Raw genomic sequence first — 113101 nt, 5'->3', positions numbered from 1 at the left:
AATGTCATCACTGGTTTGTTCCGCGCAGAGCAAAAGCAATGAAACATGGGCCAGCGCATCCTGTGCGCTGATACCGGCACGCAAGGTGAACATGGGTTGCAAGGTCGAGTCGACCGGGCCGAAGGCACGCTCGGTGGTCGCGGGAAGGGTTGAAACAATCGCGGGGGCAGGGGCTTTAAATGCTTTGAGTACGCGGGTTTGGGTAGTTTTAAGGGTTTGAAGTGTCGGCAAGTTGGGGATTTTTTTTTCAAGAGGTGAAAGCTCCGTTGGTTAATTACCGTGTGCTTGATTAGCTTCGGACTTCCACTTCCGTCCGCTGAGAGGTCAGCGAAGAGCGCACACTAAACCTCCGTTTTTCCAAGGTGCAAGCTGATCTGGACCGGGGACAAACTTCCAGGATCTAGCCTTCACCGGAAAGAGGAAATCTCTGACGGAATTCGTCAATAAGCTATTACCCCTGATCATCTGTGAGCGAGATCGTTCGAGATTGGATCGGTGCGGTTTATCTGCACTTTCCTGCCCAGAACCCCGCCAGGCGGGCTGCTGATACGCTCTGTTTACGGTATACTCCCCGGCTTTGTAAAAATCGCCTACGAGTGCCGCCAGCCATGGAAATCAACCCGATCCTTAACAGCATCAAGGACCTGTCAGAGCGCTCCGAAACCATTCGGGGGTATCTTTGACTACGATCAAAAGCATGAGCGTCTGACTGAAGTCAATCGCGAGCTTGAAGATCCGAGTGTCTGGAACAACCCTTCGTACGCCCAGGAACTGGGGCGCGAGCGCTCCCTGCTGGCGCAGATCGTTGAAACCCTCGATGAGATGCACACGGGTCTGGCCGACGCCAAAGACCTGCTGCTGATGTCTGCCGAGGAAGAAGATCAGGCCGCTGTAGATGACGTTGCCGCTGAAGTGGAACGTCTGCGCGAAGCCCTTGAAAAACTCGAATTCCGCCGCATGTTCAGCGGTGAGATGGATGCCAACAACGCTTACCTGGACATCCAGGCCGGCTCCGGTGGCACCGAAGCGCAAGACTGGGCCAATATCCTGTTGCGGATGTATTTGCGTTGGGCCGACAAGCGCGGCTTCGATGCCACCATCATGGAATTGTCTGCCGGTGAAGTGGCCGGGATCAAAGGCGCAACCGTACACATCAAAGGCGAATACGCGTTTGGTTGGTTGCGTACCGAGATTGGCGTCCATCGTCTGGTTCGCAAAAGCCCGTACGACTCGGGCAACCGTCGTCACACCTCGTTCTCGGCTGTATTCGTTTCGCCGGAAATCGACGACAACATCGAAATCGACATCAACCCCTCCGACCTGCGGATCGACACCTATCGTTCCTCCGGTGCGGGTGGTCAGCACGTAAACACCACCGACTCGGCCGTACGTATCACTCACGTACCGACCAACACCGTGGTGAGCTGCCAGAACGAACGTTCGCAGCATGCGAACAAAGACACCGCGATGAAAATGCTGCGGGCGCGTCTTTACGAGCAGGAAATCCAGAAGCGCAATGCCGCTTCCCAGGCCCTGGAAGACACCAAGTCGGACATCGGCTGGGGTCATCAGATCCGCTCGTACGTACTCGACGCCTCGCGTATCAAGGATTTGCGTACCAACATCGAACGCAGCGATTGCGACAAGGTGCTCGACGGCGATATCGACGAATACCTGGTAGCCAGCCTGAAACAAGGGCTGTAAGTCGCGCAACAAAACGTGTGCGAAGCCAGTGCGATGCCCACAAGGCGCGCTAAAGCCCGCTTCCCCCTGCCGCCAGGCGGGGGCAACGAACCTGTGATGGAATTTTTAAAGACATGAGCGACCAACAACTCGACCCGCAAGACCTGCAACAGGAAGAAAACGCCCTGATCGCCCTGCGCAAGGAAAAACTTGCAGCCGAGCGCACCAAGGGCAATGCCTTCCCAAATGACTTCCGCCGTGACAACTACTGCGCCGACCTGCAGAAGAAGTACGCCGAAGCCACCAAGGAAGAGCTGGCTGAAGCCGCCATCCCGGTCAAGGTTGCTGGTCGCATCATGCTTAACCGTGGCTCGTTCATGGTGATCCAGGACATGACCGGTCGCATCCAGGTCTACGTCAACCGCAAGACCCTGCCGGAAGAAACCCTGGCCGAAGTGAAAACCTGGGACCTGGGCGACATCATCGCCGCCGAAGGCACCCTGGCCCGCTCCGGCAAAGGCGATCTGTACGTTGAAATGACCAACGTGCGCCTGCTGACCAAATCCCTGCGCCCGCTGCCGGACAAGCACCACGGCCTGACCGACACCGAGCAGCGCTATCGCCAGCGTTACGTTGACCTGATCGTCAACGAAGACGTGCGCCACACGTTCCGTGTGCGTTCGCAAGTGATCGCCCACATCCGCAGCTTCCTGATGGCGCGTGATTTCCTTGAAGTGGAAACGCCGATGCTGCAAACCATCCCGGGCGGCGCGGCAGCCAAGCCGTTCGAAACTCACCACAACGCTCTGGACATGGACATGTACCTGCGCATCGCGCCGGAACTGTTCCTCAAGCGTCTGGTAGTGGGTGGTTTTGAGAAAGTGTTCGAGATCAACCGCAACTTCCGTAACGAAGGTGTTTCGACTCGTCACAACCCTGAATTTACCATGTTGGAGTTCTACCAGGCTTACGCCGACTACGAAGACAACATGGACCTGACCGAAGAGCTGTTCCGTGAGCTGGCTCAGCTGGTTCTGGGCACGACCGACGTGCCGTACGGCGACAAGGTATTCCACTTTGGCGAACCGTTTGTGCGTCTGTCGGTATTCGACTCGATCCTCAAGTACAACCCTGAGCTGACCGCTGACGACCTGAACGACATCGACAAGGCTCGTGCCATTGCCAAGAAAGCCGGCGCCAAGGTGCTGGGCTTCGAAGGCCTGGGCAAGCTGCAAGTGATGATTTTCGAAGAGCTGGTCGAGCACAAGCTGGAGCAGCCGCACTTCATCACCCAGTACCCGTTCGAAGTGTCGCCGCTGGCCCGACGCAATGACGAGAACCCGAACGTCACTGACCGCTTCGAGCTGTTTATCGGTGGCCGTGAAATCGCCAACGCCTACTCCGAGCTCAACGACGCCGAAGATCAGGCCGAGCGCTTCATGGCGCAGGTTGCTGACAAGGATGCAGGCGACGACGAAGCCATGCACTACGACGCAGACTTCGTACGTGCCCTGGAATACGGCATGCCACCGACTGCCGGTGAAGGTATCGGTATCGACCGTCTGGTGATGTTGTTGACCAACTCGCCGTCGATTCGTGACGTGATCCTGTTCCCGCATATGCGCCCACAAGCGTAACGATGCAGAATAAAAAGCCGCCGTCAAAGGCGGCTTTTTATTGTCTGGCGTTTCCTGTAGTCGCTGCCGCAGGCTGCGAAGGGTTGCGTAGCAAACCGTTTTCTCGAAAACACTACGGTCCCCTCGCAGCCTTCGGCAGCGACTACAAGGTTCCCATCAGCATTAAAAGGATTTTCCCGTGAATCTCGTCAAGTCATCTCAAGGCGCAGCAAATGTCGCGGTGGCGCTCGCGCACAGTGTTGAGTATCAGGGCCGCAAGGCCAGCCGCCATGGCAGCGAACAGCGTCGCCAATTGATCCTCGATGCCGCCATGCGCATTGTCGTGCGCGACGGCGTACGTGGTGTACGCCATCGGGCCGTGGCGGCTGAAGCCGGGGTGCCTCTGTCGGCAACCACTTACTACTTCAAGGACATTGACGATTTGCTCAATGACACCTTCGCCCAGTATGTGGAACGCAGCGCGGCCTATATGGCCAAGCTATGGCAAAGTACTGAAGGCAAGCTGCGTGAACTGGTGGCCAAGGGCGATGGCAGCCAGCAGTCGCGCGCCATGCTGGCCGACGAGATCGCACAGATGACCGCGCATTACCTTCATCACCAGATGCTGACCCGTCGCGACCAGTTGATGGCCGAGCAGGCCTTTCACCAGGCGGCGTTGATCAACCCCCGGCTGGCGGTGCTGGTACGTGCCCATCAGCAGATTTTCCTGCAGGGCGCCTGCCAGATCTTCGAGGTGCTAGGCTCCAGGCAACCTCGCCAGGATGCCAAAGTCTTGACGGCGATTATCGGTCGGATGGAATATCAGGCCCTACTTGATGGCGCGCAGCCAGAGGCGGATGACGACCGGCTGGCTATTCTTGCGCGTTATATGCACTTGGTGCTGGCCGCTCTATAGAAGGATGCAGGCATGAAAGCTTGGCGCGTGATGCTCATGGCATTGTCGTTTTTTATGTTGAACGGATGCCTGGTAACTTTTAGTCAGGCGCCGCTTGTGGCACAGCCGGCACCCAAACAGCTGCTGGGTAAATGGGTCAGCAAGGACGCCTGGGGGCAAGCCCGCAATCTCGAAATCAGTGCCGTCGACAAAACGCGTTACCAGGCGGTGGTCTATCCCAAAGGTGAGCCCAAGGCCCGTGAGCGTTATGTGTTCATTGTTGCCCGCCACGGCAGTCGCTGGTATGCCTCGGCTGCGATACCGGCCAAACTGGGGGGCAATCACACGCTGAGCGGTTTCGAGTTGACCGATAACGGCGAACTGGTGATCTACGATCTGGACCTGGAGCAAGTCAAGCAGGCCATCGGCCAGTCCGTATTGAACGGCGACCCGGTTGAAACCGCCGAAGGCCCTGGCACCTTGATCAAAAGCCCGTCGGCTGAAGTCTTTGCCTACCTGGACGACCCGGCCAATTCCGACGTATTTGTCGAAGCGGCCCGCTATAAACGTGTGGCCAAGTAACGCTCTTAATTAAAGGAAGCTTCCGGTGGACGACTACCAGCGCACGATACGCACGTTGTCTGACCGCATCGTGCTGGCACAAACACCGATCCGCGTGCTGGATGCGGTGAAGTGGGACGACAGCATCCGCCAAGGCTTTTTAAAGGCCAAGGGCAAGGAAATGCCCGCGGTCAATCGCGACTATTACCTCGGCCGGCCGCTGTCCTTTGATTCGGCGGCGGTGAAGTCCGAGTTTCAGAACATCGAGCGTGATATCACTCGCCAGCTGGGGCAGTTCAACCCGGTCGGGCAGATCATGCGCCGTATGTGCAAAGAGTACCGGATGGTGGTGCGCATGCTTGAAGCGCGCGGCACTGAAGATTTCGGTCTGATCTCCCAGGAACTGTATGGCGCGGCCTCCGACGCGTTCCATGCCGGCGACCCGACCCTGGCCGACCTGGGCCTGATGATGTCCGACTACCTGGACAACATCGACGGGCGTGGCGCGCTCAAGGACGAAGCCAAGACCCTGACGGCCAAGGATGCCGTGAACCTGCTGCAAAGCCGTCTGAACAAGGTGTTTGGCGAGGCCGAAGAGACCATCCGCGTGTTCGAGTCCGACGGCATTGTCGCGGATGCGGCGGCGGGGGCCGATTACATCAAGATCCGCACGGATGCGATGTTCAACGAACGCGACGTGCGAGCGCTGGAAGTTCACGAAGGGCTGGTGCATGTGGGCACCACGCTCAATGGTCTGAACCAGCCGATCTGCACCTTCCTGTCCAAGGGGCCGCCGTCGTCCACCGTGACCCAGGAGGGGCTGGCGATTCTGATGGAGATCATCACCTTTGCCTCCTACCCCAGCCGCCTGCGCAAACTGACCAACCGCACCCGTGCCATTCATATGGTGGAGGAGGGCGCGGACTTTATGCAGGTGTACGAGTTCTTCCGTGAGCAAGGCTTTGAGATGCCAGAAAGCTATGGCAATGCGAGTCGGGTTTTCCGTGGGTCGGTGCCAAACGGCCTGCCATTCACCAAAGACTTGTCCTACCTCAAGGGCTTCATCATGGTTTACAACTACATTCAGCTGGCCGTGCGTAAAGGCAAGCTGGAACAAGTGCCGCTGTTGTTCTGTGGCAAAACCACGCTGGAAGACATGCGCACCTTGCGCCAGTTGGTGGATGAAGGATTGGTGGTAGCACCCAAGTACTTGCCGGATCAGTTCAGGGACATGAACGCGCTCTCGGCCTGGATGTGTTTCTCCAACTTCCTCAACCATTTGAGCCTTGATCGTATCGAAGCGGATTACTCCAACATTTTGTAAGCAACACAAAACCTGTAGTCGCTGCCGAAGGCTGCGAAGGGTTGCGCAGCAAGCCGTTTTTATTGAAGGCCCCACAAACCCCATCGCAGCCTTCGGCAGCGACTACATAGGGTAGCTAGTAAGATGAAAACCCTGGCTGCACTCTGCCTGCTGTTGAGCCTCAGCGGATGCAGTTCATTGCTGTTCTATCCCGAGCCCGGTCTGCCGATCACCCCGACGGCGGCAGGCCTTGAATATCGTGACGTGACCTTGACGGCCGCCGATGGCACGCGCCTGAGTGGCTGGTGGTTGCCGGCCAAAAAAGGTGTACCCCTCAAGGGTACCGTGCTGCATCTGCACGGCAATGGCGGCAACCTGGCCTATCACCTTGGCGCTACTGCGTGGCTGCCAGCCCAGGGCTATCAGGTGCTGATGCTTGATTATCGCGGCTACGGCCTGTCCCAGGGCTCGCCGGGCTTGCCAGGGGTGTATCAGGACATCGACGCGGCGTTCGAGTGGTTGCAGCACCAGCCGCACACCCAGGGCTTGCCGCTGATTGTGCTGGGGCAAAGCCTGGGCGGCGCGATGGGGATTCACTACCTGAGCGAGCACCCGCAGCAGCGGGCGCGAATCACGGCCATGGTGCTCGATGGCGTTCCGGCCAGTTACCGCGAAGTGGGGCAGTTTGCCTTGAGTACGTCCTGGCTGACCTGGCCGTTGCAAGTGCCGTTATCGTGGCTGGTGCCCGATGCCGACAGTGCCATCTATGCCATGCCGCACATGGGCGGCGTGCCGATGCTGATCTTCCACAGCCTGGATGATCCGGTCGTGCCGCTTTCCAATGGCCTGCGCCTGTATCAAGCTGCGCCCCTGCCCAAGGTGCTGCAACTGACCCGTGGTGGTCACGTACAGACATTTGCCGACCCGACCTGGCGTCAGGTGATGCTGCGTTACCTGGATGACCCCCAACATTTCAATGGCGTGCGGCGACTGGGCGAAATCGCCAATTACCCCGCCTCACCGAACACCGAACGTGAACCCGAGAGCCAACAATGAGTGAAGAACGCAACGCCATCCCCCTGATCATTACCGGTATCTGCAGCATCATCGGCACAGTGGGGGCCCTGTGGTACTACGGCTACCTGCACTTCGCCAAGCCTGAAGACGCCTTGCTGCTCAGTGACTACACCATGCTCAAGACCATCCCGGGCGAAGACTATAAAGTCTCCCTCACCCCGGCCAATCAGGTGGCGAAGTGCATTGACGGCATCATCGTGTTGTTCGATACCGAACAAAAAGGCCTGACCGGGGTACTGGTCAACAACAAGAAACAGGCGGTGCGTTGCCTGGACCAGGAAACACCGAAGCTGCAGCAGTAAAGCGCCACAGTTGTGGATTTATCTGCGCCCAAAAAAAGCCCCGCCTGATCACTCAGGCGGGGCTTTTTTTACAGGGGGTTACTGCATCGAGGAGCGCGGAGCTACAGGCTGGTTGTCATTGGAGATGGTCACTTCAACGCGACGGTTCTGGGCACGGCCCGAATCGGTGCTGTTGCTCGCGACAGGGTATTCCTTGCCATAGCCCTGAGCCACGATGCGGGTCGGGTCTACGCCTTTGCGCACCAGTGCATTACGCACCGATTCAGCACGGCGCTCAGACAACGTCTGGTTGAAAGCTGCCGAACCGACACTGTCGGTGTAACCCTCGACAATCACCTTGCGGTCCGGGTTCTGGATCAGGTACTCGGCCAGGGTATTGATATTGCGCATGCCGTTGGGCTGCAGGTCGGACTTGCCGAACTGGAACAGCACATCACCAAAGGTGACCAGCGTGCCGCGCTCGGTTTGCTTGGCGCTCATGCCCTTGAGTTGCTTGATCTGCGCATCACGGGCATCAAGCAATGCCTGGTTACGGGCTGCGCCTGCGTTCTTCAGGTTGTTTTCAGCGGTGCGCAACGCGATGGTTTGCTTGGCCACTTCAACACGCTGATTGGTCAGGTAAGCCAGTTGATCAACCTTGGACTCGTCTTCCTTGTTCAGGTAAGCCTTCTCGGCCTTGTCCAGCCATTCGCTGGCGTCCTTGGTTTCCAGCGCTGCAACCTTGGTCGACTCAGGGTTGGTTTGCAGGGCCGAGAAGTTGGTCTTGGCGTTTTCCAGGTTGACGTTCGGCTGGTGCGAGCACGCCGCCAGGCCAACGCTCAGAGCTAACAGGGCGGGGATCATTACTGTATTGCGCATGATATTTAGTCCTTTCTATCGATTAGGAGTGCTGTGTCGCCAGGTGCAGTCAAAAAGGGGCAGCGTTTATTGAACGCTGCGCATGCCTTCCTGACGCAGTTGCTGAACGGCATTCTGAGCATCCTGAACGGCCTTCTCTGCCTTGGCGGCCTGGGCTTTGCGCTCTGCTACGCGAGCGTCCCATTCCGCTTGCTCGGAGAGACGACGGGCTTCATCGTATTTTTTGTCATGCATGGCCAGCTCGGCCTGCTTGAGCTTGTCCTGAGCCGACTTCATTTCTACCGGTGCATATTCAGTAGCGCCTGCGCTCACGGCGTTGTTCACGGCCGATTGGGTCACGGCGTACTGCTCTGACGGTGGATTTCCAGCACAACCGGCCAAAACGAAGCTGGTGCCGATTGCCAGCGCAGCCAGTTTTAGCCCGCGCAGGCGAGGGGAGGTGGTTTTGACAGTGCGGGTCATCATGGTCTTCAACTCCATTGGGAAACTCCTTAATAACAGCTAATTCCATCACGACTGGTGGCGTCACCCGGAGTGTTGGAACACGAGTTCCAGCGGTGATGGTTAATGGCTGTGACCGAAACGATTTTTGAATAGTTCAAAAAAAGATGGCAAATGGCCTAAAAGATTTTTGACCGATTGGTCAGGCGCCTATTTACGTTTTGCCCCGTGCAAGACTTGTCAAAAGCAGGCGTTGCAAAGCACTCTTGGGGACGAGCTGTCCCCCGGATACTGCTGGAGAAACTGCTGATGACCGATATTGATGCACGCTTGCGCGATGATGTTCACCTGCTGGGTGAGCTGTTGGGTAATACGATTCGTGACCAATATGGCGAAGCTTTTCTCGCCAAGATCGAGCGCATTCGCCAGGGGGCCAAGGCCGACCGGCGCGGCACTACCGGCGAAGAGCTGAGTGCGATTCTGGATGCCTTGAGCGACGATGAAGTGCTGCCGGTTGCGCGAGCGTTCAACCAGTTTTTGAACCTGGCGAACATTGCCGAGCAGTACGAGCTGATCCACCGCCGTGAAGAAGGTCAGGCCGAGCCTTTCGAGGCGCTGGTCCTGCCTCAATTGCTCGAACGGCTGCTGGCCGAAGGGCATGACCCCGAGTCGCTGGCGCGGCAGGTCAGCCGTCTTGACATCGAACTGGTGCTCACCGCACACCCCACCGAGGTGACTCGTCGCACGCTGATTCAAAAGTACGACGCAATCGCTGAGCAGTTGGCTGCCCAGGACCATCGTGACCTGACCCTTGCGGAAAAATCCGAAATCGAACAGCGCTTGCAGCGGCTGATCGCTGAAGCCTGGCACACCGAAGAAATCCGTCGCACCCGCCCCACACCTGTCGATGAGGCCAAGTGGGGGTTTGCTGTGATCGAACACTCCTTGTGGCACGCCGTGCCGCACATGCTGCGAAAGGCTGACAAGGCGCTGCATGCGGCGACCGGGTTGCACCTGCCCCTGGAGGCGGCACCGATTCGCTTTGCTTCCTGGATGGGCGGCGACCGCGATGGCAACCCCAACGTCACCGCCAGCGTGACCCGCGAAGTGTTGCTGCTGGCGCGCTGGATGGCCGCTGACTTGTACCTGCGCGACATCGATAAACTGGCCGCTGACCTGTCGATGCAACAGGCCACCCCGCAGCTGTTGGCAGTCGCAGGGGAGAGTGCCGAGCCGTACCGCGCCGTGCTCAAGCAATTGCGTGAGCGCCTGCGGGCGACCCGCAGCTGGGCCCATAGCGCCCTGAACAGCACGCAGCCTGCACCGAGCGATGTGTTGCAGGACAATCGCGAGCTGCTGGAGCCGCTGCAGCTTTGCTATCAATCACTGCATGCCTGCGGCATGGGCGTGATCGCTGATGGCCCATTGCTCGATTTCCTTCGCCGAGCCGTGACGTTTGGCCTGTTTCTGGTGCGCCTCGATGTGCGTCAGGACGCGGCCCGTCACGCCTCGGCCATGACCGAAATCACCGACTACCTGGGCCTTGGCCGCTATGAAGACTGGGACGAAGATGCGCGCCTGATCTTCCTGATGCGCGAGTTGAACAACCGTCGCCCGTTGTTGCCCAGCTACTTCAAGCCCGGTGCCGACACCGCCGAAGTACTGGCGACCTGTCGCGAAGTGGCAGCCGCACCGGGGGCTTCCCTGGGGTCCTATGTGATCTCGATGGCCGGTGCCGCCTCTGATGTTCTGGCCGTGCAACTGCTGCTCAAAGAGGCCGGGCTTGAGCGCCCGATGCGTGTGGTTCCGTTGTTTGAAACCCTGGCCGACCTGGACAACGCGGGACCGGTGATCGAGCGGCTGTTGCTGTTGCCGGGTTATCGCGCACACCTGAAGGGCCCGCAGGAAGTGATGATCGGCTACTCCGACTCTGCCAAGGATGCGGGCACCACTGCGGCGGCCTGGGCGCAGTACCGGGCGCAGGAGTCACTGGTCAATATCTGCCGCGAGCAAGGCGTTGAATTGTTGTTGTTCCATGGTCGTGGCGGCACCGTGGGGCGCGGCGGTGGCCCGGCTCACGCGGCGATCCTGTCGCAGCCGCCGGGCTCTGTCGCGGGGCGCTTCCGTACCACGGAACAGGGCGAAATGATCCGTTTCAAGTTCGGCCTGCCGGACATTGCCGAGCAGAATCTCAATCTCTACCTGGCGGCCGTACTGGAAGCCACCTTGCTCCCGCCGCCCCTGCCGGAACCTGGCTGGCGGGTACTGATGGACGAATTGGCAGCTGACGGGGTCAAGGCCTACCGTGGGGTGGTGCGTGATAATCCACAGTTCGTGGAGTACTTCCGCCAGTCAACGCCGGAGCAGGAACTGGGGCGATTGCCGCTGGGAAGTCGTCCGGCCAAACGCCGGGCAGGCGGGATTGAAAGCCTGCGGGCCATCCCGTGGATTTTCGGCTGGACCCAGACCCGCCTGATGCTGCCCGCCTGGCTGGGTTGGGAAACCGCACTGAGCCAGGCACTGGCACGGGGCGAAGGCGAGCAGTTGGCACAAATGCGCGAGCAGTGGCCGTTCTTCCGTACCCGCATCGACATGCTGGAAATGGTCCTGGCCAAGGCCGATGCCGATATCGCCCGGCTCTACGACGAGCGTTTGGTGAGCCCGGAACTGCTGCCATTGGGTGCGCACTTGCGCGACCTATTGTCGCAGGCGTGCTCGGTGGTGCTGGGCTTGACCGGTCAGGCGCAGTTGATGGCACACAGCCCCGAGACCCTTGAATTCATCCGCTTGCGCAACACTTACCTCGATCCTCTTCATCTATTGCAGGCCGAGCTTCTGGCACGTTCGCGACGCCAGCAAGCGGCGCAGGACAGCCCTCTGGAACAAGCGTTGCTGGTGACTGTGGCCGGGATCGCGGCAGGCTTGCGTAACACCGGTTAAAGCAAAAGAGCGGCGAATGTCGCGCCAAGGCAGGCGGGGGGCCGGGCCGGATTGATGCCGACCCCCGTGCGGGCGCGACACTTTATTGTGGGGTTGCGACCTGTGACACCCGGCCGCAGAGGCCGGTTTGCCTGTAATTTTTCCTACTTTGGGCGGCTTGTGTGGGCCGGGCCTGCTGTGTATCTTGATCAGCCCTTGGCCGTTTTGATGGCCATAATCCGATTTTGAGACTGGCCCAAAGAGGCGAGTCTGTTGTCATTTAAATAAAAAATTTGAGGAGCACATCGATGCGCGTAATTCTGCTGGGAGCTCCCGGGGCCGGTAAAGGTACTCAGGCAAAGTTCATCACTGAAAAATTTGGCATCCCGCAAATCTCCACCGGCGACATGTTGCGTGCAGCCGTTAAAGCCGGCACCGAGCTGGGCCTGATCGCCAAAGGCGTAATGGACAGCGGTGGTCTGGTATCCGATGACCTGATCATCAACCTGGTGAAAGAGCGCATTGCTCAGCCAGACTGCGTCAACGGTTTCCTGTTCGACGGTTTCCCGCGCACCATTCCGCAAGCTGAAGCCCTGGTAAAAGCCGGTGTGGAGCTGGACCACGTGCTGGAAATCGCCGTTGAAGACGAAGAGATCGTTCAGCGTATTGCCGGCCGTCGTGTACACGAAGCTTCGGGCCGCGTTTACCACACCGTCTACAACCCGCCAAAAGTGGAAGGCAAGGACGATGTGACCGGCGAAGACCTGGTACAGCGCAAGGACGACACCGAAGAAACCGTTCGTCACCGCCTGTCGGTCTACCACTCGCAAACCAAGCCGCTGGTGGACTTCTACCAGAAGCTGGCTGCTGCCCAGGGCAAGCCCAAGTACAGCCACGTTGAAGGTGTTGGCTCGGTCGAATCGATCACGGCCAAGGTGCTTGAAGCGCTGAGCTGATAAGTCGATTTTGCGTCATCACAACAGCCCGCTTGCGGGCTGTTGTTGTTTATACTGCTGCACTTTTTTCAATTCTGATTCTGACGGGAACACCGATGAGCACCTTGCTGGCCCTGGATACCGCGACTGAAGCTTGCTCAGTTGCCTTGTTGCACGATGGCAAGGTTACTAGCCACTACGAGGTGATCCCGCGCCTGCACGCGCAAAAGCTGTTGCCGATGATCAAAGACTTGCTGGCTGCGGCCGGGATCGAGTTGTCGGCGGTCGATGCCATTGCTTTTGGCCGCGGTCCTGGCGCCTTTACCGGTGTGCGCATTGCCATTGGCGTGGTCCAGGGGCTGGCCTTTGCGCTGGAGCGCCCGGTGTTGCCGATCTCCAATCTGGCGGTACTGGCCCAGCGAGCCCATCGCGAGCACGGCGCGACCCAGGTGGTGTCGGCCATCGATGCGCGAATGGACGAAGTGTATTGGGGTTGCTATCGCGAGCAGGCGGGGGAGATGCGTCTGCAAGGCGCTGAAGCCGTGCTCGCACCGGAAGCAACTGCCTTGCCGGATGGCGCCAGCGGTGACTGGTTTGGCGCCGGGACTGGCTGGGGGTATGCCGAGCGCTTGAACGTCAAGCCGTACGCAATGGACGCAGGCATGTTGCCTCACGCCGAAGACCTGCTGACCCTGGCCCGATTTGCCTGGGCCCGTGGCGAGGCCATCCGGGCCGATGATGCACAGCCGGTGTACTTGCGCGACAAGGTGGCAGCTACAAAAGCTGAACGTGGCGTTTGATCCGCTGTTGTAGCCGCTGACGAACGCAGCCTCGTTCCTTCGGCAGCGACTACAAAATAGCCGGCCCATTTGCTTAGTCTTGCCAGCGCCGCTAAATTGTAACTATCGCTAACGAGCTTGTTGCCATGCGCATTGACGGCTTTTCTTCCCAGTCCTACCCGATCAAGCGCAAGCCGCGTAAAGGTCAGCCGCTGGTCGATGAGTCGGTTGACGACAATGAAGCCTCGTTCGAAAACACCCCCCAGGCTGCCCGTACCCCACCTTCCGGTGAGCGCATCAGCCAGTTGCCGGTCCGTTCCCAGGACATGATCTTCCAGCGTGCCATGAGCAAAAGCGCAGCCAGTGCCCTTGCCAGCTACCTGACCACCGCAGGCTTCGTCGATTGGGAAACAGAAGTGCTGGGGCTGGATCTGTATATTTGAGCCATGACCCTCACGTCCCTCCCTTATTACCTCGGTTGTCCGTCCTGGAGTGAAAACGCCTGGCGCGAAGGCCTGTACCCGCAGAACGCGCGTTCAACTGATTTCCTGAGCCTGTATGCGCAGGTCTTCAATGCCGTCGAAGGCAACACCACGTTCTATGCCCGCCCGGCACCGGCCACGGTTGAACGCTGGGCGCAAAGCCTGCCTGAACACTTCAGGTTCACCGCCAAGTTTCCACGGGATATCAGCCACGGCGGCGATTTGCGTGAGCAGTTGCAAGCCGCTGAAGATTTCTTGCAACTCATGGGGCCCCTGGGGGGGCGGGTAGCGCCGTTTTGGCTGCAACTGCCAGCCAGTTTCGGGCCTCAGCGCTTGAGCGAGCTGGTGAGCTTCATGGACACCTTGCAGCGCCCGCTGGCCATTGAGGTTCGTCATCCGGAGTTCTTTGCCAGGGGCGATGCCGAGCGGCTGCTCAACCGCTTGCTGATGGATCGCGGTGTCGAGCGTATCTGCCTTGATCCCCGGGCACTGTTCAGTTGCCACTCGACCGATCCTGCCGTGCTCCACGCTCAATCGAAAAAGCCCAAAGTGCCGCCTCGCCCGGCGGCCTTTACCCAATGTCCGCAGGTGCGATTTATTGGCCGCCCGGAGCTGGAGGCCAACGATCCTTATTTGTTGCCCTGGATTGAAAAAGTCGCGGGCTGGATCGAGGAGGGGCGTACGCCCTACGTGTTTTTGCATACGCCGGACAATCACCGCGCTCCTGAGCTGGCGCGGCGTTTTCATCGCCAATTGAGTGAGCGCTTACCGGGCCTGCCCCCACTGCCCGAGTTGCATCAATCCCAGGCTCGCGAGCAACTGGGCCTGCTTTAAGCGGCCAGGCGCAGGTTGTTGATGACAATCGGGCGGGCCCAGCCCAGGTCGAAGTCCATCGCCCGTTGTTGCTCTATCAGCGTAATGGCGTCGAATGGCTCGGCGGGGGGTGGCAGCAAGTCCTGTTCAAACTCGGCTATGGGCAGATGCAAAGGTCGTGGCTCAGGCCCCGGGCCTGGATCGGGCAGCGGATGACCCTGGGTCATGACGATCGGGCGCACCCATGTGTTGTTGAAATCTTGCTGGTGCTGTTGCTCGACAATGTCTTCAGGCGGGTAGGGCACGGCGGGTGGCGGCAGCAGGTCCAGTTCGAATTCGGCAATGGGCAAGAACAGGGCTTCAGGCGGGCGCAGTTCGGTGTCCTGAACCTCGCAGTGGCGCTGGATCACGATAGTGCCCAACAGGTGGGTGCCACCACGGGGCTCGGCGTTTTCAGTACTGGCTGGCAGCTCGGCATCCATGGCCGCCAATGCATCGGTACCGGACTGTTCTGCCAACGCCTGGGCGTAGAAGTCCTTCCACAGGTGATTGACGCTGCCTGTGATCTGCGAATTGTGGCGGCCAAAGTCGCCAATTGGCGCAATAAAGCCGATAGGTGCGCAATGAATGTCTGACATAGCTCTCGGTCGACGCCCAGCTCTGGCAAAATGGCGGATATTTCATTTATCGGCAGCCTTTGCCGATCATTAAATTTTTGAGCGTGTTTTTAGATGATTGAGCAAGCAGCGGGCTGTCGTATCAAAGTCGAAGCGCTGGACGAGGCCTTTCAGGCCTTGGCCGAGCAATGGGCTGAGCGCCTGGGTTTGCCTCTGGATGAGCCTGACGCGGAGTTCGCCTTGCAGTTGAGCGCCCAGGGTTTGCAGTTGCAGCAACTGGGGCCGGATGCGCCAGGTCCGGTGCGGGTCGACTTTGTCGAAGGCGGTGCGGCCCATCGTCGTTTGTTTGGCGGCGGTACGGGGCAGATGATTGCCAAGGCGGTGGGTATTCAGCAAGGCGTGCGCCCACGGGTGCTGGATGCCACGGCGGGCTTGGGCAAGGACGCGTTCGTGCTGGCAAGCCTGGGCTGTGAGATGAGCCTGATCGAGCGCCAGCCGCTGATCGGTGCCTTGCTTGAGGACGGTCTGGCCCGTGGCCTGGATGACTTTGAAGTGGCGCCAATCGTGTCGCGCATGCACTTGCTCAAAGGCAACTCGATTGAAGTGATGCGCAATTGGGAGGGGGAGCCACCGCAGGTGATCTACCTGGACCCCATGTTCCCCCATCGTGAGAAAACCGCGCTGGTGAAAAAAGAAATGCGCCTGTTTCGCCCGTTAGTGGGCGATGACAATGATGCTCCGGCCCTGCTTGAAGCTGCGTTGGCGCTGGCGACCCACCGTGTGGTGGTCAAGCGGCCCCGCAAGGCACCGTGCATTGCGGGGCCCAAGCCAAGTCATGCGCTGGATGGCAAATCGAGCCGGTACGATATCTATCCGAAGAAAGCACTCAAGCCCTGAACATGTGGGAGCGGGTGTTTCACTCTGGTCGATAAGCCCGCATGAACATCCCCACCACTTCCTGCACATGGGCTTCGCTTTCCTGCGGCCCCAGCGGTTCACCGCCGCCAAACAGCAGGCGAAAGTTGGGGGCGCCTTTGAGCATGCAGAAGAAGTGTTCTGCCGCGTAATGCGGGTCGTCGATCCGCAGCGCGCCGCTCTGATCCATCTTGCGCAGCAACCCCTCCATCTCGTGCACCACGCGCTCCGGTCCGGCCTCAAGGAAGATCTGCGAAAGCTTTGGATCCTGGCTGCCGAGGGTGACCATCAATCGGTGCAGATTCAGTGATTCTTCACTGTTGATCAGGACTTGAAAGCCTCGGGCAATGTTCAGCAACACCCCTTCAATGGGCTTGCCGGCCGGCAGCTCAAAAAACAGTACCGGTAGCTGCTCTGTGCATTTGGACATGATCGCCGAAGAAAACAGGGTCTCCTTGTCGGTGAAGTGACTGTAGACCGTCAGTTTTGACACGCCCGCCAGGCCCGCAACGGCATCCATGCTGGTGTTGGCATAGCCCTTGGTCAAAAACAGGGTTTTGGCGGCGTCGAGGATGGACTGGCGTTTTGCCAGGTCCTTGGGGCGGCCGAGAGCGTTAGGGGGTAAAGGATGGTCAGACATAGCCGTTTATTACTGGACTGGTGAGTTTAGTATTAATAACATGCTGCCAGTATAAATATTCCAAGCCCCTTTAGCGAAAGGTCGTCAACATGTTGCGCCATGCCTTGTCCCGCGCTGTGCCTGTCTGTCTGGTGTTTTTATTGTCTGGATGCGGGCAGCAAGAGCCTGCAAAAATCAGCATCAGCCCGGCGATGGTGGTGCATCCGCAGCCTTCAGCGCTGGCAAGTCAGAGCTATCCCGGCGAAGTGCGCGCGCGTTTCGATCCGCAACTGGCGTTTCGTATCGCAGGCAAAGTCACCAGGCGCCTGGTCGATGAAGGTGAGCGGGTCAAGGCCAATCAGCCCCTGGCAGAGCTGGACCCGCAAGACGTGCGCCTGCAACTGGACGCTACCCGTGCTCAAGTGGCGGCAGGGCAGGCCAATCTGAACCTGGTGCGTGCTGAGCGCGATCGCTACAAGACCCTGCTGGATCGGCAGATGGTCAGCCGCTCACAGTTCGACAACGCCGAAAACCTCTACCGCTCTGGCGTTGCCAAGCTCCAGCAGCTCAAGGCCGAGCAGGATGTGGCCAGCAATCAGGCCAGCTATGCCGTGTTGCGCGCCCCACAAGATGGCGTGATCGCCCAGCGCCAGGTTGAAGTGGGGCAAGTGGTCAATGCCGGGCAAACCGTGTTCACCCTGGCAGCCGATGGTGAGCGTGAAGTGCTGATCAGCCTGCCGGAGCAGGATTTCAGCCGCTTCAAGATCGGTATGCCGGTGGCGGTTGAGTTGTGGTCGCAGCCCGGCCAGCGTTTCAGCGGCCGTATCCGCGAGCTGTCGCCATCGGCAGATCCAAAGTCACGTACCTTTGCTGCCCGTATCACGTTCACCTCTGGCAAGGTGCCTGCCGAACTGGGCCAAAGTGCCAGGGTTTTCATTCAGGGCGAAGGCGACAGTTCGCTGTCGGTGCCGCTGTCAGCCTTGACCGCCGAGAACGGCGCGGCCTACGTGTGGCGAGTCGGCCAAGGCAACAAGCTTGAGCAAGTGCCGGTGCGTGTGGGGCCTTTTGGCGAAAAAAGCGTGCCGGTTCTCGAAGGCCTCAAGGCCGATGACTGGATCGTCGCTGCCGGCGTGCATGTGCTGCATCCCGGGCAAGAGGTGCGGCCGATTGATCGCTCCAACCGGGCAATCAATGTTTCGGCCAAGGAGTAACCCCCATGGGCTTTAACCTTTCTGCCTGGGCGTTGCGCAATCGCCAGATCGTCCTGTTCCTGATGCTGTTGCTAGCTATTGTCGGCGGGCTTTCGTACACCAAATTAGGGCAAAGCGAAGACCCACCGTTCACCTTCAAGGCCATGGTCATTCGCACCCTGTGGCCGGGTGCTACGGCTGAGGAAGTCTCTCGGCAGGTCACCGAACGTATTGAAAAAAAGCTGATGGAGACCGGTGAGTACGAGCGCATTGTTTCGTTCTCGCGCCCTGGCGAGTCGCAAGTGACCTTTATGGCCCGCGATTCGATGCACTCGAATCAGATTCCGGAGCTGTGGTATCAGGTTCGCAAAAAGATCAGTGACATTCGCCACACCTTGCCGCCTGATGTGCAGGGGCCGTTTTTCAACGATGAATTCGGTACGACCTTCGGCAATATCTACAGCTTGAGCGGTGAAGGTTACGACTACGCGGTGCTCAAAGACTACGCCGACCGCATCCAGATCCAGCTACAACGGGTCAAGGATGTAGGCAAGGTTGAATTGCTGGGGCTGCAGGACGAAAAAATCTGGATCGAGCTGTCCAACCTCAAACTGGCCACCTTGGGCTTGCCGCTGGCCGCCGTGCAAAAAGCCCTTGAGGAGCAAAACGCAGTGTCGACTGCGGGCTTCTTTGAAACACCGACAGAACGGGTGCAACTGCGCGTCAGCGGTAATTTCAAGACGGTAGAGGAGATCGAACGTTTCCCGATCCGCGTGGGCGAGCGCACCTTTCGCATCAGCGACGTGGCGGATGTGCGTCGCGGCTTTAATGATCCACCGGCACCGCGTATGCGCTTTATGGGCCAGGATGCGATAGGTCTGGCCGTGGCTATGAAAGACGGTGGCGATATCCTGGTGCTGGGCAAGGCGCTGGATACCGAGTTCGAACGGATCCAGAAGAACCTTCCGGCCGGGATGCAATTGGGCAAGGTCTCTGACCAGCCAGCGGCTGTGAAAACCAGTGTCGGCGAGTTCGTTCAAGTGTTGGTGGAAGCCCTGGTGATCGTGCTGCTGGTCAGCTTCTTCTCCCTGGGTGCGCGCACCGGCATGGTGGTGGCACTGACCATCCCGCTGGTGCTGGCAATGACGTTTGCCGCCATGCATTACTTCGGGATCGGCCTGCACAAGATTTCACTGGGGGCGTTGGTGCTGGCCCTGGGCTTGTTGGTGGACGACGCGATCATTGCCGTGGAAATGATGGCGATCAAGATGGAGCAGGGTTACGACCGGATGAAGGCGGCGAGCTTCGCCTGGACCAGTACCGCGTTCCCCATGCTCACCGGTACGCTGATCACGGCAGCAGGCTTTTTGCCGATTGCCATGGCGCAGTCGAGCACGGGTGAGTACACCCGCTCGATTTTCCAGGTGGTGACCATTGCCCTGTTGGCGTCGTGGATTGCGGCGGTGGTGTTTGTGCCGTATCTGGGGGCGCTGTTGTTGCCGGACCTGGCGAAAATTCATGCCGCCAAACACGGTTCGGGCGCAGGTGCTCCCGACCCTTACGCCACACCGTTTTACCAGCGGGTCCGACGGTTGGTGGAGTGGTGCGTCACCCGGCGCAAGACCGTGATTGCATTGACGGTGCTGCTGTTCCTGGGGTCGGTCGTGCTCTTCAAGTTTGTTCCGCAGCAGTTCTTTCCCGCGTCCAGCCGACTGGAATTGATGGTCGACTTGAAACTGGCCGAAGGCGCTTCGTTGAGCAATACCACCGATCAGGTCAAGCAACTCGAAGCACTGCTCAAGGACCATCCGGGTATTGCCAATTATGTGGCGTATGCCGGGACCGGCTCGCCACGCTATTACCTGCCACTGGATCAGCAGTTGCCAGCGGCCAGCTTTGCCCAGTTTGTGGTACTGGCCAAGACCATTGAGGACAGGGAAGAACTGCGCACCTGGTTGATTGACACCCTTAACGAACAATTCCCGACCGTACGCTCGCGGGTCACGCGTCTGGAAAACGGTCCGCCTGTGGGCTATCCGGTGCAGTTCCGGGTGACGGGCGAACATATCGAAGAGGTACGGGCACTGGCGCGCAAGGTGGCGGCCAAGGTTCGCGACAACCCTCATGTGGTGAACGTGCACCTGGACTGGGAAGAACCGAGCAAGGTGGTGTATCTCAACATCGATCAGGACCGTGCGCGGGCCCTGGGTGTGAGCACGGCCAACCTGTCGCGCTTTTTGCAAAGCACGTTGCTGGGATCCACCGTCAGCCAGTACCGCGAAGACAACGAGTTGATCGAAATCCTGTTGCGCGGCACGCCTCAGGAACGCACCGAGCTGGCGTTGCTGCCTAGCCTGGCGGTACCGACCGACAACGGCCAGAGCGTTGCCCTGTCGCAAGTTGCGACGCTGGAATATGGCTTCGAAGAGGGCATCATCTGGCACCGTAACCGCCTGCCGAACGTGACCGTGCGTGCGGATATCTACGGCAAGGAGCAACCGGCGACACTGGTGCAGCAGATTCTGCCGACCCTTGAGGGCGTTCGCGCCGAGCTGCCGGATGGTTATCTGCTGGACGTGGGCGGTACGGTCGAAGACTCCACCCGTGGCCAGGACTCGGTGAAGGCCGGTGTGCCGTTGTTTATCGTGGTGGTGCTGACCCTGTTGATGGTGCAGCTGCGCAGTTTCTCGCGCATGGTGATGGTGTTCCTGACGGCGCCGCTGGGGCTGATCGGGGTCACGCTGTTTCTGCTGTTGTTCGGCAAGCCGTTCGGCTTTGTGGCGATGCTGGGCACCATTGCGTTGTCGGGGATGATCATGCGCAACTCGGTGATCCTGGTGGATCAGATCGAACAGGACAAGGCGGCGGGGCTGGACCCGTGGCGGGCGATCATTGAAGCGACGGTACGGCGTTTCCGCCCGATCGTGCTGACCGCACTGGCGGCGGTACTGGCGATGATTCCACTGTCACGCAGTGTGTTCTTCGGCCCGATGGCGGTTGCCATCATGGGTGGGCTGATTGTGGCGACTGCACTGACCTTGCTGTTCTTGCCGGCGCTGTATGCGGCGTGGTTCAAGGTCAAGAAGCCAGCAGAGGCTTGAAGCCCCTGTGGGAGCGGGCAAGCCCTGCTCCCACAGGGTTTGTGTGGCTCACATCATCCGGGCCTGGGCACCCATTGTTGTGGAGGCGGGCAAGCCCGCCTTCGCAAGGGTTACAGCGTTCCGAAGACTTTTTTCGCCAAACTGGTAGCAGCCGCTGCCGGGTTCTGGCGGATGGTTTCTTCCTGTTTGCCGATCATTTCGAACAAGCCGTCCAGGGCCTTTTCGGTCACGTAGCTTTCGATGTTGGCGCTTTTGGCGTCCACCACACCCAGCGTGGCGGCTTGCCCTGCAAATGAGTTGTACTGCTGGGCCAGACCGACCTTGTCCGTGGCGGCCTTGACGATAGGCAGGAACTTGGCGCGGATCTGGTCCCGGCTACTTTTGCTCAGGTATTGGGTCGCCGAATCCTGGCCGCCGCTGAGGATGCCCTTGGCATCCGCCACGGTCATTTTCTTCACCGCATCGACCAGCAGGGCTTGCGCCTGTGGCACGGCCGCTTCTGCGGCTTTGTTCATGCTGGTTTCGAGTTGATCGACCTGATCGCCCATGCCGAATTGCTTCATCTTTTTCGCGACTTTGCCAAGGTTGCCCGGCAGCTCGATCTTGACTTCGGGGTTATTGCTGAAGCCCCCGGGGGTGCCCAGTTGCTTGACCGCAATTTGCGCACCTTGGGTCAGGGCATCTTTGAGGCCGCCCGTGGCGTCGCCTTGGGACAGATCGCTCAGCGATAACGCCAGGGCATTGGCCGAAATCAACAGGCCTGCGCAGAGGCCCGCAAAGCGTATGGAAAGTCGCAGCATGGCAAACTCCTTGATTAGCGAACCTGATCGACACGCAGGCGGACAGGTTGCTGGGTTTTTGCAGTCAGATCGACGCTGTTGCGCTCTGTGCTGATAAACAGCAACTGGCCGTTCTCTTCGATCCGCGCACTCACCGCGTAGGTATGGCCGGGTTTGATCTGCGCCGGGTCATAGGTCAAGTGAAATGGCAGGGGTACCTGGCCCTTGATTGGGCCACTTTGCTTGGCAAGTGTCACCGCTGGAGCGTCGGCCAGCGATACATCCTGCAAGTTAACTTCCAGTGTAGCTGTAGGCGGCAGGGCAATACGCTGCAGGTAGAACACTTCGCCATCGAGGGATGCTTGAGGGGTCGAGGTCATAGAGCTACAGGCTCCAAGCAGGGCGGTGAGGCTGAGTAAAAGTACTTTTTTCATGGATTTCTCCTTCAAGATGTTTTTTCGAGCGAGAGCGGTGGCTGCTCGTGGGTGTCTTCACTGCGGTGCAACGCAACCTGGCGAATCGACAGGCGAATTTCGGCAGGCAACACACGCTTGGCAGCACCTTCGGCCAGTTCGCCAAGCAGTTCGTGATAGCTCAACTTGCCGTTGGCATCGCGGCGCAGCACGTCTTCTTCAAGCAATGTCTGGATAAAGTGGCGGAACAGGCTCTTGTCGAAGAACTCCGGAGCGTTGAGACCATGCAAAATCGACAGGCGTTGGGCCATCATGGTGCACAGGTCTTCCAGTTCTTCGGCGCTCAGGGTGTTTTGCCCGCTGTTGAGCAGCAGGGAAATGGCCATGTAGAAGCGTTGCAGGGTTTGCGCAATGCTCCTGGACAACAGCGTCAGCAATACAAAGTGTCGCGAACTCGGCGCCGGGCGCAGGTACACGCCGTTCTCAAAGCGCAACAAACCTTGCTCGACAAAGGACTCCAGCCACTGGTCGACCACGGCGTCCAGTTCCTCTGCTGACCAGCGAATAAACAGCTCTGATTGCAGGTAGGGATAGAGCGCGTGGGTGTAGCGCAGGATCTGTTCGCGGCTCATGCGCGAGGCGCTTTGGAAAAAGCTGGCCAGCAACGAAGGCAATGCAAAAATATGCAGCACGTTGTTGCGGTAGTACGTCATCAGCACCGCGTTCTGCTCATCCAGATAGAGGATCTTGCCCAGCGCATCGCTTTGCTCGGCCAGCAGGTTCATGTCCTTTACATGGTTGATCAGCGCCTTGCCATCGCCTTCGGGCAAGGTGGTGTAGGGCGAGTAGGGGACACGGCGCAGCAGGGCCAGATACAGATCCAGCACCCGGGCCATGGCCTGTTCGTCCAGTGCCAGCCGGGTGGTTGAAAGCAGGGCCAGTGCCACCAGGTTCACCGGGTTGATGGCTGCCGCTTCATTCAGATGCTGGGCAACCTTTTCGCCCAGGCGATTGGTGGTCGGGCTCAGCCAGTCAGGACGATACAGGGGCGCAAGCTCCTGCTGGCGCCAGCCCGGCTGCTCCTGTTCAAGGAACTCGGCGAGTTTGATCGGTTCACCAAAGTTGACTGCGACCTGACCGAACTTCTGTTTCTTGAGGGCGCCGATCACTTTGAAAATGTCGAAAATCGACTCTTTCTTCTTGCTGGCGCCGCGCAGTTCGCCCAGGTAAGTGCGGCCTTCGAGCACACGCTCGTAACCGATATAGACCGGGACAAACACGATTGGCGTACGGGAAGAGCGCAAGAAACTGCGCACGGTAATGGCCAGCATCCCCGTTTTCGGTTGCAGCATGCGCCCGGTGCGCGAGCGGCCGCCCTCGACGAAGTACTCCACCGGGAAGCCCTTGGTGAACAGGGTATGCATGTACTCGTTGAACACTGAGGTGTACAGCGGGTTGCCCTTGAACGTGCGGCGCATGAAAAAAGCCCCGCCACGGCGCAGCAGGCGGCCCAGCACCGGCATGTTGAGGTTGATCCCGGCGGCAATGTGCGGCGGAGTCAGGCCGTTGCGAAACAGCAGGTAGGACAGCAGCAGGTAGTCGATATGGCTGCGGTGGCACGGCACGTAAATGATCTCGTGACCCTGGGCAACCTTCTGCACGCTCTCGATATGGTTGACCTTGACCCCGTCGTAAATCTTGTTCCAGAACCAGCTCAGGAGCACTTCAAAAAAACGGATCGCGGTGTAGGTGTAGTCCGAGGCGATTTCATTGGCGTAGCGCAGTGCTTGGGCACGGGCCTTGTCCGGCGAGATGTTCTCGCGCTCGGCTTCGTCAAGGATGGCCTGGCGCACGGCGGGTTCATTGACCAGCCCCTTGACCAGGTTGCGACGGTGGGAAAGGTCCGGGCCGATGGTGGCGGTTTTCAGGTTGCGAAAGTGCACGCGCAAAATACGCTGGGCCATGCGCACGGTGCGTTCATGACCCTTGTTGAGGTCGACCAGTTCGCGCAAGTGAATGGGGGCCGAGAATTGCACGCGGGTTTTGCGACCCAGGATCAGGATGCGCAGCAAGCGGCGCAGGCGCCCGGTGACGGCCCAGCTGTCGGCAAACAGCAGTTTCCAGGGGCTGGACTCGCTGTCGGGTGACTGCCCCCAAAACACGCTGACCGGAATGATTTGCGCATCCTCGCCCGGGTTTTGGGTCAGGCCGTCGACCAGGCGGGTCAAGGTTGGCGGAGCTCCGCGCTTGTCCTGTCGCCCCAGCCAGTCGGGCTCGGGGGTCAGGTAGAAAAAGGCGGCAGGCTCGATCATCTCTCCCACTGCAACCGGCAATACCGGGCGCGGCAGGCCGGCCTTGGAACACTCGGTATCGATCACGGCCAGTTCGGTCAGCGAGGGCGATTGCAGTACGTAGAACACGGGTCGGCTGCGATCCAGGTTCAGGGTCAGGGAAGACTGATTAATGGTCTCCGAGCGCACCCACAGGTACAGCAAGCGACGCAGGGCGCCAAATACAAGGCGGCGGAATGGGGAGGGGGTCATACGGCTTCTGCGTTAGTGGATAAAACGAGCGTTTACTCGGCCGGGTAGTGTGCCGTATCTCCCGAAAATCGGCAAAAAAGCGGCGAACTAATATTGATTGAGTGTTTTTTTGCCTGACTTATACTCGGTGGTCTTTCGCGACACCGCGCAAGACCCAGTAGTGAAGCGTCAGGTTCAAACACTAGTTCTCAAAGGGCCAATTAACGAGCCCGATCAATAATAAAAAGGGGGGAAGGATCCATGACAACGCGCGTAACAGGCAGTGTGAAGTGGTTCAACGATGCCAAGGGCTACGGCTTTATTCAGTGTGAAAACGGGGCGGATGTGTTTGTGCATTACCGCGCCATTCGCGGTGAAGGCCATCGCAGCCTGGCTGAAGGCCAGCAGGTCGAGTACACCCAGGTCAAAGGTGACAAGGGTTTGCAGGCTGAAGATGTAGTGGGGCTGTAATGCAGTTCCTGTAGTCGCTGCCGAAGGCTGCGATGGGTTGCGAAGCGACCCTGAAGGTCCTTCGGCCCTTGTCGCAGCCTGCGGCAGCGGCTACAGGGTGTTATTTGCAGCTCAGGAACCGGTTTTCCAGGTGATTTCTTCCTGGCCGTCTTCACTGATGCGGATCCAGCGATCAGCATCAGCCTCGCCCTGTTCCTCGACCCAGCTGCCCGGCGCGCAACGCACTTCGATCTTCAGTGCGTCAAAAGCGGCCTTGGCACAGGCAATGTCGTCTTCCCACGGTGTCTGGTCGCTGTCCAGGTACAGGCTGTTCCATTTGCCGACGGCTTTTGGCATCCAGGTAACGGGTACGTCACCTGCGGTGCACTTCCAGGTTTCGCCTTTCTTTTTCCATTCGGTGCACGGGCCCAGCACGTTGGCCAGCCAGGCTTCGACGTCCTTGTAGGTGACCGCTTCTTTCAGGTAGATCTCGATATCGGGTTGGCGCATGGATGTCCTCACTGCGGGTCTGAAAAATCCACTCGCGGATTAATCGGGCCAAGGGCGTGTGCCCTTGGCCGTAAAGTTGGTTATTGAAGCACGAAGTAATCGTAGCGCATCGACACCGTCACCACTAAAGGCTCGGGGTGTTCGATGACCTGGGCGCGACGCTCGGCACTGGCGCGCCAGCCATGGGGGGTCATGGCCAGCAGATTGGCGCGATCCTGGGGCTCACTCAGGCTGAGGGTGAATTCCAGTGTCTCGCTGTGCTGCACCTGCATGCCTTCGGGCACCAGGGCCAAATGCTTGTCGTCTGAATAGTCGCGCACTTCGTCGTACAGCCGTTCGCGCAGCTCCATCAAGTGCCCGCGAGTCGGGCCAACACGCATCAGGCCGCCCCCCGGGCTGAGCAGGCGTTTTGCTTCAAGCCAGTCCAGCGGGCTGAAGACGCTGGCCAAAAACTGGCAGCTGGCATCGGCCAGTGGCACGCGGGCCATGCTGGCGATCAACCAGGTCAGTTGCGGGCTGCGCTTGCAGGCGCGCTTGACCGCCTCGCGGGAGATATCCAGTGCGTAGCCATCGGCGTTGGGCAGTGCCTCGGCGATTTGCGCGGTGTAGTAACCCTCGCCACAACCGATGTCGAGCCAGCGTTGCGGCGCTCGTTCCCTCGCCAGTTCGGCCAGGCGCTTGGCCACGGGCGCGTAATGGCCTGCATTGAGAAAGTCGCGGCGGGCTTCAACCATTGCCTGGTTATCGCCAGGGTCACGGCTGTTCTTGTGTTGCACGGGCAGCAGGTTCAAATAACCCTGGCGGGCGCGGTCAAAGCGATGCCCGGCCGGGCACGCCACGCCGTTGTCGACCGCGTTCAGCGGTGCACTGCAAATTGGGCAGGCGAGCATCAGGCGAGCAACTTGATCAGGGTTTGGTAGTAGATCTCGGTCAGTACATCAAGATCGCTGGCCAGAACCCGCTCGTTGACCTGGTGAATGGTCGCGTTGACCGGTCCCAGTTCGACGACCTGGGTACCCAGGGTCGCGATAAAGCGCCCGTCCGAAGTCCCGCCGCTGGTAGAAGCTTTGGTTTCGCGGCCAGTGACCTGCTTGATGCTCGACGACACCGCGTCCAGCAGGGCGCCCGGCTCGGTCAGGAACGGCAGGCCGGACAGCGCCCAGTCGATGTGCCAGTCCAGGTCGTGCTTGTCCAGTATGTCCGCCACGCGCTTTTGCAGGCCTTCAACGGTGGACTCGGTGGAGAAGCGGAAGTTGAAGACCGCCACCAGATCCCCCGGGATCACGTTGGTTGCGCCCGTGCCGGAGTTCAGATTGGAAATCTGGAAGCTGGTCGGCGGGAAGAAGGCGTTGCCGTTATCCCAATGCTCGGCGGCCAGTTCGGTCAGCGCAGGTACTGCCAGGTGAATCGGATTCTTGGCCAGGTGCGGGTAGGCCACATGGCCTTGAACGCCGCGAACGGTGAGCTTGGCGCCCAGGGAGCCGCGACGGCCGTTTTTGACCACATCGCCCACCAGGGAAGTGCTTGACGGTTCACCGACGATGCACCAGTCCAGACGCTCGTTACGGGCAGCAAAGCGCTCGATCACGGCCTTGGTGCCGTGATGGGCCGGGCCTTCTTCGTCACTGGTGATCAGAAATGCGACCGAGCCCTTGTGGTCCGGGTAGTCGGCGACGAAACGCTCGGCCGCCACCAGCATGGCGGCAAGGCTGCCTTTCATGTCTGCGGCGCCACGGCCGCAGAGCATGCCGTGTTCATCGATCAGCGCGTCGAACGGGTCGTTTTGCCAGGCTTGCACCGGGCCGGTCGGTACCACGTCAGTGTGGCCAGCGAAGCACAGTACCGGGCCTTCGTGTTTGCCGTGGGTGGCCCAGAAGTTGTCTACGTCCTCGATGCGCATCGGCTCAAGCTTGAAGCCGGCATCGCCCAGGCGCTGCATCATCAGCTTCTGGCAGTCGGCGTCGATCGGGGTCACGGAAGGGCGACGGATCAGATCGCAGGCAAGTTGCAGGGTCGGCGAAAGGTCGGCGTGGGCCGTCATGGTGTGGACTCCGAAGCAGGGCATGTGCGGGGCGGGCGAGAAAGGGCGGTTATCTTAAAGCAAAACGGCGGCCAGAGGCCGCCGTTTAGGAGGTTGCAGTCAATTTATGCAGCCGGTTGCTCTTGTGCCGCGTCCACCGGTTTGGGCAGCGAAGACATAAAGGCCATGATCAGCGCCGCCAGATACGGCAGCGACTGCACCAGCAACATCACCACCCAGAAGCGCATGTCGTTGCTTGGCAGACCCTGGACCAGGAAGATCCCCAGCGCCGCGCCCCAGAGCAACAGCATGATGAACACTTCTTCACGGGCTTCCGAAATGGCGACCCAGAAGCCGTGGTTATCGGCGTTCTTGGGTGTCCGGAAGAACGGAATGCTGGTGGTGAAGAATCCGTACAGCACCGCTTTCGCGATGGTGTGGGACAACGCCAGCCCGGCCAGTGCTGCCGCAAACGCATCCTTGAGGTTAACCCCCACGGCACGGCGGTACAGGAAGATGATCTTGCCGACCTTGAACACGAACAGTGCCAATGGCGGGATGGCGAAAATCAGCAGCGGCGGATCGACCCGCGTCGGCACGATAATCATCGCCGCCGACCACAACAGGGCGCCCACGGTGAAGAAGATGTTCATGCCATCGGCCACCCACGGCAGCCAGCCCGCGAGGAAGTGATAGCGCTGGCCACGGGTCAGTTCAGTGTCTTTACCGCGCAACAGGCTTGAGGTGTGACGCTTGATGATCTGAATCGCACCGTAGGCCCAGCGGAATCGCTGTTTCTTGAAGTCGATAAAGGTGTCAGGCATCAGGCCCTTGCCGTAGCTGTTGTGGGAATACGCTGCGGAATAGCCTTTTTCGAATACGCGCAGGCCCAGCTCGGCGTCTTCACAGATGCACCAGTCCGCCCAGCCGAGCTCTTCGAGCACGGAGCGTCGGGTCATGGTCATGGTGCCGTGCTGAATGATCGCGTCGCGGTCGTTGCGGGTGACCATGCCGATGTGGAAGAAACCCTTGTATTCCGAGTAGCAGAGCTTCTTGAAGGTGCTTTCGTTCTGGTCGCGGTAGTCCTGGGGCGATTGCACAATGGCGATTTTCGGATCGGCAAAGTGCGGCACCATGTGCTTGAGCCAGTTGCGATCCACACAGTAATCGGAGTCGATCACAGCAATCACTTCGGCATCCGGCGCGGTGTGCGGGATCAGGTAGTTCAGCGCGCCGCCCTTGAAGCCGGCCAGGGGTGCCACGTGGAAGAACTTGAAGCGCGGGCCCAGGGTGGCGCAGTAGTCGCGCACGGGCTCCCAGACTGCCGGATCCTTGGTGTTGTTATCGATGATCAACACTTCGAAATCGGGGTAGTCGAGGTTCGCCAGGGCATCGAGGGTCTGTTTGACCATCTCTGGCGGCTCGTTGTAGCAGGGCACATGGATCGAGACTTTCGGGCGATAGGCGTCGTCGCTTTCGACCGGCAGGAACTCTCGTCGCCGCTTATGCGTCCAGACCGCCTCGGCCAGCTCATGGGCCTCGGTCAGCAGGACAATAAACACCCCGAGCGCGCCCAGTCCGAGCAGGAAGCCGACGGTCAGGCTGAACCATGTGCTGTATTGCTGGCTGTAGTCGTAACCGATCCACACCAGCACCGATCCGCACAGGAACGCGGTGAAGGTCAGGAAGGTGCGACCCCGCTGGCGCAGTGCGGAGCCGTCGATCAGCAGCAGCGCCAGCGACAGCAAGCCCATCACCACCGAACCAATGGCCAGTACGCGCCATTGCGGGATGGCGACCACCGGGCCTTCAAAGTTGAATTTTTGCTGGCGTGCAGCGTTGTACACGCCCCAGTACGCGCCTACGGAGCCTTCATCGCTGGCCTTCCATGGCTGGTCGAAGGCTTCGATCACAAAGTAGTTGTAGCCGCGACGGTTCAGGGTGTTGACCAGCGTACGCAGATAAATCGCCTGGTCGGCCGGGGTGGCATCAGCGCCACCGCGCATGCGGCCATTGCTCGGCCAGCCAACCTCCGACAGCAGCAGGGGCTTTTTCGGGAACAGTTTTTTCAGGTCGCGGGCACGGTCCAGTACGAACTCACCGGCCTTGTCCACCGGGATAAATTCCCAGTACGGCAGGATGTGCGCGGCGATCAGGTCAACGTGCTTGGCCAGTTGCGGGTATTTCTCCCAGATATGCCATTGCTCGGACGTGGTGACAGGCACCTTGACCGCGGCCCGGACACGATCCAGCAGCACGATCAGGTCTTCTGGCGTGATCTCTTCACGGAACAGGGCTTCGTTACCCACCACAACCCGCACGACGCTGCGCGAGTTATTGGCCAGCTCGATGGCTTTCTGGATTTCGCGCTCGTTGCGCTCCAGATCAGGGCTGATCCAGATCCCGATGGTCACGCGCAAACCGAACTCTTCCGCCAGCTTGGGGATATTACCCAAGGTGCCGTCGACCGAGTAGGTCCGAATGTTATCGGTCAGCTTGCTGAGGATCTCCAGGTCGCGACGCATTTCATCGTCGGTCGGGTACTGGTCTTTCTGCGGGTACTGGCCTTGTTGGAACGGCGAATACGAAAAACCGGAGATTTGATCGGGCCAGTTGGGTGCAGACACCGGGCGATTGATCAGCGCCCAGAAGCCTGTGAACAGTGCGGCAATGGCCAGTACCACCACCAGGTTGAGTCCAAATTTACGCGATGACATAACTATTTCGGGTTCCAAAGGGAGTGGAACGAAGATCGGTCGGCGGGTGCCAAGCGGCGCGCATCCTACACTGTGCTCAGACCTATCGTATAGCTGATGGAATTGGGTCTGGCATTTGGCAGTTGCAGCGAACTTAAGTTCTTTATTTATTTCTTGTAGCTCTTGTCTTCCTACTCTATAGGCCATTAAAGCAGTCTTGGTCGGATAGCTTGTAGGAAAAATACTCAATGTCATGTCATCCCCCTATAATGCGCGCCGGTTTTTGGGGGTTGGTCATGAGTACAGAAGATCCACGTTTTGCCGGTGTAGCCCGGTTATATGGGCTGGAAGGCCTTGAACGACTGAAGGCGGCACATGTGGCGATCGTCGGTGTGGGCGGTGTCGGGTCCTGGGCTGCGGAAGCGATTGCGCGCTGCGGTGTGGGCGAAATTTCGCTGTTTGACCTGGATGACGTTTGCGTCAGCAACAGCAACCGGCAGTTGCACGCCTTGAGCACGACCATTGGTCGGGACAAGGTCGAGGTGATGGCCGAGCGTCTGCGTCAGATCAACCCGGACTGCATCGTTCACGAAGTCGCGGATTTCGTGACGCGCGAAACCATGGCCGAGTACATCACCCCGAATATTGACTGCGTGATCGACTGCATCGACAGCGTCAATGCCAAGGCGGCACTGATTGCCTGGTGCAAGCGCCGCAAGATCCAGATCATCACGACCGGTGGTGCGGGCGGGCAAATCGACCCGACGCTGATTCAGGTCTGTGACTTGAACCGCACGTTCAATGACCCGCTGGCCTCGAAAGTTCGTTCGACCTTGCGCCGCGACTATGGCTTTTCGCGGACCATGACGCGCCATTACAGCGTGCCATGCGTGTTCTCCACCGAGCAGCTGCGCTATCCCAAGCCGGACGGCAGTATTTGCCTGCAGAAGAGCTTTGTCGGTGATGGCGTCAAACTGGACTGCGCCGGTGGTTTTGGCGCGGTGATGATGGTGACGGCGACCTTCGGCATGGTCGCGGCCACCAAGGCGGTGGACAAAATCGTAGCGGGCGTGCGCCGGCCTTCGGAGCGGGTCAAGCCTGAATGAGTGCGATGCGGTCCTTGTAGTCGCTGACGAGGAACGAGGCTGCGATCGGGGTGAGTAGCACCCCGTACAGTCTGAATCCTCGAGATTCCTGCTACACATGAACGGCTAATTCATGACTGCTACGCAGCCAATCGCAGCCTCGTTCCTCGTCAGCGACTACAGGTATCGCTGCGGTTCAGCCTGCCAATTCCCGCATCCGCTGCAGCACGGCGTTCAAGCCATTGCTGCGCGACGGTGATAGCTGGCGGCTCAGACCCAGCTGGTCGAACCAGTCAGGCAAGTCAACCTGTTGCAGTTGCTCGGTGCTCAAGCCATTGACTCGCGCCAGCAGTAACGCCACCAAACCGCGAATCAGTCGCGCATCACTGCTGGCAGCAAATTGCCAATGGCCATCGACCCGTTCGCCCACCAGCCACACCTGGCTTTCACAGCCATGCACGCGATGAGCATCGGTTTTGTCGGCGTCGCTCAATGGCGCCAGGCGCTGGCCCCATTGCATGAGCAGGCGTGCGCGCTGCTCCCAGCCCGAGCAGTGCTCAAAACTGTCGAGTGCGGCCTGGGCGTCGGCGGGCAGGGTCATTGCAAAAGCTCCAAAGCCTGATCAAGGGCGTCGAAGAAGCGTTCCAGATCTTCCGAGTCGTTGTACAGCGCCAGCGAGACACGGATGGCACCGGCCAGCCCAAAGCTTTTCAGTAGCGGCATGGCGCAGTGATGCCCGGCGCGAACGGCAATCCCCTGTTCGGTCAACAAGTGGGCCAGGTCGGCGTTGTGCACGCCCTCAACCACAAAGCTGACCAGCGCCAAGTGTGGCGACCCGAGCAGTTGAATGCCTTGGCGCTGTTTCAAGCCATCGACCAGTAGCGCGTGCAGCGCTGCTTCGTGGGCTTGGACGGCGGCCTGATCGAGGTTGGCCAGGTAGTTTAGGGTTGCCCCCAGCCCGATCACGCTGGCAATCGGCGGAGTGCCAGCCTCAAACCCGAGCGGGGCGGGGCGGAAGGTGGCGTGCTGGTAGTCGGCTTCTTGCACCATCTCGCCGCCAAACTGCCAGTGCTGCAATCGGGCCAGTGCTTCGTGGCGACCGAACAGCACGCCCAGCCCGTCGGGACCGTAGAGTTTGTGGCTGGAAAATACGTAGAAGTCGCAGCCCAGCGCTTGCACGTCATGCCGGCCATGGACCACCCCTTGTGCGCCATCAACCACCGTCAGTGCATGTTGTGCCTTGGCCAGGGCCAACAGCGCGGGCAAGGGCTGCCACACGCCGAGTACGTTGGACAGTTGGCTCACGGCCAGCAGGCGGGTGCGCGGGGTGATCAGGCGAGCGGCCGCATCGAGGTCGATGACGCCATCGGCATCCAGTGGCAATACCACCAGATTCAGTTGTTTACGCTGGGCAAGCTGTTGCCACGGCAGCAGGTTGGCGTGGTGTTCCAGGGCGCTGATAACAATGTCATCGCCCGCATTGAATTGGTGCTCCAGGCCATAGGCCAGAAGGTTCAGGGCCGAGGTGGCGCCGTGGGTGAAAACGATTTGCCCGCATTCGCCGGCATTGAGCCATTGCGTCACTTTGTGGCGGGTGTTTTCGAATGCCTGGGTCGCGTGAGCGCCCGGCAGGTGTTGGGCCCTGTGCACGTTGGCTGCGCCGTTGGCGTAGTAGTGCGTCAGTGCGTCGAGCAGGGCTTGGGGTTTTTGCGTGGTTGCAGCGTTGTCCAGATAGGTCTGGTCCTGACGTTGCAAGGCGGCGATGGCTGGGAAGTCAGCGCGCCAGGGAGAAGGCAAAAGCATGGTGTTCGGGCTCTGTTGACGAGGCTGGAAACCAGCCCCGTCAGTGGCAGATAAACGCTTAGTTGTGAGCGTGCAGTGCTTCGTTCAGCTCGATGGCCGACTTGTGGGTTTTGCATTCCACAGCGCCGGTTTGCGAGTTGCGACGGAACAGCAGGTCAGGTTGGCCTGCAAGGTCACGGGCTTTAAGTACTTTAACCAGCTGGTTGTTTTCGTCCAGCAGCGCCACTTTGGTGCCAGCCGTCAGGTACAGGCCGGATTCAACCGTGTTGCGGTCGCCCAGCGGGATGCCGATACCGGCGTTAGCGCCGATCAGGCAGCCTTCGCCCACCTTGATCACGATGTTGCCACCACCCGACAGGGTGCCCATGGTGGAGCAACCGCCGCCCAGGTCCGAACCCTTGCCGACGAATACGCCAGCCGAGACGCGGCCTTCGATCATGCCCGGGCCTTCGGTGCCAGCGTTGAAGTTGACGAAACCTTCGTGCATCACGGTGGTGCCTTCGCCGATGTAAGCACCCAGGCGAAGACGGGCCGCGTCAGCGATACGCACGCCAGCAGGCACCACGTAGTCGGTCATTTTCGGGAACTTGTCGACCGAGAACACTTCCAGCAGTTCGCCACGCAGGCGCGCTTCGAGTTGACGCTCGGCCAGCTCGCTCAGGTCGATGGCGCCCTGGCTGGTCCAGGCCACGTTCGGCAGCAGCGGGAACACACCGGCCAGGTTCAGGCCGTGGGGCTTGACCAGGCGATGGGACAGCAGGTGCAGCTTGAGGTAGGCCTCTGGCGTTGAGGTCAGCGCGGCATCTTCGGCCAGCAAAGTGGCGACCAGCGGCTTGTGGCTTTCGGCCAGACGGGTCAGCAGGGCTGCTTGAGCTGCATCGACCGGTTTAACGGCTTCAGCCATTTGTGCTGCTTGCGCGGTGGTAAAGGTGATTGCCTGATTGCCGCCGGTGTAGCCCAGGATTGGGGCTACGGCTGCGATCAGCTCGGCCGATGGATTGATCAGGGGTTGTGCGTAGAACACTTCCAGCCATGCGCCTTGACGGTTTTGGGTGCCGACGCCGAAGGCTGCGCTGAACAGGGTAGTAGACATGCAATTACCTCTTACAAAAATAAATGGGCGGTCGCTTAAAGAAGGGCCGCCGCATAAAGATCTGGCTTGAAGCCAATCAGGGTTTTGTCACCGAGATCGAGCACAGGGCGCTTGATCATCGAGGGTTGGGCGAGCATCAGTTCAATGGCTTTGGCTTGGTCGAGATCGGCTTTGCGTTCGTCGTCGAGCTTGCGAAAGGTTGTACCTGCGCGATTGAGCACCACTTGCCAGCCGTGCTCGTTGCACCACTGGGTCAGGTGTTCACGGTCAATGCCGCTGCTTTTGTAGTCATGGAAGTCGTAGCGCACAGCATGTTCATCCAGCCAGGTGCGAGCCTTTTTCATGGTGTCGCAGGCTTTGATGCCGAAAAGGTGCAACGTCTTGCTTGAATCGGTCACGGAAATTGCCCCCCTTGGAGATGCGTGAAAATGATCAGCCGCGGATTATGCCATGGGCAGCGTGCTTGGGCGTGGATGGCTTGAGCATCTCATGTTCTTGTGACATGTCGTCGCACTGCGACTTATGTTCAGGCTCCAGATGTATCGCCAGCGGCTACTATGACCTGCAATGCAAAAATGTTGCTAGCTGTGTCTAGTAGAAGCTGATTGTTTGGGAACCTTGTCGATATGCAAACCGCCTATACCGTCCTCATCCTGCTGATGCTGGTGGGAGTCTCGCGTCTATTGGGGCGTTTGATTCCCTTGCCTTTGCCATTGGTGCAGATTGCTGCTGGCGCTGTACTGGCCTGGCCGACCCTGGGCCTGCACGTGGCCCTGGAGCCAGAATTGTTCCTGTTTCTGTTCCTGCCGCCGCTGCTGTTCTCGGATGGCTGGCGCATGCCCAAACGCGAGTTCTGGCGCCTGCGCGGGCCGATCCTGACGCTGGCGGTCGGGTTGGTGCTGTTCACGGTGGTGGGTGCAGGTTATTTCATTCACTGGCTATTGCCGACCATCCCCTTGCCGGTGGCGTTTGCGCTGGCGGCGGTGCTGTCACCCACCGATGCCGTGGCGGTATCGGCCATCGCGCAAAATCGTTTGCCCGCACCCTTGATGCACATGCTTCAAGGCGAGGCATTGATGAATGATGCGACGGGCCTGGTGACATTCAAGTTTGCACTGGTGGCCGCCATTACCGGGGTGTTTTCCCTGACCAATGCCAGCCTGGCGTTTGTGTTGGTGGCGTGCGGCGGTTTGGCCATCGGTGTGGCCCTGAGCTGGCTGGTGGGGCGCCTGCGCTCGTGGATGATCGCCCGTGGCTGGGATGACCCGGCAACCCACGTGGTGTTTATGTTGCTGCTGCCTTTTGCGGCCTATGTACTGGCCGAGCGCCTGGGCGCGTCGGGTATCTTGTCAGCCGTTGCCGCAGGGATGATGCAGAGCTGGCTGGACCTGTTGCCGCGCCAGACCAGCACCCGGATGCTTAACCGCAGTGTGTGGTCGCTGCTGGAGTTTGCGTTCAACGGTTTGATCTTTTTGCTGTTGGGCCTGCAACTGCCGGACATCATCAAGGCTGTGGTCCACCTGGAGCCAACACTGTGGCCCGCCTTGATGTATCGCTGCCTGGATGTCGTGGCGATTTTTCTGGTGTTGCTGGCGCTGCGATTTATCTGGGTACAGAGCATCTGGCGTTTGTCTGGCCTGTTGCGCCGCCTGCGCGGCAAGGGTGAGCTGACAATGGTGCCGACTGCACGCTCCTGCTGGCTCTTGACCGTTGGGGGTGTGCGCGGCGCAGTGACGCTGGCGGGTGTGATGTCCATACCGCTGTTACTGAACGAGGGGCTGGATTTTCCCGAGCGTGACCTGCTGATCTTTATTGCTGCGGGGGTGATCCTGCTGTCTCTGGTGGCGGCTTGCATTGCGCTGCCCTTGTTGTTGCGCGGGATTGAAAAAAGCCCGGACGATGCCATGCGCAATGAAGTGCGAGAAGCCTGGCGACGCACTGCCGAGGCGGCGATCCACGCGCTGGAAGCTGAAGACGTGATCGAGGCAGTTGGGCAGCAGGATGCCGCTCAGGCAGCGTTGGCGGCTGAGTTGAAGGCGCGGATCATGTCCGAATATCGTCATCAACTTGAGGTGTATAACGACACGGCGCAGGCGCAGGAACTGGCGACCCAGATGGACCAGCTGGAAAGCCGGCTGCGACTCAAGGCGCTCAGGGCGCAACGGCTGGAGCTTTACAGCTTGAGACGTCATCACGAAATCGGGGATGACGCATTGAGCGAGATTCTCAAGGATCTGGACTTGAGCGAGGCCAATCTGGGGTCGGTGAAGTGATACACCAGCCTTGTGTGGGAGCGGGCTTGCTCGCGATTGTATCGCCGCGGTTTGTCAGTCAGACCGAGTTGATGGCATCGCAGGCAAGCCCGCTCCCACCGGTTTTATAGCTCCTTGCAGTGCCATTGTGTGGGAGCGGGTCAGTGTCGAGGGGTTCAGCCCCGGCGCTGGATAAAGTCGCGAATGCGCTCGGCGGCTTCTACGCACTCAGCCAGTGGCGCGACCAGTGCCATGCGTACCCGTCCTGCTCCAGGGTTGAAACCGTCGACTTCACGGGACAGGTAAGAGCCCGGCACCACGGTCACGTGCTCTTGCGCAAACAGGTCGCGGCAGAACTCGGCGTCGTCGCCCTCAACCCTTGGCCACAGGTAAAACCCGCCATCCGGGCGCTGTACGTCCAGTACCGGGGCCAGGATCGCCAGCACCGCATCGAATTTCTCGCGATACAAATCGCGGTTGGTGCGTACGTGAGCCTCGTCATTCCAGGCGGCAATGCTGGCCAGCTGGGTTTGTACCGGCATGGCGCAGCCGTGGTAGGTGCGATACAGCAAAAATGCCTTGAGGATCTCGGCGTCGCCCGCCACGAAGCCTGAGCGCAGGCCTGGCAGGTTCGAGCGCTTGGACAGGCTGTGGAACACCACGCAACGCTTGAAGTCTTCACGGCCCAGTGCCACGCAAGCGCTGAGCAGGCCCACTGGCGGCGTTTGCTCGTCGAAGTACAGCTCGCTGTAACACTCGTCGGCGGCGATCACGAAATCGTGTTCGTCGGCCAGGGCGATGAGTTTTTTCAAGGTGTCGAGGGGGATCAGTGCGCCGGTCGGGTTGCCCGGTGAGCACAGGAACAGAATCTGGCAGCGCTTCCAGGTCTCGGCCGATACCGCGTCGAAATCCGGGTTGAAGCCATGTTCGGCCAGGCATGGCAGGTAGTGCGGCTGGGCCCCGGCAAGGAAGGCTGCGCCTTCGTAGATCTGATAGAACGGGTTCGGGCTGACGACCAGTGCGTCGTCGCCACGGTTGACCACGGTTTGGGTGAAGGCGAACAGGGCTTCACGGGTGCCGTTGACCGGCAGGATATTGCGCGCCGGGTCTAGCCAGCCTTTTGGCACGTTGAAGCGACGCTCGGCCCAGCCAGCGATGGCTTCACGCAGCGCGGGGATGCCCAGGGTGGTCGGGTAGACCGCCATCTGGTCGAGATTGTCAGCCAGTGCCTTGGCCACGAAGTCCGGCGAGCGGTGTTTCGGTTCGCCAATCGACAGCGCAATCGGTCGCTTGTCGGCATTGGGCTGCACGCTGCCAAGCAGGGCGCGCAGTTTTTCGAACGGGTAAGGCTGAAGCTGGTTTAGAGCGTTGTTCATGGGGTGCGGGTCTCACTCGGCGGCGGTTAAATGCTAAGGCGCCACGGTTCTGGGGTTGAATCCTGGTTGACCGTCAGTTGTTCGACGATCGCTTCCTGCAGGCGCATGCACAGCTGTGGGTCGGACAACGGTTGGTTGTGTGCATCGGTAATGAAAAATACGTCTTCGACGCGCTCGCCCAGGGTGGCGATCTTGGCGTTTTGCAACGACAGGTCGAACTCCAGAAAGATCATCCCGATCCGGGCCAGCAGGCCCGGGCGGTCTGGGGCGCTGAGTTCCAGTACGGTGACCGGGCGCTGGGCGTCGTTGTGGATTGTCACTTGGGGCGCGAAGGCAAAGTGTTTCAGTTGGCGCGGTACCCGGCGCTGGATAATGGTCGGGTAGTCGTCCGGGTTGCGCAGGGCTTCGGTCAGGCCCTTGCGGATTTTTTCAATGCGCGCCGGATCGTTGCCGATGGAGCCGCCGTCGTTGTCGAGCACGATATAGGTGTCGAGGGTGAACTGGCTGCTGGACGTGATGATGCGTGCGTCATGGATGTTCAGGTTGAGCTGGTCCATGGCCGCCACGGTCACGGCGAAGAAGTCGTGCTGATCGGGTGCATAGATGAAGATCTGCGTGCCGCCCTCGAACTCGCGCTGGGTGGTTTCCTTGATCAGCACCAGCGGCCCGCCATCGGCGGGCTGTTGCAGGATGGCTTCGGTGTGCAGGGCTACGTCGGCCGAGGTGTGGCGCAAGAAGTAGTCATCACCCAGTTGTGACCAGAGCTGCTCCACATCATCCTGATCGTTGCCATTGCGTACCAGGGTGTCCAGCGCAGCACTTTGGGTCTGGCGAATCTGTTCTTCGCGGTCTACCGGGTTTTCCAGGCCGCGACGCAAGGCGCGCTTGGTTTCGGTGTAGAGCTGGCGCAACAGGCTGGCGCGCCAGGAGTTCCACAGCGTCGGGTTGGTGGCGTTGATGTCGGCGACGGTCAGTACATAGAGGTAGTCGAGATGAGTTTCGTCGACCACGATCTGGGCAAAGTCATGGATGACCTGCGGATCTGACAGGTCTTTGCGTTGAGCGGTGGTGGACATCACCAGATGGTTTTGCACCAGCCAGACGATCAGGCGCGTGTCCCACAGCGGCAACTGGTGGCGAATGCAGAACACCTCGGCATCCACTGCGCCAATTTCGGAATGGTCGCCGTGTCGGCCTTTGCCGATGTCGTGGTACAGCCCGGCCAGATAGATCAGTTCGGGTTTTGGCAGCTTGGCCATCAGCTTGCTGGCCAGCGGGAATTTCTCTGATACCTGGGTGTATTGCAGCTTACGCAGGTGCTTGATCAGGTTCAGGGTATGGGCGTCGACCGTATAGATGTGGAACAGGTCGTGCTGCATCTGCCCGACGATAAAGCCGAATTCGGGCAGGTAGCGTCCGAGAATGCCGTAGCGGTTCATGCGGCGCAGGTTGCGGTGGATACCGATCTTGCACTTGAACAGCTCGATAAACAGGCTGGTATTGCGAATGTCTTTACGGAAATCGTCGTCGATCAGGTAGCGATGTTCGCGCAGCAGGCGGATTGTATCGGCCCGTACGCCCTTGATTTCAGGGTGTTGGGCCATCAGCAGAAAAATTTCGAGCATGGCGAAGGGCGTACGCTTGAACACGTAGTCGCTGGTGGCTTCGATATAGCCATCGTGCAACTGGAAGCGTGAGTTCAAGGGCGTTGGCGGCGCTTCGTCTTCGGGAGCGAGGATGATCTCTTCGAAGTGCTGGATGATCAGGTCGCTGAGCTGGGCAATGCTCATGACCACCCGGTAGTACTGCTGCATGAAGTTTTCGATGGTTTGCTTGGCATCTTCGCCGGCAAAGCCCAGCAATTCGCCGATGCTGCGCTGATGATCGAACAGCAGGCGGTCTTCGGAGCGGCCTGCGAGCATGTGCAGGGCGTAGCGCACCTTCCACAAAAACTCCTGGGATGAGGCGAGCAGGGCGTGCTCGCTTTCGACCAGAAAGCCTTCGCCGGCCAGGGCGCGCAGGTTCAGGGTCCCGTACTGGCGGCGGGCTACCCACAACAGGGTCTGGATATCGCGCAGGCCGCCAGGGGAGCCTTTGACGTTGGGTTCCAGGTTGTATTCGGTGTCGTTGTACTTGTGGTGGCGAGCCTTCTGCTCGGCGCGCTTGGCCAGGAAAAAGTCTTTGCTGGGCCACATGTGCTCGGTGCTGGTGACGTCCAGCATGCGCTGGCGCAGATGCTCGGGACCAGCAACGGTGCGGCTTTCCATCAGGTTGGTGATGATGGTCAGGTCGGCACGGGCTTGCTCTGCGCACTCGGCCACCGACCGCACGCTCTGGCCGACTTCCAGGCCAATGTCCCAGAGAAGCGTCAGAAAACGCTCAATGGAATCGCGGAAAATTTCGTGGTCGGCGTTGTCCAGCAGGATCAGCAGGTCGATGTCGGAGTAGGGGTGCAGTTCGCCGCGGCCATAACCGCCGACTGCGACCAGAGCGATGTCCGCCTGGTCGCTCCAGGTGAACTGATCCCACGCCTGTTGCAGGATGTTGTCGACGAACCATGCACGATCTTCGATCAGGCGGCGAATATCGCGCCCTTTTTTGAAGCGTTCGTCGAGCACCTCGCGTGCCTGGCGGATCGCCTTTTTGAAAGCGGCAATGGGGCTTGCCTTTAATGCCAGCTCGGCCTGGAACTGGCCGCGGTCAAAAAGTTCTGGATCCACCTGCGGCATCGATTGGCATTCCTATCGTGGTTTTTTCTGTTTAAACGGTGGCAACAGGCAAGTATCAGGCCGAAACGCGCGGGATGGTGTCATCGCTGCGCAGGGTGAAGATCTCGTAGCCGGTCTCGGTCACCAGCAGGGTGTGCTCCCACTGTGCGGACAGCTTGCGGTCCTTGGTGATGGCGGTCCAGCCATCGCCCAGCACCTTGGTGTCGGCCTTGCCCTGGTTGATCATCGGCTCGATGGTGAAGGTCATGCCTGCCTTGAGCTCCATACCGGTGCCAGCGCGACCGTAGTGCAGGATTTGCGGTTCTTCGTGGAAGACCTTGCCGATACCGTGGCCGCAGAACTCGCGAACCACCGAGAAGCCGTTCTTTTCAGCGTGCTTCTGGATCACTTCGCCGATATCGCCCAGGCGGCAGCCCGGTTTGACGATCTCGATGGCCTTGTACATGCATTCCTGAGTCACCTGCGACAGGCGCTCGGCCCAGACCGGTACCTTGCCGACGTGGAACATGCGGCTGGTGTCGCCGTGGTAGCCGTCCTTGATCACGGTGACATCGATGTTCAGGGTGTCGCCGTCTTTCAGGACCTTGTCGCCAGGGATGCCGTGGCACACCACGTGGTTGATCGAGGTGCAGATAGACTTCGGGAAGCCTTTATAGTTGAGCGGAGCAGGGATGGCGTGCTGCACGTTGACAATATAGTCGTGGCAGATGCGGTCCAGCTCTTCGGTGGTCACGCCGGGCTTGACGTGCTCGGCGATCATTTCCAGGACTTCGGCGGCCAGTTTGCCGGCGACACGCATTTTTGCGATGTCCTCGGGGGTTTTGAGGGTGACGGTCATTCGGGCTCTCTTCGCGCGTTGGCGCTCATCATCAGGATTGCGGGTGTGCTGTTTGTCGCTGCACACCGTCATAAAAACGCGATTCTAACAGACGGTCGGCGTTAATCATGGGCCTGTTGCCATCGCTTCTATTAATAGAATGGACAGTCTGGTTCTATTTCAGGGCTTGGGTAAAAAAGGTGCAGGTCCAATGAATCAGATTTTGATCTGGTTTTTGATCTCTTCGTAAGGGCGCAACCTGTAGAAAGCCGTGATGCATCGAATGGATATGTACTCAGTGGTGTTTGGAATATTTCAGTGGCGGCAGTAACATTGTCAGGTCAGCGGCAAGCGCAAAATCTGACGTAAACCCTTGCCATGCAACGGCTTGGCAATAAAATCAGAATCCGTGCTTCGTTTATTGACCATCTTGTGGTATAAAATGCGCCGCTTTGCGGGTATAGCCCGCAGAGCACAAACCCACACACGTGTCGACACGATGACCTGGGTGCCTTCAGCTTTGAAGCTGCTGGTTGGTCGTTGGGATACGTGGAGGCCTAACCCGACTTATTAAGGAACTATCATGTCCCAAGTCAACATGCGCGATATGCTGAAGGCCGGTGTGCACTTCGGTCACCAAACCCGTTACTGGAACCCGAAGATGGGTAAATACATCTTTGGCGCGCGTAACAAGATCCACATCATCAACCTTGAAAAAACCCTGCCAATGTTCAACGAAGCTCTGACTTTCGTAGAGCGTCTGGCCCAGGGCAAAAACAAGATTCTGTTCGTCGGCACCAAGCGTTCCGCTGGCAAGATCGTTGCTGAAGAAGCAGCACGTTGCGGTTCGCCGTACGTGGATCACCGCTGGTTGGGCGGCATGCTCACCAACTTCAAAACCATTCGTGCTTCGATCAAGCGTCTGCGTGACCTTGAAATCCAGGCAGAAGACGGTACTTTCGCCAAGCTGACCAAGAAAGAGGCGCTGATGCGCACTCGCGATCTGCAGAAGCTGGATCGTAGCCTGGGTGGTATCAAGGACATGGGCGGTCTGCCAGACGCTCTGTTCGTTATCGACGTTGACCACGAGCGTATCGCGATCACCGAAGCTAACAAGTTGGGTATCCCGGTAATCGGCGTTGTCGATACCAACAGCAGCCCAGAAGGTGTTGACTACATCATCCCGGGTAACGATGACGCAATCCGCGCTATCCAGCTGTACATGGGTGCGATGGCTGATGCTGTGATCAAAGGCCGTAACCACGTTGCTGGCGGCACCGACGTTTTCGTCGAAGAAGCTCCAGCTGCAGCGGTAGTTGAAGGCTGAGTAATTAACGCCTAGCGTTTACTCAGTACGCAAAAAGGGGGCTTGGCCCCCTTTTTGCCACCTCGAAATCCATTTGTTGTAACCATGTTTGTCGTATCTGTATCAGATGGCGACCTGCACAGTTGATTCGGGGTGCGCTTCAAACGAATTGAACGCCCGTTCGGTCGGGTGGAATGGTTGAAAACCTATCCAAGAGGAATTTTGAAATGGCAGAGATTACTGCAGCGTTGGTTAAAGAACTGCGTGAGCGTACTGGCGAAGGCATGATGGATTGCAAGAAAGCCTTGACCAAGGCTGGCGGCGACATCGAAAAAGCCATTGATGACATGCGTGCTTCGGGCGCCATCAAGGCAGCCAAAAAAGCAGGCAACGTTGCTGCTGAAGGCGCTATCGCAGTTAAAGTTGCGGACGACAACAAGTCGGCCGTCATTCTTGAAGTCAACTCGCAAACCGACTTCCTGGCTCTGCAAGAAGACTTCAAAAACTTCGTCGCTGCCAGCGTTGAAAAAGCGTTTGCTGACAAACTGACCGACGCAGCTCCGCTGATCGCCGCTCAAGAAGAAGCTCGTCTGATTCTGGTTGGTAAAGTAGGCGAGAACGTTAACATTCGTCGCCTGGCGCGCATCGAAGGTGACGTTGTTGACGCTTACCTGCACGGCAACAAGATCGGTGTTGTAGTGGCTCTGAAAGGCGGCAACGCTGAGCTGGCTCGTGACATCGCCATGCACGTAGCTGCAAGCAACCCTGAGTTCCTGCTGCCATCGCAAGTTTCCGCTGATGCTATCGAACGCGAAAAAACCGTGTTCATGAGCCTCAACGAAGACAAGATCAAAGGCAAGCCAGCAGAAATCGTTGAAAAAATGGTTGCCGGTCGCATCAGCAAGTTCCTGGCCGAAGCCAGCCTGGTTGAGCAAGCTTTCGTTAAGAACCCGGAAATCAAAGTCGGCGACCTGGCCAAGAAAGCCGGCGCTGAAATCGTTTCCTTCACTTACTTCAAAGTAGGTGATGGCATCGAGAAGCCAGTTGATGACTTCGCTGCAGAAGTTGCTGCACAAGTGGCTGCAAGCAAGCAATAAGACGGTTTACAACTGTCGACCCGAAGAGGCTGCCCGCTCACGCGCGCAGCCTCTTTTCAAATGGGAGGGGTTTTTCCCTTCTCGACGGAACCGGTTTGCAAAATCGTGTTCCGATGGTGCTGCTGTGCAGTACCACAGCTAGAGTATGCGCAGGCTGCAAAATGGCCTCGCACAGATTTTTAATAAAACGCGGCAGGAGAGATTCGCAATGGCTCAGCAGGGCAGTGGTTATCAAGCTCGCTATAAACGCATTCTACTCAAGCTAAGCGGCGAAGCCCTGATGGGCTCTGAAGAGTTCGGGATCGACCCCAAAGTACTCGACCGCATGGCGCTGGAAGTGGGCCAGTTGGTCGGCATCGGCGTTCAGGTAGGATTGGTAATTGGTGGTGGCAACCTGTTCCGTGGTGCCGCATTGAGCGCCGCCGGTATGGACCGTGTAACGGGCGACCATATGGGCATGCTGGCTACCGTGATGAACGCCCTGGCCATGCGCGATGCGCTGGAACGTGCGAATATCTCTGCCATCGTTATGTCGGCTATTTCCATGGTTGGCGTGACCGATCATTACGATCGTCGTAAGGCCATGCGTCATCTCAATGCCAAAGATGTGGTGATTTTCGCTGCGGGTACCGGTAATCCATTCTTCACGACGGATTCGGCTGCCTGCTTGCGCGCCATTGAAATCGACGCTGATGTGGTGCTCAAGGCAACCAAGGTTGACGGCGTGTATACCGCAGATCCATTCAAAGATCCCCATGCCGAGAAGTTCGATCATCTGACTTACGATGAAGTTCTGGATCGCAAACTGGGTGTGATGGACCTGACGGCTATCTGCCTGTGCCGCGACCACAAAATGCCATTGCGTGTATTTAATATGAACAAGCCTGGCGCCCTGCTTAATATTGTCCATGGCGGTGCTGAAGGCACTCTGATCGAGGAAGGTCAACAATGATCAACGAAATCAAGAAAGACGCTCAAACGCGCATGCAGAAATCGCTGGAATCCCTGGCCCATTCATTTGGCCAGATTCGTACCGGCAAGGCTCACCCAAGCATCCTGGGCAGCGTGATGGTGCCTTACTACGGTTCGGATACTCCGATCAGCCAGGTAGCCAACATCACGGTTAAAGATTCGCGCACCCTGCAAGTTGTTGCATTCGAGCGCAACATGCTTGGCGCAGTAGACAAGGCAATCCAGAGCGCGGGCCTGAACCTCAATCCGACCAACCTGGGCGAATTGTTGCTGATCTCCATGCCTGCCCTGACTGAAGAAACCCGTAAGGTTTTCGCCAAGCAGGCTCGTGACGCAGCTGAAGATGCGCGTATTGCCGTGCGCAATATCCGTCGTGACGCGTTGAGCCAGTTGAAAGACCTGGTCAAGGAAAAGGAAATCAGCGAAGACGAAGAGCGTCGTGCTGCTGATGACATTCAGAAGCTGACCGACAAGGCCGTGGCTGATATCGAAGTGGCCACCAAGCAGAAAGAAGCGGACCTGATGGCCGTATAAGGGTCAGGGCGTTTTATGGAAAAGACGAAGCAGGCTGATCCGTCATCTGTTCCGCGACATGTCGCGATCATCATGGACGGTAATAATCGCTGGGCGAAAAAACGCTTTATGCCGGGTGTTGCCGGGCATAAAGCAGGTGTGGATGCAGTTCGTGCGGTCATTGAGGTGTGTGTCGAGGCCAAGGTCGAGGTACTCACCCTGTTCGCGTTCTCCAGTGAAAACTGGCGGCGTCCTGCGGCTGAAGTCAGTGCCTTGATGGATTTATTCTTCAGGGCACTGCGTCGTGAGGCCAAGCGCCTCAACGAAAACGAGATCAGCCTGCGGATCATCGGCGACCGCTCACGCTTTCATCCCGACTTGCAAAAGGCGATGCGTGAAGCGGAAGAAATGACGGTGGGCGAAGGTCGCTTTGTCTTGCAGATTGCCGCTAACTACGGTGGTCAGTGGGACATTGCCCAGGCTGCGCAGCAACTGGCGCGTCAAGTCCAGGCAGGCCACTTGCAGCCTGAGGACATTTCTCCGGAGTTGCTGCAAACCTGTCTGGTAACGGGCGATCTGCCTTTGCCTGACCTGTGTATTCGCACCGGTGGCGAGCATCGCATCAGCAATTTCTTGCTGTGGCAGCTCGCCTATTCCGAGTTGTACTTCTCCGACCTGTTCTGGCCGGACTTCAAACACGAGGCCATGCGTCATGCATTGGCTGATTTCGCTTCTCGCCAGCGCCGCTTCGGTAAAACGAGCGAGCAGGTTGAGGCTGGAGCCCGGATTTAATGCTTAAACAACGAATCATCACTGCACTTATCTTGCTGCCAATTGCCTTGTGCGGCTTTTTCCTGCTTGAGGGTAGCGGCTTTGCGCTGTTTATAGGCCTGGTCGTTACCTTGGGGGCCTGGGAGTGGGCCCGTCTTGCAGGTTTTGAGGCTCAATCTGCACGGGTTTTATTTGCAGCGGTAGTGGCCTTGCTGCTCTTTGGTTTGCACATTTTTCCTGATCTGGCGCCGTGGGTGCTGGGTGCGGCGGTGTTGTGGTGGGCGCTGGCAACCTTTCTGGTGCTGACCTTTCCGCAATCCGCTGTGCATTGGTCGAGTATTGCAACCAAGCTGGTGATTGGCCTGTTGATCCTGTTGCCAGCCTGGCAAGGTCTGGTTTTGATCAAGGCGATGCCGTTGGGCAATTGGCTGATCATGGCAGTGATGGTTCTGGTGTGGGGCGCAGATATCGGCGCTTATTTTTCAGGTCGCAAATTTGGCAAGCGCAAGCTCGCCCCTAAAGTCAGCCCGGGTAAAAGCTGGGAAGGTGTTTTTGGCGGTCTGTTACTGAGCCTGCTGATCACCGCTGCAGTAGGTATTGTGCGTGACTGGAGCGCCTCACAGATGTTTGCTGCGCTGGTAGGTGCTGCCTTGATCGTACTGATTTCGGTGGTGGGTGACCTCACAGAGAGCATGTTCAAGCGCCAGGCCGGTGTTAAAGACAGCAGTAACCTGCTGCCGGGCCATGGTGGTGTTCTGGATCGCATCGACAGCCTGACGGCGGCGATCCCTGTATTTGCGGTATTGCTGTGGATGGCTGCCTCATGAGTCGTCCACAACAGATTACTGTTCTGGGGGCTACGGGTTCCATTGGCCTGAGTACCCTGGATGTTATTGCGCGTCACCCTGATCGTTATCAGGTATTTGCCCTGAGTGGCTACAGTCGTCTCGCCGAGTTACTGGCCTTGTGCATCAAGCACAGGCCTCAGGTTGCTGTGGTGCCCCATGAAGGTGCTGCCGTCCAGTTGCAGGCAGATCTGCGCGCTGCCGGGCTCAACACCGAGGTGTTGGTGGGTGAGGAGGGCTTGTGCCAGGTGTCGTCTGCCCCTGAAGTCGACTCGGTGATGGCGGCAATCGTCGGTGCTGCAGGTCTGCGCCCGACGCTGGCAGCGGTCAATGCCGGCAAGAAGATCCTGTTGGCCAACAAAGAAGCGCTGGTGATGACGGGCGACCTGTTCATGCAGGCTGTGCGTCGCAGCGGTTCGGTTTTGCTGCCTATCGACAGTGAACACAACGCGATCTTCCAGTGCTTGCCGCAAGACTTTGCGCGCGGACTGGGTAATGTGGGCGTTCGTCGCATTTTGCTGACGGCGTCTGGTGGTCCTTTCCGTGAAACACCGCTGGCAGAGCTTGAGCACGTCACGCCGGATCAAGCCTGCGCTCATCCCAATTGGTCGATGGGGCGCAAGATTTCCGTAGATTCTGCGAGCATGATGAACAAGGGGCTGGAGCTGATCGAGGCGTGCTGGTTGTTCGATGCCCGACCGGATCAAGTTGAAGTGGTGATTCATCCGCAGAGCGTGATTCATTCGCTGGTTGATTACGTGGATGGCTCGGTACTGGCGCAGTTGGGTAATCCGGATATGCGAACACCGATTTCCAATGCCCTGGCCTGGCCTGAACGTATTGATTCGGGTGTTGCGCCACTGGATCTTTTTGCGGTCGCGCGGCTGGACTTCGAGCGTCCTGACGAGCAACGTTTCCCTTGTTTGCGTTTGGCTCGAGAGGCTGCGCTGGCAGGCAATAGCGCCCCGGCGATGCTCAATGCGGCAAACGAGGTGGCAGTGGCTGCCTTTTTGGACGGGCGCATCCGTTACCCACAGATCGCCCGTATCATCGAAGATGTATTGAATAGCGAGCCTGTGGTTGCCGTAGATGAATTGGAAGCGGTATTTGCCGCTGACGGCAAAGCCCGGATGCTGGCTGAACAGTGGTTGAGTCGTAACGGCTAAAAGTGGTGATTGCCGGACCCGGACAGAATCGCGGAGAAAGTAGATGAGCGCGCTCTATATGATTGTTGGCACCCTGGTGGCATTGGGGGTGCTGGTCACTTTTCATGAATTCGGTCACTTTTGGGTGGCGCGCCGTTGCGGCGTCAAGGTTCTGCGTTTCTCCGTGGGCTTCGGTACGCCTTTGCTGCGCTGGCATGATCGCCAGGGCACCGAGTTTGTTGTCGCAGCCATACCGTTGGGTGGCTACGTAAAAATGCTCGACGAGCGCGAAGGCGAAGTACCGGCCGACCAGCTCGACCAGTCTTTCAATCGCAAGACCGTGGGTCAGCGCATTGCCATCGTCGCGGCGGGGCCAATTGCCAACTTCATGTTGGCGATGGCCTTTTTCTGGGTGCTGGCAATGATGGGCAGCCAGCAAGTGCGCCCTGTCATTGGTTCGGTAGAGAGCGGCAGTCTGGCGGCCCAGGCCGGTTTGGCAGCGGGTCAGGAAATCATTTCCATTGATGGCGAGCCGACGACGGGCTGGTCCAACGTTAATCTGCAACTGGTTCGCCGTCTGGGTGAGAGTGGTTCTCTGCAGGTTGTTGTGAGTGAGCCGGGCTCCACCGCCCAGGCCTCGCATCAGCTTGTATTAAAAGATTGGCTCAAGGGCGCTGACGAACCGAACCCGATCACCTCTCTGGGGATTCATCCGTGGCGCCCCGAGTTGCCTGCGGTTCTGGCGGAGCTGGATCCGAAAGGTCCTGCCCAGGCTGCCGGGCTTAAAGCTGGCGACAAACTGCTGGCGATGAACGATCAGGCTATCAAGGATTGGCAGCAAGTCGTGGACTGGGTGCGTGTGCGTCCAGGCAGTCGTGTTGTGCTGCACGTCGAGCGCGATGGCGTCCCTGTTGATATTCCTGTCACGCTGGCTGCTCGGGGCGAAGGCAAGGACGCTACGGGTTACCTGGGAGCCGGGGTTAAAGGTGTCGACTGGCCACCAGCGATGATCCGGGAGGTCAGTTACGGCCCGCTTGCTGCAATCGGGGAAGGGGCAAAACGTACCTGGACCATGAGCATATTGACGCTCGACTCACTCAAGAAAATGTTGTTCGGTGAGCTCTCGGTAAAAAACTTGAGTGGACCGATAACCATTGCTAAAGTGGCGGGCGCTTCTGCCCAGTCGGGTGTTGCGGATTTCCTGAATTTTCTGGCTTATCTGAGCATAAGCCTGGGGGTTCTGAACTTGTTGCCCATACCAGTACTGGATGGGGGGCATTTGTTGTTTTATCTGATCGAGTGGGCGCGTGGTCGTCCCTTGTCGGATCGGGTACAGGGTTGGGGAATGCAGATCGGTATCAGTTTGGTGGTCGGGGTGATGTTGCTTGCCTTGATCAACGATCTGGGCCGTCTGTAAACGCTTCGCTGAATTGCGAATCTGCCGCATTTTGCGGCAGTTTGTTTATTGCCAGTTGGAATAAGAAAGGACTTCATGAAACGTCTGCTGCTAACTGCGGTTCTCGCCGTACTGATGATCGCCGAAGTTCACGCCGAGTCCTTCACTATCTCTGATATCCGTGTCAACGGGCTCCAGCGGGTTTCCGCAGGTAGCGTGTTTGGTGCGTTGCCCCTGAACGTGGGTGAGGTAGCGGATGACCGCCGTTTGGTGGAATCCACTCGTGCGTTGTTCAAAACCGGGTTCTTTCAGGATATCCAACTGGGTCGTGATGGCAACGTGCTTGTTATCACGGTTGTCGAGCGTCCTTCTGTCTCCAGCATCACCATTGACGGGAACAAGGCGATCTCCACTGATGACCTGATGAAAGGTCTTAAACAGTCGGGGCTGGCCGAAGGTGAAATTTTCCAGCGCGCTACCCTTGAAGGTGTGCGTAACGAACTGCAACGTCAGTATGTTGCCCAGGGCCGCTACTCGGCGACTGTCGACACCGAAGTGGTGTCCGAGCCGCGTAACCGCGTTGCCTTGAAGGTCAACATCAACGAAGGCACTGTTGCCGCTATCCAGCACATCAACGTGGTGGGCAACACGGTTTTCCCGGAATCTGACCTGGTTGACCTGTTCGAGCTCAAAACCACGAACTGGTTGTCGTTCTTCAAGAACGACGACAAGTACGCACGTGAAAAACTGTCGGGTGACCTTGAGCGCCTGCGCTCTTACTACCTCGATCGTGGCTATATCAATATGGATATCGCTTCGACCCAGGTGTCGATCACTCCCGACAAGAAAAGCGTCTACATCACCGTCAACGTGAATGAAGGCGAGAAATACAACGTCGGCGAAGTGAAACTGAGCGGTGACCTCAAGGTTCCGGAAGACCAGATCAAGTCGCTGTTGCTTGTTCAGCCGGGCCAGGTGTTCTCGCGCAAGCTGATGACCACCACCTCCGAGCTGATTACCCGTCGTCTGGGTAACGAGGGTTACACCTTCGCCAACGTTAACGGCGTACCTCAGCCAAACCCTGAAAATCACACCGTTGCCATCACCTTTGTGGTTGATCCGGGCAAGCGTGCTTACGTAAACCGCATCAACTACCGCGGTAACACCAAGTCGGAAGACGAAGTGCTGCGTCGCGAAATGCGTCAGATGGAAGGTGGCTGGGCGTCGACTTACCTGATTGATCAGTCCAAGGTCCGCCTCGAGCGCCTGGGCTTCTTCAAGGAAGTGAACGTCGAAACACCGGCAGTACCGGGTACTGACGATATGGTGGACGTAAACTATGCAGTTGAAGAACAGGCGTCGGGTTCGATCACTGCAAGCGTCGGTTTTGCCCAGAGCGCCGGTTTGATCCTTGGCGGCTCGATCACCCAGAACAACTTCCTGGGTACGGGTAACAAGGTCAGCCTTGGTTTGACGCGCAGCGAATACCAGAGTCGCTACAACTTCAGCTACGTTGATCCGTACTGGACTGCTGATGGCGTGAGCCTGGGTTACAACGCGTTCTACCGCACCACCGACTACAAAGATCTCGACGTTGACGTAGCAAACTACTCGGTGGACAGCCTGGGCGCTGGTATCACCATGGGCTACCCGATCAGCGACACATCGCGTCTGACCTACGGCTTGACTGTGCAGCAGGATGAAATCAGCACGGGTCAGTACACCGTTGACGAGATTTTCGACTTCGTAAACCGTGAAGGTGACAAGTACCTCAACTTCAAGGCGTCGGTTGGCTGGTCTGAGTCGACCCTGAACAAAGGTGTATTGCCAACTCGCGGCAGCTCGCAAAGCCTGGTGCTCGAGACGACAATCCCGGGCAGCGACCTGCAGTTCTACAAACTTGATTATCGCGCCCAGTTGTTCCAGCCGTTGACCGATACCTACACCATGCGTCTGCACACAGAGTTGGGCTATGGTGATGGTTACGGCTCGACTGCGGGCTTGCCGTTCTACGAGAACTACTACGCCGGTGGTTTCAACTCGGTACGTGGCTTCAAGGACAGCGCTCTTGGCCCTCGCAGTACGCCAAGTACCGGTAAAAACCCGGGCACCATTGCTGACCCGGACCAGGACCCGCTGCCATTTGGTGGTAACGTGCTGATCCAGGGTGGTGTCGAGGTTCTGTTCCCTATGCCGTTTGTGAAAGACCAGCGTTCCCTGCGTACCTCCGTGTTCTGGGATGTGGGTAACGTGTTTGACACCAACTGCAAGGGCGAAACCAAGGATTGCGATATCAGCTTCAGCAATATGGCCAGCTCTGTTGGTGTTGGTGTGACCTGGGTGACTGCGCTTGGCCCGTTGAGCTTTAGCTTGGCCATGCCGATCAAGAAACCGGATGACGCAGACACTCAAGTGTTCCAATTCTCCCTCGGCCAGACTTTCTAAAGCCTGACCTTAGATACAGACAACGGATTTTTTAGGAGTGCATCGTGCGTAAGTTGACTCAATTGGTTCTCCTGGCTTCGGTTTTGGTAGCTGGCCCGGCTTTCGCCGATATGAAAATTGCCGTACTGAACTATCAGATGGCTTTGCTTGAATCGGATGCTGCCAAGCGTTATGCCGTAGATGCCGAGAAGAAATTTGGCCCGCAACTGACCAAGCTCAAAAGCCTGGAAAGCAGCGCCAAAGGTATTCAGGACCGCCTGGTGAAGGGCGGCGACAAAATGCAGCAGGGCGAGCGTGAGCGTCTGGAGCTTGAATTCAAGCAAAAGGCCCGTGACTTCCAGTTCCAGTCCAAGGAACTGAACGAAGCCAAAGCCGTTGCTGACCGCGAAATGCTGAAACAGCTGAAGCCAAAACTGGACAGCGCTGTTGAAGAAGTCATCAAAAAAGGCGCCTTTGACCTGGTGTTCGAGCGTGGTGCTGTGATTGATGTTAAGCCTCAGTACGACATCACTCGCCAAGTTATCGAGCGCATGAACCAGCTGAAGTAATTATGACTGCGACTATAAAACTCGGCCAATTGGCCGAGTTCCTCGGCGCCACCTTGCGTGGCTCTGCGGAGAAAGAAATCACTGGGCTAGCCACTTTGCAAGAGGCTGGCCCAGCTCAGTTGAGCTTTCTGGCCAACCCCCAGTACCGGAAATTTCTCGTCGATTGCCAGGCTGGAGCTGTATTGCTCAAGGCTGCTGACGCCGAAGAGTATGTCGGTGATGCCCTGGTTGTACCTGATCCTTACCTGGCATATGCACGCATCTCCCATCTGTTCGATCCCAAGCCCAAGGCGGCTGCCGGCGTTCATCCAACGGCGGTCATTGCTGCTGACGCGGTGGTTGACCCTGCGGCGAGCATTGGTGCTTTTGCCGTGATCGAAAGCGGTGCTCGCATCGCTGCCGGTGTCACGGTCGGGCCTCATTGCTTCATCGGGGCTCGTTGCGAAATTGGCGAAGGCGGCTGGCTGGCTCCACGAGTGACGCTCTATCACGATGTCCGCATCGGCAAGCGAGTCGTCATTCAATCGGGTGCTGTGCTGGGAGGCGAAGGTTTTGGCTTTGCCAATGAGAAGGGTGTTTGGCAAAAAATTGCGCAAATCGGTGGCGTGACCATCGGTGATGATGTCGAAATCGGTGTCAATACCGCTATCGATCGCGGTGCTTTGGCTGACACGCTGATCGGTAATGGCGTCAAGCTGGACAACCAGATCCAGATCGCGCACAACGTTCAGATCGGTGACCATACGGCTATGGCCGCCTGTGTAGGGATTTCCGGTAGCACTAAAATCGGCAAGCACTGCATGTTGGCGGGGGGTGTCGGTTTGGTGGGGCACATTGAAATTTGTGACAATGTGTTCTTGACTGGCATGACGATGGTGACCCACTCGATTACCGAGCCTGGCGCCTACTCTTCCGGCACCGCCATGCAGCCAGCCGCTGAGTGGCGCAAAAGTGCGGCACGTATTCGTCAGTTGGACGATATAGCCCGGCGGTTGAAACAACTGGAAAAGCGCGTCGGTAAGTGACCCCCGACGGTAATGCTTCTTCAAAAGGCTAATACAATTTCCATATCAAGCATGCAGAGCCTCTGGTTTGCTTCCTTGATTTGCTAGAGGAGCGCGCCTTAGTCGCGCGCGCCCAATCTTTATTACAGGCTTCCCCACGAAATGATGGACATCAACGAGATTCGCGAATATCTGCCCCACCGTTACCCGTTCCTGCTGGTGGACCGAGTGGTGGATCTGGATGTCGAGAACAAGCGCATTCGTGCCTACAAGAATGTCAGCATCAACGAGCCATTTTTCAACGGTCACTTCCCGGCGCACCCGATCATGCCCGGTGTATTGATCATTGAAGCCATGGCTCAGGCTGCTGGCATCCTTGGCTTCAAGATGATGGACCTCAAGCCGGCTGACGGTACGCTCTACTACTTCGTAGGCTCCGACAAACTACGCTTCCGTCAACCTGTGCTGCCAGGTGATCAACTGATCCTGGAGGCCAAGTTCCTGAGCTGCAAACGCTCCATCTGGAAGTTTGAATGCCAGGCAACGGTTGATGGCAAGCCGGTATGCTCAGCTGAAATTATCTGTGCGGAACGCAAACTATGAGTTTGATTGACCCTCGCGCAATCATCGATCCGACGGCCATTTTGGCCGACGACGTCGAGGTCGGCCCTTGGTCGATCGTCGGCGCTGGTGTGGAAATCGGCGAGGGGACAGTGATTGGGCCGCATGTAATTCTCAAAGGCCCAACCAAAATCGGTAAGCACAATCGCATCTACCAGTTTTCTTCGGTAGGTGAAGACACTCCTGATCTCAAGTACAAGGGGGAGGAAACTCGCCTGGTGATCGGTGACCATAACGTTATTCGTGAAGGGGTCACTATTCATCGCGGAACGATTCAGGACCGTGCCGAAACTACCCTGGGTGATCACAATCTGGTGATGGCCTATGCTCACATCGGCCATGACAGCGTCATCGGCAACCATTGCATTCTGGTCAATAACGCCGCGTTGGCGGGTCATGTGCATATGGGTGATTGGGCGATCCTGTCAGGTTTCACGCTGGTTCATCAGTTCTGCCACATTGGTGCCCACAGCTTTTCGGGCATGGGTACTGCAATCGGCAAGGATGTGCCTGCGTTCGTGACCGTGTTTGGCAGTCCTGCCGAAGCACGCAGCATGAACTTCGAAGGTATGCGTCGTCGCGGCTTCAGTGAAGATGCCATTCATGCGTTGCGTCGTGCCTACAAAGTGGTTTATCGCCAGGGCTTGACCGTTGACCAGGCGCTCGCCGAGCTGGCTGAGCCTGCGGTGCAGTTCCCGGAAGTTGCCATGTTTGTAGAGTCCATTCGTTCTTCCTCCCGCGGCATTACGCGCTAGTCATGGCCAGATTGCGTATCGCGCTGGTGGCGGGAGAGGCCTCGGGCGACATTTTGGGCTCAGGATTGATGAGAGCGCTCAAGGCTCAGCATTCTGATATCGAATTTATCGGCGTTGGCGGTCCATTGATGGAAGCTGAGGGCATGAGCTCCTACTTCCCGATGGAGCGTCTGTCGGTAATGGGCCTGGTCGAAGTGTTGGGTCGTCTGCGAGAACTGCTTAAGCGCCGCAAACTCCTTGTCCAGACCCTGATCGCCGAAAAACCCGATGTGTTTATCGGTATCGATGCGCCCGATTTCACCCTCAATATTGAACTTCAATTGCGCCGTGCCGGGATCAAGACCGTGCATTACGTCAGCCCGTCCGTATGGGCGTGGCGTCAGAAGCGAGTGCTGAAAATTCGCGAAGGTTGCGATTTGATGCTGACGCTGCTGCCGTTTGAAGCCAAATTCTACGAAGAGCACGGCGTGCCCGTGCGCTTCGTTGGTCATTCATTGGCCGACACTATCCCCCTTGAAGCCGATAAAACCGGTGCCCGAGCCGAGTTGGGCCTGTCTGACGGGCCGTTGGTCGCCTTGATGCCGGGCAGCCGCGGCGGAGAAGTGGGCAAGCTGGGCGGTCTGTTTCTCGATGCAGCGCAGATAATTCGAGAGGCCCGGCCAGATGTGCATTTTGTATTGCCATGCGCGAGCGCCGCACGTCGCGAGCAGATCGAGCAGATGCTGGTGGGGCGTGATCTGCCGCTGACCTTGCTTGACGGTCAATCCCATCTGGCACTGGCGGCCTGTGATGCGGTATTGATTGCATCCGGTACCGCGACGCTTGAGGCCTTGCTCTACAAACGGCCAATGGTGGTGGCTTATCGCCTTGCACGTCTGACGTTCTGGATCCTCAAGCGGCTGGTCAAAAGCCCTTACGTGTCCCTGCCCAATTTGCTGGCTCAGCGCATGTTGGTGCCCGAGCTCTTGCAGGATGCCGCCACGCCTGAGGCGCTGGCCCGCACGTTGCTGCCTTTGCTCGAGGGTGGCGAAGAGCAGACCCGCGGCTTTGACGAAATTCATCGTACATTGCGTCTCGACGCTTCCAATCAGGCCGCTAAAGCGGTACTGGACCTGATTGCACAATCCAAATGAGTAAAGTAACCATGCAAATCGGGTTGGATTTCAATCTGGTCGAAGACCTCGTGGCCGGTGTCGACGAAGTGGGGCGCGGCCCATTGTGCGGCGCTGTCGTGACGGCGGCCGTTATTCTTGATCCCAACCGGCCTATAGCCGGGCTCAACGACTCGAAAAAACTCACCGAGGCCCGTCGCGAAAAGCTGTACGACGAAATCCGTGAAAAGGCTTTGAGCTGGTGTATTGCCCGGGCCGAAGTTGAAGAAATCGATGAGCTGAATATTTTGCACGCCACGATGCTGGCCATGCAGCGCGCTGTCGAAGGGCTGAGCATTACCCCTAAACTGGCGATGATCGACGGCAATCGCTGCCCCAAGCTGACAATGCCTTCAGAGGCCGTGGTGAAGGGCGATAGCAAGGTGCCTGCGATTGCGGCAGCATCGATTTTGGCCAAGGTCAGTCGTGACCGTGAAATGGCTGCCTTTGAGCTGCAATACCCGGGCTATGGGATTGGTGGACACAAGGGGTATCCAACGGCTGTTCACCTCGAAGCGCTTGAACGTCTGGGCCCGACACCGATTCACCGGCGTTCGTTTGGCCCGGTTCGTCGTGCGTATGAGGCGCTTGAAGGTCTTGCCAAGGTTTAGCCGCAAGGCTGATGTTTTTGCCAAGGCCCGGTACAATCCGGGCCTTGTTGTTTCTCAAAGCTTATAGACAGGATCACCATGCCGGCTTCATTCGTTCACCTGCGCCTGCACACTGAATATTCCCTGGTCGATGGCCTGGTGCGGATCAAACCGCTGATCAAAACCCTGGCTGGCATGAATATGCCCGCTGTTGCGGTGACCGATCAGAACAACATGTGCTCCCTGGTCAAGTTCTATAAGGCCGCCATGGGGGGCGGGATCAAGCCGATCAGTGGTGCGGACCTGTGGCTGTCGAACAAGGATCCGGAAAACCCGCTCAGCCGAATCAGCCTGCTGGCAATGAACCCGTTGGGTTATCGCAACCTGACCGAGCTTATTTCCCGTGGTTACATCGATGGCCAGCGTAATGGCCAGGTCATCATTGAGCGCGAATGGGTTGCCGAGGCTGCAGAAGGCCTGATCATGTTGTCGGCGGCGAAAGAGGGCGAGATTGGCGTCGCGCTGATCAGTGGCAACACTGAAGAAGCCGAGGCCCTGGCCCGCGAATGGATGGCGGTGTTCCCGGATCGTTTCTACATCGAAGTTCAGCGCACCAAGCGTCCCAACGATGAAGAGCATCTGCATGCTGCCGTCGCCCTGGCGGACAAAATTGGCGCGCCACTGGTTGCGACCAACGATGTGCGTTTCATCAAGCAGCAGGATTTCGAAGCCCACGAAACCCGTGTGTGCATCGGTGAAGGCCGGGCGCTGGATGACCCGCGCCGCTCAAAGAATTACAGCGATCAGCAGTATCTGAAAAGCGCCGAGGAAATGGCCGAGCTGTTCAGTGACTTGCCTGAGGCGCTGGCCAACACGGTTGAAATTGCCAAGCGCTGCAATATCGAAGTGAAGCTGGGCACTCACTTTTTGCCCAACTTTCCGATTCCCGATGGCATGACCATCGATGAGTATTTCCGCAAGGTGTCGTTTGATGGTCTGGAAGACCGTCTGAGCGTTCTGCTGCCGAGGGACACCACCGAGGATTACGACGCCAAGCGGCAGGTGTATGTCGACCGGCTGAATTTCGAGCTGGATATCATCATCCAGATGGGGTTCCCGGGCTACTTCCTGATCGTGATGGACTTTATCCAGTGGGCCAAGAGCAACGGCGTGCCTGTGGGGCCGGGCCGTGGATCGGGTGCCGGATCGCTGGTGGCCTATGTGCAGAAGATTACTGACCTCGACCCGCTGGAATATGACTTGCTGTTCGAGCGATTCCTTAACCCGGAACGGGTATCGATGCCCGACTTCGACGTCGACTTCTGCATGGACGGTCGTGACCGGGTGATCGAGTATGTGGCCGAAAAATATGGCCGCAACGCTGTAAGCCAGATCATCACGTTTGGTTCGATGGCTGCCAAGGCGGTAATTCGTGACGTGGCGCGGGTGCAGGGCAAGTCTTACGGCCTGGCGGATCGTCTGTCGAAGATGATTCCGTTTGAAGTCGGCATGACGCTTGAAAAAGCCTTTGAGCAAGAAGAAATCCTGCGTGACTTCATCAAGGTCGATGAGGAAGCCGCTGAAATCTGGGAAATGGCCCGCAAACTTGAAGGCGTTGTGCGTAACGTCGGCAAGCACGCCGGTGGCGTGGTTATTGCGCCGACCAAACTGACCGACTTCTCGCCGATTTACTGCGATGAAGAGGGCGGCGGTCTGGTTACCCAGTTCGATAAAGATGACGTTGAGTCTGCCGGCCTGGTGAAGTTCGACTTCCTGGGGCTGCGGACCCTGACGGTTATTGACTGGGCGCTGAAAACCATCAACCGCGATCGAGCCAAGGTTGATGAGCCGCCACTGGATATCGCCTTTATCCCGCTCGATGACAAGCCGACGTATCAATTGCTGCAAAAGGCCGAGACCACTGCGGTGTTCCAGCTTGAGTCGCGCGGCATGAAAGAGCTGATCAAAAAGCTCAAGCCCGACTGCCTGGAAGACTTGATCGCACTGGTGGCCCTGTTCCGTCCGGGTCCGCTGCAGTCCGGCATGGTTGATGACTTTATCAACCGCAAGCACGGTCGCGCCGAATTGGCGTACCCGCATTCCGACTATCAGTACGAAGGTCTCAAGCCAGTCTTGGCGCCGACCTACGGCATCATCCTGTACCAGGAACAGGTGATGCAGATTGCCCAGGTCATGGCCGGTTATACCCTCGGCGGCGCCGACATGCTGCGTCGGGCAATGGGTAAGAAAAAACCCGAAGAAATGGCCAAGCAGCGCGGTGGTTTTATTGAAGGTTGTGCCAACAACAACATTGATGGCGACCTGGCCGGTAACATTTTTGACCTGGTAGAGAAATTCGCCGGTTACGGATTCAACAAATCCCACTCCGCTGCCTACGGCCTGGTGTCGTACCAGACTGCCTGGCTGAAAACCCACTACCCGGCACCTTTCATGGCCGCGGTACTGTCGGCGGATATGCATAACACCGACAAGGTCGTGATCCTGATCGAAGAAATTCGCAGCATGAAGCTGCGTCTGGACGCGCCGGACGTGAACGCCTCGGAGTTCAAATTCACCGTAAACGATGAAGGCCGGATCATTTACGGCCTTGGGGCGATCAAGGGTGTTGGCGAGGGGCCTGTAGAGGCCATCACCGAAGCGCGTCAGGACGGTCCGTTCACGGATCTGTTCGATTTCTGTGCCCGGGTTGACCTCAAGCGCATCAACAAGCGCACCCTCGACGGTCTGATTCGAAGTGGTGCACTGGACCGTCTTGGGCCGTTCTTTCATGACGAGCCCAAAGCCTGGCAAGCCAGCATCGACCAGAACCGCGCGGTGTTGTTGTCGGCCCTGGAAGAAGCAATCAAGGCGGCCGAACAAACCGCGCGCACCCATGACAGCGGTCACGCCGACCTGTTTGGCGGGTTGTTTGTCGAAGTGGACGCGGACGTCTACGCCAATCACCGCAAGGCCAAGGAACTGACGCTCAAGGAGCGACTCAAAGGCGAGAAGGACACGTTGGGCCTGTACCTGACCGGTCATCCGATTGACGAATATGAAGGCGAAATCCGTCGTTTTGCGCGTCAGCGCATTATTGATCTCAAGCCTGCGCGCGATACTCAGACCGTTGCCGGGATGATCATTGCGTTGCGGGTGATGAAGAACAAAAAAGGCGACAAGATGGGCTTTATCACCCTCGACGACCGATCGGCGCGTATCGAAGCCTCGCTGTTTGCCGAGGCCTTCCATTCGGCACAGTCATTGTTGCAGACCGATGCGATGGTGGTGGTCGAAGGGGAGGTCAGTAATGATGACTTCTCTGGCGGGCTGCGCCTGAGGGTCAAGCGGGTGATGAGCATGGAAGATGCCCGCACCAGCCTGGCCGAGAGCTTGCGCCTGAAAGTGAATCGGGCTGCACTCAAGGGCGATCAGTTGCGCTGGTTGGGCGAATTGTTCAAGAAACATCGTGGTGCGTGCCCGATCACCATGGATTACACCGGCGAAGACGCCAAGGCCATGTTGCAGTTTGGCGAGACCTGGCGGATCGATCCGGCAGACAGCTTGATTCAAGCCCTGCGTGACCAGTTCGGGCGAGACAACGTCTTCCTCCAATACCGTTGACGGTCAGGGGCTACAGCTGCGCCCTGACCTCGACCTGAATTTTTAATCTCGACCTGAGAGCGCCTGTCCCTTAAGGTAGGCGCGATACAGATCAACCGGCTGCCCCAGCTCGGTTCGAAACGCCAGTAAATGCTGGGTTTCAGACCTTCTGGCATGCTTTGCCGCCGACCCAAGACGGATGCTTATGAACCCGAATTTTCTTGATTTCGAACAGCCGATTGCTGACCTGCAAGCCAAAATCGAAGAGTTGCGCTTGGTTGGTAATGACAATTCGCTGAATATCAGTGATGAAATCTCTCGTCTGCAAGACAAAAGCAAAACGCTGACTGAAGATATTTTCGGCAAGCTGACCAGCTGGCAGATTGCCCGTTTGGCCCGTCACCCGCGTCGTCCATACACACTGGACTACATCGATCACATCTTCACCGAGTTCGATGAGCTGCATGGCGACCGTCATTTCTCGGATGATGCGGCCATCGTTGGCGGTATTGCCCGCCTGGATGATCAGCCAGTGATGGTGATTGGTCACCAGAAAGGCCGTGAAGTCCGTGAAAAGGTACGCCGCAACTTCGGTATGCCGCGTCCTGAAGGCTATCGCAAGGCCTGCCGTTTGATGGAAATGGCCGAGCGTTTCAAAATGCCGATCCTGACCTTCATCGACACGCCGGGTGCTTACCCTGGCATCGACGCTGAAGAGCGTAACCAGAGCGAGGCCATTGCCTGGAACCTGCGTGTCATGTCGCGTCTGAAAACCCCGATCATCGCCACCGTTATCGGCGAAGGCGGTTCGGGCGGTGCCTTGGCGATTGGTGTTTGCGACCAGTTGAACATGCTGCAGTACTCGACCTACGCGGTGATCTCGCCGGAAGGTTGCGCATCGATTCTGTGGAAAACCGCAGAAAAAGCACCGGACGCCGCTGAGGCCATGGGCATTACCGCCGAGCGCCTCAAAGGCCTGGGTATCGTGGACAAGGTGATTGGCGAGCCATTGGGTGGCGCACACCGTGACCCGGCTGCTGCGTCTGCCAGCATTCGTGCCGACCTGATTTCCCAGCTGGACATGCTGAACAAGCTGGATCACGAAACACTGCTCAAGCGTCGTTACGATCGTCTGATGAGCTACGGTCTCTGATTCGGATTTAGTGTGGGAGCGGGCTTGCCCGCGATGGCATCTGCGCGGTTTGGCTCAAAGATCGAGTAGTCAGCATCGCGAGCAAGCCCGCTCCTACAGGATTGCGTAATGCCCAGTCTATCGATTCCGCTGCTGCAAGCCCTCAGCCCCTGGCGCAACGCCAAGGCCTGGCATGTCGCGCTCTCCGGCGGTCTCGATTCGACTGTGCTGCTTCACCTTCTCGTTCAATTGCGCCAGACCCACCCATTACCGCCCATTACCGCTGTCCATGTTCATCATGGCCTGCAGGCGGCGGCTGATGCGTGGCCGGATCATTGTCAGGCGCTGTGTGACCGGTTGAGCGTGCCGTTGCAGGTGATTCGCGTGCAGGTGCAGGCAGGCGCAAGTGTCGAGCGTGCGGCGCGGGATGCGCGCTATCAGGCGTTTGCTGCGCTGACGGATGTTGAAGAGGTGCTGCTGGTCGGGCAGCACCGTGACGATCAGGCTGAAACCCTGCTGTTTCGCCTGCTGAGAGGGGCAGGGGTCAACGGGTTGGCGGCCATGCCTCGTCAACGACGTTTGGGGGCAGGGCACCTGTGCCGGCCTTTGCTGGACGTTTCTCGCGCTCAGCTTGAGGCTTACGCCCTTGAGCAGGGGCTGGGCTGGATCGAAGACCCGTCCAACGCCCAAACAGATTTTTCCCGTAATTATTTGCGCCATGAAGTGTTTCCAGTCCTCGCACGGCGATGGCCACAGGCGGCTGCCAGCCTGGCCCGCAGTGCAGCCCATTGTGCCGAGGCTCAAGGCCTGCTTGATGAGTTGGCGCAACAGGATCTTCGCGATGCGGGTACAGACACCGAATTTGCCTGGCTCGGGGTGCCCTCGCTGGCGCTTGCGCCCATCGTCCGTCTGTCGCCTGCACGTCAGCGCAACGCATTGCGTCACTGGCTGGCAGCATTCACCCCATTGCCTGATACCGATCACTGGGCTGGGTGGAATGCCCTGCGTGACGCCCGTGAGGGTGCCCAACCGCTCTGGAAACTCGCCGGCGGTGAGCTGCATCGCGCTGGCGGCCGCATCTGGTGGTTGTCCGGTGACTGGTTGCTCCCGCCCGCTGTGCCAGGATTGTGGACGCAACCCGACCAGGCGCTGACCCTGCCGGGTAATGGTCAGGTGCGCTTTGTCGGGACGACGGCCGATGGCCCCTTGCAAGTGAGCTATCGTCAAGGGGGCGAAGTGATGGCGCTGGAACAGCGCGGTCACCGTGATCTGAAGCGGTTGTTCAACGAGCGGGGTGTTCCGTTGTTTGCCCGTGGCAGATTGCCGCTTCTGTACCGCAATGAGCAGTTATTGGCCGTGGCAAACCTCAATGGACTGGACTCCAGCCCCTGTGGACGCTGGCAATTACAGTGGCTGCCAACTTCGAGCGATCAAGGTTTGAGCTGAAAGGGGGTTTCCGGTAGACTACGCTCCCTTCTTGATACAACTTCTGTGGATTCACCGGAATTACAGAAGTTGCCGATTACCAAGCAGTCTTTGCTGGGCGATTTTAAAAAAATGTGTGGCTTGCATCGAACCGATGATTTACGTCGGTCTGTTTCAACGCAGCAGTTTTTCGAAAGGTGCACTGTGACTAATGCTGGTGATTGGGGGCTTCGGCCTTCCTTCGCTTTCCCCGGCGGCTCTGACCGCTTTAACGCAGACTTCTAGGGTTTTTCATGACGCGCTACATCTTCGTCACGGGCGGTGTTGTTTCTTCATTGGGGAAAGGCATTGCCTCGGCTTCATTGGCAGCCATCCTGGAGGCGCGGGGACTTAAGGTCACCATGCTGAAGCTGGACCCCTACATCAACGTTGATCCGGGCACCATGAGCCCGTTCCAGCACGGTGAAGTGTTCGTCACTCACGACGGCGCCGAAACCGACCTGGACTTGGGGCATTACGAGCGGTTCATCCGCACGACCATGACCCAGAACAACAACTTCACCACGGGCCGCGTTTACGAACACGTCCTGCGCAAGGAGCGCCGTGGTGATTACCTGGGTGCAACCATCCAGGTGATTCCGCACATCACCGACGAAATCAAACGTCGGATCATCAAGGGCGCCGGCGATGCCGACGTAGCGATGGTTGAGATTGGCGGTACTGTGGGTGACATTGAGTCCCAACCGTTCCTCGAGGCTATCCGTCAGTTGCGCATCGAAGTGGGCGCCAAGCGCGCCATGCTGATGCACCTGACGCTGGTTCCGTACATCGCCACTGCTGGCGAAACGAAAACCAAACCAACGCAACACTCGGTTAAAGAATTGCGCTCCATCGGCCTGCAGCCAGATGTCCTGATCTGCCGTTCCGATCACCACGTTGATATTTCTTCGCGTCGCAAGATTGCGTTGTTCACCAACGTTGAAGAGCGTGCCGTTATTTCGCTGGAAGACGCCGACACCATCTACCGCATCCCGGGCATGCTGCACGCCCAGGGTCTGGATGATTTCGTTGTCGAGCGTTTCGGCCTGGAATGCAACAGCGCCGACCTGTCCGAATGGGAACAGGTTGTCGATGCCAAGCTCAATCCAGAGCACGAAGTCACCATCGCGATGGTGGGCAAGTACATGGAACTGCTGGACGCGTACAAGTCGCTGATCGAAGCGATGAGTCACGCTGGTATTTCCAACCGTACCAAGGTCAACCTGCGTTATATCGACTCCGAAGACATCGAAAACAAAGGCACTGAACTGCTTGAAGGCTGTGATGCCATTCTGGTTCCGGGCGGCTTCGGTCTGCGCGGCGTAGAAGGCAAGATCACTGCTGTTCAGTACGCTCGCGAGAACAAGGTTCCATACCTGGGTATCTGCCTGGGCATGCAAGTAGCGGTAATCGAGTTCGCACGTAACGTGCTGGGCTGGAAAGACGCCAACTCCACCGAGTTCGATCGCAGCAGCGGCCATCCGGTTGTGGGCCTGATCACTGAGTGGGAAGATGCCACCGGTGCAGTCGAAACCCGTACCGAAACGTCGGATCTGGGCGGCACCATGCGTCTGGGTGCGCAGGATTGCCAGCTGCAAGCCGGTTCCCTGGTTCACGACTGCTATGCCAAGGACGTGATTGTTGAACGTCATCGTCATCGCTACGAAGTGAACAACAACCTGCTGCCGCAACTGACTGAAGCAGGCCTGAAAGTGACCGGTCGCTCCGGTGACGGCGCGCTGGTAGAAGTGGTTGAAGCTCCGGATCATCCTTGGTTCGTCGCTTGCCAGTTCCACCCGGAGTTCACCTCCACGCCACGTGATGGCCATCCACTGTTCACCGGTTTCGTCAAAGCTGCACTGGCGCAACACGAGAAGAAGGCGTAATCAGAATGGCGCAAAAGATTATCCGTGTAGGCAATATCGAAATTGCCAACGACAAGCCAATGGTCTTGTTCGGTGGCATGAACGTGCTGGAAAGCCGTGATATGGCCATGCAGGTGTGCGAAGAATACGTACGGGTTACCGAAAAGCTCGGCATCCCTTACGTGTTCAAGGCCAGTTTCGACAAGGCCAACCGTTCATCTGTCAGCTCTTACCGTGGCCCCGGCCTCGAAGAAGGCATGCGGATTTTTCAGGACATCAAGGCTGCTTTCGGTGTGCCGCTGATCACCGACGTTCACGAGCCTGCGCAAGCAGCCGTGGTCGCCGAAGTCTGCGACATCATCCAGTTGCCGGCGTTCCTGTCGCGTCAGACTGACCTGGTCGTGGCCATGGCCAAGACCGGCGCCGTGATCAACATCAAAAAGGCCCAATTCCTTGCGCCTCAGGAAATGAAGCACATCCTGAGCAAATGCGAAGAAGCGGGCAATGATCAGTTGATCCTTTGCGAGCGTGGTTCCAGCTTTGGCTACAACAACCTTGTTGTAGACATGCTGGGCTTCGGCATCATGAAGCAGTTCGAATACCCGGTCTTTTTCGACGTGACCCACGCGCTGCAAATGCCCGGTGGTCGCTCGGACTCAGCCGGTGGTCGTCGTGCCCAAGTGACCGACCTGGCCAAGGCTGGCATCAGCCAGGGCCTGGCGGGCCTGTTCCTTGAGGCGCACCCGGATCCGGACAATGCCAAATGCGACGGCCCTTGCGCCTTGCGTCTGGACAAGCTGGAGCCTTTCCTGGCCCAGCTGAAGTCTCTGGATGAGTTGGTTAAAAGTTTTCCGACAATAGAAACCGCGTAAACCTCGTTTCTCCGGTAAAGTACCGCACGATTTCTCGGGCCTCAGGGCCCGAGCCTTATCGCCCGCAAGGCTGCCCGCTATTTGCCCCTTGCCGCCGATAACAATATTTCCCTCAGCTGCGTCGTTTTCGTCAACTTTGGAGTGTTTACAACAATGGCAAAAATCGTCGACATCAAAGGTCGTGAAGTTCTCGACTCCCGTGGCAATCCCACTGTGGAAGCGGACGTGCTTCTCGACAACGGCATCATCGGCAGTGCTTGCGCGCCGTCCGGTGCATCCACTGGTTCCCGTGAAGCGCTGGAACTGCGTGATGGCGACAAGAGCCGTTACCTGGGCAAAGGCGTGCTGAAAGCCGTTGCCAACATCAATGGCCCGATTCGTGATTTGCTGCTGGGTAAAGACCCGGTTGACCAAAAGGCGCTGGACCACGCGATGATCGCGCTGGACGGCACTGAGAACAAAGGCTCCCTGGGCGCCAACGCCATCCTGGCCGTGTCTCTGGCTGCTGCCAAAGCCGCTGCCCAGGACCAGGACCTGCCGCTGTACGCACACATTGCCAACCTGAACGGTACTCCGGGTGTTTACTCGATGCCGGTTCCGATGATGAACATCATCAACGGTGGCGAGCACGCTGATAACAACGTCGACATTCAAGAGTTCATGGTTCAGCCGGTTGGCGCCAAGACTTTTTCTGACGCGCTGCGCATGGGCACCGAAATCTTCCATCACCTCAAAGCTGTGCTCAAGGCTCGTGGCCTGAACACCGCAGTGGGCGACGAAGGTGGTTTCGCACCGAACCTGGCTTCCAACGAAGATGCACTTAAAGTGATCTCCGAAGCCGTTGCAAACGCCGGTTACACCCTGGGCACTGACGTGACCCTGGCTCTGGACTGCGCTGCCAGCGAATTCTACGAAGACGGTAAATACAACCTGTCGGGCGAAGGTCAAGTCTTCAGTTCCGAAGGTTTTGCTGAATACCTCAAGGGTCTGACTCAGCGCTACCCGATCATCTCCATCGAAGACGGCCTGGACGAGTCTGACTGGGATGGCTGGAAAATCCTGACCGACAAAATCGGTGAGAAGGTTCAGCTGGTGGGTGACGACCTGTTCGTAACCAACACCAAGATCCTGAAAGAAGGCATCGACAAGAGCATTGCCAACTCGATCCTGATCAAGTTCAACCAGATCGGTACCCTGACCGAAACGCTGGAAGCCATTCAGATGGCCAAGGCTGCTGGTTACACGGCTGTGATCTCGCACCGCTCCGGCGAAACCGAAGATTCCACGATTGCCGATCTGGCGGTGGGTACTTCGGCTGGCCAGATCAAGACCGGCTCTCTGTGCCGTTCTGATCGTGTTTCCAAGTACAACCAATTGCTGCGTATCGAAGAGCAATTGGGTGCAAAAGCCAAGTACAACGGTCGTGGCGAGTTCCGCGGCTGAGTACTGAATCGTAAAAAGTCAGCAGATTGTGTTGAAAAGCTCGTCAATGCGGGTCTTTTGACACTAATCTGATGCTTCTGTATACAAGCCTGGTTCTTCCAGGCTTTGTACTATTCGATGTTTACGTTTGTCGGCATGGCTGTCTTTTTACTGGATACCTGATATTCGATGCGCAGTCCCTATTGGTTGTTTCTCGTCCTGCTCTTGCTGCTGGCTGGCCTACAGTATCGCCTGTGGGTGGGGAATGGCAGTTTGGCGCAGGTTACCGACCTGACTCAGCAAATCGCCGATCAGCGTGCTGAAAACGAAATTTTGCTGGAGCGTAACCGCGTGCTGGATGCGGAAGTGCTGGAGCTTAAAAAAGGCATGGAGACCGTTGAAGAACGCGCTCGCCATGAGTTGGGCATGATCAAGGAGGGTGAAACCCTCTATCAGTTGGCCCAATGAGTCATTCATCACCGGCCTTTTGGGCCGTGATTCCTGCCGCGGGCGTGGGTGCCCGTATGGCCGCGGACCGTCCCAAGCAATATTTGCAATTGGGCGGGCGCAGTATTCTCGAACACAGCATCAGCTGTTTTCTCGATCATCCAGGCCTCAAGGGGCTGGTGGTCAGCGTTGCTTTTGATGATCCCTTCTGGCCGTCATTGCCGTGTGCTTCTGATCCGCGTGTTGTGCGGGTGGACGGCGGGCGGGAACGGGCGGACTCCGTACTCAACGCGTTACTGTACCTGCATGCGCAAGGTGCGGCGGATGACGACTGGGTATTGGTCCACGATGCGGCACGTCCAAACCTGTCCCGTGAAGACCTGGACAAGCTGCTGGGTGAGTTGGCTGACGACCCGGTGGGTGGTTTGCTGGCTGTTCCTGCGCGGGACACACTCAAGCGAGTGGACAAAAAAGGTCGTGTGGTTGAAACCGTTGATCGCAGTTTGATCTGGCAAGCCTATACACCGCAGATGTTTCGCCTGGGGCCATTGCATCGCGCTCTGGCGGACAGCCTTGTGGCCGATGCGACCATCACGGACGAATCTTCGGCAATGGAATGGGCCGGCCTGGCCCCGCGACTGATCGAAGGGCGTGGGGACAATATCAAGGTCACTCGCCCGGAAGACCTTGAGTGGTTGCGTTTGCGTTGGGCCACTCGCTGATCAGCGCGTCCCGGGGACTTGTGGGAGCGGGCTTGCTCGCGATGACATCACCTGGTTTACCCGGCAGACCGTGGCGTCTGCATCGCGAGCAAGCCCGCTCCTACAGGTAAAAGCAGCAGCGGCTTACCCCTGATACTCCTCCCGCTTGGCCAAACCTTCCTTCAGGTAATCCACCAGCTTTCTAACCTTGGGCGACAAGTGCCGCTGTTGCGGATAAAGCGCCCAGACAGCAGTGTTTGGCGGCTGGTGCGTGTCGAGCAAAGACACCAGGGCCCCTGTCTTCAAGTGCTCCAGTACGTAATAGTCCGGCAGCTGACAAAGCCCTACACCTTGAAGTGCCGCATCCAATACCGCTTGCCCACTATTGCAGCGCCAATTCCCCTGCACCCGTTGCGAAAACTCACGCCCGTCCTGCTGCAGTTGCCATAGATCCGAGCTACCAATCAGACAGTTATGTCGGCTCAGCTCTGACAGGCTGTGGGGGCGGCCATAATGTTCCAGGTAGGAAGGTGACGCGCAGACATACATGCGCCTAGGTGCGAGCCGCGTGGCCACCAGCCTTGAGTCCTGCAAGCGTCCCAGTCGAATCGCCAGGTCCAGGCTTTCATGTACCAGGTCCAGTGGTCGATTGCTGAGTTCTATGTCGACCCGCAACTGCGGATACAGCCCCATGAAGCGCGTCACCAATGGCACGATAAATCGTTCGCCATAGGCCACCGCGCAGGTCATGCGCAACATGCCCTTGGGCTCGCTGGCCAGATCTCCTACCGCTCGCAGTGCTTCTTCACGTCCGTCCTGCAGGCGCTGGCAATGCTGCAAAAAAGTTTGCCCTGCCTCTGTCAGCGTTACCTTGCGGGTACTGCGATAAAACAGACGGGTCTGCAGGCGCTCTTCGAGGCGCGCGACCTGGCGACTGATATGGGATGAGGAGACGCCAAGGCGCTCGGCCGCCGCCGTAAATTGGCCGCACTCGGCCACGGCGACAAACTCATCGATACCTTCCCAGCGGTTTTCATTCACGGCTGATTATCCCTGCATGGCAATAATGTTTTGCTTTTGTCTGGATTATTAATCACTCAGCGCTGATTTACACTCGTCGTCTTGTTTTTACTTTGCTGGAGACGATCGATGATCAAGTCACGTGCTGCCGTAGCTTTCGAGGCCAAAAAGCCCCTGGAAATCGTAGAGGTTGACGTTGCCATGCCCAAGGCTGGCGAAGTGCTGCTGCGGGTTGTGGCGTCGGGTGTTTGCCATACCGATGCCTACACCTTGTCAGGCGCGGACCCGGAAGGCATTTTCCCGTCGATCCTGGGCCATGAGGGCGGCGCCATCGTTGAAGCGATTGGCGAGGGCGTGACCTCCGTTGCGGTCGGTGATCATGTCATCCCGCTGTACACCCCCGAGTGCGGCAAGTGCAAATTCTGTCTGTCGGGCAAGACCAACCTGTGCCAGGCGATTCGCTCGACCCAAGGCAAGGGCTTGATGCCGGACGGCACTACGCGTTTCTCCTACAAGGGTCAGCCGATTTTCCACTACATGGGGACTTCGACCTTTTCTGAATACACCGTGCTCCCGGAAATATCGGTCGCCAAGATTCAGAAAGATGCGCCGCTTGAGAAGGTTTGCCTGCTGGGTTGCGGCGTGACGACCGGGATCGGCGCGGTGCTCAACACCGCCAAGGTCAAGCCGGGTGATACCGTGGCCATCTTCGGTCTGGGCGGTATTGGCCTGTCCGCGGTGATCGGTGCGGTGAAAGCCAAGGCTGCACGGATCATTGCCATCGACATCAACCCGGCCAAGTTTGAAATCGCCCGGCAGTTGGGTGCGACCGATTGTGTCAACCCGAAAGACTTCGATCGCCCGATTCAGGAAGTGATCGTCGACATGACGGATGGGGGTGTCGATTTCTCCTTTGAATGCATTGGCAATGTGCATTTGATGCGTGCGGCGCTGGAGTGCTGTCACAAAGGGTGGGGCGAGTCTGTGATCATCGGCGTAGCCGGTGCAGGCCAGGAAATTTCCACCCGTCCATTCCAGTTGGTGACCGGTCGCGTCTGGCGTGGTTCGGCGTTTGGTGGCGTGCGTGGTCGTACGGAACTGCCAAGCTATGTCGACATGGCGCAAAGCGGCGAGATTCCGCTGGATACCTTCATTACTCACACCATGGGCCTGGAAGATATCAATAAGGCATTTGACCTGATGCATGAAGGCAAAAGCATTCGTACCGTCATCCATTTCTAATTAACAGCGGTAAGTCTAAACACCGCTAAACACGTGTGGGAGCGGGCTTGCTCGCGATTGCAGCTACCCGGTTTGACTGAAAGACCGAGTTGTCTGCATCGCGAGCCAGCCCGCTCCCACAGGTGGGGTGTTTTGCTTGCGGACTGGAGTTGCCCATGACACTGGAAAATATCTCCTGCCAAAAAAGCTTTGGCGGTTGGCACAAGCGTTACAAGCATCGTTCTGAAGTGCTGGGCTGCGACATGGTATTCGCCGTGTACTTGCCGCCGCAGGCGGAGCAGGGGGCAAAGTTGCCGGTGCTTTACTGGCTGTCTGGCTTGACCTGTACCGACGAGAATTTCATGCACAAGGCAGGTGCAATGAAGATGGCTGCCGAGTTGGGGCTGATCATCGTGGCGCCGGACACCAGCCCCCGTGGCGAAGGTGTACCGGATGACCCGCAGGGCGCCTGGGACTTTGGATTGGGTGCAGGTTTTTACCTTAACGCTACGCAAGAGCCTTGGGCGCAGCATTATCGGATGCACGATTATGTAGTGCAGGAGTTGCCGGCTTTGGTCGAAGCGCATTTTCCCGCTTCGCAAAAGCGCGGTATCAGCGGGCACTCGATGGGCGGGCACGGGGCATTGGTTTGTGCATTGCGCAATCCAGGACGCTATCAGTCGGTGTCAGCCTTCGCGCCGATCAGTAACCCGATGGACTGCCCATGGGGGCAAAAGGCGTTCTCCAACTATTTGGGCGAGGAACGTGCTCGCTGGCGTGAGTGGGATGCCAGCGTGTTGATTGGCGAAGCGCGCGAAAAACTGCCGCTGCTGGTTGATCAGGGTGATCGGGATGACTTCCTGGCTGTCCAGCTCAAGCCTGAGGTGCTGCAGCAGGCCGCCAAACTGGCCGACTACCCGCTGACCCTGCGACTGCAGCCAGGCTACGACCATAGCTATTTCTTCATCGCAAGTTTCATCGATGACCACTTGCGTCATCACGCCAATGCACTGAGCTAATAGCGCCCAATGTTGGTCAAAGTAGGTAGAATCACGCCCTGACTTAATCGGGGCGTTTTTTTATGCGTATTGGCCACGGCTATGATGTGCACTGTTTCGCTGAAGGCGATTTCATTACGTTGGGCGGCGTGCGGATCTCCCACAAATTCGGGCTGCTGGCCCATTCTGATGGCGATGTGCTTTTGCATGCCCTCAGCGATGCCTTGCTGGGGGCTGCGGCGCTTGGCGATATAGGCAAACATTTCCCGGACACCGATCCGACCTTCAAGGGCGCTGACAGTCGTGTCCTGCTGCGTCATGTCGTGGGTCTGATCCATGCCAAGGGCTGGAAAGTCGGCAATGTCGACAACACCATCATTGCCCAGGCGCCAAAAATGGCGCCGCATATTGAAACGATGCGTGCGCTGATTGCCGCGGATCTAGAGGTTGACTTGGACCAGGTAAACGTAAAGGCCACGACCACCGAAAAGCTTGGCTTCGTGGGTCGTGAAGAAGGTATTGCGGTGCATTCCATTGCGTTGTTGGTTCGCTCATGAACGAGTCGGATCTGCTCGGCCCTCGGGCCTACGGCGAGGCATTGGGCACTGCCGTGCTCAAAGCGACGGCTGAAGATTTTCAAGTCGACGAGGTGCTTGATATACCGCTGTCCGGGGACGGCGAGCACCTGTGGTTGTGGGTTGAAAAGCGTGGCCTGAATACCGAAGAAGCAGCGCGTCGCATTGCCAAGGCGGCGGGCGTGCCTTTGCGCACGGTCAGTTACGCGGGCCTCAAGGACCGCCAGGCGTTAACTCGCCAATGGTTCAGCGTGCAGCTGCCGGGCAAGGCAGACCCTGACTTGTCGGGCGCTGAAAACGAAACCCTGAAAATTCTCAAGACCTCACGCCACAAACGTAAATTGCAGCGTGGTGCCCATGCGGCCAACGGATTCACACTGCGCCTGACGCAACTGGCCGGGGACAAGGACGCGCTGCAGCAACGCCTTGAATTGATCGCCAAACAGGGTGTGCCGAACTATTTCGGCACCCAGCGTTTCGGCTGGCAGGGTGGCAATGTGGGCGAGGCGCGTGACTATGCTGCGCGCAAGGCCTTGCCTGAGCAGCGCAACGTTCGCTCGCGTCTGTTATCCACTGCCCGCAGCTATCTGTTCAATCAGGTGCTGGCCGCACGGGTGGCGGATGGTAGCTGGCAGCGGGCACAGGTCGGCGATTTGCTGGCCTTTACCGACAGTCGCAGTTTTTTCCCGGCAGGCGAGGCTGAATGCAGCGATCCGCGGCTGGCTATTCTCGATCTGCACCCCACCGGTCCCCAGTGGGGCGAGGGTGAGTCACCGACCACCGGCGTGACCCATGCGCTGGAACAGTCGATTGCAGAGCGTGAAGCCCAATTGCGTGACTGGCTGGTTCGCGCAGGCATGAGCCATGAGCGACGTATCCTGCGACTGCCCATTGGACGATTGACGTGGCATTATCCGCAGCCTGACATTCTGCAACTGGAATTTGTTCTGCCGGCCGGATGCTTCGCCACTGTTCTGGTGCGCGAGCTTGTTGATCTGGTGCCTTTGGATCAAGCGGATAGCCTATGCGTATTCTGATTTCAAACGATGATGGGGTCACCGCTCCGGGGTTGGCTGCGCTCTACGGTGCGCTGGCCGACTACGCCGAGTGCGTGGTGGTTGCCCCGGATCAAGACAAAAGCGGGGCGAGCAGTTCGCTTACCCTGGATCGTCCCCTGCATCCACACACCTTGGCCAATGGCTTTATCAGCATTAATGGCACACCCACCGACTGCGTGCACCTGGGCCTTCACGGCTTGCTGGAGCCGCAACCGGACATGGTGGTGTCAGGGATCAACCTGGGTGCCAATCTGGGTGACGACGTGTTGTATTCCGGCACTGTAGCGGCGGCACTTGAGGGGCGTTTTCTGGATCGTCCATCCTTTGCCTTTTCGTTGGTGTCGCGCCAGGTGGACAACTTGGCGACTGCGGCATTTTTTGCCCGCAAGCTGCTTGAAGCCCACGCATCGCTGGACTTGCCGCCGCGTACGGTCCTCAATGTGAATATTCCCAACTTGCCGCTCGAGAAAATTCGCGGCATTCAACTGACCCGCCTCGGGCATCGGGCACGCGCTGCGGCGCCGGTGCGGGTAGTTGATCCGCGAGGCAAGGCCGGCTACTGGATTGCCGCGGCAGGTGACGCCGAAGATGGCGGTCCGGGCACCGACTTTCATGCCGTGATGCAGGGGTATGTGTCGATCACGCCGCTGCAACTGGATCGCACCTTTGGGGATGGTTTCAAAAGCCTGAATGACTGGCTGGAGGGCATGGGCTGATGGCGCGCGAGCAGGATGGCATGATGCACCGTGGCATTGGCATGACCTCTGAGCGCACACGAGAGCGGCTGATCCAGCGCCTGCGTGAAGAGGGCATCGTTAACCAGGACGTGCTTGAGGTCATTCGCCGCACGCCACGTCATTTGTTTGTGGATGAAGCCCTGGCCCACCGGGCATACGAAGACACGGCGCTGCCCATCGGCAATAACCAGACCATCTCCCAGCCTTACATGGTGGCGCGCATGAGCGAGCTGCTGCTTGAGGACGGGCCGTTGGACAAGGTGATGGAGATCGGCACCGGATCGGGTTATCAAACCGCCGTGCTCTCGCAGCTGGTTGAACGGATATTCTCGGTCGAGCGCATCAAGGTGCTGCAGGATCGGGCCAAGGAACGATTGCTTGAACTCAATCTGCGCAACCTGGTGTTCCGTTGGGGCGATGGCTGGGAAGGCTGGCCTGCGCTGGCGCCTTACAACGGCATCATCGTGACGGCCGTCGCGACCGATGTGCCTCAGGCATTGCTCGACCAACTGGCCCCCGGTGGACGCATGGTGATCCCGGTCGGTGCGGGAGAGGTCCAGCAGTTGATGTTGATCGTACGCGAAGAGCACGGCTTTGCCCGACGGGTAATCGGTAATGTGCGCTTTGTGCCACTGCTTAACGGGCCGCTGGCCTGAGTCTTTATTGGCGTCGGGTGAATTATAGGGTGAGCTGCGGGTCATAAAGCCCGTCACCCGGGCCCTGCCCAGTGTTTGTTTATATTTTATACAGTGTGTTTATGATTCGGCTTTGCAGTCTGTAAAAGCCCTGTAGCCAGTTATACTTGCGCTAAACCATGGCCAGTACTGGCGTTTTACTATTTAGCCATCTTCAAAGGGAGCGGCGGGTGAGTCTCACAGTCATTGCGCAGCGTATGAGCAGCAAAAGCCTTCAGAGGCTGGTGGTCGGTCTGTTCCTGAGTGCCACACTGGCATTGTTGGCCGCGTGCTCCAGCAGCCCCAAAAGTGGCGTAAATGTCGTTGACCGTAACGGGGTAGCCCAGCGTCCGGCAGTGACCACAGGGCAATACGCCGTACGTCGTGGCGATACCTTGTTTTCGATTGCTTTTCGCTACGGCTGGGACTGGAAGGCTCTGGCCGCCCGTAACAATATTGGCGCCCCGTTCACCATTGTCCCAGGCCAGGTGATTCGTTTTGACGGACGCTCTGGGAGCCAGCCAGCAGGTGGCACGACCAGCACCGTGGTTTCGTCTTCTGCGGGCAGCAAGACCACGGTTATCAAGCGTACCGGCACTGTCGCAGCTGCGCCTGCAGCCGCCGCGCCGCTGCCAGCAGGCCCCGCACCCAAGGGTTGGGGATGGCCTTCGAACGGTATTTTGATCGGCAAATTTTCTTCAAACGGTAGTTTGAATAAAGGTATTGATATCGCCGGTGATTTGGGACAGCCTGTTTTAGCTGCGTCTGATGGGTCGGTTGTATACGCTGGCAGTGGATTGAGGGGCTACGGCGAACTGATCATCATCAAACACAGCGATACCTACGTCAGTGCTTACGGTCATAACCGTAGGCTGTTGGTTCGGGAGGGGCAGCAGGTCAAGGTCGGACAGACAATTGCCGAAATGGGGTCAACTGGTACAGACCGGGTGAAGCTTCACTTTGAAATTCGCCGTCAAGGTAAACCTGTAGATCCATTGCAATTCCTTCCTCGCCGTTGATCGCTTACCAGCCTGTTCCTGATGTGGATAAGGAACAGGCTCCAGCGTTGCCAAGGACTTGGGCGATGCTTGAGCTTGAGGTCGAACTCATCAAAGGACTATAGCAATGGCTCTCAACAAAGAAGCGCCGGGGTTTGACATCGACGATGAGGTGCTCCTTATGGACTCCAACATCGACAGCGACTTGATGTCAGAAGAAGACGATTCAACCCCTACAGCTCGAACCAAGTCCAAAAAAGCACCCGCTACAAAACAGCATAAGTACATTGACTACACGCGGGCGCTCGATGCGACCCAGCTGTACCTCAATGAAATAGGCTTCTCTCCGTTGCTCTCCCCTGCAGAAGAAGTCCACTTTGCTCGTTTGTCGCAAAGTGGCGATCCCGCCGGGCGAAAACGCATGATTGAAAGCAACTTGCGGCTGGTGGTGAAAATCGCACGTCGCTACGTCAATCGTGGGTTGTCGTTGCTTGACCTGATTGAAGAGGGCAACCTGGGACTGATTCGGGCCGTCGAGAAATTCGACCCGGAACGAGGGTTTCGCTTCTCGACTTACGCCACCTGGTGGATCCGCCAAACGATTGAACGGGCGATCATGAACCAGACCCGCACCATCCGTTTGCCGATCCATGTCGTTAAAGAACTCAATGTCTATCTACGGGCTGCGCGTGAACTCACGCAAAAGCTCGATCATGAACCTTCCCCTGAAGAAATCGCCAATCTGCTCGAAAAACCTGTCGCAGAGGTCAAGCGCATGCTTGGGCTCAACGAGCGGGTGTCCTCGGTAGACGTTTCTCTAGGCCCTGACTCAGACAAAACGCTGCTTGATACCCTTACCGATGATCGTCCTACAGATCCTTGCGAGCTGCTCCAGGACGATGATTTGTCGCAAAGTATCGATCAGTGGTTGTCTGAACTCACAGACAAGCAGCGTGAGGTGGTGATTCGCCGTTTCGGGCTGCGTGGTCATGAAAGCAGCACCCTTGAAGATGTAGGTTTGGAAATCGGTCTGACACGTGAACGCGTGCGCCAGATCCAGGTCGAGGGTCTCAAGCGCCTGCGGGAAATCCTTGAACGCAACGGTCTGTCGAGTGAGTCGCTGTTCCAGTAACTCACAACAGGCTGACTTGAAACCCCGAGCTTTTCGGGGTTTTTTGTGTGTGATGGAAAATGTTTCGATTGCCGTTTTGTCTTGTGCCTTATCGGTTTGTTTGGAAATGGGATGTCACGGACAAGATTGATTATTATCTGCGTAGTGCTGTAAGCCTTTACTTACCTTTCACGTAAGCCAAGGGCTTAAATAGGTCAGGCAAGCACCTTTTTCTTACTTCATTGTTTTCATAACTCAATGAAAAATAAGGTTTTTTAATACAAATCCAAAGAGGCTGCGTAATAAAAATCTATAACTGATGCGCTTGCAGCAATCCTATAAAACTCTAGTATTTGAATTGTGTCGACGGATCGACACGGCGCTCAAGGAAGAACGCAGACGGACATCGCGGGATGCGATTCATCAGGATGATGAGAAGGAAAAAAGGGACTAGGGAAAAAATGTGGGCGGGTCAAACCGCCCCTTTTTTTTGCCTGAATAATAACCGGGTGTGCTGCTTTAGAGCCTCAAGACTCGCGAAAAACGCTTTACCGAATCGTGCAACGCAAAACGCCCAAGGTCACAGACCTCGGGCGTTTTGCGTTGTGGTGCCAGCCAGCCTGTTTCTGCAGGCCGACGGTTCAGTACTTACAGCGCTGGATAGTCGATATAGCCCACAGGACCTTTCACATAAAAGGTTTCAGGGTGTGCTTCATTGAGTGGCGCATCGGCCTTCAGGCGTGCAGGCAAGTCCGGGTTGGCGATAAAAGGTACGCCGAAGGCTACGGCATCTGCCTTGCCCGCAGCGAGCCATGCATTGGCGCTGTCCTTGGTGAAGCTTTCGTTGGCGATGTATGGGCCACCAAAGGCTTGCTTGAGTTGTGGGCCGAGGCTGTCTGCTGCTTCGTGCTCACGGGCGCAGATATACGCAATGCCACGTTTGCCCAGTTCGCGGGCTACATAACCAAAGGTTTCAGCCAGGTTGTCGTCACCCATATCGTGCAGGTCGGCCCGTGGCGACAGATGCACGCCAACCCGGCCAGCACCCCAGACTTCGATGGCTGCGTCGGTGACTTCAAGCAACAGGCGAGCGCGATTCTCTACGCTGCCACCGTACTGGTCGGTGCGCTTGTTGGTGCTGCTTTGCAGGAACTGATCGAGCAGGTAGCCATTCGCGCCATGAATCTCTACACCATCAAAGCCGGCAGCCTTGGCGTTTTCTGCGCCTGTGCGGTAGGCCTCTACAACATCGGCGATCTCGGCCGTTTCCAGTGCGCGAGGTGTCGGGTATTCAACCTTGGGGCGAACCAGGCTGACATGGCCTTTGGCGGCAATGGCGCTTGGGGCGACTGGCGCTTCGCCGTTCAGGTACATCGGGTGCGAGATGCGCCCGACATGCCACAACTGCAGAGCGATCCGGCCACCGGCAGCGTGTACTGCCTTGGTGATGTTGGTCCAGCCGCGGACCTGGTCGTTGGACCAGATTCCTGGGGTGTCGGGGTAGCCGACGCCCATCGGCGTCACCGAAGTTGCTTCGCTCAGAATCAAGCCCGCAGAGGCGCGCTGAACGTAGTATTCAGCCATCAGCGCATTGGGAACCCGACCTTCATCGGCGCGGCAGCGGGTTAGCGGAGCCATGATGATGCGGTTGGGCAGTTCAAGATCACCCAGCTTGATCGGATCAAAAATCGTGGTCATTTATGCAGCCCTCTCAGGGATCAATGTGTGGCAGTTGCCAGCTCGGCATTACCGTTCTGGCGAAAAGTAATCAGGGTGACCAGCAGTGCCAGAATCGCCAGCGCTGCAGCAGCCAGGGGAACGCTGGTCAGGCCGAAACCGTGGGCGATGACACTGCCGCCGACCCAGGCGCCCAGCGCATTACCGACGTTGAAAGCGCCGATGTTCAAGGTTGAAACCAGGTTGGGTGCGGCCTTGCCGAAGGTCACGACGTTGATTTGCAGCGCCGGTACGGCGGCAAACGAAGCGGCGGCCCACAGGAACAGGGTTATTTCGGTCGGGATCACGGCGACGCTGGTCCAGGTCAGTACGGTCGACATCACGGCCATCGCGATAAAAACACCGATCAATGTAGCGGCCAGGCGCTTGTCCGCCAGCTTGCCCCCGATGATGTTGCCTACCGTCAGGCCAAGGCCGATCAGCAGCAAGGTCCAGGTCACGCCGCTTGGCGATACGCCGGTGACATCACCGAGCAGGGGCGCTACGTAAGTGAACAGGGTGAACATGGACGCGGAAAACAGCGCAGTCATGCTCAGGGAAAGCCAGATCCCGGCGCCTTTGAGTGCGGCCAGTTCGGCACGCATGTCGAGCTTTTCTTCGTCACGCTTGGCGGGCAGAAAGCGGATCAGGCCGATCAGCGCCACGACACCAATCACGGTGACTGCAAAAAACGTTGAACGCCATCCTGCGGCCTGCCCCAGAGCGGTGCCCAAGGGAACGCCCAGCACGTTGGCCAGGGTCAGGCCGGTAAACATCAGTGCTACCGCCGAAGCGCGCTTGTTGGCAGGTACCAGGCCTGCAGCCACGACCGAGCCGATGCCGAAGAACGCACCGTGACACAAGGCTGTAACGACACGGGCAAACATCAGCACGTTGTAATCACTGGCCAGGGCACAGAGCAGGTTGCCGATGATAAAGATCACCATCAAGGCGACGAGAGCGGCTTTGCGCGGCAACTTGGCCGTGGCCAGTGCCATGAACGGAGCACCGATGGCCACGCCCAGCGCGTAACCGGTCACCAGCCAACCCGCACCCGGGATCGATACGCCAAGATCGGCTGCTACATCAGGCAGCAAGCCCATGATCACGAACTCGGTGGTCCCGATGGCGAAAGCGCTGAGCGCCAGAATGAGTAGCGAGAGTGGCATGGAAGTCCTTGTTAAAGCTCTTGGCTGATTTTTTCGAGGAAGACCTTGATGGTTTCCTCATTACGTTTGAAGAAGTGCCACTGGCCGTGCTTCTGACTGGTAATCAGGCCCGCTCGTTGCAGCGTTGCCAGGTGGGCAGAGACCGTCGACTGCGACAGGCCGCAGAGTTGATCAAACTGCCCGGCGCACACACCGTGTTCGGTGGAGTGGATTTGGTCAGGGAACGAAGCATCAGGGTTTTTGAGTGCGTTGAGAATTTCTCGGCGTACTGGGTGTGCCAGGGCTTTTATTATTTCGTCGAGGTCGATCGGCATGGTGGCAGTGCTCAATGGGTACAACGTTATATCGCGATGAGGCGAACTTTAAATCGTTATATCGCGATATACAAATATGGATTTGATCTTAGGTCGGTTCAAATCGGTATATCGGGTTATAACGATATTGGTGTGGCAGTGCTAAACTGCGCGCCATGAATTATCTCGCACATCTGCACCTGGGCGGCCAGCGCCCTGAAGAATTACTCGGCAGTCTTTATGGCGATTTCGTCAAAGGTCGGCTGCACGGTCAGTACAGCCCCGAGATTGAACACGGGATTCAACTGCATCGCAGCATTGATGTCTTCACGGACAATCACCCGTTGGTTGATCAGTCGTTGACGCGTTTTACCCGCACTCGCAGGCGCTATGCCGGCATCGTGCTGGATGTGTTTTTCGACCACTGCCTGGCCCGGGACTGGGGGCAGTATGCCGAGGGGCCGCTGGAGCGTTTTACCTCGGATTTTTATCGCGTGCTGGTGGCTGAGCAGCAGTTGCCGCGCAGGCTGGCCAGTATTGCACCGCACATGGCGGCCCATGACTGGTTGGGTTCGTACCGGGATTTTGACGTGCTGGAGCAGGTGTTCAACGGGATTGCGCGGCGTTTGTCGCGACCCGAAGAACTGGCGGGGGCGATGCAGGATTTAAAGGCGTTGTATGAGCCGTTGAGTGAGGATTTCCGGTTGTTTTATCCGCAGTTGCAGGGGTTTGCAGCGGGCTGCTACCGGCAGGGATCTCTGTAGTCGCTGCCGAAGGCTGCGATCTGCTGCGAAGCAGCAGCAAAAACCCTATGTTGACACGTGCATTGATGTGGACTCGATTTCCCTTGGCCATGGGATTGCCCGCGTTGCTTAACGCTCACGTTTTTTCGGGATTTTTCGCACAGGGTTGGCAATTGCTGGGGCTTGGTGCGCGGCCTATAGTCGGTGCTCGCCGATAAGGCGACCGGGTTTGGCGACTTGGAACATTTTCAAAAATATGTGCAATTGCTATATATGGCGGAGCGTGTATTTTGCGCGCTGTGTTTTATGGCGGCTGTACGTGGGAGACCTTCGGGTCTGCCGGGTTTTGGGGATGACCGGTTCGCCAACCCGCGTACAGCGGCCACCTGTTTTTGTTTGGCGACGAAAACGGATGGCTATTACATATAGCATCAGAGGTTTACTTATGACTCATTCCCAGTTTATCCCCCTCACCGCTATCGACTGCACCATCCCCGCCTTATTGATCGACCGCAACGCTCCCCTGGACGTACTTCACGCCAACGCCGTCGCCCGCGTTCTGGCCGTCACCCAGTTGATGGAAATGTTCTTCGCCCGCGAAGTGCAGCAGGCCGATTCTGTCGACCTCAAACACCTGGCCACGGTTTCGGCGCAATTGCTGCGCGACGGTTGTGACATGCTTGATGTCTTGGGCTGGCGCTTGCGGCCTGTTTGATACCGTTTTTATTACTGATGTATTGAGTACATATCCGGCATCAGCGTTTAACTGGAATATTGGTTTCGCTCTTACAGCGAGTCCCTTTTTGAAGGACCAAAAAGGAACCAAAAAGTCCTCGCCCCAGCGTACGGCCTTCGCTTCGCTCAGGTTCCCTCGTTCCGGTCCCGCTCCGTGGGCCCGCCGTGACGGGCCATCCCTGGCCCAACACGGCTCTCCCGGCATCCATGCCGGGATGCCCACTGCGCAGAACCTCCTCTCGGCCTCCCGAAGGGGCGGGCAGATCAAAAGCACTGCGCCCCGAAGCGGCCGACCGGCCGGCCTGTTTGGTGTAAGTCTGCGCGGCTCAATCTGTAGTCGCTGACGAGCCGTGCGAGGCTGCGTCCGGTTGCGAAGCGACCGTAAAACCTGAGTCCGGGATTTACCTGAACGATCGCTGTGTCCGGCTTTACGACTGCCGCGTCGCAGTGGCGCACCAAACCGAACGCAGCCTTCGTTCCTCGTCAGCGACTACGGAGTTTTGCGCAAGGTTTTGTGACGTCTGCGACGCATTTGTAGCCACTCGATTACCTGAACGCCACGAATGCCCATAACAGTGCCGGAATGAGGGCGGAACCTTTATTCCAGTTACACAGGGCAGTTCAGATCGTCGCCCCCAGAGGAGCTGTTTGCGTCACCGGCGCTGTCACCACCCGCCGTATCGCCTCCTGCGCCCTGAACGCCAGCACGGCGCGCTCCTGCGCCTGGCTGGCGATGGGCTCTAGCAGATGGATCTCGACCTCGGCCTGTTCATGGCTAAACAGGCGCAGTAAATGTGACAGCAAGTCATCGTCGCCAATAAACGGTGCTATCCCATCAATCTCGCCATTGCGTAAATAGCGTATGGCCACCGGCTGCAGGGGCACTTGGCTGTCTATCGCCGCCGATAACAACCGACCATGAAAGGTACGTATCGAACGCCCGTCAGTGGTGGTGCCCTCGGGAAACATCAGCAGAGAAAGCGGGTGCTTCAAGTGCTGGCTCATTTGCTCGCGAATCAGTTGGCTGTCTCCTGCGCCCCGGCGAATAAACAGGCTCCCGGCCTTGGCCGCCAGCCAACCGGCAACGGGCCAGCCGCGGACTTCTGATTTGGACAAAAACGAAAGCGGGGTGAGTTGCCCCAGCAGCGCAATGTCGGTCCATGACACGTGGTTGCTGACCCACAGCATGGGCGTTGCCGGTAACTGGCCGACGACGGTGATGCGAAAGGGCAGGGCGTTGCTCAGGCGAGACATGAAAAATTGCGACCAGCGCTGGCGACGGTCCATCGTGCTGCTCAGATTCAAGCGCTCAAGCACGGCGAACGCACTGGCCATGCCCAGCCCCAGGCTGACAACGGCCAGCACACGCGCCACTCGGCCATATCGGCGCAAACGGCTCATTACATGGCCGCCTTGAAGTGTCGCGCATAACGCGGGCATAGCTCATCGCGCTTGAGCAAAATAAACACGTCTGCCACCTGGAAGTCTTCATCCCAGCAAGGTTCACCGCAAATCTTGGCGCCCAGGCGCATGTAGGCCTTGAGCAATGGCGGCATTTCGGCGATGACGTTGGCGGGTATTTCCTGGGCCGGTAACGGCTTTTTCGGTTCGGCGCGCAAATGTTCCGTGCACAGGTAGCGTTCGCGCAGGCGCTGCATGATTGCCTGAGCCTGGATGCCGCCGTCCTGCATGGGGATGCTGGCGCAGCCCATCAGGTATCGGTAATTGCCGTGGTTGAGGACTTCTGCCAGCTCGCCCCAGAGTACGGCGATGGTGCCGCCGTTGCGGTAGGCAGGGTCGACACAGGTTCTTCCAATTTCAAGTATGGGCCCTTGCAGATTGGCCAGGCCGTGAAGGTTGAATTCTTCTTCGCTGTAAAAGTGGCCGATGTTTCGGGCGGCACTGTGATCCAGCAGGCGAGTGGTGGCTACCAACTGGCCGCTATTGAGGTCGCGGACCCCGATATGTTCGCAATGCGCGTCGTAACCGTCCTCGTCCAGTCCATGTTCGGCGCCTTTGAGCCTGGCCTTCAACTCGCCGCTGAACACACGAAAACGCAGGGTCTGGGCCTCGCGCAAAGCGTCGGGCCCGATCAGGCGCTCTGCCTGCAGACGGCGTTCTGGAGCGGTGTCGCGGATACGGACGATCTGGGACATTGCGAATCTCCGTGCAGGCACCGGGCCCGCCTTGGGTTTCTGCCAATCGACTGAGGTGTGCAACTTCAGGCTAGGCAGGTGCAATGTCACCCCTGTGACGTTTGGATGATGCTTGTATGACAGGAGCCCCGGAGGAACTGTCGGTGTCTGACGGCGTCCTAACACTGTGTTAAAAAGTCCAGCCAAAACCGCTCGCCAGGGTTAATGTTCGCCCACGTTTATTTGTCGATGAGTTTTTATGCTTAAAGTGTTGTTTTCTTCTGCCTGCGCCTTGTTGTTGACCCTTGGCGTGAGCCTTTCTGCCCAGGCCAACTGGTATCTGGACGGTGAGTCATCACGGCTTTCGTTTGTCTCCACGCAAAATGCCAATATCGCGAACGTGCATCGCTTTTTGGTCCTGCACGGCAAGGTCGACCGTAAAGGCCTGGCGCAATTGCGTATAGAAATGGATTCGGTCAACAGTGCCGTACCGCTGCGTGATGAGCGCATGCGCGACGTGCTGTTCGATTTCAAGCATTTCCCGGAAGCACAGATTACGGCGCAGATTGACTTGCAACCGATCAATGATCTTGCCCCCGGTGCGCAACTGGAACTGCACTTGCCTGTCACGGTGAGCCTGCGCGGCAAACAACACACCTATGAGGCCGAACTGTTGGCCACCCGCCTTGATGAACGGCGCTTTCAGGTCGTAACCCTGGAGCCGCTGATGCTGCAAGCCGAAGATTTTGGCCTGCAGCCGGAGCTCGAAACCTTGCGCAAATTGGCTGGATTGTCAGCCATCAGTTTTTCAGTGCCGGTGGGTGCGGTACTGATTTTCACGGCTCGCTAAGATGGCCGGCGCGGTGTTTGGCTGGCGCAGCGACAACCAGTTCGAGTTGCTGATCGATGGTTCCCGGTTTTTCCCCCGGATACTGGCAGCCATCGAGCAGGCACAAGAGCAGATTGATCTGGAGTTGTATCTAGTTGAGGCGGGTGGCTGCGCCGAAGCCATCGTGCAGGCGCTGGAACACGCCGCCTGGCGCGAGGTGCGAGTGCGCTGCCTGTTTGACGCCTATGGCAGTCTGGGCCTGGGTTTGAGTTTGCGCCGAAGGCTCACCGATGCCGGAGTTGAACTCAGGCATTACAACCCGCTTAGCTGGCGCCGTGGCCTGAACAACCTGTATCGCGATCATCGCAAACTGTTGTTGGTGGATCAGCAACTGGCCGTGGTCGGGGGCACTGGCGTTACGGATGAGTTTTGGCGCCCCAGTGACGACACCTGTGAATGGCATGAAGTCATGGTCAACATTCAAGGCCCGCTGGTCATGGACTGGCAGATGCTGTTTGATCGTCAATGGCGCGCCAATATCAGTCGCAAGGCATGGAAGCCCGCCACTCACTTCGGGCTTGCACGCTTGCCTGGCCTGCCCCAAGAGGCCAAAGGCATGGGCCGTGTCGCCTATGCGGATGCTCATCAACATCGCGATATCCTGCAATCGCTGGTGCGGGTGATCAACAGTTCCAGCCAACGTATCTGGCTGGCCACGCCTTATTTCTTGCCCACCTGGAGTGTGCGCCGCTCTCTGCGTCGCGCGGCGGCCAGGGGCGTTGATGTACGGCTGTTGCTCACGGGGCCGCGCACCGACCATCCTTCCGTGCGTTACGCCGGTCATCGCTATTACCCGCGCCTGCTGAAGTCCGGTGTGCAGATACTGGAATACCAGCCCTGTTTTTTGCACCTGAAGATGGTGCTGGCTGACGATTGGGTCAGCATTGGCTCGTGCAATTTCGACCACTGGAACCTGCGCTTCAACCTTGAGGCCAACCTCGAGGCGCTCGATCCGGCGCTGACGCAGGCGGTGGTCGCCAGTTTTAACGCGGACTTTGCCCAAAGCCTGCCTGTCAGCTTGCAAGACTGGCAGTCACGACCACTCTGGCGACGGGTAAAACAGCGTATCTGGGGCTGGGTCGATCGGCTGGTGGTTAATGTTTTGGGGCGTCGACACTAGACGCGGTTACAGACGCTTCAAGAACGTGCAAAATCGGGCGACCTCACGGGTCACGCAAAGCGTGAGGCATGATTTTTGGAGCTGTGTGCATGACACCTTCGTTGTTACTGGCCGTTCTGGCTTCTGGTTTTATCTATGGCATCACCCCGGGGCCAGGCGTGCTCGCTGTTTTTGGCATTGGTGCGGCCCGTGGGCGACGTGCCGGAGCCGGATTTCTGTGCGGGCATTTGCTGGGTGATGTGATCTGGTGCAGCACGGCGCTGATCGCCATCGTGGGCGCGCGTGAATTTGGCAGCACCGCCTTCAATGTGTTGGGCTTGATCAGCGGGCTCTACCTGTTCTGGCTGGGATTGCGCGCGGTGCGCGCCCAGCGCAGCAGCGTTGCCCGGCAAGGACCGGCGCGACAGCCGTTTGCTCACGGGATTTTCTTCGGCCTGACCAATCCCAAGGCGTATCCCGTGGCGGTGGCGACGTTTACGGCGCTGCTGTCCAGCCGGGCAGAGCTTCTGACCTGGGAAATGCTGCCCTGGTTGATCGCATTGAGTTTTGTCGGTGGGGCGATGGCCTACGCGATTTTGGTTGGTATTGTAGGAGCGGGGCATGTCAGGGCACTCTATCAGCGTCATGAGCTACTGATTACCCGGCTGTGCGGGGTCATGTTCATCGGTTTTGCCATCAGTGCGTTGATGCATGCACTGCCTGGGTTGTTACGAACTATCGTTTGACGTAGGTGGCAGGGAATGCGGTGCGGTGTGTGAGTCAGGGATGAATGTTTCCATTTAACCCTGAGGCATCGAGTTGCCCTATGGACATCAAGAATTACCTGCTCCAGGCAGGTTTTATTGACCTGTTGCTTGACGCTGTCTGTGTGGTGGACCGCAATGGTCGCTTCGTTTATGTCAGTGCAGCCTGCAAACGTATCCTGGGCTATGAGCCCCACGAGCTTAAAGGCCAGTCGATGATCGATCTGGTCTTCCCCGCTGACCGTGAGCGAACGCTGCTCGCGGCCAGCGACATCATGGCCGGTGAGCCCAAGCTCAATTTCGAGAACCGCTATGTGCACAAGGACGGGCATGTGGTGCATATCCAATGGTCTGCATGCTGGTCTGAAACCCATGAAATGCGCATTGCCGTGGCCCGCGATGTCACCGAGCGCAAACTGGCGGAGTCACGCCAGGCGGCTCTTTTTGCGATTTCGGAGGCTGCCCATGGGGCCGAGGATTTGCTGGCGCTGTTCAAATGTGTGCACCAGCTCATCGGGCAGTGGTTGCCCGCGGTGAGTTTCTCGGTCGCACTTCGGGAGCAGGGTTCGCTGACGTTTCCCTATTACGTCGACGATCATCCACTTGAGCAGCACTCGCCCGTTCGCCACCTGAGTGAGGAGGTCATGCTCAGTGGCCAGCCCGTCATGCGTGTGCCTGACCATGGGCCGTCATGGCTGGGTGTTCCGCTGGCCACTCAGAACGGCACTATGGGTGCGTTGGTGGTCAAAAGCCTGCCGGGTGAAGAGCGCTACACCGAGCAACACAAAGACTTGCTGCAATACGTGTCGACCCAGGTGGCAACGGCCATTGAGCGCAAGCAATTGCATGCCCGCCTGCAGTATCTGGCGCAGTACGACGCCTTGACTCACTTGCCCAATCGCGACCTTCTCTATGATCGCCTGCACCGCGCGCTGGCCGCTGCCAAACGGGACAATGAATGCCTGGCCGTGCTGTATGTCGATCTGGACCATTTCAAACTCGTCAACGACAACTATGGGCATGCGGTGGGTGATGACTTGTTGCAGCAGACGGCGCGGCGCCTGACGCTGTGCGTGCGCGAAAGCGATACGGTCTCCAGGATGAGCGGGGATGAATTTGTGCTGGTGCTGGAGAGGCTCAAACTGCCATCGCATGCGCTGATCGTGGCTGAAAAAATTCGCCTCAACCTCAGCCAGCCTGTCTTTATTGGCAATCACACGCTGAACATCATTCCCAGCATTGGCATTGCGGTTTACCCCGAGCACGGAGAGCAGGCCCAGCAATTGCTGCACCATGCAGATACGGCGATGTATCGAGTCAAAAAGAGGGGGCGCGGGTGAACATCGTGTGCAAGCTGTAAAACGCGAAGGGGGAGTTTGCTGCTGTACAGGCCAGGCTTTCAGAGGGGTGAAAGCCTTGAAGAAGTGGAGCGGGTGGCGGGAATCGAACCCGCGTGATCAGCTTGGGAAGCTGGAGTAATACCATTATACGACACCCGCTCAGAGCGGCTGACTTTGTACCAGATGTCAGCCTTGATGAGAAGTTTTATTCTTCAAATGCGTAATTTTGCAGTGTTTTTTCAATTTCCGGGTTACCTGGAACGCTTCACAGGGACTGTTGCCGGTGTTCACTTTGTGTAGGTTCTAAAAAATTGAGCAGCGCGGTTCTGCTGATGTGGCTGGCAGATTTGTGCTCCATGTCCAGAAAGTGCCCGGTGTTTTCCAGGCTGATGAACTGGCTGTTGGCGATGGGGTGCGCAAAGCGCCTGGCATCGTTGGCCACGGTGTACTCGTCCCATGCGCCGTTGATAAACAACACCGGAATATCAATGCCCCTGGCAGCATCGAGAAAGCATGGTTGGTCATTATTGAGGACGTGGTTGATATGAAAATGCATCTGCGCGTATTCATGGGCGGCCAGCGTGCTGACATGGCGGAAGTTGAAGCGCTTGAACAGGGGCGGCAAATGTTTGCCCAGCGTGTCGTTGACCAGGTTGCCGACCTGAGTGCGATTGCAGGCTGCCAGGCAATTGCGGCCACGTTCCAGGTAATCGCGCATGGCTTCGTTGATCAGCGGTGAAAAGGAACTGATCACCGCTTTTTCGATACGCCGTGGTGTGTTTGCCAACGCTGTGAGTGCTGCAGTCCCCCCCCACGAGAATGACAGCAGATAATTCGCGTCAAAGTGTTCTATCAGCTCAAGAAGCACCTGGGCTTCCAGCTCTTTTGTCAGCATCTTTTGATGAGGGTTGTGGGGTTTTGACTTGCCCGCGTACGGCTGGTCATACAGAACGACGTTCAGATGGGGGTGCAGGTTTTTCAGGGTCTGGCCAAACGAGGCGGTCGTGGCCATCGAGCCATTGACCAGAATAATGGTGTTTTCTGCGGTGTCGCAGCGATAGAACTCGGTGTGGATTCGATAGTGGCCTTGAATATCGAGCACAGCGATTTCGGGCTTTATCATGGCGTCAGACTCCGGTGAATCGAGCGTCGGTCTGACTGATGGTGCTCCGTGATTGTTACAGAAAGGGGTAGGACCCGTTGCTGGCTAACTCGCAGGTGCGGGTTGGAATTGAAGCACTTCCTGCTCGCTCAGCGCCCGGTACTCGCCGGGGGCCAGTTGGCTGTCGAGCACCAGTGGCCCGATGCTCTCACGGTGCAGGCGCATGACCTTGTTGTCGAAGAAGCCGAACATGCGTTTGACTTGATGGTAACGACCTTCAACGATACTCAGGCGCGCACTGAATGGGCCCAGCAGTTCCAGCCCGGCGGGCTGGGTGGTCAAGTCTTCGAAAGCGAAATAGACGCCCTCGCGAAATTTGCTGATGTAGGCATCGGTTATTTCCTGCTCGGTCTCGACGTAATACACCTTGGGCATCTTGGTCTGCGGCTGGGTGACATGGCGCGACCAGTGCCCGTCATTGGTGATCAGCAGTAGCCCGCTGGTATTGAAGTCCAGTCGACCGGCGATATGCAGGTCATGCTTGTCCGGCTCATTCAGCAAGTCGAGCACAGTGGGATGCTCCGCATCCCGGGTGGCGCTTACGCAACCTTGTGGCTTGTGCAGCATGAAGTACCGGGCAGGTTTTCCGGCCTGCAGGATGTTCTCATCCAGCTCGATACGGCTGAATGCATTGATTTCGTGGCGCGGATCGCTGATGACCTGCCCATCGACCTGGATGCGCTTCTCAATCATGAGCAAGCGAACCTGTTGGCGGTTGAACTGGGGCAGGTTGCTCAGAAAACGGTCTACACGCATAGCGATCAATCACAAGGAATACAGCCGAACATCTTACGTGAGGTGTTACGTTTGCGCTGGCTGCAATTGGCTCAGAACTTTCGCGCAGCGAGGACAGAGACACGTCAGATTGCGCTGTTCAACTGGCAAGGCACGGATGATTTCTGGGTCGATAGTCACGCCGTAGCACCAGCAGGGTTGGCCCAGGGTGTCAGGGTTGGCCTGGGTGCAGTCGTTACGGGCGCCACAGGCTGGGCAAAGGTCGGGCGTGGTCATTTCAGATGTCCGTTGTGGGGCAGGCGTTTACTCGAGCTATGGTAATCGCTGTTGGAGGTGTACGCAGGGTTCTGTTGCTCGAGTCGTTCAGGTGTGTACACCCGCTCATTGGCGAATAGTTAGTTGTTAAAGAACTTCACGCAACATTATCGGAAAGTAGCTACGTATAACGGCATTGTTAAATAGTCTTGGTTGATTACTCTTGAAGTTATCGGCAGGCAACGCCTGTTCGTAAATATCAACATTAAAATTCATCTTCTGGAGTGTCTGTTTATGAAGTCAGTTCATGTTTTTTTGTGCGCACTGTTTCTGTCGGCAAGTTCACTGGTAAGTGCGGCCGAAAGTTGTCCGAGTGTTGATAATGTGACCCTCAGGGAGGGCGTCTACACGGCGCCGAGCCACAGGGCCGGGGATGAATGGATCGCGGTCTCCAGTGCATTGTCACCTTCGCGGCTGACGTCATTTGAGGGCGCTGTTTTTTATCCGTTGAACAATCTGCAAGGCACTGCCGGTCGCATCGGATATTGTGAATATAAAGCTCAGGACCGCTCCCGGATCAACTTGTCGTATCGTCAAAGTACGGCGAATGAACATTCAATGCGTCTTGCCAATATTGACAGCTGGACAATGATTGAAAGCGGCGTGGGGCTGATAGTGTACGAGTGCACTGCCGCAAACGCTGGTGCCTGTGCTTTTTCGGTGCTCGACTGAGTGCTTGATTAACTGACGGCGGGTCGACCTGCGAGAGGTGCCAGGGATGGCACTCACCCTTGGTCGGATCTGCAGGTCTGACGCGTTTTATCAACGGCACTGAATATCATTTTTGCTGTCTTAACAGGTGTCAGACGCTGTTGCTGTTTGTCGCCCCCCAGCGTCGCTGGGGGTGCTCTTTCGCGGTCCAGGAGGCCGCCATGTATCGTCGCCTACTTTCTATCATTGCCATCAGCTTATCTGTGACAGCCTGCGTGCCTTACTACTCGGGCAGTTCCGGTTACTACCGCTCTGAGGTGTACTCGGCTCCGGTCACTTATTACGAAGGCGGTTACCGTCCTTACTATGTTTACCCGCGTGGCTACTACGCGCCAGCTCCACGCTACTATCAGGGGCCGCGTTACTACCCTGCACCACGGGGCTACTACCGCGAGCGAGGCTATCATCCTGGCCACGGGCCTGGTTATGGCAGGGGCCCCGATAATGGCGGAGGGTGGCGGGGCCGTTAGGGCAGTTGACAATGGGGGCGGGCTTTTCTAGTGTCCGCCCCATTGTTTTTCAGGATGTAGCCATGACGTCGGATGACCGTATAAAACTTGAACCTGTCTGGAAGCAGGCTTTGCGTGAGGAGTTCGATAAACCTTACATGGCCGGGCTGCGCGAATTCTTGCGCCAGGAGCATGCCGCCGGCAAAGAGATCTACCCGCCAGGTCCGCTTATTTTCAACGCCCTGAACCTGACGCCGCTGGACAAGATCAAGGTGGTGATTCTGGGGCAGGATCCTTACCACGGCCCGGGCCAGGCGCATGGCCTGTGTTTTTCAGTGCAGCCCGGTATCCCGACGCCGCCTTCGCTGGTCAATATCTATAAAGAGCTCAAACGTGACCTGAACATCGATATCGCCCCCCACGGCTGCCTGCAGCATTGGGCCGAGCAGGGTGTATTGCTGCTCAACACGACAATGACGGTGGAGCGCGCCAATGCGGCCTCCCATGCCAAAAAAGGCTGGGAACACTTCACTGACCGGATTATCCAGGTGGTGAGCGAGCAGCAGCCCAAGCTGGTTTTCCTGTTGTGGGGTGCCCATGCCCAGAGCAAGCAAAAACTCATTGATGCGACCAAGCATCTGGTGCTGACCTCGGTGCATCCTTCACCGTTGTCTGCCTATCGGGGTTTTATTGGTAACGGCCACTTCAGTCGGACCAACAAGTTCCTTGAGCAAAACGGCCTGTCCCCGATCGACTGGAAACTGCCGCCGGTTTAAGTGCATGGGAGGAGGCACACCCGCGACATCGGGTGTGCCCAGGATTACAGAGATGACCCGTTGTGGTCCTGGCGAACCCAGTATCGAAACAGGGGTTCGGCTAAAAACAGCACGAAGATCAGCCGCATGACCTGCAAGGCCGTGACCAGCGGGACTGACAGTTGCAGGGTTTCTGCCGTGAGGCTCATTTCTGCGATACCACCGGGCATCATGCCCAGGGTCATGGAGCGCAGATCGAGCTGGGTCAGGGTGCTCAAGCCCAGCGCACACAGGCTGGCGATCAGCATTGTCACCGCGGTGCCGAGCAAGGTTCGTCCGAGAAAGGACGGCGCCCGACGAAAGAACGCCCGGTTGAAGTGACAACCCAGCCCGCTGCCAATCAGCCACTGGCCCATCTGGCTGCTGCCGTCCGGCAGGCCAGTGTGCAAATCCCACAGGATACTGACGCTGGCGCTGACCAGCAGCGGCCCGAACAGCCACGGATTGGGCTGGCGCAAGCGTTGCCAGATCCAGGCCAGCAAAGCCCCTGCCGGAAACAGCAGCGCCAACCAGTAAAAATTGACAGGTGCGGGCTGCAAGGCGGGAGCGCCTTCGCCCATCAGGTATTTGAAGGCTGCCGGGACGCACAGTACAACGGTCAGCACCCGCAGGCTCTGGCCAGCAGCAACCCGGCTCAACACGGCGCCGTTGCGGGCGCCGAGGTTGACCATCTCACCCGAACCACCAGGCATGCTGGAGAAGAACGCCGTGGCGCGGTCCTCACCACTGCGGCGCATCAGCCACACACCGATGACGCTCGATACGCTGGTGAGCAGGGCGCCCGCCAGGATCAGCCAGAAGTGTGCCAGCACCTGCTCCATGACCACGGGCGTGAAGTGCAGGCCGATACCGATGCCCACAATCCACTGACCGCATTTACGTCCGCCAGGGATCTCGGCCAACTGCCAGGGTGTCAGGCAGCGCACCAGGATGATGGCCAGCAAGGAGCCGACCATCCACGGCAACGGCCAGCCGATCAGGCTGGCGAGGTAGCCACCGGCCAGACCGACCAGTGGCGTGCCCCACCAGTGCCTGAATCCTGAATCAAGCATCGGCCAAGGCGCGACGTTGAGCACTACGCTTGCGCCAGATGCGCAGCACAGGCAGCAGCAACATGATCGCCGTCAGTACCCAGACACCCAGGGTGATCGGGCTTGCCCACAGGATCTCCAGCGCACCGTTGGAAATCGACAACGCACGACGCAAGTTCTGCTCCATCAAACCACCCAGGATGAACCCCAGCAGTACCGGAGAGAGCGGGAAGTCGAGCTTGCGCAGGATGTAGCCGAAGATGCCGATACCGATCATCAGGAACAGATCGAACGTGGTGGCGTGCACGGCGTAGACACCGATTGCGGTAATGATTGCGATCACCGGCACCAGCGCCCAGTTTGGCACCGAGAGAATGCGGGTGAAGATGCGGATCATCGGGATATTGAGGATGACCAGCATGATGTTGGCGATAAACAACGACGCAATCAGGCCCCAGACGATATCGGGTTGCTGTTGGAACAGCAGCGGGCCCGGGGTGATGTTGTACAGCGACAGGGCGCCGATCATCACCGCCGTGGTGCCGGAACCCGGTACGCCGAGAGTCAGCATGGGCACCAGTGCGCCGCAGGCCGAAGCGCCGATTGCGGTTTCAGGTGCTGCCAGACCACGCATGTCGCCCTGGCCGAATTTTCCGCTAGCGCCTGCCAGACGTTTCTCGGTCATGTAGGCCACGGCGCTGGCCAGTGTTGCGCCTGCCCCCGGGAGTACGCCCATGATGAAGCCGAGCAAGCCGCAACGGATGTTCACGACAAATACAGCAGACGCTTCCTTGAAGTTGAACATCATGCGGCCCGTGGCCTTCACGGCTTCCTGGCCGCGGTGGGTTTTCTCCAGCAGCAACAGGATTTCGCTGATGGAAAACAGGCCCAGTACCAGCACGACAAACTGAATGCCGTCAGTCAGGTGGATGTTGTCGCCGGTGAACCGGTAAACACCGCTGTTGGCATCAATCCCGACTGTAGACAGAAACAGCCCGATAAGTGCAGCGATAAAGGTCTTGAGAGGGCGGTCCCCAGCCATGCCGCCCAGGCAAACGATGGCGAACACCATCAGCACGAAATATTCCGCCGGGCCGAAGGCAATCGCCCACTTGGCCAATAACGGGGCGAACAGCACCATTCCACAGGTGGCAATGAAGGCGCCGATGAACGAGCTCCACGCGGACAGCGACAGCGCCACCCCGGCCAGCCCCTTGCGGGCCATAGGGTAGCCGTCGAGGGTGGTCATCACGGTGGACGCTTCGCCCGGGATGTTCAGCAGGATTGAGCTGATACGGCCGCCGTATTCACAGCCCAGATAGACCGCGGCCAGCAGAATCAGGGCAGACTCCGGTGGCAGGCCCAGGGCAAATGCGATTGGAATCAGCAGTGCGACCCCGTTGATCGGCCCAAGCCCCGGCAACAGGCCGACCACCGTGCCGATCAGAGTCCCGCAAAGCGCGGTGACCAGGTTGTACGGGCTGAGTGCGACGCCAAAGCCCTGGCCCAAATAGCCAAAAGTATCCATATCAGTTCTCCAGAGCTTCGAGCAGGCCAAGCGGCAGTGGGACGTCCATCGCTTTATCGAACAGCAGATAAAGACCGACGCTTATCAGGCTGACGATCACGCAACTGGGTAGCCAGCGTCCGCCATACAGGCGTGCCATCGGGATACCGATCAGGATGCTGCTAAGGATAAAACCCAAGAGCTCGAACGTACCGGCGAAGATCAGCAGCAACACGGTGCACAGCGCGATCTTGGTCAGGGTTTCGCGGTCCAGCTGCGGGTCGTCTTCACTGTGGACGACGGGCGTGGGGCGAAAAATCATGTAGACAAGCCCCAGTCCCATCAGGCCGAGCATCAGCAGCGGGAAGGCCCGCGGGCCAACGGGTTCATAGGAAAACTGCGCCTGATAGGGCCAGGCCATCAGCGCCAGTGCGGCACACGCGAGCAGCAGCACTGAGGCAAAAATGCGTTGGAAGAGCATGGTTCACTCCTGAACCGGGCCTGCGAAGGATCGTGGCCCGGTTACCGGTCAGTAAGGCTTACTGAATGAGGCCAAATTCCTGGGCCAGGACTTTGTAGTCAGCCACCTGCTTTTTGACGTAGGTGTCCAGCTCCGGGCCGGTCATGGCAAACGGGAACAGCTCTCGCTGATCGCGCAGGGTGTTGAACTCTTCGGAGACCAGCAGCTTGTCGAAAGCCGCTTTCCACCAGGCGTAATCCTCGTCGCTGACCTTCGGCCCCAGGTAGAAGCCGCGCACCACGGGCCAGACAATGTCATAGCCCTGCTCTTTGGCGGTCGGAATGTCCTTCATCTCCGGCTCGTCCAGGCGTTCGTTGGCGAACACCGCCAGCAGGCGCATGTCGCCGCTCTGGATATGCGGCATGGAGTCGGAAATGTCCGTGCTGCCGACCTGGATATGGCCGCCCAGCAACGCTGTGGCGATTTCACCACCACCTTCCAGTGCCACATAACGCAGGTCGCGGGGGTTGATCCCGGCAGCCTTGGCAATCAGTGCCGTTTGCATCCAGTCCTGGCTGCCCACCGTGCCGCCCGAACCAATCACCACTTTGCTCGGATCTTTCTTCAGTGCTTGAACCAGATCGTCGAGATTTTTGTAGGGCGAGTCGTTTTTCACCGCAATCGCTCCGTAGCTGGTGCCGACAGCAGCCAGCCAGCGCACGGCACCTTCATCGAAACGACCGAATTTGCCCTGCGCCAGGTTGAGCAATGAGCCGCTGGACCAGGCGACCAGGGTGCCACCATCGGCCGGGCGCTGGGCGACCACGGCGTTATAGGCAACGGCGCCCACGCCACCGGGCATGTAGGTCACGCGCATCGGCTTGCTGAGCAGCTTTTCGTTCACCAGTGCGCTTTGCGCCAGTTTGCAGGTGAGGTCGAAGCCACCGCCGGGGGAGGCCGGGGCAATGCATTCAGGACGTTTTGGCTCGGCCATGAGCTGGCCGGTGAACAGCATGCAGCCGGCAGCGAGTGCCAGGGTGCGCAGGGGAAGTTTCATATCGTCTCCTCAGGAGCTTTTGTTTTTATAGGGCATTTTTTGTTGCTTGGAATCGTTGGCGCAGAGCCGTGCTCCACCCGCGTTACGTAGAACGTGCAGACGGCAGACAGCCACTCGCAGGGGCCGCGAGGGGAGTATCGGACACGCAAGAAATACAGAAGCGAGGGGTCTTGGACTGATAAGTCAGCATGGGGTGCTCCGTTATTGTTCTTATTGACGAAAACGCTTCAAGGCGTTTTTCGGGCCGTTGTGCTGTGCATAACGGCAACAGAGATTCCTGTCAGTCTCGCGATGCTAGCTCGTCAACCTTTCGCTAACCTTTCAGTAGACATTCCCTGTTTTTGGGCTTCACAGCACTCCTGTCGTCTGTACACTCCGCGCACAAAAGGCTGCGGCCCGGACAAAAAAATTGAGGTAAACACGATGCGTGTGCTTTTGGTCGAAGATCAGCTACAGCTGGCCGAGAGTGTTGCCCAGGCCTTGAAAGGCACTGGCCTGACCGTGGATGTACTGCACGATGGCGTGGCGGCCGACCTGGCCTTGAGCAGCGAAGAATATGCAGTGGCGATCCTAGATGTGGGATTGCCTCGCATGAATGGTTTTGAAGTGCTGGCGCGTTTGCGTGCCCGTGGCAAAACCTTGCCGGTGTTGATGCTGACGGCGCGCAGCGACGTAAAGGACCGGGTTCATGGGCTCAACCTTGGGGCCGATGATTACCTGGCCAAGCCTTTTGAGCTGACCGAGCTGGAGGCGCGGGTCAAAGCGCTGTTGCGCCGTAGCGTGTTGGGCGGCGAACGCCAGCAGCAATGCGGGTCCCTGGTGTACGACCTGGGCACCCGACGCTTTTCCCTGGGTGATGAGCTGCTGACCCTGACCTCTCGCGAGCAAGCCGTGCTCGAAGCGCTGATTGCACGGCCGGGAAGGGTCATGAGCAAGGAGCAGCTGGCGGCTCAAGTGTTTGGCCTGGACGAGGAAGCGAGTCCTGACGCCATCGAAATCTATATTCACCGCTTGCGCAAGAAGCTCGACGGCCAGGCGGTGGCGATTGTGACCTTCAGGGGCCTGGGGTACTTGCTGGAAAGCCGCGATGTTTAAACTCGACAGCTTGCGCTGGAGCCTGCTCTGGCACCTCACGCTGTTGCTGGTTGTCTTGATGCTGGCTAGTGGGCTGAGCGCCTATTTCAATGGTCGTGAGGCCGCCGACACGGCGTACGACCGAACCTTGCTGGCCTCGGCCCGAACCATTTCTGCAGGCCTTTCGCAACGTGATGGCACCCTGAGCGCAGATGTTCCCTACGTTGCCCTTGATACGTTTGCCTACGACAGTGCGGGCCGAATCTATTATCAGGTCAACGATATCCATCAGCACCTGATTTCAGGTTATGAAAACCTGCCTGCTCCGCCACCGGGCACGCCGCGTACCGATGATTACCCGGCGTTGGCGCGTTTCTATAACGGCACCTACCTGGGGCAGAACGTGCGGGTCGTGAGTTTGCTCAAGGCCGTCACCGAACCCAGCATGAATGGCATGGCGGAAATCCGCGTCGCCGAAACCGATGAGGCCCGGGTGGCCATGGCGCGCAGCTTGATGGCGGATACCTTGCTGCGTTTGGGCATGCTGGGGCTGGGGGCGTTGTTGGTCGTGTGGTTTGCCGTCAGTGCCGCTTTACGCCCGCTGGAGCGTTTGCGCACAGCCGTTGAGGAGCGTGAGATGGATGACTTGCGACCCTTGCCGCTGGTCTCGGTACAGCGAGAGTTGCGGCCATTGGTTCAGGCGCTCAATCACTTTACCGAGCGCTTGCGCAGTCAATTCAAGCGTCAGGCGCAGTTTATTGCAGATGCCGCCCATGAGCTGCGTACACCCCTGGCGGTGCTCAAGGCCCAGCTTGAGCTGGGTTTGCGCGCCAATGATCCGTCGACCTGGCGCAATACGCTCGAGCAGGCGACCCAGGGCACTGACCGCCTGACCCACATGGCCAATCAGCTACTGTCGCTGGCGCGTATTGAAAATGGCGCCCGCGCCATCGCCGAAGGGGGGGCGCAGTTGCTCGACCTCAGCCAGTTGGCCCGCGAGCTGGGGATGGCAATGGCACCGCTGGCCCATGCCCGGGGTTTTGCGCTGGCGCTTGAGGCCGACCAGCCGGTGTGGTTGTACGGTGAGCCCACGTTGCTGCATGAACTGCTGAGCAATCTGGTGGACAACGCCATGGCCCACTCGCCATCGGGTAGCAATATTATTTTGCGAGTCAATTCGCCCGCGATACTGGAAGTCGAAGATGACGGTCCGGGGATTCCTCTTGAAGACCGCGAACGGGTTTTTGAACGCTTCTATCGACGCAATTCACACGTGGCGGGGTCGGGGTTGGGCCTGGCGATTGTGGGCGATATCTGTCGCGCTCACCTGGCACACATCAGCCTGCATGACGGTGCCCAGGGCGGGTTGAAAGTGCGGGTCAGTTTCGTGCCGGCCAATGGCGGGCGGGTGCAGTAGCAGGCGTGTTTTGTGTGGGAGCCGGTTTGCCTGCGATCCAGGCGACCCGGTTTGACTGAAAGACTGCGCTGATGCCATCGCGAGCAAGCCCGCTCCCACAAAGCCAGCTGCTGGCCTAGATAAACATTCCGCGTGCGTCATTGAGCTGCTGTTCAAATTTTGCATCGCCTGCATCCAGCCCCAGGTGCTTGAAGGCGGGCAGGGCGTTCAGCTTGTCGATGTCCTGTTGCATGAACACGGTCGCGATTTGAACAAGGTCGATGTAGTCGATGTTTTTGGATTCGCGAGAAAAGTCCTGATACTGGCCCGGAACCTTTAACAGCATTTCCGGGAACTCCCACCCCGCCAGCAATTTGTCGCCAATCAGCGGGTGAATGCTTTCAATGACGTGATTGAGTGAAATCGGGTCGGAGAGCAGTTCGTTGTTCTCTTCGGCGTAGGTCAGGATGGGCAGCACGCCGATTTGATGCACCAGGCCACCCAGTGCCGCCTGGTCGGGCTTGAGCGAGGTATGGCGGCGGCACAGGGTGTAGCAAATCCCTGCCACCTCCAGGCTTTGACGCCATACATCGCGCATTTTTTGCTCAACGACTTCCGAGCGGGCATGGAAGATTTGCTCCATGACCAGCCCGATCGCCAGATTGCTGCTGTAGTTGACTCCCAGGCGCGTGATCGCGGTGTGCAGGTCAGTGACCTCCCGGGTGGCACGCAGCATCGGGCTGTTGACCACTTTGATCAGGCGTGCGGACAGCGCGGTGTCGCGACCGATGACCTTGCTCAAGTGGCTGACGCTGATTTCAGGGTTTTCAGCTGCCTTGCGGATGTTCAACGCCACTTCAGGCAGCGTTGGTAAAACCAGATCATCTCTATCAATGGCCTTGATCAAGTCCATTTGGACTCTGCGCGCCAGCATGCTCATTTCTCTAGGGGGTATTTCGATGTGTGGCAATCAACGCTGGATCTCACGATCACGGTCCAGTTGATACGGCAGCTCAAGCAGCGAAAGGCCAGGGCCTTGCAAGTCGCCCACGTGAATATCCCCCGCTTGCGCGGCATCGGAGGTCAGGACGGCCAGCAACTCGATCCCGTTCTCTGCTTTGGCCCCAAGCACCACTTCGCCTACGGAGCTGGTGTGGGTAGGGGAGAACAGAGGGGTGCCGGGCGCCGGGACATCATGACCCGCCTCCAGCGACAAACGGTAAAGATGGCGTTTGAGCTTGCCCAGGTATTGCATGCGGGCGACGATTTCCTGGCCGGTATAGCAACCTTTTTTGAAGCTGACACCGCCCACGGCTTGCAGGTTGATCATCTGCGGAATAAACAGTTCGCGGGTCTGGGGCATGACCTGGCCAATGCCTGCGCGTACCTGGCCCAGCAACCATTCATTGAGATCGGCCTCAACCAGTTGCGTTTTCAAGTGCTGGACCAGGCTTTCGGTCTGCTCCACAGGAGCCCATAGCTCAGCACGGTCTTCGGAGGCGCGAATGGCGATCAAATCGCTGGCACGAGCAACGCTGTCGGTTTCGGCAGGCAGGTTCAGGCCCAGGCTTTGCAGTACCGCGTCCGCCTGGTACAGGCCAAAGCGAACCCAGTTGGCGCTGTCGTCGGTCAATTTGGATTTGGAAAACACCGCGTATTTTTTCAGGTCTGCCAACTGGGGTTCAACCAGCTCGCGAGCCATCGCCAGCAGACAGCCGTTGTCCTGCAGCACGATGCGAAAACTGGACTGCATGCGGCCTTTTTGCGTGCAGCGGGCCCCCAGGCTCGAGCGGGTTTCACTCAGGTAGTTGAGGTTGCAGGTCAACTGGCCTTGCAGAAACTTGCTGGCGTCGTTGCCGATCACAGCAAGAATGCCTTCGTGGTTCAGAGTGCAGAAAAAAGCAGAGTCGGCCATGGGTCATCGCAGGTAAAAAATGTCTGGGACACATCATAGAGGTGTGCCCTGCAAATGGGTAGTTCCAGGGGCCGACCAAAGCCGACTGTTCTATGACGGATCGGCCTGTATACTTGCGCTCTATTTGAGGAGCGCTCCATGGTCGAAGATGTTGAACTCAATCGTCTCTACTGGCACAGCCGTCGCGGCATGCTTGAACTGGACGTGCTGCTGGTGCCTTTCGTCAAGGAGGTGTATGCCACCCTTAACGACGTGGACCGCGAATGCTATCGCAAGCTGCTGGAATGTGAAGACCAGGACATGTTTGGCTGGTTCATGGAGCGCGCCGAGTCTGAAGACCCTGAGCTGCAGCGCATGGTTCGCATGATTCTGGATCGTGTCCAGCCCAAGTAATTATTTTGAATGCCGCTGGCATGCCTGCGGGCAATTGCTGGCGGCTTATCTTGCAGCCCAGGCCCTGGCGCTGATCTCAATCTGCCTTCTTTCAATACCTGTCTGGGCACGTGTGCTTGGCGCTTTGTTGTGCCTGGCCCATGGGGTTTGGGCGCTGCCACGGCATATTCGACTGACCCACGCCAGTGCCGTAACCCGATTGCGCCATGATGCCGATGGCTGGCAGTTATGGAGTCGTGACAAGGGCTGGCAGGCCGTGCAGTTGCGCCGTGACAGCCTGGCGCTGCCCTGGGTCGTGATCGTGCGCTTTCGTGTACGCGATGAGTGGCGGGTGCGGGCGGTGTGCATCCCGGCAGATGCGCTGGCGCCGGATCAGCACCGACGCTTGCGCGTGCGACTGAAGTTCAGTCGGCGTAGGTGGCTGGCACCCGAATAGTGCCCAGGGCCTAGAACAGTGAATCAATACTGACGGTAAAGGGCGTACCAATGACGCGTCCGTGGAGCAAGCCCAACCGTTCATGATTGGCGTCTGCGGTGGGGGCCATGGCCAGTTGTTCCGGGACCTTGTTTTCCGGATGAGCATCCCAGCGCAACAGGCACTCTGACAGCAGGTCGGGCTGTGTTGAAAACGCGCCGTAAACACGGGCCTCGTTGATTGTGCTTTGCTGCAGGCGTTTCAAGCGCTCGAAGGTCATGTGTACCTTGTCGATCTCACGATTGAGCGCATCGATGGTCAGTTCGATGGCCCGGTTGTAGGGGGTAGGAGAGTCGCTGAGCATGCGGCGCTTGGAGCGCAGTTGTTCCGTGATTGTTGCCAGAGCAATTCTGATGTGCTCGAACTCATCATAGGTCACCAGAGAGCGCTTGAGTTTCAGGGCTTCTTGCCAACGCCGCAGGGCAGCCCAGCAACCGGGGATATAGCCGCCGACCATTGAATGGTTGTCCGCGTCAAAAATCTGGGAAATGAACCCCGACCTTTCAGGTAGCCCATTGTTCTGATGAATGGCCAGAGTACAGGCCGCATGCTCGGTAATGGTGTCGCAGCCGGGTTCCCACATAATCGAGGACATTTTGTTTGCGCCGAACGCTACCGGCATAAAGTGTTGCAAGGTGCCGTGATGCTCGTAAGGCTCGCCGGTCAAGTTGGCAATGCCCGCGACAAAGCCTGCGATGCCCAGAGGCGCGTTAAAGAAAGTGAGTGCCGCTCCCGGGAGGTACACCCTGGGCTTGGTGTTCATCCAGGGTGCCGGCACGCTGGGTACCGGGTCGTTATGGTTGACCATGCGGTAATGCACCAGATCGGCAGCGCTTTTTACAAAAGTGCTGTCTGCTGCTCTTGGGGCGCCGTAGGTGTACAGCACGATGTCAACTTCATATTCTTTCTGGCGCCGCAGCATCTCCGAGAGCAGTAAGGAAATTGCCCCACCCAGGCTATGGCCGCAAATGATCAGCTTCTGTCCGGTATGGAACTTGTCGAGGTACTTGATCGAAAGCTCATAGACTTTCAGCGCAGCGTCATAGAACCCACGGTGGACCTTGCCCAGGCCTTCTTTTCCAAAAGGGGTTTGGAAAGCATCGGCGTCTCGAAGCGCATCTGCGAGTAATTCACTGGTACCACGCACAGAAATCAGCACCAACTCGTCGTTATGGGTGATAAAGGCTTGGGTGTCGGTATCATTTTTCTGGCCGCGGTCATCCAGAAAATGAATCTTGGCAGGGGTTTCTTGCTCCTCACCTAAATCCGGGCTATTAGCCGGGTACAGGTCGGGGTCGAAGGGTGCGATTTCAAGGCGCTTTGAATACGGAACGTCTTCGTATAACGGGTAGTAGGCACTGGTTTGCCCAGGGTCTACTTTCCAAATTTCATCAAACCTGGCCAGAGCGTCGCCAAACCAGTTACCCATGCTCGGCTGTACAGGGAAACTTACAGTCTTCTCTCTGATGGGCGGCTTCTCAGGCTGCTGACCAAACGGGTTGTAGCTCAAGGTAGCCATAAGGGCGAGCTGATACAGATTCAGCGCACAGAACTGCGAGTCGGTGGAGAGCATCGGGCGCAGGGCCCGTAAAGGGCGCACTTCCAGTACGTTATGTTTATTTGGAAGTAGGCGGACGCCTTGTTTGCCATGCTCGCGCATCAGCTTGGCCCAGTGTTTATTGGGCGGATAGTGAGCTTCAACCTCGGGCGGTAAATGTGCGACGTGTTTAACCAGATGGCGAACTTCAACTTGGCAGAAAAAATCTGCACTGGCTTGGGCGGGGTTACTTTGAGTGCGTGAGCCGTCGTTATGAAAGTAACGGGTTTGTTCGGCACGAACTTGCAGCTCTGTTATGGGGAGAGGGTAGTGGTCCCGTTGTATTAAGTCCTTATAGGGTAGGGCCTTGTCGGTATAATTCTGTGCAAGAGTTATGGAAATTGGGCCAGAAAAATGGTTGTCTACTTTTCCTGCACCTGAGCGGTCCAAGGTGCCTTTATATAATTGGCCTTCTGAATCAATAACGCTGTAGTTCAGCCCCGCATAAGACAGTCCCTCACCTAATTCATCAACAAACTTGAAGCTGGTCCAATTTCCTTGGGCAGGGCAGGCGAACATGCGACTGTTCAGAGGGTGTTTCACCTCTTCATCAAAAGTGGTCATTTTTTAGTTTCCTTATTCAGTGCAGCCAGGATAAATAGTGCAGCTACGCCCGTCAGGCATCAAAAAGCTGCTGAAGTCCTTATGATTTCCATCACAGTAACCTCGCTGATCTTCGAGGCCTTCCCCAATACAGCGTTTCGTATCCGCTCCACGAACCCCACATTCCAAGCGGATAGCTGACGGCTGATGCTGTGCTCCCTATTTCCAGCAGGAGCCAATCACCATGATGCGTCCCAATGCCAGCGTTGAAAAAGTGTACCTCTATCCAAAGCCGGTAGACTTTCGAAAGTCCATCGATGGCCTGGCTGCGCTGGTCGAACTGGATATCAAGGTCGCGGTGTTTGACCCCGTGCTCTTTGTTTTCCTGAATCGCCACCGTAACCGCGTCAAAGTGTTGTACTGGGAGCGCAACGGCTTCTGCCTTTGGCTCAAGCGTCTGGAGTCCGAGCGTTTTAAAATCTCACCTGATGAGGTGGACGAGGCTATCGTGCTGACCGTTCAGGAACTGAACTGGCTATTGGATGGATTTGATCTCTGGTGCAACCGTCCTCACAAGGTTTTAACGCCAAGATTCGTCGCTTAACAGGTATAATCCGGGCATGAATTTGATGCCCGAAGACCTCCCTGATGACCCTATTCTGCTCAAGCAAATGTTGCTTGAGGCACTCAGCCGTCAGCAGGTAACGGCTGAGGCATACCAGACTCATATCGTCGATCTAAAAGAGCAGATCAAGTTGCTGCGCGACCGTTTATTCGGGCGTAAATCCGAGCAGACCGTTGAACCCAACACCCCACAACTCGCGTTATTCAACGAGCCCGAAAGCGAGCCGATGCCTTCAATCGGCGACGCTGACGAAGAAGTGGTTGCTCCGACCCCTCCTCGTGGCAAACGCAAGCCACTGTCAGCTGATCTACCGCGCATCGAAGTCATCCACGAACTGCCCGAGCACGAACTGGCCTGTGCCTGCGGTTGCCGCAAGCACGTGATCAGCGAAGAAATCAGCGAACAGCTGGATATCGTGCCGATGCAGATCCGTGTCATCAAACATATCCGCAAGGTTTACGGTTGCCGTGGCTGCGAAGCGGCACCGGTCACCGCCGACAAGCCGGCTCAACTGATCGAAAAGAGCATGGCCAGTCCAAGCGTTCTGGCCATGCTGCTGACCACGAAGTACGTCGATGGCTTACCCCTGCATCGTTTCGAAACGGTTCTGAGCCGGCATGGTATCGATATCCCGCGTCAGACTCTCGCTCGCTGGGTTATCCAGTGCGGCGAGCACTTACAACCGTTGCTGAATTTGATGCGCGACCGGTTGCTGGAAAGCCCGGTCATCCACTGCGATGAAACCCGTGTTCAGGTACTGAAAGAACCGGATCGAGACCCTACCAGCCAATCCTGGATGTGGGTGCAGGCCAGCGGGCCGCCAGACCGAAAAGTCGTGCTGTTCGACTACACCTCCAGCCGTGCGCAGGACGTGCCGTTGCGTCTGCTGGAAAGTTATCGTGGTTACGTGATGACCGACGATTACGCGGGATATAACGCGTTGGCGTTGCAGCCGGGTGTGGAGCGGCTGGCGTGTATGGCCCATGCGCGGCGCAAGTTCGTTGACGCGCAAAAAATGCAACCCAAAGGCAAGACAGGTCGCGCCGATATTGCACTGACGATGATTAACAAGTTGTACGGCATCGAGCGTGAACTCAAGGATGCCAGTGATGAGCAGCGTTTTATTGTCCGTCAGGAAAAGAGCCTGCCGATCCTGGCCCAGTTGAAAGGCTGGCTGGAAAAAACGCAGCCTCAGGTCACCCCTCAAAGTGTTCTGGGCAAGGCAGTTAACTACCTGGCCAGCAACTGGAGCCGGCTGGAACGCTACGTGGAAGCCGGTTTTTTACCTATCGACAACAATGCGGCCGAAAGGGCGATAAAACCGTTCGTTATCGGTCGTAAGGCGTGGCTGTTCAGCGACACGCCCAAAGGCGCTACCGCCAGTGCTCAGATATACAGCCTGGTGGAGACCGCCAAGGTCAACGGCCAAGAGCCCTATACGTGGCTGCGCCACGTACTGGAGCAGTTACCACATGCGCAGTCGGTGGCGGACTATGAAGCACTGCTGCCGTGGAACTGTTCGCCAGAGATACGACGTTAAGCCTGACCCTATCGTGGGTGATTGGATCGTATGCTATCGAGCCCCTTCGATATCCTTTGCTGTACCGCCAAATCCACCATGCACGTAATAGATTCGGGACGTTTTTTGGGCCTCGAAAGCCCTGTAAAACAGAAAATCCTACCCCCGGTACAAAAATAGTCCTACCCCCGGTACAGGTCAAAAATGGCTCACATGAGCACAGATAGGGCGTATTTCTGGATTTCCGTGGCATTTGAATGGCATTTAAACGCCACAGAAATGGGGCCCATCTTTTGTACCAGCTGAAATACCTGGCCTTGGCATTTTTGTGCCACTGAAATAACCAAACTTTGACATTTTCGTGCCACTAAAATAGCCAAACATTGGCATTCTTATGTCAGCAAAATGGTAAGCGAGCTATTTATGTGCCACAGGTAGAGAAATATGAGGCGCCGCGTCTGGGACAGGTGGTGACTTTGAATGTGGGGTTCATGGAGCGCTTACAGCGTTTCCAGCCATTGGGGACCTTGAACCATGTATCTCCCCAGCCGGGTTTTTCCTCTTTGTCCAACGTGATCTTCAGCTTCACAGTTTTCCCCGGTAGTTGATCCAGGGTGTAAGCCCCTACGGGTCGTCCTTTAGTCACCAAACCTTTATCGTCAATTTTTTTGCAGTCGAGGAGTTTTCTTATATATCGCTTGGGGCCTACTGTCCGAAACAACCATTGGCAATGACCCTTTATGGTGCTTTCTCCATTAGTATCAAAAGTTCCTTTGTATTGAATTTTCAGTTCCTCCCTGATAACGACTGCGGTTGTATCTCCGCTGAAGTTTCCATAGTCAGCTCCATAAGTGGCATTGATTTCCAGGTCAATTTTATAGATGGCCAGTCGGCAGCCTTTGACTGTGCGGTAAATCGGTATTTTAGATTCTGGTTTGTATGCTGTTCGCCACTCTCTGTTGAAACCGAGGTATGGATTGTCATCAAGGGTGACGGTACAAGTTTCTCCCTTGGCGGGCGCGTACTTGGCCACTGCGTAATAAGCAAAACTTGGAGGCAGATCAGCCGTAAAAATAAAACTGTCTGACTTGTCAGCAAAACATCCAGTCGTTGACAGTGCGCAGGTCCCCAGGAACAGCGCTTTAATCATTGCTTTCATAAAGGGCCATCGCCTTGCCAAAACTGCACTTCCTGAAAAACTCGCTGGAAATGAGCATCAGGACTTTCACCAGGGCGCGCCTCCCAGCGCTGTGCAAGTGGGTCAGTGGTAGTCTTTAAACGCTGAACGAGCAAAAACTCCAACTGCTCAGACGCCTGCCAACCCCAGGTGTTGGCCTGGGCCAATAGAGTACTGAGCCATAGTTCCGGGTCTTGTTGTTCGGCAATTCGGGCATAGGCTTCAAGATGCCTGGCCAGCAGGTAACGGTGGGCATTGGCCTCGCGCGTGCTAGCGCGCTGATCGGCCTCCATGGGAAAGTCATTCCAGACAGGGCTTTCAGGAACTGGATGGTTACCCGGTGCCGGGTTGCCGAGTGTTTCCCAGTGCTCCCCTTGCCAGTAGCAGACGCTGATAGCGGGCCCTAAATACCCCGCAACCGTTGCAGTGGTTAAGTGCTGCAGTGCGCGGGCCAGCACCCGGTTGTCATGGAAACGATAAATCCCTCGATGGGGCCGGACGCCGAAAATCATGCGGTCGCGCCAATGTTTGACCAGCGCCTGTAGCCCTGCCTCAGGTGCAACACTGGCAAGCCAGCCCCAGTTCCTTTCAGGCGCTTTGAGCAACTCGCTCAAGTGCTTGTCTTCAGGGTTGTCGATAAGAAACAGAAAAGGCCCATTGTCTGCCATATCGGCAGCCGACGTTTCGCGGTAAATGCTGCAATACAGCTCAGGTGCCCTGTTGTTCAACAGGCCGTTACGGGCGGTGAGTTCGTCCAGTGAGTCCAGAATCAAACATACAGAGCGCCCGAGGTGGCGTTGCTCGGCCATCCATTGTTGCGCCGCAATCTGGGTCATGCTGCGGCTCCTTCAATCAGGCAAACACCTTTTTTGCTGGAGAGGCCCTTTTCAAGGACTTGAGGTTGCAGGCTTTCGATATTCAGATCAGCACGTTCGGTGACCCGTTCCAGATCAAAACAAGAGGGCGCGCTAAAGGATTTTTGGTGGGTGAAGGAAGGGTGCTTGAAGACGCTTGCGGTCAGGTTGAAACGGGTTTGAGGGCGTGGGTTGAACATCCAGTGTTCCTTTTTCAGTCATATGGCGCGGACCACAGGCACTGAGCAGGCGAACGATTGGCCCGTAGTGCGCGTGGAAAGCTAAAACCGAAAAAGCTAGCAATGTTTAGATGTTAAATATGTAGGACGTATCCTAGTTCTTGCCGGAACTGTCGCTAATTCAGGATGCTGCTTGAGAGGGCGTTGCCAGACTGGTTGCGCTCTGGCGCGCTTGTCCTGGCTGCAGGTGGGACTGTTGTTCACCGTGAAAAAAAACGCAGCAACGCTGTCTCGAGCGGTGCCGCGTTCTCGTACCTGACGTGCCTCACCGGGTCGGGGTCAGGATCGTATCCTTCGCCTGCGCCAGCATCTCTGGATAGTCCAGGGTGTAATGCAGGCCGCGTGATTCTTTACGCTCCATGGCGCTGCAGATCATCAATTCGGCGACTTGTGCCAGGTTGCGCAGTTCGATCAGGTCGCGGCTGACTTTGTAGTTGCTGTAGAACTCGTCAATTTCGTCCAGCAGCAGGCGCACCCGGTGTTGGGCGCGTTGCAGGCGCTTGTTGGTGCGCACGATGCCTACGTAGTCCCACATGAAGCGCCGCAGTTCATCCCAGTTGTGGGCGATGATCACATCTTCGTCAGAGTCGGTAACCTGGCTTGCATCCCAGCTTGGCAGGGCTGCGGGCGCAGCGATTTCAGGGAGTTGGGCGAGAATGTCGGCCGCCGCCGACTTGGCGTATACAAAGCACTCCAGCAGTGAGTTGCTGGCCATTCGGTTGGCGCCGTGCAGACCGGTGAAACTGGTTTCGCCAATGGCGTACAAGCCTGGTACGTCCGTGTGGCCATGTTCGTCGACCATCACTCCGCCGCAGGTGTAATGCGCCGCAGGCACCACCGGGATGGCCTGTTTGGTGATGTCGATGCCGAATGTCAGGCAGCGCTCATAGACAGTCGGGAAGTGGGCCTTGATAAATGCTTCGGGCTCATGGCTGATGTCCAGGTACACGCAGTCGATGCCAAGGCGCTTCATTTCATGGTCGATGGCGCGTGCGACGACATCCCGTGGAGCCAGTTCACCCCGGGAGTCGAAGCGCTGCATGAACCGCTCGCCGTTGGGCAGCTTCAAGTGTGCGCCTTCGCCCCGCAGCGCTTCGGTGATCAGAAAGCTTTTGGCCTGCGGGTGATACAGGCAGGTAGGGTGGAACTGGTTGAACTCCAGGTTTGCCACGCGGCACCCCGAGCGCCAGGCCATGGCGATGCCGTCACCGCAGGCGCCGTCCGGGTTGCTGGTGTACAGATACACCTTGGCCGCGCCACCCGTGGCCAGAATCGTGAAGCGCGAGCCAAAGGTGTCGACCTCGCCCGTGGCGCGATCCAGTACATAGGCCCCCAGGCAGCGATCGCCTTCCAGGCCCAGTCGACGCTCGGTAATCAGATCAACGGCGACGCGCTGTTCGAGCAGTTCGATATTGGGTCGCTGGCGCGCCTGTTCGAGCAACGTCTTGAAAATGGCGGCACCCGTGGCATCCGCCGCATGGATGATGCGCCGGTGGCTGTGGCCGCCTTCACGGGTGAGGTGAAACTCAAAGCCGGGCTGCTCGGGGTCGACGGTGTCATCACGGGTGAAGGGGACGCCTTGATCGATCAGCCACTGGATGGCTTCGCGGCTGTGCTCGACGGTAAAGCGCACAGCGTCTTCATGACATAACCCGCCGCCAGCATTGAGGGTGTCTTCGACGTGAGACTGCACCGTGTCGGTGTCATCCAGTACTGCGGCTACGCCGCCCTGTGCCCAGAACGTCGAACCATTGGCCAGATCGCCTTTGCTGAGGACCGCAATACGCATATGGCTGGGTAGCGTGAGCGCAAGGCTCAAGCCGGCAGCGCCGCTGCCAATCACCAGCACATCATGTTGAAAATGTTGGCTCATTCTTCTGACATCCGCAAAAAAGCGCCCACTAGTATATAGAGGGGGGGATCGGCACAATGGCCGGGCCTTTATGGCATTGTGAAATTACAGCGGGCGCAAAGTGTGCCTCAGACTCGATGGGTCTGCATGTTGATTTGCACAAAAAATCTGCAAGGGGGATCAGGGCTGGGGGTAACGCCAGGTCTGTTGCGCTGATGTGGTGCCATCGGTGGCGTACGAAGATATTGAACTTTTCGTACGGTCCGGGGTTCCATTAAGGGCTGCCCTTGATGCAGGGGTACGGCGTCCAGATTGATGCGGGGTCTGTGTTTCGACCTGACAGCGGAATGTGACGACAAGATTATTGACGCAGCCGGCCAGGCCCGAGCTGCGTTTTCGTGTGTGCCAAATCCGAGCACGCAGGAAACTTGCCAGGGGGGAGAGAACTTTTGTGTAAAGCCCGAGTCTATGTTTGCAAGCCTGATCATTTAGCAAAGCAATCTTCCTCCCGGTCTTATGAGGAGTATTCATGCTAGCCCAGGAAGAGGATCAGCAGCTGGTCGAGCGCGTACAGCGTGGCGATAAGCGCGCATTCGATCTGCTCGTGTTGAAGTATCAGCACAAAATTCTCGGGTTGATCGTGCGTTTTGTGCACGACACCCATGAAGCCCAGGACGTAGCCCAGGAAGCCTTTATCAAGGCTTACCGGGCACTCGGTAATTTTCGCGGTGACAGCGCCTTTTATACATGGCTGTATCGCATCGCCATCAATACGGCGAAAAATTACCTGGTGTCACGGGGGCGACGTCCGCCGGATAGTGATGTGAGCTCGGAAGATGCCGAGTTTTACGATGGTGATCATGGTCTCAAGGATCTCGAGTCGCCGGAGCGCGCTTTGCTCCGTGACGAGATCGAAAGCACCGTTCATCGCACTATTCAGTTACTGCCAGAAGATTTGCGTACGGCGTTAACTTTACGTGAATTTGATGGTCTGAGTTATGAGGACATTGCGAGCGTCATGCAGTGTCCGGTGGGTACCGTGCGCTCCCGGATTTTCCGCGCTCGGGAAGCCATTGATAAAGCCCTGCAGCCGTTGTTGCAGGAAAACTGAGACAGCGGCGACAGCCAAGAGAGGAACCGCCATGAGTCGTGAAGCCCTGCAGGAATCGCTGTCCGCAGTGATGGATAACGAAGCGGACGAACTGGAACTACGTCGGGTATTGAATGCCTTTGACGACACACAAACCCGTGACACCTGGTCCCGTTATCAGGTGGCCCGTGCTGTGATGCACAAGGACCTGTTGATTCCGCGCCTGGACATCGCATCTGCCGTTTCGGCCGCGCTGGCCGAAGAGCAAACCCCGGTCAAGGTCGTACGTGGCCCGTGGCGCAGCATCGGTCGTCTGGCCGTAGCCGCTTCGGTTACCGTCGCTGTTCTGGCGGGTGTAAGGCTGTACAACCAGGATGACATCGTCGGTAATCAGCTGGCTCAGCAGAACGCTGTGCAGAGCCTGAGTGCGCCGATGGCTAAAGGCCCGGCGGTACTGGCCAACTACAGCGAAAGCTCCGACAAGGCTACAGGCCCCATGGCCAACGGTGTTCTGCAAGGCCAGCCAGGCTGGCAGGATCAGCGCTTGCCAGGCTACCTGCGTCAGCACGCACAGCAAGCCGCGTTGAAAGGGGCTGAAAGCCCGCTGCCGTATGCTCGTGCCGCGAGCCTTGAAAACCGTTAAGGACCAATATGCGCGTCCTACCTTTGCTACCTCTTCTGCTGAGTGGCTGGTTTGCAGTACCGGCCCACGCCGATGAAGCCCAGGACTGGCTCAAACGTCTTGGGCAGGCCGAGCAACAGCACAGCTATCAAGGCACTTTCGTTTACGAGCGTAACGGTAGTTTTTCTACCCATAGCATCTGGCACCGTGTGCAGGATGGGAAAGTTCGCGAACGTTTGATGCAGTTGGATGGCTCTGCTCAAGAGGTCATTCGTACGGATGGGCGCACTGAATGTGTCACTGGCAAGTTGGCCTCGGCGTTGGGAGATGTCACTGCCGTCCCGGCAAGACAGTTCGATGCCCAGAAGCTCAATGACTGGTACTCCGTCACAAAGCAGGGTGACTCCAGGGTTGCAGGTCGACCGGTGGTGGTGATCTCACTCGCCCCTCGCGACCAGCACCGTTATGGGTTTGAGTTGTACCTGGATCGTGAAACCGGTTTGCCTCTCAAGTCGTTGTTGCTTAATGACAAGGGCCAGTTGCTTGAACGTTACCAGTTTACAACCCTGGTGACGACGCCCCCTGATGACAACCAGCTGACGCCTGCAGGAAAATGCCGCCCGGTTACGGTGGCTGATACTGCAGCACCTGTCGCTGACACGGCTCATGTCTGGCACTCCGACTGGCTGCCGCCCGGTTTCGAGCAGGTCAGCAGCACAGTGCATCGTGATCCCCGGACCAAGTCTGAAGTCACCAGTCTTTTGTATGACGATGGCTTGACGCGCTTCTCTGTGTTTCTCGAACCTTTGCAGGGCGCTGCCGTTCCCGATGCCCGTGTCCAACTGGGGCCTACAGCTGCGGTTACTCGGCACCTGAGTACTCCCGAGGGAGACATGATGGCCACTGTGGTCGGTGAAATTCCTTTGGGGACCGCAGAGCGTATTGCGCTCTCGATGCGTGTCGGTAAAGACGATACGCAGGCCAAACCATAGGGTTGCTCCGACATGGCGGGTGACACATTTTGATTTGCCATTTTATTGTCTTTTTATGAAGGTCAGGGCCCTAGCGGGCTCTGGCCTTGTTTGTTTTCCGGGGCCTAAAAAACGGTCTATGCTTTGGTCTTGTTTTTTGGTGCCTGTCGCTTAACTCTGCAGTTACTAACGGGAGCTGTATGTCGATGCCTCGATTGAAATCGTATTTACCTATTTTTGCAGCCGTGCTGATGCTCGGGCAGGCAGTGCCAGTCATGGCAGAAGCGCAGTTACCTGACTTCACCCAATTGGTCGAGCAAGCCTCGCCAGCGGTAGTGAATATCAGCACCACGCAAAAGCTGCCGGAGCGCCGGGTCTCAAGCATGGGGCAAATGCCAGACCTGGAAGGCTTGCCGCCTGGCCTGCGTGACTTCTTTGAGCGCAGCCTGCCGCCAAGTGGCAAAGGTGGTCGCCAGCGCGAAGCCCAGTCCCTTGGGTCGGGCTTCATCATCTCGCCGGATGGCTTCATCCTGACCAACAACCACGTGGTGGCGGACGCCGATGAAATCATCGTGCGCTTGTCTGATCGCAGTGAAATGAAAGCCAAGCTGGTGGGGACGGATCCACGTTCCGACGTTGCGTTGCTGAAAATCGAAGGCAAAAACCTGCCTGTCTTGAAGCTGGGCAAGTCCCAGGATCTGAAGGCGGGTCAGTGGGTGGTTGCCATCGGTTCACCGTTCGGGTTTGACCACACCGTGACCCAAGGCATTATCAGCGCCATCGGTCGCAGCCTTCCGAATGAAAGCTACGTACCGTTCATCCAGACAGACGTGCCGATCAACCCGGGCAACTCGGGTGGTCCGCTGTTCAACCTGGCGGGCGAAGTGGTGGGTATCAACTCGCAAATCTACACCCGCTCCGGTGGCTTC

Annotated in this window: 106 protein-coding genes, 1 tRNA gene and 1 pseudogene (2 of these 108 only partly in view); 68 read left to right on the top strand and 40 right to left on the bottom strand. The window is 57.8% G+C overall.

Features of this window, described 5'->3' with window-relative positions:
- On the bottom strand, positions 1-231 hold the 5' portion of the coding sequence (locus tag V6P94_RS22395; protein ID WP_326397424.1) for a DUF3077 domain-containing protein. Its footprint begins 105 nt before the window's first position; the window shows 231 of its 336 coding nt (coding positions 1-231); its start codon is at positions 229-231; its stop codon lies off the left edge, out of view.
- Between the two features lie 377 nt (positions 232-608).
- On the opposite strand from V6P94_RS22395, the gene prfB reads away from it, so the two are divergent.
- From prfB to V6P94_RS22360, 7 genes are all read left to right on the top strand, one after another.
- Positions 609-1704 (top strand): peptide chain release factor 2 gene (gene prfB / locus V6P94_RS22390; RefSeq protein ID WP_133077759.1). Its coding sequence is split into 2 segments (ribosomal slippage): positions 609-680 and positions 682-1704, totalling 1095 coding nucleotides; the frame shifts between segments, so codons are not numbered across the junction.
- A gap of 113 nt (positions 1705-1817) precedes the next feature.
- Entirely contained in the window at positions 1818-3320 is a 1503-nt protein-coding gene (gene lysS, locus V6P94_RS22385; RefSeq protein ID WP_133077758.1) for a lysine--tRNA ligase, read from the top strand.
- A gap of 178 nt (positions 3321-3498) precedes the next feature.
- Complete coding sequence (locus V6P94_RS22380; RefSeq protein ID WP_326397426.1) at positions 3499-4215, top strand: TetR family transcriptional regulator; 717 nt, start codon at positions 3499-3501, stop codon at positions 4213-4215.
- Positions 4216-4227: 12 nt separating this feature from the next.
- Entirely contained in the window at positions 4228-4776 is a 549-nt protein-coding gene (locus tag V6P94_RS22375; protein ID WP_326397428.1) for a hypothetical protein, read from the top strand.
- Between the two features lie 25 nt (positions 4777-4801).
- Positions 4802-6079, top strand: coding sequence for a flavohemoglobin expression-modulating QEGLA motif protein (locus V6P94_RS22370; protein ID WP_133077755.1), 1278 nt, complete (start codon positions 4802-4804; stop codon positions 6077-6079).
- Positions 6080-6202: 123 nt separating this feature from the next.
- The gene (locus V6P94_RS22365) at positions 6203-7114 is read left to right on the top strand and encodes an alpha/beta hydrolase (protein WP_326397430.1); all 912 of its coding nucleotides are present in this window, start codon (positions 6203-6205) and stop codon (positions 7112-7114) included.
- Positions 7111-7437 carry a hypothetical protein gene (locus V6P94_RS22360; RefSeq protein WP_019822129.1) on the top strand — a complete coding sequence of 109 codons (327 nt, stop codon included), beginning with the start codon at positions 7111-7113 and terminating at the stop codon, positions 7435-7437. The genes V6P94_RS22365 and V6P94_RS22360 overlap by 4 nt, the downstream gene beginning before the upstream one ends.
- Positions 7438-7515: 78 nt before the next feature.
- Here V6P94_RS22360 and V6P94_RS22355 read toward each other — a convergent pair whose 3' ends face one another.
- Both V6P94_RS22355 and V6P94_RS22350 read right to left on the bottom strand, forming a co-directional pair.
- Positions 7516-8295 carry an OmpA family protein gene (locus tag V6P94_RS22355; RefSeq protein WP_326397431.1) on the bottom strand — a complete coding sequence of 260 codons (780 nt, stop codon included), beginning with the start codon at positions 8293-8295 and terminating at the stop codon, positions 7516-7518.
- A 66-nt stretch (positions 8296-8361) separates the two neighbouring features.
- Positions 8362-8775 carry a DUF4398 domain-containing protein gene (locus V6P94_RS22350; RefSeq protein WP_019822131.1) on the bottom strand — a complete coding sequence of 138 codons (414 nt, stop codon included), beginning with the start codon at positions 8773-8775 and terminating at the stop codon, positions 8362-8364.
- 270 nt (positions 8776-9045) lie between these two features.
- Here V6P94_RS22350 and ppc point away from each other — a divergent pair, with 270 nt between their 5' ends.
- The 5 genes from ppc (at position 9046) to V6P94_RS22325 (ending at position 14685) form a co-directional block, all read left to right on the top strand.
- Positions 9046-11676, top strand: a complete 2631-nt coding sequence (ppc, locus tag V6P94_RS22345; protein WP_219261643.1) for a phosphoenolpyruvate carboxylase — start codon at positions 9046-9048, stop codon at positions 11674-11676.
- 287 nt (positions 11677-11963) lie between these two features.
- Positions 11964-12611, top strand: coding sequence for an adenylate kinase (adk, locus tag V6P94_RS22340; RefSeq protein ID WP_095001284.1), 648 nt, complete (start codon positions 11964-11966; stop codon positions 12609-12611).
- Between the two features lie 95 nt (positions 12612-12706).
- Positions 12707-13390, top strand: coding sequence for a tRNA (adenosine(37)-N6)-threonylcarbamoyltransferase complex dimerization subunit type 1 TsaB (gene tsaB, locus V6P94_RS22335; RefSeq protein WP_133077751.1), 684 nt, complete (start codon positions 12707-12709; stop codon positions 13388-13390).
- A gap of 125 nt (positions 13391-13515) precedes the next feature.
- Complete coding sequence (locus V6P94_RS22330) at positions 13516-13812, top strand: hypothetical protein (protein ID WP_019822138.1); 297 nt, start codon at positions 13516-13518, stop codon at positions 13810-13812.
- A 3-nt stretch (positions 13813-13815) separates the two neighbouring features.
- Positions 13816-14685 carry a DUF72 domain-containing protein gene (locus V6P94_RS22325; RefSeq protein WP_133077750.1) on the top strand — a complete coding sequence of 290 codons (870 nt, stop codon included), beginning with the start codon at positions 13816-13818 and terminating at the stop codon, positions 14683-14685.
- On the opposite strand, the gene V6P94_RS22320 is transcribed toward V6P94_RS22325, so the two are convergent.
- Complete coding sequence (locus tag V6P94_RS22320; protein ID WP_326397433.1) at positions 14682-15302, bottom strand: energy transducer TonB; 621 nt, start codon at positions 15300-15302, stop codon at positions 14682-14684. The two genes, V6P94_RS22325 and V6P94_RS22320, sit on opposite strands and share 4 nt — an antisense overlap.
- Positions 15303-15395: 93 nt before the next feature.
- On the opposite strand from V6P94_RS22320, the gene V6P94_RS22315 reads away from it, so the two are divergent.
- Positions 15396-16178, top strand: a complete 783-nt coding sequence (locus tag V6P94_RS22315; protein WP_219261638.1) for a class I SAM-dependent methyltransferase — start codon at positions 15396-15398, stop codon at positions 16176-16178.
- Between the two features lie 19 nt (positions 16179-16197).
- Here V6P94_RS22315 and V6P94_RS22310 read toward each other — a convergent pair whose 3' ends face one another.
- A complete protein-coding gene (locus tag V6P94_RS22310; protein ID WP_133077747.1) occupies positions 16198-16836 on the bottom strand; it encodes a TetR/AcrR family transcriptional regulator in 639 nt (212 codons plus the stop codon).
- 89 nt (positions 16837-16925) lie between these two features.
- Between V6P94_RS22310 and V6P94_RS22305 the strand changes: the two genes are divergently transcribed.
- Both V6P94_RS22305 and V6P94_RS22300 read left to right on the top strand, forming a co-directional pair.
- Positions 16926-18026 (top strand): efflux RND transporter periplasmic adaptor subunit, encoded by a 1101-nt coding sequence (locus tag V6P94_RS22305; RefSeq protein ID WP_326427317.1) that lies wholly within the window; start codon positions 16926-16928, stop codon positions 18024-18026.
- 5 nt (positions 18027-18031) lie between these two features.
- A complete protein-coding gene (locus tag V6P94_RS22300; RefSeq protein ID WP_326397437.1) occupies positions 18032-21106 on the top strand; it encodes an efflux RND transporter permease subunit in 3075 nt (1024 codons plus the stop codon).
- A 110-nt stretch (positions 21107-21216) separates the two neighbouring features.
- On the opposite strand, the gene V6P94_RS22295 is transcribed toward V6P94_RS22300, so the two are convergent.
- From V6P94_RS22295 to plsB, 3 genes are read right to left on the bottom strand one after another with little or no spacing between them, the layout of a single operon-like run.
- Complete coding sequence (locus tag V6P94_RS22295; RefSeq protein ID WP_326397439.1) at positions 21217-21906, bottom strand: DUF4197 domain-containing protein; 690 nt, start codon at positions 21904-21906, stop codon at positions 21217-21219.
- 14 nt (positions 21907-21920) lie between these two features.
- Positions 21921-22319 carry a YbaY family lipoprotein gene (locus V6P94_RS22290; protein ID WP_326397440.1) on the bottom strand — a complete coding sequence of 133 codons (399 nt, stop codon included), beginning with the start codon at positions 22317-22319 and terminating at the stop codon, positions 21921-21923.
- An 11-nt stretch (positions 22320-22330) separates the two neighbouring features.
- A complete protein-coding gene (gene plsB / locus V6P94_RS22285; protein ID WP_326397441.1) occupies positions 22331-24841 on the bottom strand; it encodes a glycerol-3-phosphate 1-O-acyltransferase PlsB in 2511 nt (836 codons plus the stop codon).
- Positions 24842-25081: 240 nt separating this feature from the next.
- Between plsB and V6P94_RS22280 the strand changes: the two genes are divergently transcribed.
- On the top strand, positions 25082-25291 hold the full coding sequence (locus V6P94_RS22280) for a cold-shock protein (protein ID WP_219261633.1): 210 nt from the start codon (positions 25082-25084) through the stop codon (positions 25289-25291).
- Between the two features lie 111 nt (positions 25292-25402).
- Here V6P94_RS22280 and V6P94_RS22275 read toward each other — a convergent pair whose 3' ends face one another.
- The 4 genes from V6P94_RS22275 to V6P94_RS22260 all read right to left on the bottom strand — a co-directional run bounded on the left by V6P94_RS22275 (position 25403) and on the right by V6P94_RS22260 (position 30517).
- A complete protein-coding gene (locus tag V6P94_RS22275; RefSeq protein ID WP_133077740.1) occupies positions 25403-25780 on the bottom strand; it encodes a hypothetical protein in 378 nt (125 codons plus the stop codon).
- 80 nt (positions 25781-25860) lie between these two features.
- Positions 25861-26670 (bottom strand): putative RNA methyltransferase, encoded by an 810-nt coding sequence (locus V6P94_RS22270; protein WP_326397443.1) that lies wholly within the window; start codon positions 26668-26670, stop codon positions 25861-25863.
- A complete protein-coding gene (gene dapE, locus V6P94_RS22265) occupies positions 26670-27821 on the bottom strand; it encodes a succinyl-diaminopimelate desuccinylase (RefSeq protein ID WP_219261630.1) in 1152 nt (383 codons plus the stop codon). Before dapE ends, V6P94_RS22270 begins: the two co-directional genes overlap by 1 nt.
- A gap of 104 nt (positions 27822-27925) precedes the next feature.
- On the bottom strand, positions 27926-30517 hold the full coding sequence (locus V6P94_RS22260; protein WP_326397444.1) for a glycosyltransferase: 2592 nt from the start codon (positions 30515-30517) through the stop codon (positions 27926-27928).
- A 275-nt stretch (positions 30518-30792) separates the two neighbouring features.
- On the opposite strand from V6P94_RS22260, the gene tcdA reads away from it, so the two are divergent.
- Positions 30793-31602, top strand: a complete 810-nt coding sequence (gene tcdA, locus V6P94_RS22255) for a tRNA cyclic N6-threonylcarbamoyladenosine(37) synthase TcdA (RefSeq protein ID WP_133077736.1) — start codon at positions 30793-30795, stop codon at positions 31600-31602.
- Positions 31603-31777: 175 nt separating this feature from the next.
- Here tcdA and V6P94_RS22250 read toward each other — a convergent pair whose 3' ends face one another.
- The 4 genes from V6P94_RS22250 to V6P94_RS22235 are packed head-to-tail and all read right to left on the bottom strand — an operon-like array spanning position 31778 to position 34821.
- Positions 31778-32182 (bottom strand): SufE family protein, encoded by a 405-nt coding sequence (locus V6P94_RS22250; RefSeq protein ID WP_133077735.1) that lies wholly within the window; start codon positions 32180-32182, stop codon positions 31778-31780.
- Positions 32179-33384, bottom strand: coding sequence for an aminotransferase class V-fold PLP-dependent enzyme (locus V6P94_RS22245; RefSeq protein ID WP_219261629.1), 1206 nt, complete (start codon positions 33382-33384; stop codon positions 32179-32181). The genes V6P94_RS22250 and V6P94_RS22245 overlap by 4 nt, the downstream gene beginning before the upstream one ends.
- 58 nt (positions 33385-33442) lie before the next feature.
- A complete protein-coding gene (gene dapD, locus V6P94_RS22240; protein WP_133077733.1) occupies positions 33443-34477 on the bottom strand; it encodes a 2,3,4,5-tetrahydropyridine-2,6-dicarboxylate N-succinyltransferase in 1035 nt (344 codons plus the stop codon).
- Positions 34478-34512: 35 nt separating this feature from the next.
- Entirely contained in the window at positions 34513-34821 is a 309-nt protein-coding gene (locus V6P94_RS22235; protein WP_228795906.1) for an arsenate reductase, read from the bottom strand.
- Positions 34822-35103: 282 nt separating this feature from the next.
- Between V6P94_RS22235 and V6P94_RS22230 the strand changes: the two genes are divergently transcribed.
- Positions 35104-36750 (top strand): Na+/H+ antiporter, encoded by a 1647-nt coding sequence (locus tag V6P94_RS22230; RefSeq protein WP_338648697.1) that lies wholly within the window; start codon positions 35104-35106, stop codon positions 36748-36750.
- Positions 36751-36905: 155 nt separating this feature from the next.
- Here the strand turns inward: V6P94_RS22230 and dapC are convergent, their stop codons facing one another.
- From dapC to map, 3 genes are read right to left on the bottom strand one after another with little or no spacing between them, the layout of a single operon-like run.
- Positions 36906-38105 carry a succinyldiaminopimelate transaminase gene (gene dapC, locus V6P94_RS22225; protein ID WP_326397445.1) on the bottom strand — a complete coding sequence of 400 codons (1200 nt, stop codon included), beginning with the start codon at positions 38103-38105 and terminating at the stop codon, positions 36906-36908.
- A gap of 26 nt (positions 38106-38131) precedes the next feature.
- On the bottom strand, positions 38132-40834 hold the full coding sequence (locus tag V6P94_RS22220) for a [protein-PII] uridylyltransferase (RefSeq protein ID WP_219261627.1): 2703 nt from the start codon (positions 40832-40834) through the stop codon (positions 38132-38134).
- Positions 40835-40889: 55 nt separating this feature from the next.
- A complete protein-coding gene (map, locus tag V6P94_RS22215; RefSeq protein ID WP_326397448.1) occupies positions 40890-41744 on the bottom strand; it encodes a type I methionyl aminopeptidase in 855 nt (284 codons plus the stop codon).
- A 490-nt stretch (positions 41745-42234) separates the two neighbouring features.
- Between map and rpsB the strand changes: the two genes are divergently transcribed.
- The 23 genes and pseudogenes from rpsB (at position 42235) to ispD (ending at position 68334) form a co-directional block, all read left to right on the top strand.
- Positions 42235-42978: a 30S ribosomal protein S2 gene (gene rpsB, locus V6P94_RS22210; RefSeq protein ID WP_016781981.1), complete on the top strand. Its 744-nt coding sequence runs from the start codon at positions 42235-42237 to the stop codon at positions 42976-42978.
- A 206-nt stretch (positions 42979-43184) separates the two neighbouring features.
- On the top strand, positions 43185-44054 hold the full coding sequence (tsf, locus tag V6P94_RS22205; RefSeq protein WP_133077728.1) for a translation elongation factor Ts: 870 nt from the start codon (positions 43185-43187) through the stop codon (positions 44052-44054).
- 208 nt (positions 44055-44262) lie between these two features.
- Positions 44263-45006: a UMP kinase gene (gene pyrH, locus V6P94_RS22200; protein WP_003440426.1), complete on the top strand. Its 744-nt coding sequence runs from the start codon at positions 44263-44265 to the stop codon at positions 45004-45006.
- Complete coding sequence (gene frr / locus V6P94_RS22195) at positions 45003-45560, top strand: ribosome recycling factor (RefSeq protein ID WP_019822187.1); 558 nt, start codon at positions 45003-45005, stop codon at positions 45558-45560. The genes pyrH and frr overlap by 4 nt, the downstream gene beginning before the upstream one ends.
- 15 nt (positions 45561-45575) lie before the next feature.
- Positions 45576-46331, top strand: coding sequence for a polyprenyl diphosphate synthase (uppS, locus tag V6P94_RS22190; protein ID WP_133077727.1), 756 nt, complete (start codon positions 45576-45578; stop codon positions 46329-46331).
- Positions 46331-47137, top strand: a complete 807-nt coding sequence (locus tag V6P94_RS22185; protein ID WP_219261625.1) for a phosphatidate cytidylyltransferase — start codon at positions 46331-46333, stop codon at positions 47135-47137. Before uppS ends, V6P94_RS22185 begins: the two co-directional genes overlap by 1 nt.
- On the top strand, positions 47134-48321 hold the full coding sequence (gene ispC, locus V6P94_RS22180; protein ID WP_133077725.1) for a 1-deoxy-D-xylulose-5-phosphate reductoisomerase: 1188 nt from the start codon (positions 47134-47136) through the stop codon (positions 48319-48321). Before V6P94_RS22185 ends, ispC begins: the two co-directional genes overlap by 4 nt.
- Positions 48322-48364: 43 nt before the next feature.
- A complete protein-coding gene (rseP, locus tag V6P94_RS22175; protein ID WP_219261624.1) occupies positions 48365-49717 on the top strand; it encodes a sigma E protease regulator RseP in 1353 nt (450 codons plus the stop codon).
- Positions 49718-49792: 75 nt separating this feature from the next.
- Positions 49793-52141 carry an outer membrane protein assembly factor BamA gene (gene bamA, locus V6P94_RS22170; protein WP_133077723.1) on the top strand — a complete coding sequence of 783 codons (2349 nt, stop codon included), beginning with the start codon at positions 49793-49795 and terminating at the stop codon, positions 52139-52141.
- A gap of 44 nt (positions 52142-52185) precedes the next feature.
- A complete protein-coding gene (locus V6P94_RS22165; RefSeq protein ID WP_003440444.1) occupies positions 52186-52689 on the top strand; it encodes an OmpH family outer membrane protein in 504 nt (167 codons plus the stop codon).
- Positions 52690-52691: 2 nt separating this feature from the next.
- Positions 52692-53746: pseudogene (gene lpxD / locus V6P94_RS22160) on the top strand (UDP-3-O-(3-hydroxymyristoyl)glucosamine N-acyltransferase).
- A 109-nt stretch (positions 53747-53855) separates the two neighbouring features.
- Entirely contained in the window at positions 53856-54296 is a 441-nt protein-coding gene (gene fabZ / locus V6P94_RS22155; RefSeq protein ID WP_016781990.1) for a 3-hydroxyacyl-ACP dehydratase FabZ, read from the top strand.
- Positions 54293-55069: an acyl-ACP--UDP-N-acetylglucosamine O-acyltransferase gene (lpxA, locus tag V6P94_RS22150; RefSeq protein WP_133077721.1), complete on the top strand. Its 777-nt coding sequence runs from the start codon at positions 54293-54295 to the stop codon at positions 55067-55069. Before fabZ ends, lpxA begins: the two co-directional genes overlap by 4 nt.
- A 2-nt stretch (positions 55070-55071) precedes the next feature.
- Positions 55072-56202: a lipid-A-disaccharide synthase gene (lpxB, locus tag V6P94_RS22145; RefSeq protein WP_219261622.1), complete on the top strand. Its 1131-nt coding sequence runs from the start codon at positions 55072-55074 to the stop codon at positions 56200-56202.
- Positions 56203-56213: 11 nt separating this feature from the next.
- Positions 56214-56831 (top strand): ribonuclease HII, encoded by a 618-nt coding sequence (gene rnhB, locus V6P94_RS22140; protein ID WP_133077719.1) that lies wholly within the window; start codon positions 56214-56216, stop codon positions 56829-56831.
- 78 nt (positions 56832-56909) lie between these two features.
- A complete protein-coding gene (dnaE, locus tag V6P94_RS22135) occupies positions 56910-60431 on the top strand; it encodes a DNA polymerase III subunit alpha (RefSeq protein WP_133077718.1) in 3522 nt (1173 codons plus the stop codon).
- Between the two features lie 184 nt (positions 60432-60615).
- Positions 60616-61563, top strand: coding sequence for an acetyl-CoA carboxylase carboxyltransferase subunit alpha (locus V6P94_RS22130; RefSeq protein WP_046810490.1), 948 nt, complete (start codon positions 60616-60618; stop codon positions 61561-61563).
- A 108-nt stretch (positions 61564-61671) separates the two neighbouring features.
- Positions 61672-62988, top strand: a complete 1317-nt coding sequence (gene tilS / locus V6P94_RS22125) for a tRNA lysidine(34) synthetase TilS (protein ID WP_338648695.1) — start codon at positions 61672-61674, stop codon at positions 62986-62988.
- A 272-nt stretch (positions 62989-63260) separates the two neighbouring features.
- Positions 63261-64892 carry a CTP synthase gene (locus V6P94_RS22120; protein ID WP_019822213.1) on the top strand — a complete coding sequence of 544 codons (1632 nt, stop codon included), beginning with the start codon at positions 63261-63263 and terminating at the stop codon, positions 64890-64892.
- 5 nt (positions 64893-64897) lie between these two features.
- On the top strand, positions 64898-65743 hold the full coding sequence (gene kdsA / locus V6P94_RS22115) for a 3-deoxy-8-phosphooctulonate synthase (RefSeq protein WP_019822215.1): 846 nt from the start codon (positions 64898-64900) through the stop codon (positions 65741-65743).
- Positions 65744-65896: 153 nt separating this feature from the next.
- Complete coding sequence (gene eno, locus V6P94_RS22110) at positions 65897-67186, top strand: phosphopyruvate hydratase (RefSeq protein WP_133077716.1); 1290 nt, start codon at positions 65897-65899, stop codon at positions 67184-67186.
- 168 nt (positions 67187-67354) lie between these two features.
- Positions 67355-67633 carry a cell division protein FtsB gene (gene ftsB / locus V6P94_RS22105; RefSeq protein ID WP_019822218.1) on the top strand — a complete coding sequence of 93 codons (279 nt, stop codon included), beginning with the start codon at positions 67355-67357 and terminating at the stop codon, positions 67631-67633.
- Positions 67630-68334: a 2-C-methyl-D-erythritol 4-phosphate cytidylyltransferase gene (gene ispD, locus V6P94_RS22100; protein WP_133077715.1), complete on the top strand. Its 705-nt coding sequence runs from the start codon at positions 67630-67632 to the stop codon at positions 68332-68334. Before ftsB ends, ispD begins: the two co-directional genes overlap by 4 nt.
- 123 nt (positions 68335-68457) lie before the next feature.
- On the opposite strand, the gene V6P94_RS22095 is transcribed toward ispD, so the two are convergent.
- Positions 68458-69354 carry a LysR substrate-binding domain-containing protein gene (locus V6P94_RS22095; protein WP_133077714.1) on the bottom strand — a complete coding sequence of 299 codons (897 nt, stop codon included), beginning with the start codon at positions 69352-69354 and terminating at the stop codon, positions 68458-68460.
- A gap of 108 nt (positions 69355-69462) precedes the next feature.
- On the opposite strand from V6P94_RS22095, the gene V6P94_RS22090 reads away from it, so the two are divergent.
- The 8 genes from V6P94_RS22090 (at position 69463) to rpoS (ending at position 76726) form a co-directional block, all read left to right on the top strand.
- Positions 69463-70575, top strand: coding sequence for an S-(hydroxymethyl)glutathione dehydrogenase/class III alcohol dehydrogenase (locus tag V6P94_RS22090; protein WP_133077713.1), 1113 nt, complete (start codon positions 69463-69465; stop codon positions 70573-70575).
- A 155-nt stretch (positions 70576-70730) separates the two neighbouring features.
- Entirely contained in the window at positions 70731-71573 is an 843-nt protein-coding gene (gene fghA, locus V6P94_RS22085) for an S-formylglutathione hydrolase (RefSeq protein WP_133077712.1), read from the top strand.
- 62 nt (positions 71574-71635) lie between these two features.
- Complete coding sequence (gene ispF, locus V6P94_RS22080) at positions 71636-72109, top strand: 2-C-methyl-D-erythritol 2,4-cyclodiphosphate synthase (RefSeq protein WP_095001325.1); 474 nt, start codon at positions 71636-71638, stop codon at positions 72107-72109.
- Complete coding sequence (gene truD, locus V6P94_RS22075) at positions 72106-73164, top strand: tRNA pseudouridine(13) synthase TruD (protein WP_133077711.1); 1059 nt, start codon at positions 72106-72108, stop codon at positions 73162-73164. Before ispF ends, truD begins: the two co-directional genes overlap by 4 nt.
- Positions 73152-73901, top strand: a complete 750-nt coding sequence (gene surE / locus V6P94_RS22070; protein ID WP_133077710.1) for a 5'/3'-nucleotidase SurE — start codon at positions 73152-73154, stop codon at positions 73899-73901. Before truD ends, surE begins: the two co-directional genes overlap by 13 nt.
- Positions 73902-73942: 41 nt before the next feature.
- Complete coding sequence (locus V6P94_RS22065; protein WP_219261723.1) at positions 73943-74578, top strand: protein-L-isoaspartate(D-aspartate) O-methyltransferase; 636 nt, start codon at positions 73943-73945, stop codon at positions 74576-74578.
- 209 nt (positions 74579-74787) lie between these two features.
- Entirely contained in the window at positions 74788-75615 is an 828-nt protein-coding gene (locus tag V6P94_RS22060) for a peptidoglycan DD-metalloendopeptidase family protein (protein WP_133077708.1), read from the top strand.
- Positions 75616-75721: 106 nt separating this feature from the next.
- Positions 75722-76726: an RNA polymerase sigma factor RpoS gene (gene rpoS / locus V6P94_RS22055; protein ID WP_046810484.1), complete on the top strand. Its 1005-nt coding sequence runs from the start codon at positions 75722-75724 to the stop codon at positions 76724-76726.
- A 627-nt stretch (positions 76727-77353) separates the two neighbouring features.
- Here the strand turns inward: rpoS and V6P94_RS22050 are convergent.
- From V6P94_RS22050 to V6P94_RS22040, 3 genes are read right to left on the bottom strand one after another with little or no spacing between them, the layout of a single operon-like run.
- Entirely contained in the window at positions 77354-78403 is a 1050-nt protein-coding gene (locus V6P94_RS22050; RefSeq protein ID WP_133077706.1) for an alkene reductase, read from the bottom strand.
- 20 nt (positions 78404-78423) lie between these two features.
- Entirely contained in the window at positions 78424-79590 is a 1167-nt protein-coding gene (locus V6P94_RS22045) for an MFS transporter (RefSeq protein ID WP_133077705.1), read from the bottom strand.
- Between the two features lie 11 nt (positions 79591-79601).
- A complete protein-coding gene (locus V6P94_RS22040) occupies positions 79602-79904 on the bottom strand; it encodes a helix-turn-helix transcriptional regulator (RefSeq protein ID WP_019822239.1) in 303 nt (100 codons plus the stop codon).
- A gap of 155 nt (positions 79905-80059) precedes the next feature.
- On the opposite strand from V6P94_RS22040, the gene V6P94_RS22035 reads away from it, so the two are divergent.
- Both V6P94_RS22035 and V6P94_RS22030 read left to right on the top strand, forming a co-directional pair.
- Positions 80060-80647 (top strand): ACP phosphodiesterase, encoded by a 588-nt coding sequence (locus tag V6P94_RS22035; RefSeq protein ID WP_133077704.1) that lies wholly within the window; start codon positions 80060-80062, stop codon positions 80645-80647.
- A gap of 424 nt (positions 80648-81071) precedes the next feature.
- Positions 81072-81341 (top strand): short-chain dehydrogenase, encoded by a 270-nt coding sequence (locus V6P94_RS22030; protein ID WP_326397457.1) that lies wholly within the window; start codon positions 81072-81074, stop codon positions 81339-81341.
- A gap of 641 nt (positions 81342-81982) precedes the next feature.
- On the opposite strand, the gene V6P94_RS22025 is transcribed toward V6P94_RS22030, so the two are convergent.
- On the bottom strand, positions 81983-82762 hold the full coding sequence (locus V6P94_RS22025; protein ID WP_326397459.1) for a lysophospholipid acyltransferase family protein: 780 nt from the start codon (positions 82760-82762) through the stop codon (positions 81983-81985).
- On the bottom strand, positions 82762-83517 hold the full coding sequence (gene olsB, locus V6P94_RS22020) for an L-ornithine N(alpha)-acyltransferase (protein WP_338648691.1): 756 nt from the start codon (positions 83515-83517) through the stop codon (positions 82762-82764). The genes V6P94_RS22025 and olsB overlap by 1 nt, the downstream gene beginning before the upstream one ends.
- Positions 83518-83755: 238 nt before the next feature.
- On the opposite strand from olsB, the gene V6P94_RS22015 reads away from it, so the two are divergent.
- The 4 genes from V6P94_RS22015 (at position 83756) to V6P94_RS22000 (ending at position 87588) form a co-directional block, all read left to right on the top strand.
- Positions 83756-84346 (top strand): YceI family protein, encoded by a 591-nt coding sequence (locus tag V6P94_RS22015; RefSeq protein ID WP_133077699.1) that lies wholly within the window; start codon positions 83756-83758, stop codon positions 84344-84346.
- A 1-nt stretch (position 84347) separates the two neighbouring features.
- Positions 84348-85505 carry a phosphatidylserine/phosphatidylglycerophosphate/cardiolipin synthase family protein gene (locus tag V6P94_RS22010; protein ID WP_326397460.1) on the top strand — a complete coding sequence of 386 codons (1158 nt, stop codon included), beginning with the start codon at positions 84348-84350 and terminating at the stop codon, positions 85503-85505.
- An 89-nt stretch (positions 85506-85594) separates the two neighbouring features.
- Positions 85595-86230: a LysE family translocator gene (locus V6P94_RS22005; protein WP_133077697.1), complete on the top strand. Its 636-nt coding sequence runs from the start codon at positions 85595-85597 to the stop codon at positions 86228-86230.
- A gap of 80 nt (positions 86231-86310) precedes the next feature.
- Positions 86311-87588, top strand: coding sequence for a diguanylate cyclase domain-containing protein (locus V6P94_RS22000; RefSeq protein ID WP_133077696.1), 1278 nt, complete (start codon positions 86311-86313; stop codon positions 87586-87588).
- An 85-nt stretch (positions 87589-87673) separates the two neighbouring features.
- Here the strand turns inward: V6P94_RS22000 and V6P94_RS21995 are convergent.
- The 4 genes from V6P94_RS21995 to V6P94_RS21980 all read right to left on the bottom strand — a co-directional run bounded on the left by V6P94_RS21995 (position 87674) and on the right by V6P94_RS21980 (position 89761).
- Positions 87674-87747, bottom strand: a tRNA-Gly gene (locus tag V6P94_RS21995).
- A gap of 106 nt (positions 87748-87853) precedes the next feature.
- Positions 87854-88711 carry an alpha/beta hydrolase gene (locus tag V6P94_RS21990; RefSeq protein ID WP_326397461.1) on the bottom strand — a complete coding sequence of 286 codons (858 nt, stop codon included), beginning with the start codon at positions 88709-88711 and terminating at the stop codon, positions 87854-87856.
- Between the two features lie 84 nt (positions 88712-88795).
- Positions 88796-89506: a pseudouridine synthase gene (locus V6P94_RS21985; RefSeq protein WP_133077694.1), complete on the bottom strand. Its 711-nt coding sequence runs from the start codon at positions 89504-89506 to the stop codon at positions 88796-88798.
- Between the two features lie 45 nt (positions 89507-89551).
- On the bottom strand, positions 89552-89761 hold the full coding sequence (locus tag V6P94_RS21980; RefSeq protein ID WP_133077693.1) for a cysteine-rich CWC family protein: 210 nt from the start codon (positions 89759-89761) through the stop codon (positions 89552-89554).
- 273 nt (positions 89762-90034) lie between these two features.
- Between V6P94_RS21980 and V6P94_RS21975 the strand changes: the two genes are divergently transcribed.
- From V6P94_RS21975 to ung, 3 genes are all read left to right on the top strand, one after another.
- The gene (locus V6P94_RS21975) at positions 90035-90472 is read left to right on the top strand and encodes a DUF3757 domain-containing protein (protein WP_133077692.1); all 438 of its coding nucleotides are present in this window, start codon (positions 90035-90037) and stop codon (positions 90470-90472) included.
- 200 nt (positions 90473-90672) lie between these two features.
- Positions 90673-90981 (top strand): hypothetical protein, encoded by a 309-nt coding sequence (locus V6P94_RS21970; RefSeq protein WP_219262926.1) that lies wholly within the window; start codon positions 90673-90675, stop codon positions 90979-90981.
- A gap of 62 nt (positions 90982-91043) precedes the next feature.
- Positions 91044-91736, top strand: coding sequence for a uracil-DNA glycosylase (gene ung, locus V6P94_RS21965; RefSeq protein WP_133077690.1), 693 nt, complete (start codon positions 91044-91046; stop codon positions 91734-91736).
- Positions 91737-91780: 44 nt separating this feature from the next.
- On the opposite strand, the gene V6P94_RS21960 is transcribed toward ung, so the two are convergent.
- Genes V6P94_RS21960 through V6P94_RS21945 form a run of 4 tightly spaced genes read right to left on the bottom strand, consistent with a single transcriptional unit; the run spans position 91781 to position 95830 of the window.
- Complete coding sequence (locus tag V6P94_RS21960; RefSeq protein WP_326397464.1) at positions 91781-92827, bottom strand: AbrB family transcriptional regulator; 1047 nt, start codon at positions 92825-92827, stop codon at positions 91781-91783.
- Positions 92820-94334: a tripartite tricarboxylate transporter permease gene (locus V6P94_RS21955; protein WP_133077688.1), complete on the bottom strand. Its 1515-nt coding sequence runs from the start codon at positions 94332-94334 to the stop codon at positions 92820-92822. Before V6P94_RS21955 ends, V6P94_RS21960 begins: the two co-directional genes overlap by 8 nt.
- Before the next feature lies 1 nt (position 94335).
- Positions 94336-94794, bottom strand: coding sequence for a tripartite tricarboxylate transporter TctB family protein (locus V6P94_RS21950; protein WP_133077687.1), 459 nt, complete (start codon positions 94792-94794; stop codon positions 94336-94338).
- A 58-nt stretch (positions 94795-94852) separates the two neighbouring features.
- Positions 94853-95830, bottom strand: a complete 978-nt coding sequence (locus V6P94_RS21945) for a tripartite tricarboxylate transporter substrate binding protein (protein WP_133077686.1) — start codon at positions 95828-95830, stop codon at positions 94853-94855.
- Between the two features lie 423 nt (positions 95831-96253).
- Here V6P94_RS21945 and V6P94_RS21940 point away from each other — a divergent pair, with 423 nt between their 5' ends.
- Both V6P94_RS21940 and V6P94_RS21935 read left to right on the top strand, forming a co-directional pair.
- Positions 96254-96925 (top strand): response regulator, encoded by a 672-nt coding sequence (locus tag V6P94_RS21940; RefSeq protein ID WP_133077685.1) that lies wholly within the window; start codon positions 96254-96256, stop codon positions 96923-96925.
- Positions 96918-98321 carry a sensor histidine kinase gene (locus tag V6P94_RS21935; protein ID WP_133077684.1) on the top strand — a complete coding sequence of 468 codons (1404 nt, stop codon included), beginning with the start codon at positions 96918-96920 and terminating at the stop codon, positions 98319-98321. Before V6P94_RS21940 ends, V6P94_RS21935 begins: the two co-directional genes overlap by 8 nt.
- Before the next feature lie 115 nt (positions 98322-98436).
- Here V6P94_RS21935 and V6P94_RS21930 read toward each other — a convergent pair whose 3' ends face one another.
- Together V6P94_RS21930 and V6P94_RS21925 are read right to left on the bottom strand one after the other, a co-directional pair.
- Positions 98437-99240, bottom strand: a complete 804-nt coding sequence (locus V6P94_RS21930; RefSeq protein ID WP_133077683.1) for an HDOD domain-containing protein — start codon at positions 99238-99240, stop codon at positions 98437-98439.
- Positions 99241-99270: 30 nt separating this feature from the next.
- The gene (locus V6P94_RS21925; protein WP_133077682.1) at positions 99271-100215 is read right to left on the bottom strand and encodes a folate-binding protein YgfZ; all 945 of its coding nucleotides are present in this window, start codon (positions 100213-100215) and stop codon (positions 99271-99273) included.
- Positions 100216-100353: 138 nt separating this feature from the next.
- Here V6P94_RS21925 and V6P94_RS21920 point away from each other — a divergent pair, with 138 nt between their 5' ends.
- Positions 100354-100608 carry a succinate dehydrogenase assembly factor 2 gene (locus V6P94_RS21920; protein ID WP_003440597.1) on the top strand — a complete coding sequence of 85 codons (255 nt, stop codon included), beginning with the start codon at positions 100354-100356 and terminating at the stop codon, positions 100606-100608.
- Positions 100592-101044: a protein YgfX gene (locus tag V6P94_RS21915; protein ID WP_326397465.1), complete on the top strand. Its 453-nt coding sequence runs from the start codon at positions 100592-100594 to the stop codon at positions 101042-101044. Before V6P94_RS21920 ends, V6P94_RS21915 begins: the two co-directional genes overlap by 17 nt.
- 10 nt (positions 101045-101054) lie before the next feature.
- Here the strand turns inward: V6P94_RS21915 and V6P94_RS21910 are convergent, their stop codons facing one another.
- Entirely contained in the window at positions 101055-103244 is a 2190-nt protein-coding gene (locus V6P94_RS21910; RefSeq protein WP_338648688.1) for a lipase family protein, read from the bottom strand.
- A gap of 223 nt (positions 103245-103467) precedes the next feature.
- On the opposite strand from V6P94_RS21910, the gene tnpB reads away from it, so the two are divergent.
- The gene (gene tnpB / locus V6P94_RS21905; RefSeq protein WP_338648687.1) at positions 103468-103827 is read left to right on the top strand and encodes an IS66 family insertion sequence element accessory protein TnpB; all 360 of its coding nucleotides are present in this window, start codon (positions 103468-103470) and stop codon (positions 103825-103827) included.
- A gap of 16 nt (positions 103828-103843) precedes the next feature.
- Positions 103844-105388 carry an IS66 family transposase gene (gene tnpC / locus V6P94_RS21900; RefSeq protein WP_338648686.1) on the top strand — a complete coding sequence of 515 codons (1545 nt, stop codon included), beginning with the start codon at positions 103844-103846 and terminating at the stop codon, positions 105386-105388.
- A 400-nt stretch (positions 105389-105788) separates the two neighbouring features.
- Here the strand turns inward: tnpC and V6P94_RS21895 are convergent, their stop codons facing one another.
- The 4 genes from V6P94_RS21895 to nadB form a co-directional block, all read right to left on the bottom strand.
- Complete coding sequence (locus V6P94_RS21895; RefSeq protein ID WP_338648685.1) at positions 105789-106526, bottom strand: hypothetical protein; 738 nt, start codon at positions 106524-106526, stop codon at positions 105789-105791.
- The gene (locus V6P94_RS21890) at positions 106523-107380 is read right to left on the bottom strand and encodes a DUF4123 domain-containing protein (RefSeq protein ID WP_326397467.1); all 858 of its coding nucleotides are present in this window, start codon (positions 107378-107380) and stop codon (positions 106523-106525) included. The genes V6P94_RS21895 and V6P94_RS21890 overlap by 4 nt, the downstream gene beginning before the upstream one ends.
- Positions 107377-107598, bottom strand: a complete 222-nt coding sequence (locus V6P94_RS21885) for a hypothetical protein (protein ID WP_338648684.1) — start codon at positions 107596-107598, stop codon at positions 107377-107379. The genes V6P94_RS21890 and V6P94_RS21885 overlap by 4 nt, the downstream gene beginning before the upstream one ends.
- Before the next feature lie 304 nt (positions 107599-107902).
- Positions 107903-109510, bottom strand: a complete 1608-nt coding sequence (gene nadB / locus V6P94_RS21880; protein ID WP_326397469.1) for an L-aspartate oxidase — start codon at positions 109508-109510, stop codon at positions 107903-107905.
- A 508-nt stretch (positions 109511-110018) separates the two neighbouring features.
- Here nadB and rpoE point away from each other — a divergent pair.
- The 4 genes from rpoE to V6P94_RS21860 all read left to right on the top strand — a co-directional run.
- The gene (gene rpoE / locus V6P94_RS21875) at positions 110019-110600 is read left to right on the top strand and encodes an RNA polymerase sigma factor RpoE (protein WP_048359852.1); all 582 of its coding nucleotides are present in this window, start codon (positions 110019-110021) and stop codon (positions 110598-110600) included.
- Between the two features lie 31 nt (positions 110601-110631).
- Positions 110632-111222, top strand: a complete 591-nt coding sequence (locus V6P94_RS21870) for a sigma-E factor negative regulatory protein (protein ID WP_133077675.1) — start codon at positions 110632-110634, stop codon at positions 111220-111222.
- Between the two features lie 8 nt (positions 111223-111230).
- Positions 111231-112193 carry a MucB/RseB C-terminal domain-containing protein gene (locus V6P94_RS21865; RefSeq protein ID WP_219262917.1) on the top strand — a complete coding sequence of 321 codons (963 nt, stop codon included), beginning with the start codon at positions 111231-111233 and terminating at the stop codon, positions 112191-112193.
- 179 nt (positions 112194-112372) lie between these two features.
- A protein-coding gene (locus tag V6P94_RS21860) for a DegQ family serine endoprotease (RefSeq protein ID WP_133077673.1) crosses the window boundary here: on the top strand, positions 112373-113101 show its 5' portion. It continues 693 nt past the right edge of the window; the window shows 729 of its 1422 coding nt (coding positions 1-729); it begins with the start codon at positions 112373-112375; the stop codon falls past the right edge of the window.

Origin of the sequence: Pseudomonas sp. ML2-2023-3 (genome assembly GCF_037055275.1) — a bacterium.
Lineage (GTDB): Bacteria > Pseudomonadota > Gammaproteobacteria > Pseudomonadales > Pseudomonadaceae > Aquipseudomonas.
The sequence above is the reverse complement of the archived record's forward strand: the minus strand, read 5'-3'. Positions and strand labels throughout refer to the sequence as shown.

Bases quoted from the DNA above. Each gene is read 5' to 3' on its own strand.
- ispC (WP_133077725.1), top strand. From the start codon at position 47,134: ATGAGTCGTCCACAACAGATTACTGTTCTGGGGGCTACGGGTTCCATT.
- V6P94_RS22185 (WP_219261625.1), top strand. From the start codon at position 46,331: ATGCTTAAACAACGAATCATCACTGCACTTATCTTGCTGCCAATTGCC.
- tcdA (WP_133077736.1), top strand. From the start codon at position 30,793: ATGAGTACAGAAGATCCACGTTTTGCCGGTGTAGCCCGGTTATATGGG.
- V6P94_RS22325 (WP_133077750.1), top strand. From the start codon at position 13,816: ATGACCCTCACGTCCCTCCCTTATTACCTCGGTTGTCCGTCCTGGAGT.
- rnhB (WP_133077719.1), top strand. From the start codon at position 56,214: ATGCAAATCGGGTTGGATTTCAATCTGGTCGAAGACCTCGTGGCCGGT.
- tsf (WP_133077728.1), top strand. From the start codon at position 43,185: ATGGCAGAGATTACTGCAGCGTTGGTTAAAGAACTGCGTGAGCGTACT.
- V6P94_RS22015 (WP_133077699.1), top strand. From the start codon at position 83,756: ATGCTTAAAGTGTTGTTTTCTTCTGCCTGCGCCTTGTTGTTGACCCTT.
- V6P94_RS22290 (WP_326397440.1), bottom strand. From the start codon at position 22,319: ATGAAAAAAGTACTTTTACTCAGCCTCACCGCCCTGCTTGGAGCCTGT.
- lpxA (WP_133077721.1), top strand. From the start codon at position 54,293: ATGAGTTTGATTGACCCTCGCGCAATCATCGATCCGACGGCCATTTTG.
- V6P94_RS22320 (WP_326397433.1), bottom strand. From the start codon at position 15,302: ATGTCAGACATTCATTGCGCACCTATCGGCTTTATTGCGCCAATTGGC.
- ppc (WP_219261643.1), top strand. From the start codon at position 9,046: ATGACCGATATTGATGCACGCTTGCGCGATGATGTTCACCTGCTGGGT.
- V6P94_RS22350 (WP_019822131.1), bottom strand. From the start codon at position 8,775: ATGGAGTTGAAGACCATGATGACCCGCACTGTCAAAACCACCTCCCCT.
- ispF (WP_095001325.1), top strand. From the start codon at position 71,636: ATGCGTATTGGCCACGGCTATGATGTGCACTGTTTCGCTGAAGGCGAT.
- V6P94_RS22000 (WP_133077696.1), top strand. From the start codon at position 86,311: ATGGACATCAAGAATTACCTGCTCCAGGCAGGTTTTATTGACCTGTTG.
- adk (WP_095001284.1), top strand. From the start codon at position 11,964: ATGCGCGTAATTCTGCTGGGAGCTCCCGGGGCCGGTAAAGGTACTCAG.
- surE (WP_133077710.1), top strand. From the start codon at position 73,152: ATGCGTATTCTGATTTCAAACGATGATGGGGTCACCGCTCCGGGGTTG.
- V6P94_RS22025 (WP_326397459.1), bottom strand. From the start codon at position 82,762: ATGAGCCGTTTGCGCCGATATGGCCGAGTGGCGCGTGTGCTGGCCGTT.
- V6P94_RS22040 (WP_019822239.1), bottom strand. From the start codon at position 79,904: ATGCCGATCGACCTCGACGAAATAATAAAAGCCCTGGCACACCCAGTA.
- V6P94_RS21870 (WP_133077675.1), top strand. From the start codon at position 110,632: ATGAGTCGTGAAGCCCTGCAGGAATCGCTGTCCGCAGTGATGGATAAC.
- fghA (WP_133077712.1), top strand. From the start codon at position 70,731: ATGACACTGGAAAATATCTCCTGCCAAAAAAGCTTTGGCGGTTGGCAC.
- V6P94_RS21895 (WP_338648685.1), bottom strand. From the start codon at position 106,526: ATGAAAGCAATGATTAAAGCGCTGTTCCTGGGGACCTGCGCACTGTCA.
- V6P94_RS21975 (WP_133077692.1), top strand. From the start codon at position 90,035: ATGAAGTCAGTTCATGTTTTTTTGTGCGCACTGTTTCTGTCGGCAAGT.
- tsaB (WP_133077751.1), top strand. From the start codon at position 12,707: ATGAGCACCTTGCTGGCCCTGGATACCGCGACTGAAGCTTGCTCAGTT.
- lysS (WP_133077758.1), top strand. From the start codon at position 1,818: ATGAGCGACCAACAACTCGACCCGCAAGACCTGCAACAGGAAGAAAAC.
- V6P94_RS22315 (WP_219261638.1), top strand. From the start codon at position 15,396: ATGATTGAGCAAGCAGCGGGCTGTCGTATCAAAGTCGAAGCGCTGGAC.
- olsB (WP_338648691.1), bottom strand. From the start codon at position 83,517: ATGTCCCAGATCGTCCGTATCCGCGACACCGCTCCAGAACGCCGTCTG.
- V6P94_RS22260 (WP_326397444.1), bottom strand. From the start codon at position 30,517: ATGTCATCGCGTAAATTTGGACTCAACCTGGTGGTGGTACTGGCCATT.
- V6P94_RS22220 (WP_219261627.1), bottom strand. From the start codon at position 40,834: ATGCCGCAGGTGGATCCAGAACTTTTTGACCGCGGCCAGTTCCAGGCC.
- V6P94_RS22360 (WP_019822129.1), top strand. From the start codon at position 7,111: ATGAGTGAAGAACGCAACGCCATCCCCCTGATCATTACCGGTATCTGC.
- V6P94_RS22010 (WP_326397460.1), top strand. From the start codon at position 84,348: ATGGCCGGCGCGGTGTTTGGCTGGCGCAGCGACAACCAGTTCGAGTTG.
- plsB (WP_326397441.1), bottom strand. From the start codon at position 24,841: ATGACCCCCTCCCCATTCCGCCGCCTTGTATTTGGCGCCCTGCGTCGC.
- dapC (WP_326397445.1), bottom strand. From the start codon at position 38,105: ATGAACAACGCTCTAAACCAGCTTCAGCCTTACCCGTTCGAAAAACTG.
- rseP (WP_219261624.1), top strand. From the start codon at position 48,365: ATGAGCGCGCTCTATATGATTGTTGGCACCCTGGTGGCATTGGGGGTG.
- truD (WP_133077711.1), top strand. From the start codon at position 72,106: ATGAACGAGTCGGATCTGCTCGGCCCTCGGGCCTACGGCGAGGCATTG.
- V6P94_RS22300 (WP_326397437.1), top strand. From the start codon at position 18,032: ATGGGCTTTAACCTTTCTGCCTGGGCGTTGCGCAATCGCCAGATCGTC.
- V6P94_RS22305 (WP_326427317.1), top strand. From the start codon at position 16,926: ATGTTGCGCCATGCCTTGTCCCGCGCTGTGCCTGTCTGTCTGGTGTTT.
- frr (WP_019822187.1), top strand. From the start codon at position 45,003: ATGATCAACGAAATCAAGAAAGACGCTCAAACGCGCATGCAGAAATCG.
- V6P94_RS22045 (WP_133077705.1), bottom strand. From the start codon at position 79,590: ATGCCACTCTCGCTACTCATTCTGGCGCTCAGCGCTTTCGCCATCGGG.
- V6P94_RS22090 (WP_133077713.1), top strand. From the start codon at position 69,463: ATGATCAAGTCACGTGCTGCCGTAGCTTTCGAGGCCAAAAAGCCCCTG.
- rpsB (WP_016781981.1), top strand. From the start codon at position 42,235: ATGTCCCAAGTCAACATGCGCGATATGCTGAAGGCCGGTGTGCACTTC.
- V6P94_RS21925 (WP_133077682.1), bottom strand. From the start codon at position 100,215: ATGGCCGACTCTGCTTTTTTCTGCACTCTGAACCACGAAGGCATTCTT.
- V6P94_RS21935 (WP_133077684.1), top strand. From the start codon at position 96,918: ATGTTTAAACTCGACAGCTTGCGCTGGAGCCTGCTCTGGCACCTCACG.
- pyrH (WP_003440426.1), top strand. From the start codon at position 44,263: ATGGCTCAGCAGGGCAGTGGTTATCAAGCTCGCTATAAACGCATTCTA.
- V6P94_RS21920 (WP_003440597.1), top strand. From the start codon at position 100,354: ATGGTCGAAGATGTTGAACTCAATCGTCTCTACTGGCACAGCCGTCGC.
- dapE (WP_219261630.1), bottom strand. From the start codon at position 27,821: ATGACGGCCCACGCCGACCTTTCGCCGACCCTGCAACTTGCCTGCGAT.
- V6P94_RS21940 (WP_133077685.1), top strand. From the start codon at position 96,254: ATGCGTGTGCTTTTGGTCGAAGATCAGCTACAGCTGGCCGAGAGTGTT.
- dnaE (WP_133077718.1), top strand. From the start codon at position 56,910: ATGCCGGCTTCATTCGTTCACCTGCGCCTGCACACTGAATATTCCCTG.
- bamA (WP_133077723.1), top strand. From the start codon at position 49,793: ATGAAACGTCTGCTGCTAACTGCGGTTCTCGCCGTACTGATGATCGCC.
- V6P94_RS22035 (WP_133077704.1), top strand. From the start codon at position 80,060: ATGAATTATCTCGCACATCTGCACCTGGGCGGCCAGCGCCCTGAAGAA.
- V6P94_RS21930 (WP_133077683.1), bottom strand. From the start codon at position 99,240: ATGAGCATGCTGGCGCGCAGAGTCCAAATGGACTTGATCAAGGCCATT.
- kdsA (WP_019822215.1), top strand. From the start codon at position 64,898: ATGGCGCAAAAGATTATCCGTGTAGGCAATATCGAAATTGCCAACGAC.
- tilS (WP_338648695.1), top strand. From the start codon at position 61,672: ATGCCCAGTCTATCGATTCCGCTGCTGCAAGCCCTCAGCCCCTGGCGC.
- V6P94_RS21910 (WP_338648688.1), bottom strand. From the start codon at position 103,244: ATGACCACTTTTGATGAAGAGGTGAAACACCCTCTGAACAGTCGCATG.
- V6P94_RS21955 (WP_133077688.1), bottom strand. From the start codon at position 94,334: ATGGATACTTTTGGCTATTTGGGCCAGGGCTTTGGCGTCGCACTCAGC.
- tnpB (WP_338648687.1), top strand. From the start codon at position 103,468: ATGATGCGTCCCAATGCCAGCGTTGAAAAAGTGTACCTCTATCCAAAG.
- fabZ (WP_016781990.1), top strand. From the start codon at position 53,856: ATGATGGACATCAACGAGATTCGCGAATATCTGCCCCACCGTTACCCG.
- ung (WP_133077690.1), top strand. From the start codon at position 91,044: ATGACGTCGGATGACCGTATAAAACTTGAACCTGTCTGGAAGCAGGCT.
- V6P94_RS21865 (WP_219262917.1), top strand. From the start codon at position 111,231: ATGCGCGTCCTACCTTTGCTACCTCTTCTGCTGAGTGGCTGGTTTGCA.
- V6P94_RS22050 (WP_133077706.1), bottom strand. From the start codon at position 78,403: ATGACCACGATTTTTGATCCGATCAAGCTGGGTGATCTTGAACTGCCC.
- ispD (WP_133077715.1), top strand. From the start codon at position 67,630: ATGAGTCATTCATCACCGGCCTTTTGGGCCGTGATTCCTGCCGCGGGC.
- V6P94_RS22330 (WP_019822138.1), top strand. From the start codon at position 13,516: ATGCGCATTGACGGCTTTTCTTCCCAGTCCTACCCGATCAAGCGCAAG.
- lpxB (WP_219261622.1), top strand. From the start codon at position 55,072: ATGGCCAGATTGCGTATCGCGCTGGTGGCGGGAGAGGCCTCGGGCGAC.
- V6P94_RS22270 (WP_326397443.1), bottom strand. From the start codon at position 26,670: ATGCTCGCCTGCCCAATTTGCAGTGCACCGCTGAACGCGGTCGACAAC.
- V6P94_RS22065 (WP_219261723.1), top strand. From the start codon at position 73,943: ATGACCTCTGAGCGCACACGAGAGCGGCTGATCCAGCGCCTGCGTGAA.
- uppS (WP_133077727.1), top strand. From the start codon at position 45,576: ATGGAAAAGACGAAGCAGGCTGATCCGTCATCTGTTCCGCGACATGTC.
- V6P94_RS21980 (WP_133077693.1), bottom strand. From the start codon at position 89,761: ATGACCACGCCCGACCTTTGCCCAGCCTGTGGCGCCCGTAACGACTGC.
- V6P94_RS22250 (WP_133077735.1), bottom strand. From the start codon at position 32,182: ATGACCCTGCCCGCCGACGCCCAGGCCGCACTCGACAGTTTTGAGCAC.
- V6P94_RS21985 (WP_133077694.1), bottom strand. From the start codon at position 89,506: ATGCGTGTAGACCGTTTTCTGAGCAACCTGCCCCAGTTCAACCGCCAA.
- rpoE (WP_048359852.1), top strand. From the start codon at position 110,019: ATGCTAGCCCAGGAAGAGGATCAGCAGCTGGTCGAGCGCGTACAGCGT.
- V6P94_RS22235 (WP_228795906.1), bottom strand. From the start codon at position 34,821: ATGAAAAAGGCTCGCACCTGGCTGGATGAACATGCTGTGCGCTACGAC.
- ftsB (WP_019822218.1), top strand. From the start codon at position 67,355: ATGCGCAGTCCCTATTGGTTGTTTCTCGTCCTGCTCTTGCTGCTGGCT.
- map (WP_326397448.1), bottom strand. From the start codon at position 41,744: ATGACGGTGTGCAGCGACAAACAGCACACCCGCAATCCTGATGATGAG.
- V6P94_RS22355 (WP_326397431.1), bottom strand. From the start codon at position 8,295: ATGCGCAATACAGTAATGATCCCCGCCCTGTTAGCTCTGAGCGTTGGC.
- V6P94_RS22375 (WP_326397428.1), top strand. From the start codon at position 4,228: ATGAAAGCTTGGCGCGTGATGCTCATGGCATTGTCGTTTTTTATGTTG.
- rpoS (WP_046810484.1), top strand. From the start codon at position 75,722: ATGGCTCTCAACAAAGAAGCGCCGGGGTTTGACATCGACGATGAGGTG.
- nadB (WP_326397469.1), bottom strand. From the start codon at position 109,510: ATGAGCCAACATTTTCAACATGATGTGCTGGTGATTGGCAGCGGCGCT.
- V6P94_RS21945 (WP_133077686.1), bottom strand. From the start codon at position 95,830: ATGAAACTTCCCCTGCGCACCCTGGCACTCGCTGCCGGCTGCATGCTG.
- V6P94_RS21960 (WP_326397464.1), bottom strand. From the start codon at position 92,827: ATGCTTGATTCAGGATTCAGGCACTGGTGGGGCACGCCACTGGTCGGT.
- eno (WP_133077716.1), top strand. From the start codon at position 65,897: ATGGCAAAAATCGTCGACATCAAAGGTCGTGAAGTTCTCGACTCCCGT.
- tnpC (WP_338648686.1), top strand. From the start codon at position 103,844: ATGAATTTGATGCCCGAAGACCTCCCTGATGACCCTATTCTGCTCAAG.
- V6P94_RS22280 (WP_219261633.1), top strand. From the start codon at position 25,082: ATGACAACGCGCGTAACAGGCAGTGTGAAGTGGTTCAACGATGCCAAG.
- V6P94_RS22120 (WP_019822213.1), top strand. From the start codon at position 63,261: ATGACGCGCTACATCTTCGTCACGGGCGGTGTTGTTTCTTCATTGGGG.
- V6P94_RS22295 (WP_326397439.1), bottom strand. From the start codon at position 21,906: ATGCTGCGACTTTCCATACGCTTTGCGGGCCTCTGCGCAGGCCTGTTG.
- V6P94_RS21950 (WP_133077687.1), bottom strand. From the start codon at position 94,794: ATGCTCTTCCAACGCATTTTTGCCTCAGTGCTGCTGCTCGCGTGTGCC.
- V6P94_RS22005 (WP_133077697.1), top strand. From the start codon at position 85,595: ATGACACCTTCGTTGTTACTGGCCGTTCTGGCTTCTGGTTTTATCTAT.
- V6P94_RS22030 (WP_326397457.1), top strand. From the start codon at position 81,072: ATGACTCATTCCCAGTTTATCCCCCTCACCGCTATCGACTGCACCATC.
- V6P94_RS21990 (WP_326397461.1), bottom strand. From the start codon at position 88,711: ATGATAAAGCCCGAAATCGCTGTGCTCGATATTCAAGGCCACTATCGA.
- V6P94_RS22245 (WP_219261629.1), bottom strand. From the start codon at position 33,384: ATGCTTTTGCCTTCTCCCTGGCGCGCTGACTTCCCAGCCATCGCCGCC.
- V6P94_RS21970 (WP_219262926.1), top strand. From the start codon at position 90,673: ATGTATCGTCGCCTACTTTCTATCATTGCCATCAGCTTATCTGTGACA.
- V6P94_RS22130 (WP_046810490.1), top strand. From the start codon at position 60,616: ATGAACCCGAATTTTCTTGATTTCGAACAGCCGATTGCTGACCTGCAA.
- V6P94_RS22365 (WP_326397430.1), top strand. From the start codon at position 6,203: ATGAAAACCCTGGCTGCACTCTGCCTGCTGTTGAGCCTCAGCGGATGC.
- V6P94_RS22230 (WP_338648697.1), top strand. From the start codon at position 35,104: ATGCAAACCGCCTATACCGTCCTCATCCTGCTGATGCTGGTGGGAGTC.
- dapD (WP_133077733.1), bottom strand. From the start codon at position 34,477: ATGTCTACTACCCTGTTCAGCGCAGCCTTCGGCGTCGGCACCCAAAAC.
- V6P94_RS21890 (WP_326397467.1), bottom strand. From the start codon at position 107,380: ATGACCCAGATTGCGGCGCAACAATGGATGGCCGAGCAACGCCACCTC.
- V6P94_RS22310 (WP_133077747.1), bottom strand. From the start codon at position 16,836: ATGTCTGACCATCCTTTACCCCCTAACGCTCTCGGCCGCCCCAAGGAC.
- V6P94_RS22275 (WP_133077740.1), bottom strand. From the start codon at position 25,780: ATGCGCCAACCCGATATCGAGATCTACCTGAAAGAAGCGGTCACCTAC.
- V6P94_RS21885 (WP_338648684.1), bottom strand. From the start codon at position 107,598: ATGTTCAACCCACGCCCTCAAACCCGTTTCAACCTGACCGCAAGCGTC.